Origin of the sequence: Wukongibacter baidiensis (assembly GCF_050888315.1) — a bacterium.
GTDB classification, from domain to species: domain Bacteria; phylum Bacillota; class Clostridia; order Peptostreptococcales; family Caminicellaceae; genus Wukongibacter; species Wukongibacter baidiensis.
Map to the genome: position 1 here is coordinate 2,364,524 of NZ_CP138202.1, position 115,343 is coordinate 2,479,866.

Consider the following 115,343-nt stretch of genomic DNA (forward strand, 5'->3'; position numbering starts at 1 on the left):
TTGCATCATGGGTGGAATTTAGTATAATTTCTATTTCCTTCTTCATCTGTTCACCTCGTTTTATGCTGTTAAAAAGAAAGGTAAAGGGGAAGTTCAATTACCCATAATTATAACTACAAATATTAGGGGCGTATCATAATGGAGAATTTCTGCGTTTTTTGAAATATTCACCGACTTGGCACGTACGTCAGTACTAGCCAAATCGTTGAAATTTCAAAGCCTTAAACTTCATTCATTCTGAAACGCCTCGGGGCTGCACTCATAAAAAACCTTTATGAGGCAGCCCCATATCATTTATATCTTCCTTAGGAATTTTATTATCGATCGCTTGTTTCTTTCGGTTCATCTATTTCTTCTTCATTCGTCTCTTCATTAGTATCATCATTAGGTATTTCGTTTGTTTCCTCGGGTATTGAATCTCCATCTCCGATTGCGTCTACTTCCTCGACTTCATCTTTATTGTATATTTGTATTTCAATTTCCTTTGGTTCTATCTCAATATTCTCATATCTACCACTCTTATTCAAATCTAGAAGCATTGTATGTGTACCCTCATCTAATCCTCCAAGATCTAATTTAAGCTCTAAGTCACTTCTTCTAACCTCATCTAGGACACTTCCTACATCACTGATTTTGACTTTAATGTCTTTATCTAATTTTCCAATATTCGTAGTTAGTGTATTCTTAAGATTAGTGACAGATATTTGATTAGCCTTAAATGTAAACTCCTTTGTTTCTATCTTTTCTACTTCAATACGTATTTTAGGCAAACCTTGTAAAGATGGAGTTTCGATATAACTAGGCAAGTTAAGGTTAATCTCTGTTTCTAGAGTAGAGTCTAGTCCATCTACATTTATGCTCTTAGTAGAAACTTCGGTTATACCATTTACTATACCCTCTTTAGCCTTTAAAGTTACATTTGCGGGCTCAATCTCTATTTTCGTTATCTTATACCCGTCTTTAACCTCTCCCTTTATATCATGCGTAATAGCTACGTTCTTAAGCTTTAGTACAGATAGGTGTACGTTTACGCTCTCAGCTTTTACTTCTACACCTACAATGTCATTGCCCTGACTATCTACTGCCCTAGGAGGAACATTTTTCCTAATATTCTCTTTAGCTCCTGCAACATCTACTTCTGCAACAACCTTTGCAACTGATTCCACCTTGGTCTGGGGACCTTCAATTAGAATCTCATCTGGAGTGATTCCATGTTCCCCTATTTCATAACCCTTCGCCGGGCTTCCCTTATATACAATTTCAACTGGTTTTTGACTCTGAACTATTTTATCAAGTCTTACAATGATCTGCTGGGGGGTCACATCTTTTATTTCAACATTTACAGGTTTACTTACATCTAATACTATAGAGTTTTCTCCTTGTTTAGCTCCACTTAGATCGGCACTAACTTTAATATCATCGAGAGAAATTTGGGGTAATTCGGTCTTCTTCCCTAAAACCCTAACATCTACAGTAAACTCATTTTGATCTATGAATACCAATCCAAGATTATCTAGCTCTTCTTTGTTTAAAAGCTCCACCTGAAGATTGTTTAATTTCTTTTCAACCTCTGGATTTACCTCTCCCATTACAAATATATAGAAGACTATAGCAACCAGTATTGCTATTATTTTTGGAGTTGTATTTCGAGTTATTCTACTTCTTTCAAATATCCCCTTGAAAAACTTAATCATCCTTATGCCTCCACTTCAGATTAATTAGTTTATTCTGTCTTTGAGGATTGAAGGCTTCCTTCATTATAGTTTTTAATGTCTCCACATCTAGAAATCTGGATAGCTTTCCTCCCATAGCAACCGATATCCCACCTGTTTCTTCTGAAACCATTATGGCTATGGCATCGGTAGTCTCCGTTATACCTATACCCGCTCTGTGTCTTGTTCCAAGGGTCTTGCTAAGTCCTGAATTTTCAGAAAGCGGTAAAAAACACCCTGCAGCCATGATTTTATCTCTTCTTATAACAACAGCTCCATCATGCAGTGGAGTGTTTGGAATAAATATGTTTATAAGTAAACTGCTTGATATTCTACCTTCAATCCGATTCCCGGTCTCTATTACATCATTAATTCCGGTTTCTCTTTCTAAGATTATTAATGCCCCAATTTTTTGTCTCGACAAAGATCCAACTGCATCTGTTATTTCCTGAACTCTGTCGGTCATTTCTTCATGAGCTAATTCAACAATATTTTTCGTCAAAAGTCTGCTTCTTCCTAAGTGTTCCAATGCCCTTCTAAGTTCGGGCTGAAATACTATTAATAAGGCTATAAGTCCGAGAGTCATCGTATTCTTCAAAATATAATTTACAGTATATAATTTTAGCCACTCACTAAGTTTTGTGGCTACTAATAATATAATTAGCCCTTTTATAAGCTGTTCTGCCCTTGTTTCTCTAATGAGCATATATAATTTATAAAATACAAAGGCTACGATGATTATGTCAACAATATCCCTTATTCCTATGTTTAAAATCATCTCCATTAGTTGGTCCAAGTCAAACACCTCTTAATTTTATATATAATTACTTTAAATATACCACTAAGTCCTGGGGAAAAATCATATATGTATCTATTTTTTCCACAAAATTCGCTTGAATAAAAATTGTTCATTTTTACCCTCATTTTTATTGTACAATTTTTCAAACATTACTTCAATATTACTATTGCATTATATTTTCATATATTTCCACTATTAAGTTCTATTTACCCATTATGATATATAACCATTGCCATTTTTAGGCCTTTATCTTACTAAAATCCATCTACATAGTAACTTCAAAACAAAGCTGTCCCCTTTGATTTTAAAGGACTACATGATTTTAGATACAATTATATATTCTTTCGGCTAAATCTTTTGTCGTTTCTTGCATGAGACATATTAATTTTATATTACATTTCTTACATTTCCATAACACGCAGGAGTTTTCAAAGCTTTTGCAGCATACGTAAATGCATTTATTAAAATTCAGACCTCAGACCTATAAAATATATTAACCTTATAAGTTTATTTGATAAATTATCTTTGTTTGTGGAAAAATAAAATCAAGTTATGAGGTTGTTCTGTAATACATATTAATACAATTATTGTTCAAAGGATGGTGTTTATGCAAGATAAAAGAGCAAATTGGATTGAAAATGACAAGAATCCCACACAGGATAATTTAATAGTCGATAGGATTAAGGATCAGTTAGAAGAAAAGATGCAAGCAAGCGCTATGGACATAAATGTTACTTGCAAGGATGGCTATGTTCATCTATCTGGTATAGTTGATGTTCTAGCTGAAAAAATCAAATCAGAGGATATTTCTAGAAGTATCGATGGTGTAAGAAAAATCGAAAACAAGATAACTATAGCCATGGATAGTAATATTACCGACAAGCATATGGAAAAGGAAGTTTTTAATAAACTCAGAAAAAATGAAGATTATGATGGAGTTAGCTCTAAGGTTCACGATGGTGTGGCAAATATGATTGGATCTACCCATACTTTGAAGGAAGCTAAGGATGCATGCAAGTTGGCTACTAAGACTAGGGGTATAAAAGATGTTGTTAATAACATTAAGGTTGAATCCTACGGCAAATACGATGATTCGACTATAAATAACAGAATTTCTGATGCTCTTACTACAACAGACTTGAGTTACATGGATATAGAACATATAGTTAGAGATGGTAGGGTAACTCTGACTGGTTATGTGAATAACAGAAGAGAAGTTGAATTAGCAAAGGAACTAGCTATGGGTGTTGAGGGCATTAAGAAGGTTATAAACAAACTAAGAATACGAAGAGATAATCAAAAGCAGATATAATTTAGGTATTAGCTGTTAAGCTCTTGGGACAAGTAAGTTAATCTTAACATAAAAAGAAAGTGACCCTAAAAAAACAGAATATGTTATCTCAGAAAAGTCTCTTATAGACTTATCCCGGGGTGTTTCAGAATGAGTGAAGTTCAAGGTTTTAAAATTCAGGCGGTTTGGCTAGTACTGACCGTACATGCCAAGTCGTCTGAATTTTAAATAACGCAGAAATTCGCCATTCTGAGGCACCCCCTATTTATAGAATAATCCGATACCTACCAGCATGGCCAAAAGACCCAGTACTCTGTAGCTCGATATACTTTTCTGGGCCATATCGAAAAATCCGAAGTGTTCTACTATCATAGATGTAAGCAATTGACTGAATATGACTATGGCAAAGGCCACTAACGGCCCGATCTTAATAATGGATAAGGTCAGGGTACTCATTATTCCCAGTCCTAAAATGGCTGATATTATTAGAAATCCTACCCCAAATTTCACATCTCTTAGTTTTAAAATATTGCCTATTAGATCTCTTTTTACAAGAACAACGGCACTTAGTATGACAATCTGTGTGATTACAGGAACCATTACCGTTGGAAATATTCCAACTTTATTACCTATCATACCATTTATACCGCCTTGTACTGCTATGAATATTCCACCTATTAATGCAGCTATTATTCCATAATACAACATGTTTTTTCCTCCATCTCTAAATCCTGATTTTTCATGACCAATTTGAGTTAAAACATTCTTTTTTGTCTAAATCGCGCTAAGAGTCATGACCTTTACGACATATTTCCTGGGAAATGGAAATAATTAAATATTTTTGCGGTAATTTTTAATTCGACAAAATTAGTATATCATATTCTCGTGGAATATGTTAAATAATGCCTCCTTATATAATGACTCTATTTGACATTAACCTCGTCATATTTTTTATCGCTTTAAGATATTTGTCACATTTAATATATTTATAAATCTAACCATATTTGCATATACTATCACATAGTTTACAGACACTATTTCAAGATAGACTGTTTTATTTTTTTCAATATTTTATATCAATTGCATGTATTATTATATAAATACTCTAAGGGAGGCAGTTATATGAACCATGAAGAGATTCTTCAGAGTGTAATTAAGTGTAACAATTCTAAAATAGTTCTGATTGTAATGGATGGCATTGGAGACATAAGGAATAGAGACTATCATTATAAGACCCCACTTGAATATGCAAAGACTCCGAATCTCGACAAGCTGGCTTCGGAATCAGTTGTCGGTAGAATGATTCCTGTGTCTTTAGGTATTACTCCGGGAAGTGGACCTGGTCACGTAGGACTTTTTGGCTATGATCCAATGGACATTACCATAGGTAGAGGGGTTTTGGAAGCAGTAGGTCTAGATCTTAGGTTACAAGACGGTGATGTAGCAGCTAGATGTAATTTTGCTACTATGGATGATAATGGGTTGATTATCGATAGAAGAGCCGGTAGGATTCCAACTGAAAAGACTATTGAACTTTGCAACATCTTAAAGTCTATAAAGGAAATCGATGGCGTTGAAATAATAATTGAGCCCGGTGAAGGTCATAGATTTGTAACTCTTTTCAGAAGCAAAGATAAGAAAATAGACTGTCTTATCAACGATACTGATCCTCAAGTTGAGGGTAAGTCTCCTCTAGAAGCTAATGGCGAAAATGATGCATCCAAATTTTTAGCTACAGTGGTAAATAAGTTTATTAAACAAGGATTCGAATTATTAAAGGATCATACATCGACAAATGCTTTCTTAACTAGAGGTTTTTCAAAGAAACCTACGCTTCCAAGTATGAGAGAAAAATATTGCCTTGAATCAGCAGCAATAGCTGCATATCCTATGTACAGAGGTATAGCTTCTTTATTGGGTATGAAGCTTCTTAAGGCTCCTAAGTCAATAGAAGGCCTATTCGAGACCTACATAGAAAACAGACAGAAGTATGACTTCTTCTTTATCCATGTAAAAGGAACTGATCAAGCCGGAGAAGATGGTGATTTTGAATCAAAGGTAAGCTGTATAGAAAAGGTAGATAAGGCTCTTCCTATACTTTTAAAGAACAGACCAGATGTGATCGCGGTAACGGGAGATCATTCTTCTCCATGCTCTATGCGTTCACATAGCTTTCATCCCGTTCCAGTGCTTGTTAACAGCGAATTTTCTGGGAGAGATGATGTTGTATGTTTTAATGAAAATGCCTGTAATGTTGGAGGTCTTGGCTTTTTTGAAAGTAAATATCTCATGACCTTGCTTCTTGCAAATGGCAAAAGGCTTAATAAGTTTGGAGCATAGAAAAATATCACAATAATCGAAGGCGCTTAATAGCGTCTTTTAAATTTTGCTTTTGTACTTATTATTAAATTCGTATTTTTGTAAAATCTAACTTTTAATCAAGATTCTTCTGTATCCTTTCTCTGTTTATATACCATAATTATCTTGTAATTATTTAATGGCTATTATCAAAAACTAACTGTGAAAGGAGGAAGAAAATTTGAAAAAGTATAGATTTTTACTAACACTATTCACTGTATTTTGTTTGTTGATGGTATTTAATATAAACAGTGTTAATGCTGCTCAGGCTCAGAATGATACAGATGTATATATAGTAAAAAAAGGGGATTCCTTGTGGAAGATAGCAGTTAGATATCAAGTAGGTATTAGTGAGATTATTGCTGCTAACCCTCAATTTAAAAATCCTGATTTGATATATCCTGGTGACAAGGTATATGTTCCTTTATTCAGTAACGTTAAAGCTATAGAGCAAGAGGTTATTAGATTATGTAATTTAGAAAGGCAGAAAGCAGGGTTACCGGCATATTCACATAACTGGCAATTATCCAGAGTTGCTAGATATAAGTCAGAAGATATGGCCAACAGAGGATATTTTAGCCATACTTCACCAACCTATGGCTCTCCTTTCCAAATGATGAAGAATTTCAAGATTAAATATAGTGCGGCTGGAGAAAACATTGCCATGGGTCAAAGAACAGCCCAAGCTGTTGTTCAAGGATGGATGAATTCATCAGGGCATAGGGCCAATATATTAAGTCGAAACTTTACACAAATTGGAGTTGGATATGCGAAAAACTCTAAGGGAACAATTTATTGGACACAAATGTTTATTAGACCATAATAGATAAAAAAGTGACTTCTGGTCGCCTTAGGCTGTTGATAAACCCGAATTTCTTCGTTGTTGCTTCAATCAAGAACCCTTACGTATGTCTTTATACGCTGCGGCCTCTTGCTTCTAGCACGCCTCGAACTTCAGCTTTCTCAAAAGCCTATCATCTTGTTGACTTTGTCAACAAGATGAAGCGACTTCAAGTCGCTTTTTTTGTTCAGATTATCTTCTGCAGAATTTTAAATTTTCTATGAGCCTTCCGAGGTTAATTCTCAGTTTATTTCAAGTACTTGCACTTCTTCTTCAATAACACATTCAGAAACATATAATGGAGCTTTTTGTTTTTTTGCTATTGTCGAAGCTAAGCTTGCATCATTAATGAGTTGATATACAGCTGAGTCTATATCTGAGTTTAACATATTAGTTAGTGTTGAAATTCCAGCTGATGCATTCACCTTAATTCCATTAGAAAAAATAAAGTTAGAAATGCTGTCTAGTAAGTTTTCTGTAAGTCTAATAGATTCATCTATGTAATAGGGTGTTAAAACCACGAATTCATCGCCTCCAAATCTACACACATATGTATCTGGAGGTATGTTATTTTTTAATACTGATGCTAATTCTTTAAGTATAATATCGCCTTGTATATGACCATATTTTTTGTCAATATATCCAAAATCATTAATATCAATAAATATTATTGTTGCATTTTGCTTCTTTTTTATAAGTTCCTTTGCATGATGGTAAATATAGTCGCTTTTATATAATTCTGTAAGGAGATCAACATGTTTACCTAATTCAGTATAAATTTGAATCTTTGTTACAATTCCAAGTAATTCATCATTATCCATTACTAGTAAAACATCTAGTTCACTTTTATCTATCATTTCTTTTGCTTGCCAAAGAGGAGTACACGAAGAAATAGATATAATTGTTTGGCTCATAGCGTCTGCTACAATTCTATTTGAATGCACTCCTATTAAATGTCTATATGTTAATATACCTACTAAACGTTCTTCTTCAACTACAGGAAAAAAATCAATACCTTTTTTTACTACAAGATCTTGAGCTACTTTTACTCCTTCAAGTAAGTCTATATGTCTGAAGTTCTTTAACATGATGTCTGATACGTTTCTCATCATAGCTCTACGGATTTGCTAACGTGTACAACAATATTAAGGTGTGCTTTTATTATTGTAGTTTCGTTAGCTACCTTCTCCCCTTCATCCAAAATAATATTTATTAATTTATCCTTAGGAAGCATATCTATTAAAAATTTTCTAACAACAATGGCTTCAATTACATGGTGGTCAACTTTTATAATTTCATATTGGTTTGGTGATAGTATATCAACCATTCGTCTAGCAGCTTCAGGTCCAATAGGAGCGTTTTTGCCAACAATTAGGGCATCTTGCATAGGTGGGATTTCAAATTCCGATAAGCTCATTTTTATCTCGGCTCTTTTTTTGTTTTCCACTATATCTCTCATATTCGATTCTCCTTTTGACAAATTTCTCTATAATTTTACCACATCGTGTATATGTAAACAATATTTTACTAGAACTTTAGTCCCATTTTTTATTTTTTTCTTCATATTAATAATTTTAGAGTTATATTTTCCTAATTAATATTCACGTTTTTGATAGCTCTAACACCATCTATGAGTATTATTTCCCTTAACTAAGAGAATCTATCCGCTCAACTAGTTTTAAATAAAAATAAAGGGCATTAAAGCCCTTACCTTTGATGTGATTTCTTTCGAAGAGACGATATAGATAGAAACTCGGGGGCATCGAACCACTTTGCTTTGGTCAAATCTCTCCTCAAAAAATGCACGCAATAAAAAAAACTTGGTTAACTAACCAAGCTTGTCTTTGGTGCCCAGAGGCGGAATCGAACCACCGACACGGGGATTTTCAGTCCCCTGCTCTACCGACTGAGCTATCTGGGCAAATTAAATTTTGGTGGACCTTCAGGGACTCGAACCCCGGGCCTGCCGGTTATGAGCCGGACGCTCTGACCAACTGAGCTAAAGGTCCAAATATGGCGTGCCCACAGGGATTCGAACCCCGGACACACGGCTTAGAAGGCCGTTGCTCTATCCAGCTGAGCTATGGGCACATATTTATTGGAGCGGTAGAAGGGATTTGAACCCTCGACCCTCGCCTTGGCAAGGCGATGCTCTACCACTGAGCCACTACCGCATGATTCATATTAAGCTTATTCATTATTATAGTGTCCATTATTGCTTTTTTTATAACACATAGAAAATTATAAACTTTTTTAATTATACTATTTTGCAAAAAAAAATACAACTCAAAAGATTGACTTAAATAATAATGAATTAATTTAATTGGTGCGGGTAGAGGGACTTGAACCCCCACGTACAAGACACTAGATCCTAAGTCTAGCGCGTCTGCCAATTCCGCCATACCCGCAGATTAAATGGCGATCCAGAAGGGACTCGAACCCTCGACCTCTAGCGTGACAGGCTAGCGTTCTAGCCAACTGAACTACTGGACCGTATTTTAATAGTTTATTTGCTCATCAGCAAATAATTTGGTGGGCGCAACAGGACTTGAACCTGTGACCCCCTGCTTGTAAGGCAGGTGCTCTCCCAGCTGAGCTATGCGCCCAAGTCAGCTTCTAATAACTAGAAGCTAAATAAATTGGTGACCCCTAGGGGACTCGAACCCCTGTTACCGCCGTGAAAGGGCGGTGTCTTAACCGCTTGACCAAGGGGCCATATTGTGGTTGCGGAGACAGGACTTGAACCTGCGACCTCCGGGTTATGAGCCCGACGAGCTACCAACTGCTCCACCCCGCGTCAATAATGACTGCATCTATGGCTCATGTATATAATTGGCTCCAGAGGTGAGATTCGAACTCACAGCCTACCGGTTAACAGCCGGTTGCTCCACCATTGAGCTACTCTGGAACTTAAAACTGGCAACGACTTACTCTCCCAGGCGGCTGCCCGCCAAGTACCATCAGCGCTGAAGAGCTTAACTTCTGTGTTCGATATGGGAACAGGTGTATCCTCTTCGCTATTATTACCAGATTTCTTTTGAGATAATAAAACATATTTATTCTCTCAAAACTGAACAATGGAAAGTATGGTCAAGTCCTCGACCTATTAGTACCTATCAGCTAAAGACATTACTGCCCTTACACCTTAGGCCTATCAACCAGATAGTCTTTCTGGGGTCTTAATCCATAAATGGATGGGAAATCTTATCTTAAGGTGGGCTTCGCGCTTAGATGCCTTCAGCGCTTATCCCTTCCGTACATAGCTACTCAGCGGTGCTCCTGGCGGAACAACTGATGCACCAGAGGTACGTCCATCCCGGTCCTCTCGTACTAAGGACAGCTCCTCTCAAATTTCCTGCGCCCACAGCGGATAGGGACCGAACTGTCTCACGACGTTCTGAACCCAGCTCGCGTGCCTCTTTAATGGGCGAACAGCCCAACCCTTGGGACCTACTACAGCCCCAGGATGAGACGAGCCGACATCGAGGTGCCAAACCTCCCCGTCGATGTGGACTCTTGGGGGAGATAAGCCTGTTATCCCCGGGGTAGCTTTTATCCGTTGAGCGATGGCCCTTCCACTCGGAACCACCGGATCACTAAGCCCGACTTTCGTCCTTGCTCGACCTGTATGTCTCGCAATCAAGCTCCCTTCTGCCTTTGCACTCTTCGCGCGATTTCCAACCGCGCTGAGGGAACCTTTGGGCGCCTCCGTTACTTTTTGGGAGGCGACCGCCCCAGTCAAACTGCCCACCTGACAGTGTCCCAAGACCGGATCACGGTCTCTGGTTAGAACTTCAGTATTACAAGAGTGGTATCCCAACAACGACTCCGCACAAACTGGCGTCCATGCTTCTAAGTCTCCCACCTATCCTGTACATGCAATACCAAAATCCAGTGCCAAGCTACAGTAAAGCTCCACGGGGTCTTTCCGTCCTGCTGCGGGTAACCGGCATCTTTACCGGTACTACAATTTCACCGAGCCTACTGTTGAGACAGTGCCCAAATCGTTACGCCTTTCGTGCGGGTCGGAACTTACCCGACAAGGAATTTCGCTACCTTAGGACCGTTATAGTTACGGCCGCCGTTTACTGGGGCTTCGGTTCACAGCTTCGCATACGCTAACCACTTCCCTTAACCTTCCAGCACCGGGCAGGCGTCAGCCCCTATACATCATCTTTCGATTTAGCAGAGACCTGTGTTTTTGCTAAACAGTCGCTTGGGCCTATTCTCTGCGGCCACCTCGGGCTATTCACCCTAACGTGGCACCCCTTCTCCCTAAGTTACGGGGTCATTTTGCCGAGTTCCTTAACAGTAGTTATCTCGCTCGCCTTAGGATTCTCTCCTCACCTACCTGTGTCGGTTTACGGTACGGGCACCTTTTATCTCGGTAGAAGCTTTTCTTGTCAGTGTGGAATCAGCAAGTTCGCTACTTATTTTTCGCTCCTCATCACCTTTCAGGATTGCAAAGACGGATTTGCCTATCTCTGCTCCCTACGGGCTTGAACCCACTCAACCAACCGTGGGCTTTGCCTATCCTCCTGCGTCCCTCCATTCCTCAAACGATAAAGTGGTGGTACAGGAATCTTCACCTGTTGTCCATCGCCTACGACTTTCGTCCTCGGCTTAGGTCCCGACTTACCCTGAGCGGACGAGCCTTCCTCAGGAAACCTTAGGTTTTCGGCGGGTAGGATTCTCACCTACCTCTCGCTACTTATGCCAACATTCTCTCTTGTATAAAGTCCACTGCTCCTTACGGTACAGCTTCAGCCGATATACAATGCTCCCCTACCCCTGCCATACGGCAAGCCATAGCTTCGGTAACAGATTTGAGCCCCGGTAATTTTCGGCGCAGAGCCACTCGACTAGTGAGCTATTACGCACTCTTTAAATGAGTGGCTGCTTCTAAGCCAACATCCTAGTTGTCTAAGCAGCTCCACATCCTTTCCCACTTAATCTGTATTTAGGGACCTTAGCTGATGGTCTGGGCTGTTTCCCTCTCGACTACGAATCTTATCACCCGCAGTCTGACTCCCAGATAAAAGAATACGGCATTCGGAGTTTGATAGGCTTCGGTAGGCGGTGAAGCCCCCTAGGCCATTCAGTGCTCTACCTCCGTTTCTCTAAATCTGAGGCTAGCCCTAAAGCTATTTCGGGGAGAACCAGCTATCTCCGAGTTCGATTGGAATTTCTCCGCTATCCACAGGTCATCCGATAGCTTTTCAACGCTAAACGGTTCGGACCTCCACGAAATTTTACTTTCGCTTCATCCTGCCCATGGATAGGTCACCCGGTTTCGGGTCTACGGCATGCAACTAAATTCGCCCAGTTAAGACTCGCTTTCGCTGCGGCTCCAGACCAAAGGTCCTTAACCTTGCTGCATACCGTAACTCGTTGGCCCGTTCTACAAAAAGTACATGGTCGTTCATATAAAGAACTTCCACTGCTTGTAGACATAGGGTTTCAGGTTCTATTTCACTCCCCTCCCGGGGTTCTTTTCACCTTTCCCTCACGGTACTATCCTCTATCGGTCACCAGGTAGTATTTAGCCTTGGGAGGTGGTCCTCCCAGCTTCCCACAAGGTTTCACGTGCCTCGTGGTACTCTGGAGTAGTGCCAAGGATCTTCTTCTTTCACCTACAGGACTTTCACCTTCTGCGGTGGGCCTTTCCAGACCTCTTCGGTTAGAATACCTTCCTCTTTATGGCTCTATCCACAACCCCTAAAGCCGTAGCTCTAGGTTTGGGCTCTTCCCCTTTCGCTCGCCGCTACTGAGGGAATCGATTTTTCTTTCTCTTCCTCAGGGTACTTAGATGTTTCAGTTCCCCTGGTTGCCTCCAACTGCCTATGTATTCAGCAGAAGGTATCTAAGGTTTACTTAGATGGGTTTCCCCATTCGGACATTCCCGGATCAAAGCTTGCTTGCAGCTACCCGAGACTTATCGCAGCTTACCACGTCCTTCATCGGCTCCTGGTGCCAAGGCATTCACCCTATGCCCTTAATAACTTGACCAGTGAAATTGCTTTTATAGCAATTCTGTTTCTCTCCATTGTTCAGTTTTCAAAGAACAAAATTATGTTTGAGTGCTTTAACTTAATAGCATTCAAACATTCATGGTGGAGACGAGGAGATTCGAACTCCTGACCCCCTGCTTGCAAGGCAGGTGCTCTCCCAACTGAGCTACGCCCCCATAATTTTGTTGTATATTCAAATTGAATGTCCTTAGACATTCAAAACTAAACAGTGTAAGGTTTTCTCCTTAGAAAGGAGGTGATCCAGCCGCACCTTCCGATACGGCTACCTTGTTACGACTTCACCCCAGTCATTGATTTCACCTTCGGCAGCTTCCTCTTAAAAAGTTAGATAGCTGACTTCGGGTGCCCCCAACTCCCATGGTGTGACGGGCGGTGTGTACAAGACCCGGGAACGCATTCACCGCGACATTCTGATCCGCGATTACTAGTAACTCCAACTTCATGTGGGCGAGTTGCAGCCCACAATCCGAACTGGGACTGGCTTTTTGGGATTCGCTCCAGATTACTCATTCGCTTCCCGTTGTACCAGCCATTGTAGCACGTGTGTAGCCCAGAACATAAGGGGCATGATGATTTGACGTCATCCCCACCTTCCTCCGGTTTGTCACCGGCAGTCTCTCTAGAGTGCCCAGCTTAACCTGCTGGCAACTAAAGACAAGGGTTGCGCTCGTTGCGGGACTTAACCCAACATCTCACGACACGAGCTGACGACAACCATGCACCACCTGTCTCCTCTGTCCCCGAAGGGAAAGGTACGATTAAGTACCGGTCACAGGGATGTCAAGTCCTGGTAAGGTTCTTCGCGTTGCTTCGAATTAAACCACATGCTCCGCTACTTGTGCGGGTCCCCGTCAATTCCTTTGAGTTTCAGTCTTGCGACCGTACTCCCCAGGCGGAGTGCTTAATGCGTTAACTCCGGCACCGAGGGTGTGAACCCCCGACACCTAGCACTCATCGTTTACGGCGTGGACTACCAGGGTATCTAATCCTGTTCGCTCCCCACGCTTTCGTGCCTCAGCGTCAGTTGCAGTCCAGAGAGTCGCCTTCGCCACTGGTGTTCCTCCTAATATCTACGCATTTCACCGCTACACTAGGAATTCCACTCTCCTCTCCTGCACTCAAGCCATACAGTTCCAAAGGCTTACTACGGTTGAGCCGTAGCCTTTCACCTCTGGCTTATTTGGCCGCCTACGCACCCTTTACGCCCAGTGATTCCGGATAACGCTTGCCCCCTACGTATTACCGCGGCTGCTGGCACGTAGTTAGCCGGGGCTTCCTCCTAAGGTACCGTCATTATTCTTCCCTTAGGACAGAGTTTTACGACCCGAAAGCCTTCTTCACTCACGCGGCGTTGCTGCATCAGGCTTTCGCCCATTGTGCAATATTCCCCACTGCTGCCTCCCGTAGGAGTCTGGACCGTGTCTCAGTTCCAGTGTGGCCGATCACCCTCTCAGGTCGGCTACTGATCGTCGCCTTGGTAGGCCTTTACCCCACCAACTAGCTAATCAGACGCGGGTCCATCTTGTACCACCTGAGTTTTGACTAATGCGCCATGCGACGCTATAGTTTTATGAGGTATTAATCACCGTTTCCAGTGGCTATCCCTCTGTACAAGGCAGGTTACCCACGCGTTACTCACCCGTCCGCCGCTTTCCAGTTAATCCTTCATCCGAAGAATCAGTCATAACCTTCTCGCTCGACTTGCATGTGTTAAGCACGCCGCCAGCGTTCATCCTGAGCCAGGATCAAACTCTTAAAAAAAATCTGGCGTTTATTATATCTTTAGCTTGAATTATATCAAACTAAGGTTTAATTCCTTACACTGTTTAGTTTTCAATGTCCAAAGTTTTTTTCTGTCGTTTTAGCGACAAGAAATATTCTATCATGTTTTTCGTTTGTTGTCAACACCTTTTTTCTTTTTATTTCATCATTAAAGGTTTTGACATTTGATGCATAAGAATCATACATCTTGGTCGGTCATTACCGACGCTTAAATATAATACCATGCAACACCGTCGTTGTCAACACTTTTTTTCTAAGCTTTAACAAGCTACGCCTCAACAGCGACAAGTAATACTTTAGCATTATTTCAGTATAAAGTCAAATGGTTATTTTTGCTAAAATATATAGCCAATTATACCTCTCCTGATTTTGATAAATTCATTAACATTATGAAAAAGTATGATTTTTTTTGTTGTTTATGAGAAAACTACATATTATAGACTTTGAACTTTTATATAGAAAGTGTTTATTAAAATCGAGGTGGTCTTGTGATAACTATTTTTATCAGAACTATAATTCTTTATATATTGGTAGTCTCAGCTATCAGAATAATGGGTAAGGCTGAACTTGCTGAACTTCAACCCTATGATCTAGTTGTCATAATAATGGTATCAGAATTAGCGTCTCTGTCCATGGAAACATCAGAAATGCCTTTTATCAACGGTATAATAGCTATATCTACTTTAGTTTTTTTACAGATCATAATATCCCATATCACTCTAAAAAGTGAGAAGGCTAGAGCAATAATCTGTGGAAGGCCTAGTATTTTAATAAAAAATGGTCGTATTATGGAAAGTAAACTTAAAGAGTTAAGGATTAACCTAAACGATCTAATTGAACAGTTAAGAATAAAGGATTTTGCCAGCATCGACGATGTAGAATTCGCGATTCTTGAAACCAATGGAGATCTAAGTGTTATTCCTAAAGCCTCTAAAAGGCCTCTAACCCCTTCGGATCTGAATATTAATGTCACTCAGGAAGACCTACCTATCAGCTTAATAATAGATGGTAAGATAAACCATGAAAATCTCAAAAAATCTCCTATAGATTTTAATTGGCTATATAAAGAACTGAAAAAAAGAGGAGTTGATGATATTAATAATGTATTCTATGGATCAATTGACCGAAGCAAGAACCTTAGTATTCACTTAAAAACCGCTAAAAAGGAGAAGAAGAAATGAAATCCCTTTTTATTTCTACATTTGTTGTAATATTACTTATAACTACTTGGATGTTTCTATATAACTTTATTTCTCAATCTACAGATGAGTTTAATTCTCTACTAAATGATATGGATAAAACGATATATAGTGATAACTGGGCTTCTACTCAATCTATTTATACTATTATAAATGATAAATGGATTAATAAGCAGAAAGTCCTATTGATATCTGTTAATCATGAGGAGATCGAAAAAGTAAATCTTAGCCTAGAAAAGCTAAAGAAATATATATATATAAAGGATAAAGCCTTGACACTTGGGGAAACAGCTGCATTAAAATTTCTTCTTAATCATATAAAAGAGAAGGAATCTCTGTCACTCAAAAATATTTTTTGAATTTGTCGAAATGTAGCATATAAGCGTTTTTGACCCGTAAAATTTTTTTTACTAATTATTTACATATATCATTTTTTATGATATAATTGTTTTGGGACATTATACCCATTTACATTTTTACAAAAAAAGCGTTGCAAGACTCGATGAAGAGGTTACCCTATTTAGGAAAGTCTCCTTTCCACAGAGAACCCTAAACCTATCTAAGAAATAACCTCTGTTACCATTCTTGTAACTTCTTCAATTATAATTAAATCTTTTTTATCTATAACTTTTCTTATATTTTTAAGACTTAAATTCTTAATTTAAGTAATTAATACTTATTCACTAAAGGTAACTATTTTAGTGGGTTATTTTCCTATACCCTTTATTACATACTATATTGTAATTTACCTACATAATAGTACCCTTTAATCTTAGTGTTTTTAAATATGTTATAGAAATAGCACACTCTAAACTGCGCTAATTTTCGACAAATAATGTACAGTTGTTTATTATTGTGTCAAATTTTTCACTTTAATCTTTGCTAATTATCTATAGATGTTCACGTGATGCTCAATGAACTCTATATTCTAGAGGAAACATCATAGTTTTACTTCCTATTTTCCTCTAATATATTTATCTGACGAATCCTATCAATGCTTTATAACTAAATTTATATTTCCATAGGCTTAGTATATGGTTAGCTCTTACGAGTATCCAACATTATAGAAAAACAAATAAACAAGGGGGTATCTAATTGAAAAAGAATCTTAGAAAAAAACTAAGCTTCGCTATTATCGGTGCGGGAAATGGTGGTCAAGCCGTCGCAGGATATTTGGCTTTGAATGGATATAAGGTTAATTTGTATAATCGCAGCCTTGAACGAATAATGGAAATCAAGCAAAGCGGATATATTGACCTTATGGGCGTATATAATGGTCGTGGTTTCTTGAACATAGTTACTAACAATATTGAAAGAGCAATCAAAAATGTTGATGTCATTATGGTTGTTCTACCTGCTAGTGCTCATAAATTTATCGCAAACAAAATTGCTCCTATAGTAACGGCTGATCAATATATAGTCCTTAATCCAGGAAGAACTGGTGGAGCCTTGGAGTTCAAAAACATTATAGCAAAGCATAATCCAATAAAGGACGTTTGCATCGTTGAAGCTCAAACTCTATTGTATGCTTGTCGAACTATATCCAATGGTCAAGTAAAGATCTTTGGAAAGAAAAACGAAGTCAGAGTATCTGCGCTGCCTGCCATAAGGACAAGTGAATTTCTTAGTGTTATCAATGATTCATTCCCTGAATTTACAGCGTCCAAAAGTGTATTGGAAACTAGCTTCAATAATATCGGGGCAATGCTTCATCCTATACCCACTCTATTAAATTGTGGAAGGATTGAAAATACCTTTGGAAACTTCCAATATTACATTGATGGCGTTACTCCGTCTATTGCAAAGGTTATAGAGCAAGCTGATAGTGAGCGATTGCTTATAGCCAAACGACTAAAGGTAAGTACTATTTCATTAAGGGATTGGCTTCAATATACCTATGGTGCCACTGGCGAAACCCTATGTGATGCTTTAAACAATACAAAGGGTTATCATGGAATCATGGCTCCAGCAAATATTAATACCAGATATATTTATGAAGATGTACCGCAAAGTTTAGTTCCTATTGCCGATATGGGTAGGCATTTAGGTATTAATACTCCTACGATAGGTTCTATTATTCAGCTTACGTCAATTGTTCATAATACTGATTATTATAAATACGGTAGAAAGATAACTGATATGGGTCTCGATAGATTATCTACAGTAGAAGAAATAAAAAACTACGTAATTAATGGTAAAATCCGTAATTCAAACGAAGGAGTTGTTGCATAATGAAAATGTTTCTAGGAGCTGCTATTGGAAACTGTGTTCATGTAGGAGGAGTTGTAAACTTTTTAAGACTAGCTGAGGATGAAGGTCATAAAACCGAGTTCCTAGGTGCAGCTGTAAGCATAAAGAGATTAGTAGATACAATACTTAAAATAAAACCAGATGTGGTTTCTGTAGGATTCAGGTTGACCCCTGAATCAGTAATTCCTTTGTTAGATGAGCTTCAGGAGGAAATTAAATCTAAGAATCTAAATAATATCACTTGGCTGTTTGGCGGGACAAAACCCGTAGCCAATATAGCAAAAAGATATTCATTCTTTTCTAAAATATTTGATGGCACTGAAGATCTAGATGATACTATTCAATATATAAAGGGAAATAATTTAAGAGAGATTACGGCTTCCTATCCACAAAATTTAATTGATAGGATTAATAGTAAGCATCCGTATCCAGTACTAAGACACCACTTTGGTTTGCCATCCTTAGAAGAAACCTTTGATGGTATAAAGAAAATAGCTGAATCTAAGGTCTTGGACATAATCTCGGTAGGCCCTGACCAAAATGCTCAAGAAAATTTCTTTACTCCGGAAAGGATGAACCATGACCTTGATGGTGCTGGCGGTGTACCACTTAGAACCATAGAAGATTTTAAGACCCTTTATGAGTGCTCAAGAAGAGGTAATTATCCTCTTTTAAGATGTTATAGTGGAACTGCAGAAGTGTTTAAATTTGCAGACCTTCTCAAAGGCACAATAAATAATGCTTGGTGTGCTGTTCCTCTATGCTGGTACAATGTTCTGGATGGAAGAGGAACTAGAGAGGTTTTCGATTCCATAAGCGAAGGGCAACGTCTTATGAAATGGCATGGTGATAGAAATATTCCTATAGAGGTCAACGAATCTCATCATTGGAGCCTAAGAGATGCCCACGATACTATTGGTGTGGCCATGGCGTTTTTAGCAGCTTACAATGCTAAAAAAATGGGTGTAAAACATTATATTTCTCAATATATGTTTAATGTTCCACCTTCTATGCATCATAAGATGGATCTTGCTAAAATGCTTGCAAAGATTGAATTGATAGAGTCATTGGAGGATGAAGGTTTTAAGGTCTTAAGACAGGTAAGAGCAGGACTTGCTAGTTTAAGTGCTGACTTGGATGTTGCTAAGGGACAATTGGCTGCTTCCACCTATCTCGCTATGAGTGTTAAACCTCATATAATTCATGTAGTAGGTTTCTCTGAGGCGGATCATGCTGCTAAACCCGAAGATGTAATTGAAAGCTGTAAAATAGTTAGAGGTGTTATCCGTTCTACCCTTCATGGTATGGCTGATATGACACAAGACAAGTCAGTAATAGATAGAAAAAATGAACTTATTAGTGAAGCTAGAGTTCTATTAAATACTCTTAAAAATTTATATCCTGAAAGCCATGATTCATGGTCTGACCCAGCTGTTTTGGCGGATGCAATTAAAAGAGGAATTATAGACGCACCTCATCTTAGAGGTAATCCAAGTGCTAAGGGTACATTGGAGACTAGAATTATAGATGGAAAGTGCTTAGCTTACTCTAAAAAATTAGGTAGAGCTATATCTGAAGATGAAAGGTTATCTGAGTTACTTGATGTAGATAGCAATAATATTGCAACAGCATAGCAATCTAAGAAAGGGCATCAGCCCTTTTTTAGTTGCAATTTCTAAGTTTTAAATTTTTATCAGATTCTATCTATAAGCAGGGGCTGTCTCATAAAAGCCATTTTATGAGTCCAGCCCTAGGGTGTTTCAGAATGAATGAAGTTCAAGGTTTTGAAATTTCAACGGTTTGGCTAGTACTGACGTACGTGCCAAGTCGGTGAAATTTCAAATAACGCAGAAATTCGTCATTCTGAGACACCCTATTTCTCTGTCTCTTTAAATTCCTTCCATATCTCCGCTAAAAGATTATCATCTTGCAAAATATCTATGGCTGTAAGCACTAAAGCTCCAATGGTCTGTTCCATTGAATTATATGCCCTTTCTGTTTTTGTTGCTTCTGCAAACTCTTTAGTATGACCAGCGATCTCTTCATCACATATTTCAAAATAAGGGTGAATAGTTGGAATTACATGGCTTACATTACCCATATCTAATGAACCATAGCTTTGTTTTGCTTCATGTATTTCATCAACATTCATATCCATTAATCTTCTACAGTAAACCTCTAGCAGCTTCTGATTAGTAACTAAGTTATCATAGGATTCTTCATAATTAGTTATCTCGAGCTCTGCTCCAGCAGCAAGGGCTGCTCCCTTGGCACAGTTCTTTACTTTGGCTACAAGCTCCTTCAAATAGGTTTTCGTTTCTGCTCTTACATAAAACTGTGCTATAGCTAAATCCGGTACTATGTTTGCTGCTTTTCCACCTTCTTTAATTATTCCATGTACCCTTGCACTAGATTTTATATGCTCTCTCAGTGCATTAATGTTTACAAAGGTGTTAATTGCTGCATCAAGGGCATTTATCCCCTTCTCAGGAGATGCTGCAGCATGGGCTGATTGTCCCTTAAAGGTAAATTGAATAGCTTCCATAGCTAGAGAAGACCCACTCTTATAATGTCCATCTGCCGGATGAACTGCCATAGCTACATCCATACCATCAAAGGCTCCCTTATCTGTCATCTCCACCTTTGCTCCGTTAGTTTCTTCAGCTGGTGTACCAATAACCATTACTTTTCCCTTAAGATCTTTTATCAGCTTACTTAATACAATACCTGCTCCGGTGCTGGTTGTACCTAGTATATTGTGACCACACCCATGGCCTATTCCAGGAAGTGCATCATATTCAGCTAGAAAGCATATATTGGCACCATCTTTTCCGCTATCAAACACTGCTTTAAAAGCTGTTTTAATCCCAAGATATTCTTCTTTTACCTCAAAGCCGTGTTTCTTCAAAAGCTCTACATGTGCCTTACAAGCTTTAACCTCTTCATTTCCCAATTCTGGATTATCAAATATGTATTCGCTAAGTTTAATCAATTCATCCTTTACATCAGCTGTATGTCTGTTTACTTCATTGATCATCTGTAATCCTCCTCTGCCTATGAACTAAGCTCATTTCTTCTAATTATTCTACCCAATCTGCTTCTTTCTATTTCATTATCTCTTACTGCTATTTTTCCGTCAATTATCACATAGGATATACCCTTTGGCTTTATCGTAGGATTTTCAAAGTCTGCCATGTCAATTATTCTCTCTGGATCAAAAATAACTATATCAGCATCATAGCCTTCCTTTATATCTCCTTTACTAGTAAATCCTAGACGTTTAGCTGGCACTACAGTCATTTTTTTTAAAGCCTCAATCAATGTGAGGGTTTTCATCTCTCTAACGTATTTACCTAATACTCTAGGAAAGGTTCCAGCTCCTCTAGGATGACCTTGCCCTCTACGATAAACTCCATCGCTTGCTACCATAACAAAGGGAGACTTTATGGCCTCAATTACTTCTTCTTCATTCATTACAAAGGCAACAACCAACATATCAGGATATTCCTTTCGAACCTTATAAAAAATTTTTTCATCACAACGAACACCCCTATAGGGTTCTTCTGTAAGTATAACACTATCAAAGGATTTGTTCCAAAGTTTAAAACATCCTTCATCAAAAACCGATGTGCCTATATAAGTACTAAAGGCATCGTAGGGATAACAATCGGCAGCCACATCAATACCGTTATCTATAGCATTCTCTATTACCTCTAGAGATTCCTTCATCATTCCATAGGCAGTACAACTTCCTAGGTGAGAAATCTGCATTGGCAGTTTAGTTTCCCTCGATATATTTATCATCTCCCTAATTGAGTCTATACCATACTTTGCATCTTTTCTATAGTGGGCAGATAACATTATATTTCTATCTTCTATATGCTTACAGAGCTTAATAACCTCTTCATACTCAATCCCCGGTGAATACTCTAATCCAAAGGAAATCCCTATGGCACCATTTTTTATTTCAGAAGAAATCTGTCTTTGCATTTTCGAGATTTCTCTCTCTGTTGCACCTCTATATCTATCATCGATACCAACCATATTCCGTAGATAGTTATGACCTATAAATGTAAGATAGTTTACTGGGGCACCATTCTTGTCAACAAACCCCATGAACCTAGCTATACTTTGTCTATTGTTTCCGCAATTTCCTCCGACACATGTAGTCACACCCATCAATAGCATCTTATTCGCTATATCATAATCATCTCCATCGGAGGTGTCACTAATTAATTCTTCATGCATATGTATATCAATAAATCCCGGCGAGACTACCTTTCCCTCTACATCTATCTCAATCTCTGCTGGACCACTACAATTACCGACACATGTTATTTTTCCATCCTTTATTCCTATATCACATATTTTTTCAGAATCTGATTCAAAATCGAAAATCTTGCCGTTAATGATTTTTAAGCTATACATCAATAATCACCCTTAAATATATAAGTATGGGGCCGTGCTCATAAGATTCCTTTATAAGACAGCCCCTTCAAACTGATAGCTTTTCTAGTAACCTAAAATGGTCCAAAATTCATAGCATTTACTATTACTACTAATACTGCTCCTACGCCTAACCAAATCAGCATCAAAGGCCATAGGAATTTAAACCATTTTTCGTAAGGTATTTTAGCTACAGATAATACTGCCATCAAGGTAGCTGATGTAGGTATTATCGAATTTGTAAAACCGTCACCAAATTGATATGCAACTACTGCAGTTTGTCTAGTAATACCTAGAATATCGGCTAGTGGCTTCATTATAGGCATCGTGGCTGCTGCTTGCCCTGAGCCCGATGGAATGAAGAAGTTTATTATAACCTGTGTAATATACATACCAATAACTGAAATACTCTTTGGCAGGGCTTGAATTGCACTTGCAAGGCCATATACGATTGTGTCTAAAATCATTCCATCCTTCATAACGACTAATATACCCCTTGCTACCCCAACAACTAGAGCTCCAAAAACTATAGACTTTGCACCGATAACAAATTCCTCGGCCATTCTACTAGGCCCGAGTTTCCCTAAAAATCCACCTATGATACCCATAGCTAGGAAGGCTGAACCTATTTCGTTAATATACCATCCCTTCTTAAATACACCCCAGATTATGAATGCAAATCCAATTATAACCGTTGCAAGAACTAAGTTATGATATGGCTTAAGTTCCGGTAGATTTGATAGATCTATAATCTTATCCTTTTCCTGAATTTCAAGCTCTCTAACAATACTAAGAGATGGATCCTTTTTAACTCTTTCTGCATATCTCATTGTGTATATGATAGTAATAATTAGGAATATTACTAAAAATGCTATTCTAATCCATATCCCTGAAAACAGTGGTAACTCTGAAATCTTCTGAGCTACTCCTACTGTAAAGGGGTTCATAAATCCTGATGTAAATCCGCAGGCTGCACCTAGTGTGATCATAGCAGTTCCTGTCATGGCATCATATCCAAGGGCTCTTGCGAGGGCTATACCTATAGGAACAAAAACTATTGTTTCCTCTGCCATTCCAAAGGTCCCTCCAGCTATGGAAAACACTATAATAAATATTGGGATAAGAATTTTTTCGCTCCCCTGTGACACCTTTGCTAGTTTTCCAATACCTGCCTCAATTGCTCCCGTTGCAGTTATCATCTGGAATGCTCCACCTACTATAAATATGAAGAAGATTATACTTGAAGCATCCTTCATCCCCTTTGGAATGGATTGAAATAGGTCAAAGAATTTAATTGGATTTTGTTCAACGGCATGGAATGACGTAGGAACTACTACAGTTTTATTCGTAACATCATCCTTAACTCTGTCATATTCACCAGCAGGAATGATATACGTTAGTATTGCCATTATCAAAATTACACTAAATAGAATTACGTAGGTATGTGGTACCTTAATTCTTTTCTTTTCACTACCTTTAGCATTACTTGTCATGTGAAAATCCCCCCTTATTTTTTTCTCTAAACCTCTTTAACATATCAGTGGAGTGTCTCATAAGATACTTTTATGAGATGGCCCCATATTCTGTCCCATTTTCTATCCCCCATTCTAAAAATTTGTTCATGATGCTTGTGGTGCGAACTTATATAAGAAGTGTATTCTTTTTTTATAGGAAAATTCCTTTTAAATATTTTTAAATATTTTGAATATTTAGTTTTTTTAACCAAACATAAAAAAGATCCCTCACTAACCAATGAGGAACCTATTTCGAACGGGTTGTTCTGTTATTTTTATATTTTTATTTCTGCTAATTTACTTTTTAACTTGCTTTCTTCCTTTACCGCTATATAGGCTACGGCATATTTTGTTGGATCACTTTTACTAGTGGCCTTGATTTTATATACCCCATCAACTTCTGGTGCTTTATATAGACCATATTCATCTATTTCTCCACTATTTTCTCCTTCAACGCTCCAATTTAGATCGTCACCTTCATTACCATATACAATACCTGAGAACTGATACTGCTGCCCCTTACCTATCTCTATTTCAGTAGGCGTTATTGCTACCTTAACTTGTTTTTCTTGATCAACTGCAGAGAGATTCTTATATGCCCACCATCTTAAACGAATCTTTTTACCCCTTTTAGCCGATTGAAGTCTAAGTCCTATTCTAAAAGTACCTTTCTTAGGATAAACTAAAACTCCTACTGAATAGGTTGTTGCATCTGATCCAAATTCACTTTTATAAAAAACCTCCGATGCACCATAGTAAATTCGCTCTTCTTCCGTTAACCCATCATCATATCCTTCTTCTATTCCAGCATGGACAAATACAGATCCGAGTCCTAACCCGTGGGAAATTTCTTCTGTTATATAGTTCTTACCAAATATGAAGTTCTCTGATACATTAAAATCAACTGTGCCAGTAACAATATTTTCAAATACTAATTGATTTTTAGGAAGCTCAAACTTAAAATCTAATTGGTTTGATTTATTATTATAATTCACATTCACATTCGGTTCTTTGTTACAGTCTACTATATTGGTTTCTACCTTCGTATTTATTTGCATGGCTGAATGACTAGCTGAAGAGATTGCTAAGTCTTTTAGCTGACTGTTACTATAAACATATTGATTAAATGGTACAGGAATAACTCTTTTGATTACATATGTTGCTCCTACATTAATTATTTCAATTTTAGCTAAGTATATATAGTCGAAGCTATCTCTTTGTACTCTTTCTTCAATAGAGTAATTAGCATATTCCCTTAATATCCTATCTTTTTTGTCTTCGTTTATAATTGCAAAACTAGACACAATATCGTGACCTATTCTTCTTTTTTCATTATCCACCTTTATTGAAAAGTTCTCTTTGTTTATATAGATATCTGCATTTTCGTCTACTTTGTTTTCGGCAGTCATTAAGAATTTAATCTGATAGTTCATTTGTTTATCGCCCAACGGCTCCTTAAATGCTACCTTTGTAAGTTTCTTATTAGATTCGCCTACCGAGAATGCAGCTTCTGAGGTCACCTTAAACTCAGTTCCTACTTTTACTTCACTTTTCTTCTTTTCAATATCTACATATACTTCAAACATTTCTCCTGGGTTAACAAAGTATGGGTGCTTCATTTTTACAACTACATCTTCATCCTCATATAGTATAATACTTTTATAGCTGATATCTATATTTTTTTCAAGAAAACTGTTTTCTACGTCTTCCTTTACTAAAACTTTGTATCCTTCCTGAATCCTATTATATTCGCTTACACTTTCATTGTTCCCAAGGCCCTTCTCTACTGCATGAACCCTCTCCTTGCCGCTTTCCATGTAATCTAAGCATAGATAAAGAGATTTCGAATAGCTCTCATTATCAAAGCCATCAATCAAGGATAGCTTTTGAGTTATTGGAGAGGAAACTACTATTTCTCTTCCTAGGTTATCTATTGCAATTCCAGGCTCTATGGAAATAGTTTGCTCATCCAGCATAACTACCTTTAGTCCAGTAACTATCCCACTTCCATACATAAGTCTATTTAACATATGTCTTTTTTCGTCATTGTATCTTTGTTCAAGTTCAAAGTCTCTAACGGTCAACAGCTTACCGTAAAAATATTTATTTTTTTGATATGGGTATATTTTAAAATTATTCACTATTTTCCCCCCTTGAGTTTTCATTTAAAAAAGTCATAAAGAATTTAAAACGGCATATTTATTTAATTTAATCATAATCACTCTTTGTATCTAACCTTATATATCCTTCTAATTCATCTTCCCTTGTATCGGTTATTACTGCATTATTGGTCAGCATGGATTTTCCATCTAATTTTAAGTTACTATATCCTGAAATACATGAATTAATTCCAAGATAGTTATGCTTGTCCAAGAAGATCCAAGGCTTTAATATTATAAAATTATATTTACAATAGGCTGGAGATTCATTTTCTAAGATTCTATCAATCCATTGTATTTCTTCTTGAGTCAAATCTTTTTTAGGCTGTATTAGTACAGTATAGCTGTAGGGGTCAATTCCGTATAATCTTACAATCAGTTTTTTTAGTTCATTATTCTCGTCCATGTCATGAACTTTAAAGTTCTCTATTATAATAGGATCAACCTCTAGGAATATTTTTAGCACTTCTTCTATAGCCTTTTTAGTTCCTCTTTTTTTATAGATATAATGGGATCTTTTTATTAATCTTCTTAATTTCTTTTCATCCCATGGCAGATAAGTATCCATACCTATCCACTCACAAAGCCATCTTAGAAATCTAGGTGGGCTATTGTCAATATCGAAATAATTCGATACATAATCTATTTTTTCTTCTATTTCCATATAAAAGGATTCAAGTATAGATAGATATCTTTCCAAGAAATCATCTTCATTTATATTTGCTTGATAGATTTCTGGCAAGTACCTCAAATAGGAAGTACGATTATAATAAACTCTTATTCTATCAATCTTAGGGGTATAAAAATCTCTGCCACTAAGTTCTATTCTTAAAATGATATATCTTCCCTGTGCTCTTTGAAACAGCGCTTCATTAGCATTTACGATTTCCTTACTCCATAACCCCTCAAAATATTTCTCTTTCTCTTCAAATGCAAAGTCACTGCTGCTGATAAAGCTTCTAACATCAAAGCTCTTTCCACCCAAGTATACCATGGGGTCATCAAAGGCATAGTAATCAATTTTTATTTGGGTATCCTTTGGAATCTCTGCCTCAATCAAAATCTTATGCCACTTCATCTCCGCTTCTTGGCTGTCAAATACCTTAGAGTAGTAAACTCCTGAATAGTTTTTGAGTCCCTTCAAAGTGCTTACCATCGTTTTTCTTGTATATATGTACAATATTTCATCTTTGCTTTTAATGAATATTTTACCTGACTCATCGAATTTCATTTGATTGCTCACTATTCTTAAATAGGGCATTACTTCTAGTTTGACATAATCTTTCGTCTTTTCCAAATAGGCCTGTCCTTCTTTTTCATAATTTATATATAGACAGCCCTTTCTATCTATAAAAATACTCAGTAATTTATCTACATTAAACACGTTTATCAATGATTCCGATAATTTGTTATCTTCTATTTCCTCAAGGGAGAGTACATGAACCTGGCCCTCCATTTTGTCTGCTAAAAACAGTCTGTTTTCTTTATGGGCAACTACTGAAAATCTCGTTTCAGTATAATAATTATTATTGCTACAGTATTTATTCAAATTTAAGTGCTTAATTTTATTTTCTATGATATTTATCCATGTTAAATTAATATCCTCATCAAGTACTAGAATATTGCCTTCATTGGTCATATAATAATCTAAGATTTTTTTATTATTGCGAATTTCCATTTCTCTTAATATCTGGCCCGTCCTATATGAATAGACTCTTACATAATAACCTTGGTTTCTAAACAATCCAATTATCTTATTTTCTGTTACTTCTAACTCAATAACATCTTTAAATTCATCTATCTGATATACCCTATCTAATGTATCAATTAAAGCATCATATTCCCATAAAACACCATTATCATCTATAAAATAAACTATACCTTGCTTTTCACAGGAATAGGCTAAGATTTCAGATATAGCTCCCTTTCTTTGTATATCTATGGTAGAATCAATGCTATACTTCTTGACTTCTCTAATTCTTATATCATTTTCTACAGATATATTCCTAGATATACCTTCCTTCCAGTCGGCTTTTTTATTTATTGAAAAGAAATCCGATTCTCTATACACCTTCTTCACCTCCCCCTTAATTTCACTCTCCTAGTCTACGTTTTAATCAATTAATTCTATCTCTACTTTACCACAATAATATATTCCATTTTCAGCTAAGAAGATATTTCCATTTCTATCTTTCTTAATACCTTGCCCTTTTCCATCTAACCACAATTCCTTAACATACTTTGTTGCATCGAATTCGCTAATGATACTTAGTATCTCATTTTTATAAATTGGAGTACCTATTTCATATTTATCATCAATTTGCTCTAATGAAATTGGGGATAAATATTTCTTAATTTTTTCTTTTAATCCTATAGTGTCAAATTTATTTCTATCTTGGGTTGAAATAATACACTTTACAGATATTTCAACATACTCTGGCTCTATAGCTTTCACACATGTGGTTATCAATCTATAGTCATCAAGATATTTCTCCACTATATCTAATAACCTTCTATCTGGCTTAGGATTATAGGTCTCCGTATAGGGAACTACAACTATATTCACAGCATTTTCTCCACAGGGTATAGCCTTTGACATGGCTATTCTAACTCCTGGAATTCTCTTCACTAAAATCTCATAATCCTTTTTTGTAACGGCTCTATGTATTTCATTGAAGTCTTTAAAAACGACTTCTTTTCCATCTTCTAAAGTCATCTTAGAAGATCCACCATTAGCTTGTGTAATATTTTCAAGGCTCAAGGCACTATAGTCCTCTATCTTATTAAGAAGCCTATTTACCTCCCCTTCTTTTACATTTCCCCGCTCCCTATTGGATTTTACAAGAGAAACTATTCTTATATTTTCAAAGCAGCTAAAGGGAATCATTCCTTTTTCTCCATCACCAAAATAAATTGTATCCTTTTCATAATTACATGAAAAATGTGTATCATAGGGGCCCGATGATACCAGATTTTCAATATACTTAAAATCCTTCCAAATCATTTTATTATCTCTAACTTGTCCAACCTGTAATACTAAGGAAGATGGGACTATATTATCCAGTCTTAATTTGAAGGATTGATTAGGTAATCCATTACTAGAACCAATTATACTTTCATGTTTAAAGGGTTCATGATAGGCTATCATTCTCAGTCTCTCATATTGCCCTTTAAAGTATATACATATCTTTTTATTATCATAATTCCTTTCTAAGATATACTCCTTCTCCTCTAGGTCTACCCAGTATCCGCCCTTCCAATATTGAAGAACGCAGCTTCCATGTAAAGCTAAGTAGTGATCTACTATAGCAAGTTTATGTCTAATCTCAAGTTCTATTATTTTAGCCATACTATGAACATTAGATGCTCTAACTGTATTTAGCCTCATGTATTCTATTCGAGGAGGTACATGGGCTTCAAATTCTTCGATCTCAAACATAATCCAATGGTAGTATCCTTGGTTATACTCAACGGTAGTGGCCTTCATATCTCTGTTCATCTTCAATGACAATATACCTGTCTTAGTAAAAAGTTCAGTAGTATTCGATAAGCATTCTATTTCTTCCCATTTGTTCGACGTTGTAAATGTATACCATTTACCCTTTATTCCATATTCATATATATTTTGACCATTTATCTTAACAGGATAATCAGTAAACATATTAAAAAGTATTTCAATATTTTCATCCCTTTGAAATCTATCCTTAAAGCCAATATATAGTCTATTTCCTTTGTTAAGCTTCTCTCCAAATCCATAGAAGTATATATGTTTATTTAGATTAGAGTATGTATTATCAATTTGTTGATTCTCCATTGAAGTTATGACACTCTCTATGGAGTTAGAAGTAATCGATATGGACTTTAAGGTTTCAAAGACCTGGTCTTCTGCTAAAAGCTTTATTCCCTTTGGCACTATTGTCTTATTTTGTGTGCTATCAAATGTAATATAAGTCTCTGCTATACCTTGATCTTCTAAGGTTTTTCCGTGCATTTTCAAGAATTTTAAATGATTTTTTTCTGTCACTGCGTTTAAATAGTATCTTTGCATCTCAGTAAGCCAAGAAAGCATTTCAAGAAAGGTAATTCCAGGGTCATGATAATTTTCGTCGGTCCATTCCCTAGAAAACCTGTGTATATTTTTTCTCGATTCTTTTAAAATTTCTTTAAAGTTCTTTTTATCTAAATTCTCTAAAGGTAACATATTATACACCTCTTAAATCAGTAACTAGATTGCATTAATTTCAATTTCATGATCTCCACTCAAAATAATAATATTTTCCTTTTTCATTGCAGTTTCCATTGATATGTCCTGCTTTTTTAGTTTATCTACTAGATATAGATGAATGTTAATACTATCTATGTTCAATACACCGTCTATATCCGATAAAAAACTATAAAATGTAGATTCCCTTGGTATCTCTCCTATTTTCCATCCAGTAAAGCCGTAGTTTCCACTTTTGTAGTTTAGAAATCTTTCTATATTCATTTTTATATCGTCTTTAATTATAATCTTGTCATAATCAGCCTTAGCTGTTACGGATATCTTTAGGTTCATTACCAGAATATCAGGATCCGATATATACACCTTGTTCTTCCATAATAAATTACAAGGAATTTTGCTAAACAGGTATTCTTCAATCTGCTTCTTAATGACATAGGGCATTCCATTTTCAACCTTGTCCTTTAATACCACGACAACATTTAAAGAACCTCTTTCCTCAGCCATAGTATTGTTAACATTCTTTATACACTTTACGGTATATATATCGCTAGAGACTTCCTTAACGATATCCTCAATATCCCTTGCTGTTACTCCTCGATCTCTATGCCTTATTGTTTTAACTCCTCTTTTTATTGCCTCGCCTAAAAGCTCCGCATTAGCTCCTCCGTACCCTCTGCTTGGATTTGATACACTATCAATAAATGCTATGGGCTCTTCTAGCTGGTTTACACTTCCTACTTTCATATTTCCTATTGCTCCTCCACCAACCCTATAGCTTACATGTATGCCGTTCTTCAAATCATAAGGAGGTAACTTTCCTCTTATATCATCACCAAATTCTAGCTTTCCTGTTAATTGATCTATTTTATATACTCTTTCCAATGGGCCTACATGATGAAAACCCTCAACCTTTTCCCATTTTATCCACAATTCCTTTAACAGACCTAATTCATCGTATGTTTCTTTAAACTCTATATCTTTACTCTTTAAAATGTCATCGATTTCTTTCTGTCCAAGGTTTTCTAATTCATTGACCCATAGATCCATATCTATAATAGGGCTGTTCGATAGATATGTTTCTTTAACTTCATCGCTTAAATCAATATATTCGCTTATAGATAATTGCTGAGTTGCCCATACACCATTTATATATATTCCTTTAATGTACCTTATTGCATGATCTTCAGGCTCAAATAGAATTCTAATCCAATAACCTTCTTGTCCAAATAATTTACACTTTTCAAATTTCCTTAGACCTGAAATATTTAATATACCATCTTGGGTTAATCCCATGGTTTCATCTTGTATCTTTAAATTTCCCCATTCGGTCCTAACTCTATTTTTTGTTGAATACTCAACTGTAATCTTTTTATTATATATAAATGAATTGTTCATTTTGTCCAATAAGAATAATAAATTAAGGCAGCCATTTTCAATAGGCTTATCAAACAATAAATATAAAGCATTTCCAGCATATCCTACATCTTTAAAGGGATAAAAGAGCATCCCATTTGCATTTAATCTATTATATAGATCTTCGCCTTCCATATTGTTATATGCTAAGAATTTATCTATCCTCGGCAGCTTCTTCTTATAATCAAAGCTCAGCTTTAGATTTTTTATTTTTGGAGTCATATACTTTCCATCGGTTTGAAAATAATTTTCTACTCTCTCCACAACAACCTTTATATGATAATTAACTTCGCCGCTAATTTCGGTGGGTTCTATATCGTCGGGACAGTCGAATCTAACGGTTACATTCTCGTTTTTATTTAAATGATAAAATATTCTCTCGTATTTTCTATCTATCTCCATCTTCTCCCAGGCTATTCCGTTCCAATAGTACCATCTCACTGTATGTATTGACACGATTGGATCTTCAAGACTGTTTATTTCAGAGGTTTTCATTATTGGTTTCCAATTAATGTTCTTATCCTTATTTGAAAGCTTATTAGGTATTAGTTCTAAATCAAAGGATATTTCAATCTCTGCATTTTTCTTAGATAAGATATCACTGGATGATATATAAAAGCTGTCATAATGATTAAAGAATTCTCCAAATGGATAGCATTCATCCTTTTCTAAGGGTTTATCATTCAAGTATAATTTTTTAGGAGTACTTTTTTTTGAAGAACCATATAGGTTTGCTTTGATATAAAGTTCTTCTATGAAAAAGTCTTTAAAGTATGATATTCTTTCTTCCCTAATGACACCCTTAATCCATCTAGAATCTTCCAGTTCATTTTTTAGTATGGAATCATAATTATTCTTCAATAATTTTATTTTGTTTTTGCTAAGATGTATCCTATCAAACTCTTTCCATCCATCTTCCGTGTAGTACATCCAACATACATAATCTTCATTTGCAAGCATCTCTAAACCAATAGATGGGTCTGACATTGCATAGTCAAATATTAATTCAAATTCCATAGGACACCTACAATTCAACGCCGACTCAGAAGAAATGTATATAGCATGTTCTTGTAGGCTCTTTACAGAATAGTCGAAGTACGGAGTCTCTACACTAAGGTCATCGACTTCAACAATTTTATCCTTTTCTCCAGAGGTATAGAAGGTCTTTAAAAGCTTTACAGGCATAATTTCAACTAATTCATCGGTCTCAAAACTAACAAGTTCTTCATTTTCCTCATCTCTACCAAACACCTTAGTTCCTTTTTTTAGGGAAACCGAGTTTTTAGCCCCCTCGCTCAAATTGAAAACTAAAGGTAGTCTTGCCGGCTTTGGCGGCTTCAGATTTATATTTAAATAGTTTAAAAAGCTCACGAAATTTTTATCTAAAGACCTATTAAATAAATCTATAGTTTCTTCAAGCTGTAGAGCCGCCACCATAAAAAGAGCAGTCCCTACATCAGGGTTATGGGGTGTAAACTTCCACTCCGGTGTAAAGTAAGGAACTATATCCTTCATTTCATCTATTAAGTCATTAAATTTTCTATCATCTATGATTGGAGCCTTCACTTTGTCACCTTCTTACTATCATTCGACTTTAGTTCCTTCGTTTATATAAAATGGATAAACTAGATTAAATAAGTTATTTGTTTTTCTTACTACGTAATTTATATCTATTAGTAATCTAGTCGGGTCTTTTACATCCTTCTTTATTTCTACACTTACATCCTTTACTCTAGGTTCCCAGTTAAAAATCGCATACTCTATTTCTCTTTTTAGCAGATTCATCGTTGTTGCATCGGTAGACTCAAAGATAAACCTTTTAAGATTCGAGCCAAATTCACTTCTCATTATTCGCTCGCCCTTTGAGGTATTCAGTATTATCTCAATGGACTCTTTAATATCGTCTTCGTATTCCGATGTCATAATTCTTCCCGTAGAAGGGTCAACCTTTATAGGAAATTTCCAGCCTCTCCCTAAGAATTCTTTTCCCATTTTTTCACCTCAATTGAATATATCAATTTATTTTAACCATAGAGCCTTTAATGTTTACCATCCCATCGGAGCTAATATTTAGATTAGCCTTTGCTTTTATATCTACGTTAGTGGACTCTATTGAAAGCTTCGTGCTACTTTTTATTTCTACAGAACTCGAATTTCCATCTATTACAATCGAACATGACTTAGACTTAAGCTCTAGCTTGGAGTCACCGGTAATTTCTACTTTTTTCCCATCTCCATCTATAGTTATCTTATTACTTCCACTTTTATCGTTTATCTCAATCTTTCCATTGCCCTTGTCTAAAATGTTGATAGCATTGCCATTTTTCGTTTTAATCTCAATCGCGCCATCATCATCATCTATAATAGATATCTCATGCCCCGATCTTGACTTTATCATTCTAATATTATTTTTTCCATCTTCGTTGGTCTCAGGCGGCTTCTCTTGGGCATTCCATAAAGAACCAATGACATAGGGCTCTCTTATATCACCTTCTCTAAAGGTCACTAAGACCTCATCCCCTACTTCTGGTAAAAAAAACATTCCCATTTCCTGTCCAGCCATAAGGGTAACGATTCTAGCCCATTCTAGTTCCTTTTCACCAAGTCTAGTTGGAAGCTTTACCTTAACTCTGCCTAGTTTTTCTGGGTCCTTATTGTTTGTAACTATACCAACGGTAACACCATATACTCTATGCTGATTTACTTGTTTGTCATGATGCATAAAATCAAACAGATTCATATTGCATTTCCTCCAACCTTAAAATAGGTATTAAAACCATTGTCATTAATACTGTGAATAGTGGATGTTATATAAAATAGCCTAGTTTTTGTTCCCCATAGTCCCTTTATAGAAATATATCGGCCAGCCATAATCTCAGGAATACCTATGCTTACCCCTTCACCAAACACAAAATTCATTGCCCTCTTTGCTAATATCGATTTAGCTCTATCCTCTGCTTCTTTTTTTGATATCACTGGCTCATAGATATAATGTATTGTATTAGTTTTATCAATACCTCTAAGAAGGGATACTCCGTCCTTATCTCCATTTCCTAGTTTATCTATACTATTAGCCTTCGCTTCAATTTCTTCCTTTTTGTCATTGTATCCTCTAACTATAACTTCACCTATTTGCTCGGCCAAATCCATAGTATAGCTAAACTCAATAAGGTTTCTATTCAATTCGAGGGTTAAAGCTGAAGATTGATCACTATTTAGTTCTCGAAAGTACAAAGTTGATCCAATAACAAAGACTTCATAGGAATTTATATCAGCTAAATAGTTCAAGAAATCATAATCGGTCTGATGATTTTGGATTACTGTTTCAAACTCTATATCAGTTGATGATACCTCTGTTTTTAATTTATACTTTTTTGCAATTTCACTTACAATATCACTATGTTTTTTCTTCGTCCAAATAAAGCTCTTTCTGCCCTTCATCATTAGAAAAGAACTATCCATTCCCGATACTACGACAGCAGGACCCTCACCCTTAATAGATTCATATTTTACCGATGTTATGTATCCATCGAATACGGTGAAGAACTTATCTATATATCCAATCTTTATTTCAACCTTCTTTCCAACAACAAAATAGTCATCGGTCCATTTAAACTGACTTTTGTCCATTTCATAGGCATTTATAACAGAGAAGGAAAATATATCTGCTTTGTTTATGGAGGTCTCCACAACAATTTCTCCTATACCCATATGCTCCTTTTGGACAACATCCTTTCCTTCTATCATTATCTTAAAGGCAGGAACTCCAAATCCATTATATTTATTTTCTAAGGAATGAAAATCATATTTGCTTGTATCTAGTTTTAAACTACACATACTATCACTCCAACGATGGTACTATAAGGCTTGTACCAGGCTTTATTTTTCTCGGATTGTCAATTCCATTGGCCTTAGCAATAGGTCTCCAATTTCCAGCATCGTCATATTCATTATGGGCTATTGTCCAGAGTTGGTCTCCGTCCTTCAAAATTCTTTCCTTTGTCCTATCTGCCGATTGAAAGGATGCTCCCTTTAGGTATTCTTCAACGGTTTCAACCTTTTTGAAGCTTACATCTAAATAGGCCCTAAGGGGTACCCCTTCACTCGAAAACATGGTATATCTTTCATTTAGACTCTCTAAATAACCCTTAAAATAGAGGGAGCCCCAGGTTACAGCACACATAGGCGGTGCATGGTCATCGGAATATATATTCATTAAGTTTTTTATTTCTTTAGTGTAATCTCTTACATCTTGGTACTCTGATCTTGCATCAGTCCTCATTGTATAGGTATCAAAAAATAATTTCATACTGAGGGTTTCTCTTCCGCCTCCCAGAAATTGTTCAGTTTTCCCATCTAATCCCTTAATGTCTTGCTCTTTTATATCATTAGAATTACTTATTGAATATTCCGATGGGTTAAATAGAACCGATATGGTTTTTATTTCTTTGCCTTTCTTATCCATGACTATAATTTTTGCTTTATTGAAGTTATTTTTAGCCATCCTAAATCATTCCTCTTCTTTGTCTTTCGCTTTTCAATTTCCTCTCTATGTTTTTATATACTCTATCTGTTATGCTTACTATATTAACTTCTTGTCTATTTTGTTTTTTAACTTTTTGTATTTCTTCTTCAACGACTTTTTTTAACTTTGTTTGGTCTTGGCTTATCTTTTGAATCAAGTCACTCTCGAAGTTATAATTTCTTTTGTATGCCATATCTACTGAACCAAACCTGTGCTTTTCGTATTGACTAAATATCTCTTCATTAATGTCACTTCCTTTGTAACCTAAGCCTTTTTCCACACTCGTGTTTCTCTTATATGAAAAATTACTAAATGAGGATATGCTTTCATTCCTCTTATTATGAACCTTAAGGATATTCAATTTGTTAACAATTTCTTTAGCAGAATGTTTTTCTATTTTAAGGATATTTTTATTAATATATTTAGTGTTTTTAGGAAAACTCCTTAAATCGAATAGTTCTAAATAGGCCTTAGTGCCATCACCCTTTATAATATGGTTTTCGAATTTCCTTAAATCTGTCTTTGTAAACCTTTTTCCTATACTTCTATGGATTTGATAGGAAATATATTTATTATTAAGTAAATTCGATCTATAATCTTGGGTACTTGTATTGATATATTTATCTAGATTTCTATTAATAAAGTCTATATTTTTATGGATTGTCTCATATATTTCAATATTATCCTTACTAGATATTAAAGTATCGTTATCTATGTAATGCTTTTGGACTTTTCTGTTTAATAGTTCTTTGACCTGAGTCTCTTCCATCAATGTATTGAGCTCTTTATTTACATAGGTATTTAGAATGCTCTCCCTATTGGTTACCCCTATATTTTTCTTGAAAATACTTTCTAAAACAAATTGATTTTTTACTTTATTCGATATCTTGCCTTGGTTCTTCGATAAAAAGTCTATTTTTAATAAGTTTTTCAATATCTCTTCTTTATGTAGTAAGCTCTTAGGAAAGCTCAAATTGTACATATCCAAATGCTCAGTTCTTCTAGGAGTTTTGGATTGATATATATTAGCAGTTTTACTAAAGGTTCTATAATCATAATCCTTGGAGTTCTTAGTATTATTAAATCTTAAGTTATTAACGCTTAACAGCTCATTCAAGGTATCCCCTAGATGATTATTATAATTTCTTCTTTGAATAAATCTATTATCATAGAAACTAATCAAATTATGCTCATTTTTAAGTGATGTAATTTTGTTTCTGGTTATATTTTTATACAAGTAATCTATCTGTTTATAGACATTTCTATTTGCTATTGGTACTAAGTTAGTGCTTTTAACGGCTTCTCTTCCTGTAAAAAACTTGTTCAAAAATAACAATTTTGTTTTTGCACTTTTACTTAAATTATTAATTTCTAGCTCAGAAAATTTATTTTCATTATAGGTTCTATAATCATTATCTTCATAGGATAGGTTCTCGATTTTTGTTAGGTTATTTATTAACTTCTTGGCCTTTAAATCCTTTATAGAATCTATGTAGATTATTTTACTGGTATTAGATGAGTTATTATCACTTTTGTTAACTACTTTATCAAAGTTCGATATTCTTTTGGTGATTTGGTTTAGGTTAACATCTATTTTACTTTCTAAGGATTTTAATTCCTGCAATACAAATGAATTTGAATAAGGATTTGATTCAAAGGTTTTATCCAATAGTAACTCGTTTAATATCTCTCTATATCTGGAGTCCTTATTTATATTGATTTTTGATACATAGCTATTCATTAAATAATTATGTTTATATCTATTTAAAAGTGTTTTGAATATCTCGGTATTCTTAACTTGATTTTCTATATTATTGTTCTTACTTACTTTCCTTAATACATTTCTTATATAGGGAAAATATAATTGATTATTGAAATCTCTATTTAAATATGATCGGTTATTAGTCTTAAATAATTGCTTTGTCGAACTTATAAATTCTAGATTATTAATATTATTTCTATTGTTATATGCAATCTTGAGCAATCCTTCTGTGTTACTCATCAATACTTTTTTAAAGGCCGAAAGGATTATACTGATATTATTAGAGCCTTCATTAAACTCTTTTGTTAAAGAATCTATTCTATAAGAAATATTCCTATTAAAGGCTTCCAATACTATGGTTTCTTTAATAGAATTAATAATGTCGTTATTTATCTTATAAAGATCATTACTATCAGATAACCTATTTCTTATTATTCGTTTTTTTAATATATTATTAAAATCTTGTGTTTTTACAGCCTCTGAAATAAAAGTATCGGCTAATTTGACATAATCATTATTTGAAAAATTAGTATTGTAGACATATTCTTCATTGATGTTTAATATTTCTTCTTTAATTTTTTCTACTAAAATATTCTTATCAATAAACTCATTATGTTTTAAGCTCTCCACATCTAAATTCAATATGTTATCTACATTGTTTATTTCTTCTTTAAAGCTTTTTATTAGCTTTCTATTTTTTCTTTCAATTTCTAGGCTACTAATATGGCTTTCAGATCTATAGTTAGTCTTAAATAGACTTTCTGTATTATTTATAAATAACTTTTTAAAGGTAGCAAATATTATATCGATATTTTCTGGTGTTTCTTTAAATTCACTTGTTATGGATTGCAGTTTATATGAAATATTTCTATTATATGATTCCATCCCTATAGTATCTTTAAGGGAATTTACAATAATGTTATTTATAAGATCTCTATTATTTAAATTATTCCTACTAAGGAATTTACTTTTTAATATTTGTGTTTTAAAGATACTATCAAATTCTGGTGTTTTTATAGCCTCTGAAATAAAGGTCTCTGTTAGTTTAATGTAATCATTATCGGAAACATGAATATTAGCAATATGTTCTTCATTACTCTTCAATATTTCTTCTTTGATTCTTTCTATTAGTAAGTTTTTTTCAATGAGCTTACTATAGTCTAATTTTTTTCTACCTAAATCTAGTATGTTATTTACACTATTTATTTCTTCTTTGAAGCTTTTTATTAGCTTTCTACTTTTGTTTTCAATTTTCAAGTTGTTAATATGGTTTTTATAGTTGTAGTTAGCTTTAAGCATACTTTCACTATTATTTATAAATACCTTCTTAAAAACAGAAATAATCATTTCGATATTTTCTGGTGCTTTGTTAAATTCATTTGTTAAGGATTCTATTTTATATGAAATGTTTCTATTAAATGATTCTAGCCCCATAGTCTCTTTAAGGGAATTTATAATAATATTATTTATAACTGCTTTATCCTTTAGATCATTCTTACTTGCCAATTCACTTTTTAATATCTGTTTTTTAAAGATATTATTAAAGTCTGGTGTTTTTATGGATTCTGAAATAAAGGTCTCTGTCAATTTAATGTAATCATCATCTGAAAAATGAATATTAGAAGCATACTTTTTATTACTATTCAATACTTCTTCTTTAATTTTCTCTATTAGTAAATTCTGTTCAAAAAACTTATTATAGTCTATTTTTTTTACATCTAGGTTTAATATGTTATTTATATTGCTTATTTCTTCCGTAAAGCTTTTAATATGTTTTATATTTTTACTTTCTTTTTTCAAATTACTAATATGATTTTTATAGCTATAGTTAGCCTTAAGCAGACTTTCCCTGTTATTTATAAATACCTTCTTAAAAATTGAAAGTATCAGATCTCTATTTTGTGGTGTTTCCTTAGATTCCTTTGTTACGTACTGTATTCTATCTAAAATCTCCCTATTAAATGATTCCCTTGTCATGGTCTCTTTGAGAGAATTTACAATAATGTTATTTACAACACCTTTATCCTTTATTTCATCGCTACTAACCAATTCCTTTCCTAATATCCGCTTTTTAAAGATGTTATTAAATTCCTGGGTTTTTATAGCCTCTAAAATAAAGTTTTCTGTCAATTTAATGTAATCATTATCTGAAAAGTGAATCTTAACATTATGTTCTTCATTACTTTTCGATATTTCTTCTTTAATTTTTTCTATTAACAAATTCTTTTCAAGGAACTGGCTATAATCTAAATTCTTTACCTCTAAATTTAATATGTTTTTTATGTGGTGTATTTCTTCAGTAAAGTTCTTGATTAGATTTTTATTCTGGTGAATGATATTAGCATTTTTACTAACTTGCTTATTGTTAAATTGCTTATAATGATTCTGTATATTTGATATCTCTAAATTATTATGGATTACAGTTTTCTTCCTAAGATCATTAGTATTTTGTACATTTCGAAGAACAGACTTAACAATATTATTTGTAGTCAAAATATTTGTCTGCTGGTCATTTAACAGTTCAAGGTGGCAATCAATTTGATTACTAAGGTTTTCAAAGTATTCTAGAGCTGGATTTTGCCTATGAGTAAAACTGAAATATCCTAGATAGTTGTTATATCTCATATAGTATTTGTTTAAAATCTTACCTAGAAATCTGTGATCTAGATGAGCTATTCTTTTGCTTTTTCCTATATTCTTAGCAATCGTCTTCATAGGCACCTCCTTTACAAAATAAGCTTATGTACTTTCCTTCATTCCTTCGTGGGTTATTTCGATTCTTTCAACTAGTATAGACGTTCCTAATGCATCAAGCTCTCCTGCTTCCCATTTTACAGGATATCCGTTGTAAAAGTTCCATCTTCTAACTATTTCTTTCCCTTGGTTCCAAAGAATTATAGAAAAGTTTTTCTTTATGATTATTCCTTCTTGTATTTGACTAAACCATTTTAAAAGCTCCTTTGAGCTTGTCACTCCCTTTTCCAAAACTATATTTGAGTGTTTTATTCTTACGGGAATTTTATGGGTAAAATGATTTACTCCGCCTTCTTCATATTCTTCTACTTCAACCTCCGATGCAACCCCTGAGGCCTTTAAAAAATTTCCTTCCTGTATCCCATCAATTTCTACACTAAAATAGAAATTACCAATAGGCATATCCTTTCTCTCAAACATTTCTATCACCTGTTTCATCAATCATTAAATACATCGAAAATGTTCTTCTTTTCCTTCTCGCCATTCATCTTTCTATTAATCCTCGATATCTCTTCACACCATTTTTTTCTATCGCGATGTTCTAAATTCATTACCTCTTCCTGTGACCAATGAAAATAATAGGAAATAAAGGCTACTTCCTCGTAGATCTTTTTGAGTGGATATCTTACAAGTCTACGCTCTCTCCCAAAAAATCCATACTCACCTCAAATCTCTTGTCACAATGAGGGCAAGTCATGTTTATATTTGGATTATCTAATTGATTGATTCTGCCGTAAAGCTCTTGAAGGTATCCTAAATCTATGGTAAAGAGGTTTTCTATTACTGAGGTATCAATAGAATTCAATGTCCCAAGGGAAGTAATAACTCTAGATAGAAGCACTATAGTCAAATAACTTGGGTTTTGCTGTACTCTTGCGTCTCTCATAGGTACTATTTCATCTGCTGCTGTAGCAAGTCTCATGATTCCCTTTTTGTGTAGATTTCCTTCCTTATCTACATATCCTCTAGGAAGTGTAAATTCATATTCCGTTTGAAAAACCATGCTATTTCCTCCTTAATTCATAAACCAGTTTCAACTATAGGCCATTAAATACCTATAGTTGAAACTAGAATTATCCATTTTATGCAGTTCTCTTTAACCCTTCATGGGCTAATTCCATTGCTTCTATTGCAACTTCAGAACCAGTTGCGTTGAAATCTGGAGCAGTGTATTTAACAGGCCAAGCCTCTACAATCTCCCAAGTTGCAAGAGGACTACCATCTTCCCCTAGGGCTGTTATTGTAACAACCTTTCTTTCAACTTTACCCTCTACACAATCCTTAATCCAGTTGTATAGATCCATAGAGTCAGTAACTCCATGCTTTAAAGTTATATTACTATACTTTGTTAATCCTGGTAACTTATAAGGAGTAGTAGGGTCATCTCCTTCTCTATATTCAATAGTATCAATTGATACTTCAAAACCTGTTACTTCATTGAAGCCCGCTTCAGCACCGCCTACAGAAACCTTATATCTAAAATTTCTGATAGGATCCTTTCTATCCGCCATAAATTACACCTCCTGAAAAATATTCTATTCTCCTCCGCTTTCAGCAGTAAATTGAGTAAATCTGAAGATTACGAATTCCGCAGGTTTTACTGGCGAAACTCCTATTACACATATTAATCTACCATTATCAATGTCATCTTGAGTCATTGTAGTTCTATCGATCTTTATGAAGAATGCCTCAGCTGGAGTAGAACCATATAATGCTCCATCTCTCCATACTCCTGTTAAGAAGTTGTCTAGGCTTCTCTTAACTCTTGCCCAAAGTTCTTCATCATTTGGCTCGAATACAACCCAGTCGGTATTTCTTCTTACGGATTCTTCTAAGAAGATGAATAGTCTTCTAACGTTTATGTATCTCCATAATGGATTTGAGCTAAGGGTTCTTGCTCCCCATACTCTTATTCCTTGACCTGCAAAGAATCTAATTAGGTTTACTCCTATAGGGTTTAAAATATCTTGCTCACCCTTATTGTACTGACAATCTAGGGATACACAAGCCCTAACTATTTCATTGGCAGGAGCTTTATGAACACCTCTAGTATTATCAGATCTTGCATAGATTCCTGCAATAGAACCTGAAGGAGGTATTGCAATATTTCTCTTATCAAGTGCATCAAATACATTCAACCATGGATGATAAAGAGCTCCATAGCTTGAGTCAAACATATTTCTATATTCTTTAATATCATTGACTCTTTTCGTATCCCTTGGGATATCAAGTATTGCAAATCTATTGCCCTTGTTTTCACAGTGTGCAATTAAGCTAAGTTGTACTGCTGGAATAGTAACTCCAGGCACAGCCATTATACTTACTTCATCGTTATCTATGAATGCATTTATACCAGTACGTTTTCCTGGACCTAAGTCCTTACCCATGAAATCAGCAGCTGAAATATTTGCTAATGAACCATCACTACCCCCGGATAATGAAATCCAGAACTTAGAGTTTTCAGCATTTCCTCCTGATAATAGTGTAAATGGTTCTTCAACAGATTGAAGTTCATCATAATTGCATGCGATTTTAACTAAGTTAGATTTATTAACCTTCTTTTCTATGTAGTTGTTTCCTGATATATTAAAGGATAATTTCTCATAGGCTTCAACTTCATCTCCATAGGCTATCTGCATGTCAAACTCTGATGTGCTAAGAAGTTTCTTAGGTAGGATGTCTGTATCTACAACATCACCATCAAGTGGAGAATCTAGAGTAATCATATTATTTTGAGACATAACAATCTTTCTAACTTGCTTGTTCTCTCCATCGTCGAATACTACAATATCTCCATCATTGAATCCTATACTGCTCTTAACTCTGTATTGTGCAGATGCTGCTGGATCTCCTAATACTTCAAGTATTGGAGTTTTTGCCTTGCTAGATGGAGTTACCAATATTCTTATTCTATCTCCCCATGATCCAGGGTTTTTAGCTTCAATTTTCATGAATTCTAATGTTTCGTTTGTAGCAACATTAGCATCTTCAGGAACTACCCTCATCACGTATGCTCTACTTCCACCATTGATAAAGAAGTGTTCAACTGCATATGATAGGAATCTATACTCTCCAAATTGGTTTTCTGATAGGTATCCTCCAAATTTTCTTTGGAAATCAGCAAAGCTAGTTACAAGCTCTGGAAGCCCTTCCGCTTCTCCTCTTTGAGCTAGTCCAAGGAATCCTGCTGTACTTGTACTAACGCCAGCTATAGGGACTCCACCACTTTCAAATTCTTCAATGTAAACTCCAGGCGATAAATATTCTGGCATAATTTCCGGTTTCTTTTCTCCAAAAGAAACCCTTGCCCCCTTTCTACAATGTGATATTTTTTAAGTTAAGCAATGTACCTTCTCTAACTTTGGTACTCACCTCCTTAAAAGATTTAAAATATGATAGATTTATTTTAATATCTATATCTTTTTTCAATAGACCTCTGAAATATATTAGACCATTTCCTTTTTCATCGGTTTTACTGATAAAGGCCTTTATTAGCTTGCCTCCCTTTGAATGGTCAAATAGTAGAGGTTTATTTAAAACAAATTTGGTGTCATCCTTTTTATTAACAACCTTAACAAACTCACCATTGTCTCCTGATCCAGCATTTAAGTAAAAGGTATCTCCAGGCTGGATTTCACTATAAAATTTCTTTATTGAAACCAGTTCTTCACTTTTCTTACAAGCTTCTGACAGCTCGCCCTCATAATAGTTCTTAGTATCTATAAAAGCCTCTACAAGCGCTCCAACTATAGGTTTATTACCTTCATCTATTAGCTTAAATCTAACTATAGTAGCTCCTTGAGCAGAAAAATACTCTGGCTTTTTTTTCAGCCTAATGTTTATTAGAGGATTAAGTGGGTCTAGGCTGCTAACATCTATTTCTATTTTTTCTTTAAAATAAATCTCGGACTCAATATTGATTTCACAATCATCTTCTTCTAGGTTTGTAAATATATAATATCCACCACTTTTTTTTATGGACCTATAAAGTTCTTTGTTAATAATTATATCTACTCCAGAACTGACTGGCTGTAGATCATAATCATCAATTAGTCTCAAAGCAAAGCTTACTTTTTTCCTAATTACGCTTCCCTCATTCATATACGACTCCTGTCTTTTCTAACAACGCTAATTTTAGAGTCAACAACCCTTTTAACTTCTTTAATCCTAGTTGAATCTATTAGAACAGGTCCAACCCTATAGGCAATGGATAGGCTGTATGGGATATCATTGAAGTTCCATATCCTCATCATTTCGTCATAGGATAGGTTCTTTATTTCAAGCCTTATTTCTTGATTTGAATCCTTAAGACTTCCTACAAGCTGTGAATCTCTCAATATGGCATTATCATACAAAACCTGGATTGCTCTTCCTAATATTTTGTGTTCATCTAATGCCTTGTATTTTAATTCTGCAGTAGAATAGGCCGTCAATAAATAGTATAGGTTAAAGGATATAGGTGGATATCTTAAATTCCCATCGGGAAGTTTAATCATCTCAGTTTGCCTAAATTCTCCGCTTTCTTCAATGTTGTAAAGATACAGAGTTAATTGAAAATCTCCCTTTTCTGCCGGGGAGCATAATCCAATATTCTCTTTTTTGTCGATTGGTTCTGGAATTAAGTTTTCCTGTAGGAGTCTCACAAGACTGAGTCCCACATCTGCAATAGCTGTATAACCTGAGATAATATCACCCCCTAATCAATTAAATATCTATATTCGCCTAAGTCATCCTTTAGTAAAAGCTTGTCCATCTTTTGTAGCTCGTACTTTGCTGCAAACAATATATGCCTCATGGTTATTTTTTCTTTCTCCTGGGCCGCTAGAAAAGCTGAGTATTCGATTATATTCTTAATATTACCCCCTGCGACCTCAAAGGTATCAGCTAAAAATTCAAAATCCATGTCATTTTCAATCGGAGCCTTGTCTGGAAGAGTAATTTCCCATATCTTTTTTCTAGATATGCTGTCTGGAAATGGAAAATTAACTATAAAGTTTATTCTTCTTAAGAAGGCCTTATCAATGTTCTTTAAGAAGTTTGTGGTCAGTATGGTTACCCCTTCGTATTCTTCGATTTTTTGCAGGAGATATGATGTCTCAATGTTAGCAAATCTATCATTTGAACTTCTTACCTCACTTCTTTTTCCAAAGAGAGCATCTCCTTCGTCGAAAAATAATATTGCATTGCTAAGACTTGCTTCTTCAAATATTACATGGAGATTTTTCTCCGTTTCACCTACATATTTGCTAACAACCTGGGATAGGTCTATTTTATATAGCTCAAGGTTTAGCTCATTGGCCATAACTTGAGCTGACATGGTTTTACCTGTCCCTGGAGGCCCTGCACAAATTATTGATAAACCTTTACCATAGGCTACCTTTTTACCAAATCCCCATTCTTCATATACTACATATCTATTTTTAACTTGATTGCATGCATCCTTTAAAAGCTTCTTTTGTTCCTCAGCTAATATCAACTGATCCCAGGTATAGGTCGTATTTACCTTTACAGCCTTCTCAGTTAACTTGTTATCCACCTGCTCATAACAAGAGTCATATATAGCTTTTTCAAAATCTGTACTGCTCAGAAGCTTTGTTTTAGTGGCTTTAATGGTATTTCGTATTTGAAGAGGCGTAAAATTAAACTTCGCCGCCAGCTCATCTTGATTTAGATCATCTATTTCAAAATGTCTAGAATAAAGCTTCCAAAGTTCTTTTCTTTCATTAAAGTTAGGTCTATCTATCTTAAATACAACCACTGAATTTTTATTAAAGTATTTATTAGGTCTATATTCTTCCTGTGAAAGAATAAAAACTGGCTCTAGAAAATATTCCAACATACAGTAAAAGTCCTTAAAGGCTGTTTCTTTGTTATCTAGCATTTCTAAGATATGAAAGTTTTCAAAGACAATCGAAGCTTCCCTTAGAATTGCTTCTCTTATCAGGGACTTTACTGCATTCTTTAAGGATATCTCCTTTGCTAAAATACTCCCAATATCTACTATTAATGAGTCCTTTTTTAATATATTGAAATAGCTTTTTACTATATGCTTCTTTCCAACTCCATTATTACCATGTATGTATATGAACAAGTTATGATTGTAGTTTCTTTCATCCTCTAAAAAATTTCTGATGCTACTTCCTACATTCTCTATGATAGCTTCATGTGATAGGGAATCTAGGATATGACTCCTATGGTCATATATATTAAGAAGGTCTTCTAAATTCGGGTCTACCCTATCGTTTTCTAGTAGATAGTCTATTATCTTATCATGGATTATAAGCTCACTAGACAGAAAGGTTTCATTGCTGTCAAAGACTTCATCTTCTAAGATAAACATCTTAAAAAAGCTATTTTTAGTGGTTCTATTTCTAAAATCTATTTTTTCTATATTAGATAAGTTAAGGAGTCTTAATGCCAGGTCTATAGAAGGTCTCTTTTTGCTTATATTATCCTGTATATACCCATATATTTTTTCGTATTTTGGGTCAATCTCTACTGAGATACCTATTAAAAGAAGATTGATTTCTATAGGGTTAAGATTAAATATGCTACAGATCTTATCAAAGCTTAGCAGGATATTATTTTCATTGGTTTCTGTAAGCTTCTTTTCAATAATCTCCTTAGCTTTCTTTATTTCATCATCAATTTGAGAGGTATCTGTTTTTTCACTATTATTTCTATCAAGAATTTTGACTACTTCGCTTTCTGTAATAGCCAGCCCTTTAAAGGGATTCAGACCCTTTGCTTCGATATCTTCGGCTAATATCAGTCTATGAATTTTTAAATCCAATAGCTTCAATAGGTCTATAATATACTCCTTTGAGCTTAAGTAATACATTTCTTTATTCATCCTATTACCTCTCTATTTACAATTCCTCATTCCATTTAGTATCAAAGCCCACCTTAACGCTTCCCATGGCCTTTAGATGCTCAGGTAGTTCTTCCTCTTGTTTTACATTCAAAACGTACCAACTACTAGTATTTATAAATAGATTGTCGGGCTTTTCCTCGGATTTCTCTAACAAGTATTTCTTTATTGCTTCTTCATTTAAATCTACGGCATCATCTAAAATACTTACTAGCTTTGGATCTAGCTTTAGTTCAATTTCAAGTACCTTCTCCTTATCAAAGTTATCCTTAAAATTTTTCCCTATAACTTCTCTATATAAATTGAACATTTCATTTTCATATACGTAATTATAAGTATCGTAATCTACCGAAATAGTAAGTCGTATTTCTTCATTTTTTACCTTTATCTTTAAAATTGTGGATTCTAGTCTTTTAGAAAATTCATCGGTCCAAGTCAAAATCATAATATTGATGCGCCTCCTCCTAAAGCTTTTAGCTTATCTTTAGCACCTTTGGCCTTTGCCATATCTCTTAGATTTTGCATATCATCACCTGTAGTCCAGCTTGCAAGTCTTCTAGAACGTTCTAGTTCAATTCCGACGATCTCAGCATCAAGCTCAAGTGATTTCTTTGAGTTCAAGGCCACAGTAAGCTTACCTAATGATCCCGGCTCCCACTCATACTCTATAGCTAGCTCCAATGCATTGGTAGCATCTGCTATGGCTATCTGCTGACCTAAGGCATCCTTACTATCGGCTATTTCCTTTATTTGTGATCCAAGATCAGTAGAAAATAGAGCAATCTCTCCACCAACTTTACCAGCATCATCGGATGTTGCTTTTATTTTTCTCAGCTTCTTTTCTTGATATGCTTGAACTACTTTTTTAATATTCTGCTCTAGGTTTTTCAAATGAAGTATCACATCATGTATTACCTTAACGGCCTTTTCACCACCACTGTTTCCAAAAATTCCTCCAGTGTTTTTAAGCGAGCCCGATAGCTTGAAGGCTACAGATTCAAACTTTGTTCCTCTAAAGTTGACTTCTGCTTCAATTCCACCTTCGATAAGGCCTCCACCAATTGCTCCTTCAAAGCTTAATTTTTCTACTACGTCCCCTTTGGATTTTTGTCCTCCAAACTTATATGCTTCTATTTTTCCAAGCCGTCCTTTACCCTTTCCATCTTCAAAACTTGTTTTAGAGTATTCTCTACCCACCATTCCTGTAAAGGTCATTTCTCCTCCGAGACCCTTAGACATATCTCCAAGCTCCACGCCTAGAGAAGCATCCACTCCTATGGTAGCAGAATTCGCTCCAGCACCGGCTCCTGCCCCTGCACCATCTCCAAATAGTTTGGTCTCCATGGTAGCACCATATGCCTCTGCTTCATTATGCTTTCCTTCTCCTGATTTTCCTCCCATTCCCCAGATTGCATTGGTAACCTGATGAGGGAAAATCTTTGATTCCCTAGCTTGTCTATACATCATATATGATAGAAGCATAGCTAAGTCTTCCGATGACTTCCCTTTTATCTCCATAAAACCACCTAGTTCTCCGTGAAGCTTTGCGATACCAGCAGTACCCCCAGCACCAACGGCAACTCTAAACTTAGCGGTTACATAATCATCATCGTCTTTTTCTGCTTCTCCAGAGAGCTTCAACGAAACGTATGCTCCAGAATCCGCAATAGGTATTCTTATAATCCCAGAGGCTGATACACTGTCTCCAGCATGTGGGACTAAGGCTACTATGGGTTTTGTAAATACTAATAAACCTTTATTTACATTTGGAGCTACTATTTCATTTGTCTCGATGCTATTCTTTATTTTACCGGTCATATCATTTAAAGCCGTAGTTCCTTCTTGTTTTGCTTTGTCTTCATCCTGTTCAAATATATATTCGTTGACTGCTTTATAATCATCCTTCTGTACACCATCAAAATTAGCCCTATTGTCTTCTATTTTTCCACCCAGCATATTAATTACAGTTTCTCTTCGTGACTCTATCTTCTTCTGGGCTTCCTCAATTATGGCTTTATTCATGGAATTAAAGACCTTTATACCAATAGATTTAGATTTATTTAGGGTTGTTTCCCTTGCCTTTGTTAATGCTATATTTGCAGACCAAGCTTCCGGCATACCTTTTTTACGTTTAGAATATGCCTTTGTAAAGGTTTCTTTATATAGATTTACAAGTTCCTTTCTTATCTTTCCATCAAATTCATTTTCATACTGCCCTGTCATAGAGTCACAAATGTCGTTGCTCTCCTTTTCAAGCCTATCTACTACGCTTTGCTTCATATCCTTATATAGGGTAGTTTTTAATAGAATACTTTTCCTATCGAGATCGTCACTTATGTTTTCCTTTGCTTGGTTTCTTTCCTCATCGGAAGCAAAATTGCTGCTTTGATCTATTTCGTTATTCTTCTCCGTTATGTAATTGTCTTTCTTATCATTTACATGTTCTCTAGCCCAATCCCTTGCCTTTTCCTTAAGAAAAATTCTAAGATCGTATCCCACAGCATCTGATTTATGCTTACCTATTAGGCCTCCCATATAGCCAAAATTTCTTTTTGCCATATCACCTACGTTTGACCTCAACTTGTCATTACATGCTGTTTTTGCCGTATTTATAGAGTCTACCAGCCTTTTAAGTATATCCTCTTCATTCAAATATTTACTTGTCTTAGCTGCACCTGCAATGGACATACCTGGCTGTAATGCTGCCATCATAGCTTGGTTCCCTAGATTTCCTTGCATACTACTATTATTAGTTTGTGTTTGCGCATTATTTTGCAGAGTGTTAGAACTCTGAGTTTGTCCTTGATTCTTTTTCTTATCTTCTTTTTGAGATGTAGGCATAGTCTACCTCCTATCAAAATAATCTATGGAACCATAGTTTGCATTTGAGTTGGTTGAACTATTTGAATTACGCCTCCCCACATGCACATTAGCTTTGAACTATTATTTAAGGCTGGATTACCTCCGATTAAAACAGTTGGACATCCCGGTGCCCATGGTGCGGCAATATTTGGTATACATGGCATTGGTGTTAAAACCCCTAAAGCTGCTGCAGTAGCCGAAGCCACCGTAGGATTTGATATTGAGTTGCACATTCCAAAGGGTAGTATATTTACCATTGGTTTATTGTCCATAATTGTAGCAGCTGGTGTTGTAGCCATAACCTTATTCGTAGGAAGTACCATCAATGAAGATGGTGCCACTCCAAAGCTGCATTGGAGCATAGCTCCATTCGTTACCAAGAATCCCATAGGTATAATCCCCTTTATTTTCTGTCTATAGCCTTTAGAAGTATTTCCTTCTGTTTTCTTATATTACCATTATGCTTAAATAACTCGTTTAAGCTGCACCCCGATGATATAAGAAAATTTTGTGCCTTCATAAAGGCTTCTATTGCATCTTCATTATTATCGTAGCTAGGCAGCATCCTTATCATATGTATGATAGATTCTACTTCACTACGTTTCTTTTTCTCATCCTGGCCGATTAGTTTATCTCCTAGTTTTATCTCTTCCTTCTTCTTATCCAATCTTGGATCATAGGATTTTAAAAAATTTGACATTTGTATTAAGCCCTTTAAATTATTGTTTATCGACGAATATCTGAGGTTTGGCTTTGAAGAGTTATTATGATCAACAGTAAGTCTACCGCTCTTTACTGCATCATAGCTTGCTAAAGTATTTTTATATGATAGCTTTTTAAAATCCTGTATTTCTTTTTTTGTCTCCATGGCTTCATTATCCGGTATATCATCATTTGTTGTGATTTCGCCTATGCTTATTTTATTTACTAGATTATCTTCTCTTAATTCTAAATCTCCAATTTCCCTTAGAAAAATTAGTGCCTGTTTATTACCAATTTTATTTTGAAGCTTATCTATATTATCTGGCGTAACAGTTCGTAGATTTAAATTTTGCTGCTTTAGATAATTTTTGTTTTTTCTTTTATTTTTCTTCCCATCGAGTTCATTTTTAAATTTTAACCGCTTTTTAGGTTTATATAGATACATACAATCAACCCTTTAGAGTTCTATACTCTGATTCCATTTCTCATCTGTTCCATTACGATAACATTCATCACTTTGATAAAAGTATACTCTTGAAGCATTATCTTCGATATTCTTTTCTAATATCTTTACAAATCCAGATCGAGCATCATAAAATTTGCCCATCGCATACTCTTCAATTGATTTTTCAAACAAACTCTTTGTCTCTTCTTTTAATTTCTTTTGCTCTTCTTTATCAGCATCATAGATGTCATAAAGCTGTACAATATCTCGACCATTAGCAATGCTTATTTTCCCTAATTTTCTATAACTAAAATTAACTTTTTTGATATCATTGATTACTTCCTCTGTGACAATAATATTAGACCATAATGCTGAAGCTTTATCTCTTATCACTCCTACTAAATTTGCATGGTCCGATACCAAACTACTTTGTAGTCGTCTCTCTTCACCTATTATCCCTACAAGTACCGGTCCTTTATGAATAGCTATTCGTATATCTGCTAAAGGCAGCTTGCTTTTCTTTGACAGGTTGTATTTATTAACTTCTTTAATTATTTCCTTTGCTGCTTTAATAGCATGTTTGCTGCTTTTAGGAAAAATAGCTATGACACCCTTGTCCAGATACTTTTCTATTACGCCTTTATTCTTCCTTATTATAGGTCCTACTATTTCCAGGTACTCGTTTATAAATTGAAAACTGTCTTCCGTACTTGTTTTCTTTGAAATTTGGTAGAAGTCCTCAATACCAGCGCTTAAAATACACATATTAAATCTTTTATGCTCTCCTAATTCAATCTCATCTACGGATTCCTTATTAAGGAGCTGCAAAATTTCTTGAGGTACAAACCTATAGTATGACTTGCTTAATACCTGAATATTTGAAATATGTTTTTTTATGTTTGAAGTCATAATATTAAAAGTATCTGATAGGTCTTCGATTTCATCCTTGCTGTGTACCTTGACCTGAATATCTAAATTTCCATCTGCCACTTCTTTTACATTCTTCGTAAGTTTTTGTAGTGGTTTTAATATAATGCTAGTTGTCAATATTATTGCAAATACAACTGCTAAGGTTATAGTTAGTATTCTAATGATACTTGTCGTAAACATTTTCATGTCTACCCCTCGTCTATATCCCTCATAGTTCATTCCAACTTGGCAAATCCCTACTAATTCTCTTTTACTATTATAAATTGGCTTCATAGTGAAAATGTATCTTTCACCTGTTCCTACGGCGTTTACTATTTCACCTTTAGATGCAGCTCTAAAATACTCATTGTCTCCCCTTGCAAACCTTGGATAAAATAGTTTAAACTTGTTTTCAGTGTCAAATATTTTGTAAACGTTTCCATTCTTTACTTTATCAATGACTATATACATACCTTTTATATCATCATGTTCTTCAACATCTGTCAGTTTAGTTAAGTTATAAATTTCATTATAAACATCTTTATTAATATCTTCGTAAACATCTAGTGAATCGATTAAATCTCCTAAATAGTAAGGAGAATTAGTTCTGTTTTCAATAAGCTCAAGTTTTTCATCGATTATGTGATTGAATTGATAATATTTCCCGCCTTTTATTTCGTCGGAAAATTCTTCAAATCCGATAAAGATCGTATTGAGCACAAATACCAACATCCCAATTAGAATTATTGGTATCAGAACAATCAGTTGTTTAAAAACAATATATATCTTTCTTTGTAATATATATGTATATATGAATCTTATTAAATAAAGTATTAGACCTATTATTGCTAAATATCCCAAAAGCACTAATATTTTTTTTCTGATTAATGCATCAGAAAACTTGATATCTTTGCTTACATTTTCAATAGTATTTTTTGATATTACTTCTTTTACATCGGCCGCTGTGGACGCGACAGAAGTAAAACCTACGCCATTATATTTTTCTATCTGGGCACCATCATCATTTAATAATTCGATGTTGACATTTTCTCCTTCATCAAAGAAAATACTTCCTATGACTTTCTTTTCTTTTAAATACTCCTTTATATATACAACTTTTTTATTCTTATCTATTAAACCAAATTTTGAATCCTTAGTTGCAAAGTATATCTTTCCCGGACTCGTTCCTATCAGGTCAATGAATTCAAACTCTTCTTCATTTCTTTCTAGTTGTAATTCTCTATTTAGTGATTTGTCATATGAGTATAGATGTAGTTTCTCATTTGCTTGATAGAAAAAGTAAACTTTATTGTTCTCATATTGAAGATTTTCTATCAACCCATTTACATAGGTACCCTCTGGGTATTCTAAATCACTATAATTTTTCCTGAAAATATCTGTTATATAATGTCCTGCATTAGAAAATATGCTTATTCCTTCCAATTCTACCTTCAGGTTATACGGATCATATTTCACCCACTGTACAAACACATTCCCTTTGTTATCAGGTATTGCATCTACAATTGATCCCTTACCTTCATCCCAATTTAATAATGTTACAATCTCATCCTTATCATCCACCTTAACAACATAGTTCTGTGAAGTGTCTATATAAAAGGTTTTACTCTGATCTTTTCCTTTTTTTATAGTCTTATTGAAAACATTTATCATGCTTATGTTAGTTTTATTTAATTTTGCATGGTAAAAGGTACCGTCTTCGCTATCTTTGGAAAGGGGGGTGATTTCTATATTTTTATTTTCAATCTCTTCTATAGGATATGACTTTAAAGATAAGGGTTCATTTAAGAAATAATTATACTCCCACAAAAAGTATATTGAAATTGATATCATTACTATTAATATAGCAAGAAAAACAAGGTATTTTTTCATACTACACTCTCCCTAAAACAAAATCTTTAAACGTGTTTTTCTATTAAATTTTTCACTTTATTCTAAATAATTCCTAATACAACTAATATTTTTTATATTATACTATAATTAGCGGTAATTCTAAAATTTTTGACAATTTCTTTCATTTGCATTTGCTTTGACTCTAATTATTCATGAAATTTTCAAAATTACTTGCACCATTTCAACCTTTTCATGAATAATACGAGTTTAAATTGTTGAATAAGCTAATATTTTGTTGTATTATTTTTGTATATGGAAAAAATGAACATTTTATAATTGTTGTACATTATATCATGTTGTCGAAAAAAATGGAAGTATCAAGAAAAAATAGCATTTATTTTGAATTGGAGACAGTTAACTATGATTAATAAGCTATTTGTTCAATTACAAATAATTTTTAATATGATTTTTAGGCCCGTTAGTCGAAAAGTATATGTAGTTATTCGAAGAATTACTAGAGCCCCTTATGTCCTAAGCAGAAATTTGGCTCTTAAGGTTGTTGCCTTAACAAGAAAAAGAGAGACCTCTCTTAAAGACTATATTAGAATTGGTAACAATTATTATTTATCTAAAAAGCTTCTTTTGATATTTTCTTTGTTGCTAATTGCTGCAGTAATCTTTGGGTATAAATTCTATAATTCCTATTTTGTCAAGTATCAAGTCTTTTACGAAACTGAAGACATTGATTATAGCGGTAATGTAAAAATATATGACAATAAAAAGGATAAGAATCTAATATATGCTGGAAGCATTGAAAGTTCACTGTATACTGGTGAAGGTCAGTTATATTACCCTAATGGTACTTTGAAGTATAAAGGCACCTTTAAAAATAGCGAATTCGACGGTTCTGGTACCTTTTACCATGAAGATGGAGCCCCTTTATACAAAGGTGATTTTTCTAATGGTGAATATAATGGTACAGGAAAAGAATTTTATACAGATGAAATTTTGAAGTATCAGGGTGATTTTTCTAATGGCATATATAGCGGAGAAGGTATTCTATACGATGAATATAGCAAGGTAGTTTATCAGGGAGGCTTTTCAAATGGCGAGTTCGATGGTTTAGGTAAAAAGTTCTTTTCTGATGGAAGTGTTGAATCCCTTGGCAATTTCTCAAATGGTCTATTAAATGGTTCAGCTAAGGTATTCTATTCAAATGGAAACGTAAAGTACGATGGGAATTTTGTAAACGGTATATACAATGGAGATGGAAAACTGTACTCAATAGATGCTATACTTCTTTATAGCGGCCTCTTTAAGGATGGGCTATACCATGGAGAAGGTGAGTTCTTTAACGAGGATGGTAGTCTACTATTCTCTGGCACCTTTAGTAATAATAACTTAAATGGTCCTGGCACAGAGTATTATAAAAATGGCACTGTAAAATATGAAGGTGAATTTAAGGACGATAGATACAACGGAAGTGGTATTTTGTATTCTGAGGATTCTGAAGGCTTAAAAATATATGAAGGTCAGTTTAAAAACAATCTGTTTTCCGGCGATGGGATTTTATATTATGAAAATGAAAGCAATACAATAAAGTACGATGGAAATTTCTTAGAAAATGAATTTAGCGGTATAGGAACCTTATATGATACAAATGAAACAATTGTATACAAAGGATATTTCAAAAATGATTCTCCCTATCCTCAGGGCTTCGTTGGTAAGAATGAAGATAAAGTAAAAGAAATCCTCGGTGATCCTGATAACTCGGTTAGCGAAGAAGAAGTAGATAGCTATGATCTTATATTCAGTAATTATAACCTATCACTTAGTATTCTTAATGGTAAGGTTAGATCTGTGAAGGTAACATCAGATCTTAGTGATTATCAATGACATAAATCTATAGTGTCAGATCTAATTATCAGTAAGACTTACACCAATAGCCCTTGATAAGACTATTTATAAATTATCAGGGGTATTTTTTTCTAGGTTTCGAATACATATACAAATCCCGGATAAATAATAGAAATAGGTGGTTAAATGAAAAAAAACGTCGGAATAATCATATCAATTGTAATTTCTCTTATTATCTCATTGGGTACAAGCTTTGCCTTTCAGAGTATAGATATTCAAAATGATCTCATGACCCCATCCTTAAATGAAGGTAAAAAATGGAGAATAGGGTATTGTGAAAGTGAACCCTATGTAAACTTCGCTGGTACATTATACGGCATAATTATAGGGCTTGAGGACTTGGGTTGGATTGAAGGAGTCAAAGATATTCCCTATGAAAGTGGACAAAGTAATAGCTTAGTAATGTGGAAGTGGCTGAGCTCCCAAGACTTAAGCCCCTACATCGAATTTGTTGATGATGGATACTATTCTTTAGGGCTTAGTGAAGATGGTACGGATCAACAGATCAATAATAGGCTTAAAACGAGAAATGATATAGACCTTATGATAGTCATGGGTACAAATGCTGGAAAAGCTATAGCAGACGGCGAGCATAGTGTTCCTACAATGGTATTTTCATCAAGTAATGCCGTTAAATCTGGAATAATAAAATCTGAAAATGATTCTGGTAAGAACCATCTTTGGGCTCATATGGATACAGAGAGATACATAAGGCAGATTAAGGTTTTTCATGATATTTTCGATTTTAAAAAGTTAGGTATGGTTTACGAAGACTCTTTAGCAGGTAGAACATTTGCAGCCGTTGACGATGTACAAGAAATAGCTAGTGAAAAAGACTTTGAAGTTATCAGTTATTTCGTAGATGAACCAAAATCCCAAGAGGATTTAGAAGATTATTATGGAAAAGTTATAGATGCGAACAAAAAGTTATCGAGTAAAGTAGATTCAGTATATTTTACTGCTGCTGCCTTTAGAGAGGTAGAGAAAGTACCACAGCTTCTAGAGCCATTTTACGACAATAACATACCCGTATTTTCTCAATCAGGATCTATAGAAGTGGAAAATGGTGCATTAGTGAGCTTGTATAGGAGTGATTACAACGGTATAGGTATATTTGGTGCCACTAATATCTCAAAGGTCTTAAATGGAACACTGCCTAGGGAATTGCCTCAAATTTACGGAGATACTCCTAATATTGTGATCAATATGGAGGTCGCAGATATGATTGAATATAAAGTCCCCTTTGAAATACTCTTAAGTGCAGATAAGATATTCAACTCAATCGGCGTTAACAATCTGGAGGAATAAGATCATGCTTAGAAAGACTAATATAATATTTATACTATCTGCTATTATACTGCTCATAGTCGTATTGGGTTTTACAGGCGAGCTTAATATCCTTGCCTTCGAAAAAAATTATACTGAATTACTTATATCTAATTATGCAGTTTTGGGTAATCAGACCGTTGATAAAATTCAGTATTCTCTAAAGTATGGAAAACCGTTAGACAACTTCTATGGAATGACAGAATTGTTAAAGCGTAATGAAGATCAATCTTTAGACATCGAAAATATTCGCATAATCTTGTCTAACGGAGAAATTATTTATGATTATAGTGGTCAGATTTCAGATAAAACTCTTGATAGCACTCTCTTTGAAGAAATTGATTTCAATACATCAACACAGCAATATATCTCCTCATTACACAACGAAAAATATCATATCTTTTTACCTATAAGAGACAGTGAAAATGTTTTTATTGCCAGTATGGATATTGTATTTGACAAAAAAATAGTCGAGTCTAAATATAGTGAGTACTCAAGTAGACTAATCAATTATCTTATTTATCTTGTTATTTTAGCTGCAGCTATATTAGTTGTATTTAATAGAAAAATATTCGTTATAGAGAATGGTAAAATAAATAAAAAAGTTCTTTTGACATCTCTGATAATTCTTTTAGGTTGTATTCAAATATTCTATGGACTTATCAACTATGTTATATTTAAAGACGCTTACTCTCAGCTAGCAAATGAAAATGCTAACTTTATAACTACCATAGTGAAAAAAGATTTAGAAAGTGTTATTTCTAAGGGAGTAAGCTACGATAAGTTGCATAATCTAGAAGACTATCTTGAAAAGATCCTTGAGAATACTGTCGATATTGATGGTATCTACCTTAGTTCAGATAATAAAAGGTTGTATAGTTATTCAAAGGAATATTCAGAGCATAATTCCTTAAGTCACTGGACTTATTCTTTACCTCTTAAAAGCGACTATAAGGGCAATAGCGTAAGCCTTAGTACTGTTATTCACAAAACCAATATTAACAGTAAAATGAAAAATATAATACTTGATATGATAACAATGATTATTACTTCGTTCTTTTTTACAGTTGAACTCAGTCTTTTCCTACTAATGATTTTAAACAAGAAAATAGATTTGGATAACAATCACGACTGCAGGGTAAACACTAGAGCTATCCGTCCTTTAGCATTTATAGTTTTTACCGCTATTTTCATGTCAACATCTTTCATACCCGTTGTTATGAAAGATCTATATACGCCGATTATAGGGTTATCTAAGGACATGGTTTTAGGGTTACCTATTTCATTCAACTTTCTTTGTTGTGGTATAGCAACAGTTTTAGCTGGATATACGATTGAAAACAAAGGTTGGAAACCTGTATTTTTATTTGGAATAATACTATTGGCTTTTGGTACATTTCTATCGGGTATTTCTAAAGGTGCTGTTCTATTTATTTTGGCTAGAGGAATTGTAGGTGTAGGATATGGATTCTCATTTATGGCTATGCGAGGATTTGTAATCAGTGAACCTTCAAATAAAAGCGAAGGCTTTGCTTCTCTAAATTCTGGTATAAATTCCGGTATAAACTGCGGAGTAGTAATTGGAGCTATGTTAGTTGATCGAATAGGTTACAGTAACGTTTTCTTTGTAACGGTTGGAATCGTTGTTTTAGGCGGAATAGTTTCGATAACATATAATAATCGATTAATAAGAAGTGTTGCTAAAAACAAAACGGTTAGTTTAGTTGGATTTTTAACTAATAAAGGAATTGTATCTTTATTCCTTTTTATAGTTATCCCAACGGCTATATGTAATATATTTTTAAATTATTATACTCCTTTGTATATGCAAAGTGCAGGACTCTCTATTTCAAATGTTAGTAGAGCCTTCTTACTAAATTGTCTATGTGTTATTTATTTAGGCCCAATACTCAGCAACTACTTCACCAAGCACTTTGATCATAAAAAGACTATTGCTCTTTCTAGTATAATTTTTGCTGGGGCTTTATTTACATTTGTTGTATTTGGAAACCTCTATGGTATTTATATAACTGCCGTTCTACTGGGTATCGCCGATAGCTTTGGCCCAATTTCCCATACAAATTACCTATTAGATTTAAATGTTACTAAAAGAATAGGTGAAGGTAAAGCACTAGGATACTTTAGCAATGTTAAGAAGATCGGACAAATGTTGGGGCCTATGATTTTTGCTCTTGTTGCACCCTTTGGTACAAGTGGAGTAGGAATTGTTGGAGTAATAATGGTGGCAGGTCTGCTAATATTTTTAGCAATAACAAAGATAGGTTCTAACAAAAAGGGGAAGACGTATGGATAAAATACTTAAAAGTATACAGGTACAAAATAATAAGGACAGCAATTACTATACATGTAACATCACCCAGCTAAATTTAGGTCATCTTAATAATATAGTTGAGTTTGAAAGGTTTGTTATAGGTAATTTAATAGATAAAAACTTCTGTCTTCCGTCCTCCAAGGAGGATTGGATGCGAATGCTAGGTAATGAAGGTATTGTGTTAGGTAGCTTTGTGAACAAAGAGCTTATCGGAGTCAGATCAATCCTATTTCCATATCAAGAGGATGATAACCTCGGAAGATATATCAGCTTGTCTGAAGCTGATCTCAATAGACTATTCCATTTAGAGTTAACTAGTATTCATCCAGATTATGTAGGAAACGATCTTCAAAAGAAAATGACTAAACTGGCACTTAGCATGATGAATATATCTGAAACCTGGAAACATGTAATGCTCACTATTTACCCCTACAATTTTTCTAGCCTCAAAAATATATTTGATTTTTCTATAATCGTTGTAAAGCTAAAAAAGATCTATAATGGTACATGGAGGTATATATTGTATCAGAACCTTCATACTCCTATTCTTATAGATAAGGAAAATAGCATTAAAGTTTTGAGTAATGACATTGAGAAACAAATAGAATTGCTAGATAAGGGATACTATGGTTTTTCTTTATCCAGAGATAAGGGCAAGCAGTATATATTGTACGGAAAGGAAAAATAATGAGCTGAACTCATAAGATGTTTTTATGAGACAGCCCATTATTTTTAATACTATATTCTTTTATTTTAGTAACTCATCCAATCTGTTTTTATCAAATCCCTGAATTACTTCATCATCTACATTAATAATCGGTACTCCCATAAAACCTTTAGACATTAATTCTTTTCTAGCACTTGCATCTCTAGATACATTTCTTTCTTCAAATGCTACTCCAAGTTCTTCTAAGTAATCCTTTGCTAAATGGCAATACCCACATGTATCACTAGTAAATATAGTAACTTTTTTACTCATCTATATTCCCTCCAATTACAAATAATTAATATTGAAATCTATTATGCTTACAAAAATCTTATTTTTTTACGCTGCCCCTTCTCTAACTATATCCTTTGCATCGTTTTTTTCTTTTTTCTCTTTATCTTTTTTGTCCTTTGCATTCTTAATAAGCCCAGTTGCGTATCCCATAGGGCACACTTGACACCAAGTTCTAGGTTTGAATATTACTCCCATTACAATACCTAAGGCTAATGAAGCAGTCATTAGTCTGAAAACTGCAAAGGCTATTCTTGTAAGGCTAGGACCTGCATGGATTAAGGAAATTGTAAACATTGTCATCATTAATATTAGTAATCCATTTTTAATGGTTTTTCCTTTAAATTTCTTTGGCAAATTGTTTTGTAGACTTACGTTTTTTAAAAAATTGCCAAGTAAAGAACCCCTTGGGCAATAATGTGAACAATGAATCTTTCCTCTCCCCCTGATCGCATGATACATTGGTACTGTCATACATATAAAACCTAAAACCCCAAATCTAATATCTATTATAGAAAGTAGTATGAATAGTATCATAAAAATCCATGACCACTTCATATGTGACTTTGCTTTTGCCATCTCTATTCCCTCCTAATTCATTTCAACATTTTGGCTAGGTCTAGTTCTGCATTCTTTGTTTTAGTCAGCTTTATTTAACAGCTTGAACCCCCATAGCTTGCACGAACCTTAAATCCTTTACTTAACCAACCTGTTGAGTAATCAACTTCAAATCCACCATATTTCTTTATTATTTCATCTTCAACAACGTAGTTTATTCCTTCATCTTTAACAGCATAATCATTGTCTTTTTGCTCATCCAGAGCAATACTAAAGTTAGGTCCACCTCATCCAAAGCCTGCCACATATATCCTTACAACAGGTTCCATTATGTCTTTATCTTCTAAGGTTTTCTTAATCATATCTTTAGCTTCCTTAGTCACTTTTATATTCATAAATTAATCCCTCCTATATTTATATATTATCCAAATTTATAACTTTCAATCACCCGTATACCCCCGGTAGGTATTTTTATTATAATATATTATTTTTCCCATGTCAACACATCTGCATGTACTTCTTTTAAATTTTGGCTCTGTTTAAGAATAATGTTGAAAATGGATATTTTCTGAGTAATTAGGTATAATAAGACTGTACAAAAGATAACGGAGGTCTTGGTATGCCTAGTGTAGAATCAGTAATAAAAGACCTAAAGACTTTAGGAGCAACAGGTCAAGAAGAAGTATTAAATTATCTTGAAGAAGTAATTGTATTAGGCTCATTCGTTACTGAAGTTACAGATGAGGTTAAGGAAAATAGATTTTCAAGGGGAAAAGTATGTCCTCACTGTGACCATGATGAAGTATCAAGAAATGGCAAGTTTAATGGTAAACAAAGATATATCTGCAAGTCTTGTAGAAAAACTTTTAATGATTTTACGCACTCACCAAGATACAATAGTAAAAAAGACACAAGGAAATGGATATTATATTCAAAATGTATGATAAATGGCTACTCTATTAGGAAATGTGCAGAAATAGTTGGTATTAGTGTGCCTACATCATTCTTTTGGAGGCATAAAATCATAGATGCAATTAGAGCTTTTATGGGTATGGGAAGCGTAGGTGGAGTTGTAGAAGTTGATGAAACATTTTTCAGAGAGTCCTTTAAAGGAAATCATAAAAAAAGCAAAATTTTTACCATGCCAAGAAAATCACGCAAGAGAGGGGCAAAGGGTAGCAAAAGTAGTAAAGGTCAGAAGAGAAAAAGAGGCATATCAAATGAACAAGTTTGTGTATTATGTGCTATGGATAGAGTTGGGAATATAATGACGGAACTCATATGTAAAGGCAGGATGAAGCATACAGATATAGAAAGGTTCTTTAAGGATAGGATTGATGGAGATTCTATTTTCTGTACTGACTCACATAAGAGTTATATTAAGTTTGCACAAAATTCAGGCGTTGAACTAAAACAGATTAAGCGTGGAAGACATAAAGAAGGTGTATATCATATACAACACATCAACTCATATCATAGTAAACTCAAGAAGTGGATGGACAGATTTAATGGTGTCGCTACTAAGTATCTTTCAAATTATATGTATTGGTTTAAATGGCTTCAATTCTTTGATACAGAGAAAGATACTATCAAGAGTAAACATCTTATTGTACAGTCACACACTTCTCATTGTGATACAAAACTAAAAGATTTTAAAATCAGGAAAACAATATTTGCATAATAAACTGGGACAATAACATAAAGACACACTTATATGAAAATATGCAATAAGCGAAAGAGGTGTTAACGTTGAATAATTTACCTAATTCAGTAAATATACAATTTGATAAAGTGGCAGAAGAGTATGACTTTGTAAGTGAATTGTTTAATAATAATGATTTTTTCATTTCTAATATGTCATCTCAAAGGGGTATGGCATTAGATATTGGATGTGGTTCAGGAATACTAACGACTGAACTGTCTAAATACTATAATAAAGTCATAGGAATTGATATTTCAGACAATATGCTGAAATTAGCACAATTTAAAAGGCAAAAATCTAATATCAATTATATACATATGGATGCACATTCAATGGACTTTAATACAAAATTTGATTTTATTGTAAGTAGAACCACTTTTCATCATATTATAGATGTTCCAAGCGTATTAAATAGAGCAAAACAACTGTTAGCACCAAGTGGAAAAATGGTAATACTTGATAATGTTTCAGAAGTTGAAACACCTGCAAGATATGTATATGTTATAGGTGCATTATTAGACTTTATCCCAAATTGCTTTAAATACAATACAGATACAGCAATAAGAGTTTTCAAACACAGTACATCAAAATATTGGTTAGAACATTTAGCATCGGATAAGTATTTATCGGAACAAAAATATAAAGAAATTTATGGACAGTATTTACCTAATTGTGTTTTTATAAAAAAGGGATATTTTATGGGTATCATATGGGAAAATAAATAAGTAAGAGATATATGATTAAGAAGCTATTACCCATTATTCTTAAAATACTACATAATGGAACCTTAATATTAAGGTTCCATTATAAAACTTAAATATCAACATTATTCTTAAACAGAGCCTAAATTTTTTGTAGCTTTTTTCCATAAAAGTTTGCAAAATAAAAGGGGTGTCTCAGAATGACGAATTTCTGTGTTATTTGAAATTCATTCTGAAACACCCTGGTGCTGTACTCACAAGATTCCTTTATGAAACAGCTACTCATACTGTTAATAATAGAATAGTTTTATTTAAATATTATAATTTTTTAGAGAATACAGCTAGTAAAGCAATAATACCTATACCAGTTAACATAAGCGGCCCATTACCACCTTGAAATTCAGTGGCAATAGCATTGATTGCAACTATTGCTATTGTTATAGGAATTACAAACTTAACTAAAGCGTACCACATCTCAAATATACCAAATTTAATAGCTCCATTATTCGTAATTTCTTCAAATAATTCGTCCTTCTTAAGTCTCCAACCTGCGAAGATACACAATAACATACCTCCGATAGCCAAGAATATCTTATCAGTCAATAGGTCAAATACATCAAATGCGCCCTTTCCAAATAGCTTTGGCCCAATACCTCCAAGAGAAACAGATGCAAAGATACATAATATACCCATAACTATTGAAGCTGATACAACGGCTTTAACCCTTGAGAATTTCTTCTCATCCATTAGGTATGAAACAACAACTTCAAGTAATGATACTGAAGAAGTTAATGCAGCAACAGTAAGTGCTATGAAGAATAATAGTGCAAATACAACGCCCATCATTCCACCCATTTTTGCAAATAATGTAGGAACAACAACGAATACCAACCCAGGTCCTACAGTCGGCTCCATACCAAATGAAAACATTGCTGGAAACATTGCAATACCTGCTAATATAGCAACAGCCGTATCCATAGTTGTTACTAGTGCAGCATTTTCAATAAGGTTCTCTTCTTTTGATAAATAAGACCCGTATGTGATCATACAACCCATACCAAGTGATAATGAGAAAAATGCCTGACCTAAAGCAGCAAGTACAACAGGACCATTTACCTTACTAAAATCTGGCTTAAATAAGAATTTCATACCTTCCATAGCATTAGGTAATGTTAATCCCCTTACAGCAATAAGTATAAGAATACCAAATAATAATGGCATTAATATCTTACCAGCTTTTTCAATACCAGAAGAAATACCTTTAGCAACAATAACAACATTTAATGCTAGGTATACAGCTACCCATCCAAGAGGCACTATAGGATTAGTAATAAATCCACCAAAAACATCTCCAATAGTATCAGCGTTATTTAATAAACCACCCATTACCTTAAATACATAAGCAAGAGCCCATCCTCCAACTACAGGATAGAATCCCATGATTAAAAATCCACTAAGTACACCTAATACACCTGCAAATGTCCAACGTCTGTCAACAGATTTATAAGCACCAACAGCCGCCAGTTGTTTTCTTCTACCTACTGCAAATTCTGTAAGCATAACACTAAAACCAATAAGTATAACAAAAGTTAAATAAATAAGTACAAATGCGCCACCTCCGTTATTACCGGCAGTGTAAGGAAATTTCCAGATGTTACCTAGACCAACAGCAGAACCAGCTGCAGCCATGATAAACCCTAGCTTAGATCCCCAATTTTCTCTTTTTTGCATAGGTTCCATAGTTCTCCTCCTTTTAATTTATATTTATTAGTCGATTTCTAAATACTATAATCTAGTAAATTCAATAATTTTAGAAATCGAAAAATACATTTTCACTCGTAATACTCTACATTATCCACATAGAATATTATCCTTATATAAGAATATTCTATGATACATTTTAAAATCCCTCTTTTTTTTAAGAATTATCATTATTTTTGAAATAGTCTGTCTAATATCAATTTTGCGTATCATTTAAAAATTCCAATATTTAATTTGAAATTTTAGCATAAATAGAGTGGGGATTCAATACTTTTTTGTAGTTATAATACATAAAAATTAATTATTATGTATTACTTTTCAATTACCTAACCGCTGTAAATTTGACTACGACTAAGTTAGCTCTATTTTTTTCATATTTATACATTTGTATGTGTAAATATAATGATTTAAAGTAAAATTAAAGTAACCTCCATCAAAAAATAAACCCGGATTATTCAAGAAAAATTGAAAATTACTTGCATCCTTTCAAACTTTTCATGAATAATCCGGGATAAAAAATAGAAAGTGATAAAATTATCACTTTCTAATGGCACAACTTAAACTAATTTATGCTTTGATATTAATTTTTCAGCTATCTTTATTCCGTCAACTGCTGCTGAGACTATCCCTCCTGCATAACCTGCGCCCTCACCTGCTGGATAAAGTCCATTAACATTTGCACTTTCAAGACTCTTACTCTCTCTTAATATCCTTATAGGTGATGAGCTTCTAGTCTCCACTCCAGTAATAATCGCGCTGTCCATTCCAAAACCCTTTAGTTTTCTATCCATGTTTACAATTGCTTCCTTCATTGCTTCAATAACATAGCTTGGCAAGCACTCTCCCATGTTAGTTAATTTAATTCCTGGTTCATAGGATGGTTTAACTTCACCGAGGCTCTTAGATTCTCTATCATCTAAGAAGTCTCCAACCAATTGTGCAGGAGCTATATATCCTCCTCCACCAAGATTGTATGCCTTTTCTTCCCATTTTCTTTGGAAGTGCATACCTGCTAAGGGGTGATCACCTTCAAAGTCCTCAGGTACAACCGATACTAACAATGCGCTATTAGCATTGGCTTTATCCCTTGCATGTTCACTCATTCCATTGGTTACTACTCTACCTTCTTCTGAAGCAGCTGCAACAACGGTTCCTCCCGGACACATACAGAATGTGTAAACTGACCTTCCATTTGCAGCATGATATGTAAGCCTATAGTCAGCGGCACCTAGTCTTTCATGATTTGCAAATTGCTTGTATTGGGCTTCATTTATAATTGGCTGTGGATGCTCTATCCTAACGCCTATTGCAAAGGGTTTTTGCACTATTTCTACACCTTTCTGGTGTAACATTTCAAAGGTATCCCTAGCACTATGCCCTATTGCCAATACAACTGCTTCACTATTAATTACTTCTTCATTGTTAATCTCTACTGCACATATTTTTTGCTCCTTAATTATTAAGCTAGTTACCTTTGAATTGAAGCGCACCTCTCCGCCTAGCTTTATAATTTCTTCCCTTAGATTTTTTACTACTGACTTCAAGATATCCGTTCCTACATGGGGTTTAAAGGAATACATTATATCTTCTGGAGCACCTGATTTTACTAATTCCCTCAGAACCTTTCTACATCTGGGGTCCTTTACTCTCGTTGTAAGTTTCCCATCGGAAAATGTTCCTGCTCCACCTTCTCCAAATTGCACATTTGACTCGGTATTTAATTTCCCCGACTTCCAAAACTTTTCTACGGTTTCACTTCTGTCTTCTACAGCCTCTCCTCGCTCTAAAATCAGAGGCTTATATCCCCTTTGGGCGAGAATCAATCCACAAAATAATCCTGCGGGTCCCATTCCAATAACTACAGGTCTACTTCCTAACTCTACATTTCCAGACTCAGGATACTTGTATTCCATATCAGGAGTTATAGTTACATTCTTATTCCTGACTTTTTTTAGAACGCGCTTTTCATTATCTACAGATACATCTACTGTATAAACAAACTCTATTTGGCCCTTTTTTCTAGCATCAATAGATTCTTTAAATATACTCATTTTTTTGATATTATTTGGTTTTATATTAAGTACTTTACTTGCTTTCTTTATTAACTTTTCAGTATTATCATCTATTCCTAATCGTAATTGAGAAATTCTTATCATATTATCGGCGCCATTCCTTCCACTTTATTTATATCGAAATTCAAGCACAACTACTGTTTTGTACTTTACAACTATATATCTATTATTCCAATATCTCTATAATTTTAACAGAGGCAAGAAGAAAACACCATAGAATTATGTAATTTACTCTATCTAAAAAAAGTCGAGCAAATCTGCCCGACTTTTTGTTCTAATTTTATATTTAGACTATTATATTAACGAACGGATAAACACTATAGCTATCGCAACTGGTCCAATGTACTTAACTAGGATCGACCAGAATGGAGCTAGTGAGAAGCTTACCTTTCCATCGTTTGTAGCTTCCTTGATGGCTTTGTCTGTACCCCAAACCCATCCAACAACGATACAAAGTAGAAGTCCACCTAAAGGTAATAGGATATTAGAAGCTACGAAATCTAATGAGTCAAAGAAGTTTCTATCTCCAATAAATTTAAGATGACTTAATGGTCCATTAGATAATGAGGCAATTATTCCAATAACAAACATCGCAAATCCTAGTCCAAATACAGCTACCTTACGATTAACTTTCCATTCATCAACAACGTATGCAACACATACTTCTAATAATGAAATTGATGATGATAATGCTGCAAATAACACTAAGAAGAAGAATAATATTGAAAATACTGTTCCAAGTGGCATTTGAGCAAATACTGCCGGTAAAGTTATGAATAAAAGTCCTGGTCCAGCTGATGGTTCAAATCCAAATGCAAATACTGCTGGCATAACTATAAGTCCTGCAAGAAGTGCTACACCTGTATCAATCAAAGGAATTATTGTTGAACTTTCAGGAATATTAGTATCCTTACTTAAGTAACTACCATAGGTAATCATACATCCCATACCTAAGCTTAGAGAGAAGAATACCTGTCCTAATGCATCAAGTATTATACCAGGGTTCTTGATAATTACATTAAAGTCAGGAACTAAAAGATATTTGATACCTTCCATTGCTCCTGGTAATGTCATAGCACGAAATGCAACTATAATTATCATTATAAATAAACCTGGCATTAAGATTTTACTTGACTTCTCGATACCTCCGCCGATACCACCAAGAACTATAACCATAGTCATAAGCATAAATATACCGTGATAAATTATTGGTTCAACTGTTCCACCAACCAAACTACCAAACATTCCACCTAAAGCTTCAGCATCAGCTACATTTATAACACCGGTAAATGATTTAATTATATAATTTATTACCCACCCACCAACTACACTGTAGAATGAAAGAATAATAAATCCTGCTAATACTCCTAGAGCACCAACCCATGACCATTTTTTACTTATCTTTCTGTATGCACCAATTGCGTTTAATTGAGTATGTCTACCTAATGATATTTCAGCTAACATCAACGTAAAACCAACAAGGAATAAAATTATAAAATATACAAGTACAAATGCTCCACCACCATTTTTCCCTGCCATATATGGGAATTTCCAAAGGTTCCCAAGACCTACGGCTGAACCTGAAGCAGCCAATATAAAGCCTATCTTGGAGCCCCATTGCTCTCTTTCATTATTTTGATTTAAGTTTGCCATTGTTTTCCTCCTCTGTTCTTAGTTTTAAACCCTTTAATCTTAATTCATCACCTCCTTAAATAGAGTTAAACAAAACATTTGTGCTAATTTTAAATACATAGATATTATTTTTCTTTTTAAAATATTTATACATTGTTATTTTGTTAACAGATTTTAAAGTATATTTTGAATTGTTTGACAATTCCTTTTTTCGGATAGTTAAATTATATTACAATAAGTTAATAATTTCAACAAAAATTATAAAGTTTAAATTTTTTTAATATTTAAACTTTTTTAATATTTTGTATTTTCTAATTATTTTGACGCAAAACCTTTATCTAATTAATTATATTTTTTATGTAATTTCATAAAATATCGCTGTTTATAAACTCCTACACTTGGACAAAATAAAAGCAAATATTTAAAGGAGTTGTTTTATATGGATATAAATAGAGTAAGACAAATCTTAAGCTCAGAAGATAAAATCACCGTTACCTATAACGGAAGGTCAATTTGGATAAATAGTGTTAATCCAATTAACGGACAGGCCTTTGTAAAGACCCTTGATGGGACTAATGAACATTATAAAGTTTCAATAAATGATTTGACAGAACAGTAGCTCAAAGCCATAAAAATACCCCCACCTGACCATATTTTTAGGTCAAACGGGGGTTTAATCTTTGGATTAGCTTTCAAACCATATTCTTATTTCTCTTTCAGCGGCCTCAGGATCCGATGAGCCGTGTACAGTATTGTATCTTATACTACTTGCATATGTTTTTCTAATTGTTCCTTCTTCAGCCTTTACAGGGTCTGTAGCTCCATTTATTTTTCTCACCCTTGAAATAGCTTCATCACCTTTTATAATTAGTGCCACTGCGTTCTTATCCTTTAAAGAAGCTATCAATTCTTCAAAAAAAGATTTTTCTCTATGCTCCTCATAATGTTCTTCCAAAATTCTTCTTGTTGGAGATATCATTTTAAGATTTTCAATATATAGTCCACTTTCTTCATATATGCCGATTATTTTTCCTATAATATTTCGTTCTACTGCGTCGGGCTTTATTAGTACTAGTGTCCTTTCCATGTAACCCCTCCTCTATAAAACTGAAATTTATAAAGATTATATCTGATTATCTTATTAATATATCTATAATAGTATCATTATCAGCTCCCTTTGGAATCATAAATATGCCATAACGAAGCTTTCTATCTACCTTTCTACCATATATTAATTTTCTAAATTGTTCCTTATCTTCTATTATTTTTTCCTCAAATAGATTATTTATTACTTTTTCGCTGGATTCGCCTTCTTTAATTACAAATTTTGTATATTCTTCAGCCTTAAAATCCTCTGAAGCTGTCTTTTCTACTATCTTATCTTTTTCAAGCTCATTTTTTGCTACATTTTCTGTAGAATCTTCTACCTTTGTATCATCATTTTGGAGATTTATATTTTGCTTTTCTATATTTTTTTCTACTTGCTCATTAAACTTATCATTCATTTCAAATATTTCATCTAATTCATACATGCCAAGTCCACGGGCTTTTTGTTTTATTTCTTCTTCAGTATATTCCACATACTTCACATTTGGACTTGCAAAAATTATAATTCCCCCTAAGGCTAAACCAATCCCGATACCAAGCAATAAATAGTAAATATGTACCTTGTTATTTTTTTTCATAGACTACTCCTTTTTACTGTAATTTGATTATTATCCTGGATTATTAACGAACAATCGGAGATAATGTATGATTATGTAGATTTTTATCCCTTACTTAATAATTGTACCAACTTATAAAAGAAAAATAAACTACTTATAATTGTAATTATTTATTAAATAATAAGTTTTGCCTACAAAATCTGGTTATATAGATTTTAGTTTAGCTCTATCTCAGACTCAATGATTGATTCATTATTTTCTCCAATTATCTCTACAGTGATCTTCTTCACCACAGTCTTAAAGACTTCGGTAAAGTTCTCAGTATCCTTTAGAGCCCTTGCAAACCCTTCATCACTATCGATCTTTCCAACTGTTAAGTGGGGCTTAAATTTTACGCTTTTTAGAAAATCTGGTTTAAATTCTTCTAATATATCTGTATAAAGTCTATTGTGAAGCTCTGATAATTCGTCTTTCCCCTTTATTACATTTAGAAACAAATAATTATCGCTTTCACCAGTTATTCCTTGAAGCTTTATTTCAAAGTGGTCTATACCTTTAATGTTTTTCTCAATATGTTCTCTTATCTTATCTGCTTTGATATCGCTTTCAAATGGAAAAACTAAGGTTATATGTGGCGCAACCTTATCCACTACTGGGTCATATTTTTCCCTTAGCTCTTTTATCTTCTCAGTGTTTTCAAATTCTGTAAATATTAATATACATCTATTTAACATTTTTCTCACATCCATTGTTTTATTATACTTATACCTATTTTTCGCTAAAATAATTATCTAAATTTTATATTAGAAAAATTCTTTTGTACAATATAAATTATTCTCTGCAAAAAAATAAATCACATTTTATTGCAAAAATAAAAACCCCTTATCTAACGCCGACTATTTGTAGAAGTTTTAAAACCATCTGCATGTTTTCAAACTTTCTATAAACAATCTAGCTTAAGAGGCAAGTTAATTATTATAGCTTACTAAAAAGAAAATCTAGTTCTGACCTAACACTCTCAATTAGTCCATTTATATCGGTGCTTTTTCTTCCCTTTAGATACATAAGTAATTTCCCATGTACGGAATAACTAATCAAATCACCTAGGATTTCGGCATCTTTCGGATTGGTCTCTTTCTTATAAGCATACTTTTCTATTTCATCATATAGCAGGACTCCAACAGAAGGCCTACGAAGTTCTTCTAGAACTTCCTTAGATGGCTTTCCTAAGTCCTCTACAAATATTAACTGAAACTGATTTGGATTTTTTGTAAAATATTCTACATAAGAGATTATCATTAACTCTATTCTTGCTCTATCATTAATAGTATTCTCACAATCAATCGAGTTCTCCAGTTTTTTTGTTATGTACTTATAGCAGTCATCTAGATAATCCAATATACAATAGTGAAGCAAAGTATTTAGATCTTTGAAATAATTATATATTGTAGCATATGAGTATCCAGCTAAGGCTCCTACCCTCCTTACGGATAGGCTTTGGATTCCATCTCTTTCGATAATTTCCTTAGCTGCTTCTATAAAGTAATTCATCATTCGTTTCTTCTGCATTTCCTTCTTATTCAACTGTACCATCCAATCTATTTATAGTATTGATAAATCCTTCAATGTTGTCTGTTTTTATATCTGAATAACTTTTAGTAGCCTTCGCAACAACCTTTAAAATGATCTTATCTAAAAGCCCCATCTTCTCTAGATTAACCTCATGACCAAAATGTTCTTTCACTAAAGCTTTATTAATAATCCACTCTGGATAGTTGGCCTTTATATATTCTAAAGCTTTTTCTCCTTCCTCTTTGCAGCACACAAATAGTCCTATTTTTTTATTCCCTAACTCTTCTTTATTATTTTCCATAAACTTAACTACTTTCTTCTGTATTCTTCCAGCATAAACAGAACCTCCTATTATAACAAGGTCGTACTCATTTAGGCTAATTGAATAATTGTCTTTTAGATTTACAATATCTGCTTCATTTTTTAAACCCTTTTTTACAAGTTCTCCACAACTTTTGGTTGTTCCATATTTTGAACTAAAAACGATTAACGTCTTCATAATCTACCTCCTAGCTATATTTCTTTCTCATAAACGCTTGCTAATAATGTTATGCTTAAGACAGATGATACTATAAATATTGTTGGAAATATTATTGCTTCACCTTTACTAATTTCTATTCCAGCTTTGATCTGTGCCAGTGCCATGGCTGAAACAGCCGCTGACAAGGTAACACTTTTTATAAGAAAAACAGAAGCAAGCAAATATCCCCACGGCCTGTTTCTTAACAATAAGACTGCTGAAAGTATTGCAATGGGAACAATTATGCCTACGTCTAAGGCCTGAATAACTAAGGTTGAATATGACTCTAATCCTACAGGTACAGCATTACTAATAAGGGATGGAATAATACGGCCCATCCACATAAGTAAGATAGTATTTCCTATAAAGATTGAAAATCCTGCAATAACTTTCTTTGGTAGTTTTTTTGGGAATCTATAGGATAATCCTTCTATGTCTATTGTCTGAAGAGTGAAAATAAAGGAAAACAGGCTGAGAGAAAACAGTATTACATAGACAATAAAAAGCTTGTTATAAGCAGCTAAAAATGCATATGATATATAGGTATATAGAAAATATCCAAGAGTTCCTGCAAGCAAGAGTTTCCCCTTTAATTTGTTATTTTTAAATAGCACTAATGCTATTATCATTAAAGGTAGACCAATAACCAATGTCACTATATCCTGTGCAATTGCCTGAGAGGCCATTGAAACAGAATCATACCTATATAAGCCACTGCCTTGAATTGGAACAGTCTCGCCTCTTAAGGTAGTAAATTCAAATTTATCTCCCTCTGTCTTTGAAAAAATCCCTATGGTAGAAGACAGTACTGCTAGAAAAATAATAATAATTGTAAAAATAATTATTGTCCTCTTTAATCCAATAATCTTTATCACTCCCTGGGAACTGATCATTCTTATAATAATATTACTTAAAAATACAAATTCCTATTCTTTCCTCTATTTATTTAACACCGTTAATTGTATTAACACTGTTAATTTTATCATTTTGTTGCGTTACTTTCAATAATTCACATTAGCTTTCCACAAAAAAGCTGCCTCATAAAGGCTTCTCATAAGTTCAGCACAGAATGTTTCATCTTAGTATCCCATCTCCAATTTATTAAGTATCTCCTTTACAATCTTTGTATTTTTTCTTAGCCCCTCTAAAAATTCATCCTTATCCATATTTCTGTATAAGTTTCTAAAGATAATTTTTGTCTTCCCAATATCTTCTTTGGCAATACATATAAGAAATATAAATTCAACCATTTCCTTTTTCCATTTGATAGGTTGTTTGAGGACTGTAAGGGCAATACAGGATTTTTTTACCTCGTTAGGCTCACCGTGAGGAATAGCAATTCCATTGCCAACCTCTGTTGCCATCATTTTTTCCCTTGTTATGACACTTCTCTTAAATCCCTTTTTAATATATTGCTTCTTTTCTAAGACCTTACACATATCACTTATAACTTGCTCATAATTTATAAACTTTTTACTTCTATAAAAAACCTCTTTTTTGACATATACCTCATTAATTCCCCTCGTTACAAGCCTCTTATTCCTTTGAACTATATATTCATCTACCTTTGCAATATCCTTCTTTCTAAATAGAGGGCATATGACTAAAACCTGTCTATCAATTTGGAGAGGTATTGTAGATATAATCAGCTCAGCCCTATCAAGCATATCGTTGGTTATTGATGTCGAAGAAACAATACCAATGATATCAATTTCTTTGAAACTTCTTTCAAGCCTTACAGATAATAGCTGTGATGTTCCTATTCCGCTATGGCACACCACTAAGGTTTTGATTTGCTTTCTATTTCTCTCTACGGCCGCTCCTAAATGAACTGCAATATAACCAATCTCTGATTCTGGAATTTTAACATCCAAATACTTCTCAAAGACTCTACTACACATCCAAGCGACACCAAATATATCTGGATAATTGGCCTTTATTTCATCTAAAATTGGATTTTTCAGTGTCATCCCATACTTCAACCGATTGATTGTAGGTCTTAAGTGTAGAACTAAACCATTTAAAAGTGCCTGGTCCTTTTCCAGCTCCATATTTAAGCCATTGCTGGCTATCTCTATAACCCTTTGGGCAATTTCTACTGCCAACTCCAACTCGTCAACATTTTCAAAAGCAATATTTAACCCCCATAGGTCTTTTTGATGCACCTTACTACCTAAAATATGAAGGGTAATGTAACCAATCTCAGATTCTGGAATCACAATATCAAAATCCTTTTCCATCTGATCACTCATATCCTTGGCACATTTAAATTCTTCAGTATCTTTAATATTTCTTAGAATTTCTTTAGATAAAATAATGTCCTTATTCTCTTTAATACGTTTCATAGATATTGCAATATGGATAATTAAGCTTATATATGCTTCCTGAGAGAATCTAAATTCTAGCTTATTCTCAACTTGATTCAAAATATCTTCTAGCTTTTTATAGTCAATATTAAAGAGTGATTTTAGCTGTGCTAAGGACTGGTAATCAATTCTTCCTTTATATTCTGGATATAGAAGTTCCTGAAGTTCCTCAACCTCCTTAACCTCCGAAATCAAATAAGAAATAGCCTTTCTATAATCCTCTTCGTCTCCTATTATCTCCATACCGTGGTTTCGTTTTTTTATCAGCTTTAAATTAAAGGGCTGTATCCATTCATCGATTAGTTTTAAATCCTTGTGAATTGTTGCAGTACAGACGTATAGCTCATCGGCGAGTTCACCCGAGGTCAAGCTTCCCGAATGCATAAACAGCCTTTTTAATATATAATTTTGTCTTGCTTCCTTAGAATAGGGCTGGATATAATTAAGATCCCTATTTATTGTTTGGAGCAGTTGTCTTTTATTTTCTTTAGGTCCATCAATGCTGGTTCCTACTCCAGTTTTTTTATTTAGTCTTAATCCTTCCCTTTCTATAAAATCCTGAAGCTTTTTCAAATCATTCCGTACAGTCTTATTAGACACTTGAAGCTCTAAAGCAATTTTATTTATGGTAATTGGCTTTTCACTTTCCAATAAAATCTTAGCAATTTTCATTATCCGATCCATAGTTCTTCACCTCCATGGATAAAAGAGAAAAACTAGATTCTACTTATTTCTCATAACTGAATTACCAGCATCTAATCAATTACTATTCTCCAATACTATTTGGATATATATAATCATTTGCCTTTATTTATATGTTCAACAATTTTATCTAAAAGAGGTCCTGTTTTTTTAATAACGTCGCCGATGGATACACTGACAACTGGTATCCCCTTAAATCGCTCTCTTCCCTTTATAGCCATATCTTTAGTCAATATTACAACGTCTGTTCCTTCTAAATCCTTTTTAGTAATTTCGTTTTCTATACCGATTGAACCTTGAGTTTCTACCTTTATATCAAAACCCTTTGCCTTAGCTTCCTTTTCTAAGGCCTCGGCAGCCATGTAGGTATGGGCAATGCCCGTTGGACATGCAGTTACAGCTAATATTTTCATTCTCATCTCCCCTTTATTCCTATTGTGGTAATATTTTATTTTCTAAATATTAAATATATTCCTTTTTTCTTTCCATTATCTCTTATAAACAATGTATAGTAAGAATCTATAAGTATCTCAATATTGTGGTAAAAATTCGTTTAAGGCTAGCTCCTGTGATAGAGCTAGCCTTAGACTGTTGACAAAGCAGAATTTCTTCGTTGTTTCCTCAACCAAGAACCCTTGCGTATGTCTGTATACGCTGCGGTCTCTTAGTTTCAGCACGCCTCGAACTTCAGATTTCTCAACAGCCTATCATCTTGTTGACTTTGTCAACAATCTGAGGCTAGCTCCTTTGATGGAGCTAGCCTTTATTAAAAATTAGAATTCTATACTTATCTCATCGGAGTCTTCTTCTATCTTTTCTTCATGTACTTCCTTTTTCAATGCATTAACCATAAGTACTGTTACTGCAATACCTACTAATACAGCAACTATAAACATTCCTTTATTATCCACTACTGGTAGAACTATTGGGCCTCCATGGGGTGCATGGTCTCCTACCTTTCCTATGGCGGCTACAGCTGCGCCAATAGCAGATCCTACCATTATAGAAGGTATAACCCTTATTGGGTCTGCGGCTGCAAAGGGAATCGCTCCTTCAGTAATACCTATAAGTCCCATGGCGATGGCACCCTTACCTGCTTCTTTCTCAGCTTCAGTATATTTGCTTGGTTTTAACAGTGCTGCAACTCCCATTGCTAATGGAGGTATACAGATTGCTACTGCTACTGGTCCCATTACTGTATATACACCTTCACCAATCATTGCTGCACCAAACATAAATGCAACTTTGTTTACAGGTCCACCCATATCAAATGCAATCATTGCGCCCATTATTATGGCAAGAAATACTGCATTTCCTGTACTCATGCTTCTTAATCCCTCTGTCATTGAATCCATTAAGCTACTTATTGGTGTTCCAATTATATACATTACGATAGCTACAATTGCGGTGGTAACTAAAGGTATTACGAAAATCGGCATTACTGGCTTTAATTGCTTCGGAACATTCCATGATTTTACCCATCTAGCTGTATAACCAGCTATAAAACCTGCAATGATACCTCCTAAAAATCCAGCTCCTATTTCATTTGCTAGGGCCCCTCCAACGAGTCCAGGAGCTATACCTGGTCTATCGGCAATACCAAAGGCAATAAATCCAGCTAGTACAGGTACCATAAGTCCAAAGGCTTTTACACCAACATCTAACATCTTCTGTAAAAATGGATTAGTTACATTTGCTCCTGTTCCTGCCTCTACTCCGCTAAGTGCAATAGATAGGGCAATCAAAACTCCACCTATTACGACAATTGGGATCATATAGGACACCCCTGTCATAAGATAGGTCCTCAGTTTCTTTACCTCACCCTTCATTTAATAATCCCCCTTCAACTTATTATATTCCCAGGAACATTACCCCTTCACAAGTTATAGTCAAAATAAGTCCTAAATACATACCTAAGCAAAAGTTTTACAGTCATAATTACTTTGCAAAGAGAATGTTCTTTCCTGAGGAAATTTTATATCTAATCTCTATTTTTACTTCTAAGTTTTAAGACCTTTAACCAACAGCGCTTTCTATTACATTTATTAAAAGTTCCTCATCATCAGTTTCTTTAAGCTGTTTTATAAATCCCTTATCCATTAGTTTTCTTGATAGAGATGCTAGTATCTTTAGATGCTGGTTTGATGACTCCTGTGGTACGGCGATTAGAAATACAATATTTACTGGTTCTCCATCGAGTGACTGCCACTCAATACCTTGTTTTATCCTTCCTAGGGCTAAACTCGGAACCTTTACTGCATTACTTTTCCCATGGGGTATACCTATACCAAATCCAATACCTGTAGAAGATAAACGCTCTCTCTCCATAACTGCCTTTATATACGCTTCCTTATCATTAAGTCTCCCACATCTGTCCATTAATTCCGCCATGGCTTCAATCACTTCTTCTATACTAATACAATTTAGATTCAAATCTATGAGATTTATGTCAATAATTTTGTCCATAACAGCTCACTCCATTCCAGTCTTTTTCTATTCTCCCCCTTTGTTATCTTAATCATATCACGTTTAAATCTAGTGCATATTGCCGCCTATTGCCAGATTGATGTGGTAATAGTAAGGTTTTTAGTTCTAAGTCTTAAATTCGAAACCTTTACTTTTTAAAAAGTAAAAACTCCTTTCCAGCTTTTTTGCTGGAAAGGAGTTGATTTTATCTCAAGTATTTTGTGTGGGAGATGCGAAGTGCTGAACTCGTAGAAAAATTTACCTTTTCAGTTTTACACTTCGCACATAGGACAACAAAATAGTCTTGATGACAAACATTATATTATTATTCCCAATTAACTTTTATAACTATAGACTGTAAAATTTTATAAACGAAGGTGGACTCTAAGTCTTCCTTTTGGTGATTTTTATGAATCTGTTTTAACCTTTATTTTTCAATTTAAAACAGGTTCATAGCATGAGCCAAAAGGATTCTCAGTGGCCACCTGAGTAGGTTAAACCTCTCTATTATGCACCTATATTAATTCATCTAATGATTCTTTTAGATCTGTGATTATATCCGCTGAGCTTTCCAGCCCAACTGATAATCTTACTAATCCATCCGTTATTCCAGCTTCAAGTCTTTCCTCTCTTTCGTATGGTGAGTGAGTCATTGAAGCAGGATGTTGAATTAGTGTTTCAGCATCTCCAAGACTTACTGCTAATTTACACATTTTTAAAGAATTCATTAATTTCTTTCCTTCTTCTAGTCCACCCTTTAGCTCAAATGCTATTATTGCACCTGGTAAACTCATTTGCTCTCTAGCTAACTCATATTGTTCAAAGCTTTTTAACCCTGGATAGTATACCTTTTCAATGGCAGGATGGCCTTCTAGGAATTCTGCTACATCCATAGCATTCTTACAGTGCTTTTCCATCCTTACCTCTAGAGTTTTCATACCTCTTAATATCAAGTATGCATCGAATGGTCCTAAGGAAGCTCCTGTCATATCCTTAACACCAAATAATCTTACCTGATCAACAAACTCCTTAGAGCCTACTACAAAACCTGCAATAACATCTCCATGACCATTTAAATATTTAGTAGCTGAATGGATAATTATATCTGCTCCCATCTCTAGTGGTCTTTGAATATATGGAGTAGCAAAGGTATTGTCTACCATTACTAGGCAGTCTTCCTTTTCATGGGCTATCTCTGCTATAGCACTTATATCTGTGATTTTTAACGTTGGATTAGCTGGGGTTTCAAGGTATATTAGCTTTGTATTTTCTCTCATTGCTTCCCTAACGTTTTCTGGATTACTTACATCTACAAAGGTAACTTCAACTCCAAATCTTGTAATTCCATGACTTAGGTATGCATGGGTACAACCATAGATAGCATCCGCTGAAATAACATGGTCTCCAGCCTTTAGAGCAGTCCAAAAAGCAGATGTTATTGCTCCCATCCCTGAGCTCATAGACATAGCTGCTTCTCCACCTTCTAATATAGCTATCTTTTCCTCTAGTTGCATATTAGTTGGGTTTCCAAGTCTTGTATATATAAATCCTTCCTCTTCTAGAGCGAAACGCTTTCCACCCTGCTCTGCTGACTCGAATACAAATGTAGACGTCTGATAAATCGGTGTAGCTAATGCACCAGTCGTTGGGTCTGTCTTATTTCCACCATGTATAGCCTTAGTTGCAAAACCTTTATTTTGTAAAGCTTCCCTTTTCATATGAAACTCCTCCTTTTATTTATCCAATATATTATGCTCATATATTAAGCAATTTACATGCCAAGCTTACTACATTGGAAATGCTTGCTAACAAATTCTAACTTTTAATGTTTGGTTACATAATGAACCACTTATCACGAAAACGTAAAGAAAAGTTTCCATTCGGAAACTTTTCTTTACACTAATTTAAATTATATTTATTAATCTTATTTATCATAGTGGTGTGGGAAACTCCTAATTTTTTCGCAGCCTTCCTGATACTTTTACTATCTTGTAAAACCTCCTGTATCACCTTTATCTCAACTCTTTCAACAATGTCTTTTAGCCTATCACCGCTATTAAATATCCGGTTATTAGATTTAAAGTCTATAGCCTTTCTAGAATCCACTACTATATCATCTCTATTTAAAATACTTCCACTACAAAGAAGCATAGATCTTTCAATAACATTTTTAAGCTCCCTAACGTTACCTTTCCATTCATAATTCATGAGATGCTTTAAAAATTCAGAATCTGCATGCTTTATATTCTTTCCTAGCTTTACATTTAATTCATTTATAAAGTAGTTCACTAAATGAGGAATATCTTCGATTCTCTCCTTTAATGTGGGAATATATATGGGCATAACATTTAGCCTATAATATAAGTCCCTTCTAAATTCATTATTTTCTATCATTTTTTCTAGGTCTCTATTGGTGGCTCCTATTATCCTTACATCTACCTGTTCTTCTTCTGTACCTCCAATTTTTCTTATGGTTCCATCCTGGAGAACCCTTAGGAGCTTTGCCTGCATAGTCATAGATAGTTCTCCTACTTCATCAAGAAATAGTGTTCCTCCATTTGCTACCTTAAAAAGTCCTTCTTTCCCAGTTAGAGCTCCTGTGAAGCTTCCCCTTTCAAACCCAAACAATTCACTTTCTATTAGATTATCCGGTAGTGCCGCACAATTTAATATAACAAATTTCTTGTTATTTCTATCGCTTAGCTTATAGATTGCCTTAGCAAATAGTTCTTTTCCAGTTCCACTTTCCCCCCTTAGAAGAATAGTAGAACTGCTTTTTGCAACGGCTAAAATCATTTTCTTCACCTTGTCAATCTTAGGACTGTTCCCTATGATTTCCCTAAAGGCTCCCTCATCACTTTGTAATACGGCATTGGCAATCTTCATTGCATCATCAAAGTCTTTTATTGAAATAACGAATCCATGAATTTTATTATCGTCATCGCTTATGGCCTTAAGGGAAACTAAATACAGGTTCTCTCCCTTATCATTTTTTATTTTCAGTTTGACATTTTCAAACTCTTGGCCTTCTTCAATAAGCTCTATTATATTGGGTTTATCATAAAATAACGTCCTTATGTCTTGTCCCAATATTTTATCCTTCTTCATATTGAAATATTGTTCACAATAGTAATTGAATATTTCAATCTCAAAACTCTTATTAACAGCTATTATCCCTTTATCAACGGAATCTATAGTTGCGAAGAGCTTTTTTTCATTTATTTCATAGCTGAGAAGCTTGGTTTCCTCTATTGAAATAATCCCATCAACTCTGTAAAGTTCTTCTAAAAGAATCCCCTTAAGCTTACTGTCTATCATTTTAAACTTAACACAGAATTTATTAGGAAATACCTCTAAGGAATCAATACTTAGATCATTCTTATAGAAAACCTCTAAAACCTTATATGTCATACCCACTCTATCCTGAGTAGTTATCTCAAGTCTATTAAATTTTTTCATATACTTCACCCAACTTAAGCTTTTTTCTTATTCTATACCACTATCTAATCTACATGCAAGAATTTCCTTCTAGATATTAGTTTTTTTGAAAAGAATAGTAAGTTTGTAGATCTTGGTACTATATTATGGAAAAATATGTCTTGACATTTTAAGATTACATCTGTAAACTTAGTTTTGTGATTACATATGTAAACGTAATGTTTCATGAAAAGAAAATATTAAGGAGGTACTTTTATGCCTAGTCCTAAGATTTCAGAATCCGAATGGGAAATAATGAAGATTATATGGGGTGACAATCCCATAACTTCAGAAAAAATAATAGATTTTTTACGTGGGAAGGTTCCATGGACTGAGCAAACCATAAAGACATTTATAAACCGTCTAGTAAAAAAAGAAGCTATTGGATTCAAAAAGTCAGGACGTCGATATCAATATTACCCACTGATTTCTAAAGAAGAATGTATAAAGGAAGAAAGTAAGTCCTTCTTCAATAGAGTATTTAATGGTGCTTTAGGAATGATGCTATCTAATTTTATAGAAGAAGCCCATCTATCGGATGAAGAAATAGATAATCTTAAAAGAATACTTGAAGAAAAGAAGAGTGGAAAGGACAAGTAGTAATCGTAAATAGCCAATATTTTATAATCATACCAGGTAAAAGAAAGGGGGATTAGATATGGATATAATTTGGGGGCTTTTTTCATTGGTCTTAAATTCTTCACTGGAAGCAAGTATAGTAGCACTATTGATTCTGTTAATAAAGAATCTTTTCCGCAATGCCATTAATGCTAGACTTCACTATCTTTTATGGTTTTTAGTGTTGATACGTCTGCTTATACCCTTTCTTCCCGAAAGTAATTTAAGTCTATTTAATATTTTTCAGCCTGCAGCACTAAGTAGTGAATTGGACTTTGAAAAAAGTACTCCATATCAGCCAAACTACTTTATAGATATAAGTAGAGAGCTATCTGAGGGAGAATTATATGAAAATCCACTAGCTGATATATATGACAAAAATAATGGAGAAAGCTTATTGAAGCAGGGTAAAAACACATATTTCATGGTGTTGTCTCTAACTTGGTTTATAGGCTTCCTTTGTATGATTTTACTAGTATTCCAATCTCTAGTTAGAATCAAATTAAAAACTAAGCATTTTAATAGAGTAGCCGACAAAGATATTCTAAGGTCATTGAATGAATGTAGAAAAAAGCTAGGGATACATAAGGAGGTTCCTATCTATACCGGATACTATTTTAAGAGTCCCTGTACCTATGGTATGCTTAGGCCATGTATCTATTATCCCCAGAATATGATCACAAACACTAATTCCCGTAAGCTTTACCATATACTTCTCCACGAACTAGGCCACTACAAAAGAAATGATCACCTTGGCAACCTGTTGGGAATTCTAGCATTATCTATACATTGGTTCAATCCTATTGTATGGATATGTATAAAAAGGATGCGTATGGATAGAGAGTTTGCATGTGATTCATACGTCTTAGAGGTTATCGGAGAGGAAGGGGCTATATCCTATGGAAGGACTATAATAGAATCCTTAGAAAACTTCTCCTTCACTAAACCCCAGACTAATCTATTGTTTTTTTATGAACAAAATAATCAATTCGAAAGGAGAATAAAGATGATTAGAAACTTCAAAAAAGGCTCCTACAAAATATCGTTAGTTACCATAATCCTCTTTACTATTATAGGATCCGTTATCCTTACTAATGCCGTTACCCACGAGTATGATAAAAACGATGTTATCCAAAATCCTTCTACGGAAACCGCCAATACTCCAGCTGAATCTATATACAAAGATAAGACCATCGTTATTGATCCTGGTCATGGAGGTCTAGATCCTGGAGCACTTAATCCTAACCTTGAACTGGAAGAAAAAGAAGTCGTTTTAGATGTATCATTAAAACTGAAAGAACTTCTTGAAGATAAAGGCTTTAAAGTACATATAACTCGTGAAGATGATAAGTATATTAAATTACAAGAAAGAGCTACTTTTGCAAATGAGCTTAAGGCCGATGCCTTTGTAAGTATCCATGTAAATGCCAGTTCTAAAAGTGATAGTGATGGAGTTCAAGCCTTTTATTCTCGGGGTGATGATAGGGACAATAAAACACTTGCAGCAACAGTAAAGAACTCTCTAGTTAAAAAACTAGAAGCATCTGATCAAGGAATAATTGAAAGACCTAAGCTAATTGTTCTTAGGGATACAAAAATGCCTGCTATTATATTATCTATAGGCTTTTTAACAAATCCAAAGGAGGCAAAACTTCTAAAAGATGATAACTATAGAGAACGCTGCGCCGAAGGTGCATATAATGGGATAATTGAATACTTTAATAGGGTGTTGGTGAAATAAATCTTGATAGGTCAACATTGCTTTCTCAGTTACGAGGCCTCAGGGTGGAATAACTACAGTTAAATGAAACATCCCCTTACTACACTTTCGCTAACTACCATCAAGTTGATATAAGTAAAGTATGACTTCATTCTAACTTTTATCTATTAGATTATAAAAAAATGTGGGTGTCTCAGAATGGCGAATTTCTACGTTATTTGAAATTCACTTATTCTGAAGCATCCCGGGGCAGAACTCATAAGAAGTCTTTATGAGTCAGCCCATTCATACTAATTTACTAATTAGTACTTATAGAATTGCTCTCTTATTGACATCATATCTTTAATGATTCTATCTACTTTAAGAACCATTTCCCTCATGCTACCTGCTCCAAAAAGAGGATAAAATTGTTGTATCCGATAACAGCGAACAATGATCTCCAAATAATCCTCCTCAATTTCTTTTACATTTTTCTCTGTAAGAGATTTAATGACTTTTGAATCAAGTCTATACGTACTTTGTCTTCTTTCTCTTTAGGTAAATTTGGATCTCCAACAGGATGAGGAATAGCTATTGCTCCTACAATTCTTACAGCTCCTACTGTTTCGGATATAGGCGTTACAGTACATATATGGGCTGCTGGTATTCCTGCCTTTTCTATTTCTTTTACAATCGTTGCACCGCAACGAGTACAAGTACCTCAGGTGCTTGTTAAGATTACTCCTTCAACTCCCTCGTTTAATAATTCTTGCCCTATTTCTTCCCCCATCCTTGTAGCATCAGCTACAGATGTCGAATTTCCTGTTGTTGAAACAAAATACTCGTATAGGCTTCCTATTTCACCTCCCTTTTCTAACCCTCTTAGTAAATCTACTGGTACAATTCTATTTGGATTATGATTTGCGTATACAGGATCGAAACCTGCATGAACTGATTCATATACACCTTCCTCAAGAGCATCAATTCCTGATATGTCGTATTTTTTATAGAACTTTGCTGTAGCCGCAGGTAAACGATGTGGATTTCCCATAGGCACAACACCACCGGTTGTCACAACTGCAATTTTTGCTTGCTTTAAATCTTTAATAGGATCAGCAGGCTCGATGGATTGGTAGGTTGGTATTGGTACTTCTGATATATATGGTTTATCATTTAATTTTGTAACCAGCATATCTAAAGCCCTCTCAGCTCCTGTTTTTTCCTTAAATACATTTACTCTTATTCCCTTAGGTATATATCCTTCCTCTTCTGGTAATCCAATCTTTTCGTCATTTATTAGTTTGGTCGCCAACCTTGCTATAGCAGGAATCGCTTTCCTTATGGCAGCAGCTGATTTTCCTGTTTCGACAATATAGGTTTTATCCTTATACATATCTACTGCTGGATTTTCAATATACAGTCCAGTAATAGCTGGTATCTTTAATTTTTCTTCTACCGCAGAACACAAATCACCACATGCTATTCCAAATCTTCCTGCATTGAATGCTGGTCCCGCAATAAATAAGTCAGGTTTTATTTTCTCTACTTCCTTCAATATGATTTCTTTTGCTTTCTCCATATTCTCAGCATAATAGTTATCCCCGCAAATAATAGTAGCTACAATTTCTGCTTCTTCTATTTTGCCTATTAAAAGGTTTGCCGGTCCTATAGCCCCTTCTTTTACTTCTGGAGTTATACCAGCCTTTTCTTCCCCTCCAATCTGCCCAAAAAATTGATTAGTATAAAATAAAATTTTCTTCAACGCTCTTCCCCCCTTATCTATATTGTTACTGCACTTAGCTTGTTATAACCTTGTAGATTATGACTTCCCATGATTCCATGTATCTCTATAACTAAGCCTCCATCTTCTTGTATGGATCCTGCAAATCCACCCGTCACATTTTCAATAGCCTTTAGCTCACCTAATACCTTTTCCATAGGCGGTAACTTAATAGTTGCATTGCTATTTCCTGTAGAAATTATTGCATCTGCTTTAATAGTTCCATCTGGCAAGGATTCTGATTTACCATCAACTCCTGCATCTTCATTACTAATTAATACCGTCTTTATCCCTTTATTCTCTAATTTTTCACAGATCATCATTAAGTCCGTTGTGGGATTTCCAAAGCCCTCTTGTGATTGAATAACACCATCGGCTCCAAGCATCTCTACCATTCTCGTCGTTAATACAACATTTCTTAGCTTATCATCTAAGGTAGTCATTAGCGGATTCAGCACTACACCTATGAAATTAATTTCTTTACCATCTCTTTTAAAGCATTCTTTTATAATCGCATTGTTTTGATGATGAAAGGTTGTTGTCTTTGATCCTGGTGAGACACAATTCCCACTGACAATGGCCCCGTCTATAACTTCTAATGGTGAAACGATAGTTGGCAACATTTTCTTAGAGTCTTTTCCATAAAAGTAAGTATCATGTAAAAGTCCTTGGCTCATACATTGATAAACATATACTACCTTTGGAAGTTCAGGGTTCTTTCGAACTTTTTCATATACGTTATCCCAAGTAAATTCTTCTACTTCATCATGTCCGCAATCTAATACTTGTTTTGCAATAAAGTGAGCAGCCTTGATTCCTGCTATTCTCACTGTTTCTTCATGTTCATGGGGTTCTACCCCATCTTCTTTAATAATATGAATAACAATATTGTTCAAATGCGCAAATGGCGTATACTCTGTTAATGGGCCACTCATATCTATAATTCCTTCTTGGAATCCTACGATAGGCCCTGTAGTTACAACGGCACATCCCTTTAGTGCATAGGTAATCCCATATCCTACCTCTTCTATTTTCCCATCTACTCCTGGAAATGCTTCTCCTGCAAGTTTTGCTCTTGGTTCAATTACATCCTTTACTGGTATAATCCTTATAGATTCGCCAGGTCTTGCAAGGTCAATTTTAACTTCTTTGATCCTGTTGTCTTTCTTCAGAAGCGTTATAACCTCTTTTTTATTTATATACAGGACACCATCCGAAACCCTTGTTTCGGAGCCAAATTGAATATCACAGATGTTAATTTTTCTTAGTTCTAACTCCATACTGATTCCTCCTAGTTAATTTTTCATTTTTGTATAGTGCAAAAGTGATGCCAACAAAATATTATAATTTATTGTTTTGTTTAAAGCCAGTTATTTTGTAGAATTACAGCTTCTATTAAATATTCGTGCTCCATACTTTGCCTGATATTCAGCAAACTCATTGCCTAATTTTCGGCAAAAAAAAGGAGTGTCTCAGAATGGCGAATTTCTGCGTTATTTGAAATGTTCACCGACTTGGCACGTACGTTAGTACTAGCCAAACCGTTGAAATTTCAAAACCTTGAACTTCACTCATTCTGAAACACCCCGGGGCTTAGCTCATGAGAAACCTTTATGAGACAGCCCCACTTGCTATCAATCTATTTTAATATTGTATTTTGAAACTCTATACTGTAGAGTTTGCCTTGGGATATTCAGTAATTTTGCAGCTTTAGAAACATTTCCTTCAGCCTTCTTAATAGCTTTTTTGATCATTTTCTTCTCTACCATCTCCATTACATCATTTAGAGGCTGTATCTCTTCAGTTTCTTCGTAAAAATTAGTATTCTCATTGTTATCACTTAAGTATATGGGAAGGTGCTTTATTTCAATTTTTTCTTCCTTTCCAATATTCATAGCCCCTTCAATAATATGCTGTAATTCCCTTACATTTCCCGGCCAATCGTATTTATAAAAAAGATCCATTGCTTCTTTGCTAACCCCTTGTATTGACTTTTTTAATAGAACATTATATCTTTTAATAAAATAATTTACTAGTAAATCAACATCTTCTTTTCTATCTCTTAGTGGGGTAAGTCTAATGCTCATAACACTTAATCGATAAAAAATATCTTTTCTAATATATTGATTTTTGATAGCTTCTTTAGGATCTATATTCATTGCTGCAATTACTCGGACATCTACCTTTCTTTCTTCATTGCTGCCTATGCGTCTTACCACTCCGTTTTGCAAAACTCTAAGTAATTTTGCCTGTAGATTCATAGGCATGGAATTAATCTCGTCCAGGAACAAAGTTCCTCCATCGGCCTCTTCAAACAGGCCCTTTTTATTAACTGCTCCTGTAAATGCCCCCTTTACAGAACCAAATAATATTGATTCAAATAAATTTTCCGGTAATGCGGCACAGTTTTGAGCAATAAATGGCTTATTTCTTCTATTACTATAATTATGTATAGCCTGTACAAATAATTCTTTTCCTGTTCCCGTCTCACCATAAACTAAAATAGATGAGGGGCTATCTGCCATCATCTTAGCCTTTTCAATACTTTCTATCATTTCATCGTTTTTTGTTATGATGTCTTCAAATGAAAATTGAAGAGTTTTATTATTTTCTTTATTCAAATTTCCTACAGAATGGAGTTTAATTTTTTGAAATTGATCATATTCTTCAGATAAATCCTGTATACTTGTTATGTCCTTCGTAATTTCTATAGCGCCTAATACCTTTCCTCTTTTGATAATTGGCAGGGTCAGATTTCGAGATTGGATTAATCTACCTGTATAATCATAAAATGCTTGTCTTTTTTTATATACGGTAACACCTTTTTTTAAACATTCAACAATTGTGCTTTTCTCTGTTAAAATACTTGGATAAACTTCTAAAAAATTTTTATTTATAATATTATTGTTATATTCTTTTTCCTTAGAATCCTCTTCAAATCGGGGATTATAGCGAACTGAGTATACAATTTTACCTGCATTGTCAACAATCATGATTCCATCAACATAATCTATATCAATATCCCTCATATTTTCACCAAACATACAATGCCTCCCCCTTTTATCTTTTATAATGAGTTTTTTAAATTATAAATGATTTTATAAAGTTAGACAAATTTTTGTCTATTTCATTGTATCACTTCCTCAAGGCTCTGTATATCCTACATAAAAATACACTTGAAATAGATTTTAATCTATTCCAAGTGTATTTTTATTAAACAATTGATATGCACATTTATTTTTTATACCTTTTACATAACTCTCCTCTAATATCTTCAAGATCTACATTCCTATCTGCAAGTAAAACTAATAAATGATAAATAAGGTCAGAAACTTCATATACAATTTCTTCTTTATCATCATTTTTGGAAGCAATTATAACCTCACTGGTTTCTTCTCCAACCTTTTTAAGTATCTTATCTATACCCTTTTCAAATAGATATTTTGTATATGATCCCTCTACAGGCTCTTCTTTTCTATTTAGAATTCTTTCATAAAGCAAATCAAATACCTTTGATTCTTCTGTCTCCTTTGTCTCCTCTTCCAATATGGCACTGTAAAAACAACTATTTTCCCCTGTATGACATGTTGGTCCCATTGGCTTTACTGCAATCAATAATGTATCTTGGTCACAATCGTATTTGATTCCCTTTACCACGTGGAAGTTCCCCGATGTCTCTCCCTTGTTCCATAGTTGTTGTCTGCTTCTACTAAAAAACCAAGTTCTTTTTGTCTCAAGGGTAAGCTTCAATGATTCTGAGTTCATATATCCAAGCATTAGAACTTCTTTACTATCATAATCCTGTATTATTGCAGGAATCAATCCCTTTTCATCGTATTTTAGGCTATCTATATCTATCATTTAAAAATCTCTCCTGACTTCAATTCCGTTATTATAGAGATATTCCTTAAGCTTCACTATTTCAATTTCCTTGTAATGAAATACCGATGCTGCCAATGCTGCATCAGCCTTACCTGCCTTTAAAACCTCTAGGAAGTGTTCTCTATTTCCTGCCCCTCCGGAAGCAACAACAGGTATATTTACTGCTTCTGAAATTTTCTTTGTTATTTTTGTACTATAACCATTCTTAACTCCATCGGAATCTATAGAATTAAGTACTATTTCCCCAGCACCAAGTTCCTGGCCCTTTAAAGCCCACTCTAATGCATTTAATCCTGTATTTATTCTCCCACCATTAATGTATACATCCCAATCGTCACCATTTCTTTTTACGTCCATTGAAAGTACCACACATTGACTTCCAAACTTAAGGGCTGCCTCTGTTATAAGCTCTGGTCTTTTAACGGCGGCTGAGTTTATTGACACCTTATCAGCTCCTGCCCTAAGTACCTTGGTAAAATCATCTATAGTTCTTATTCCACCGCCTATGGCAAAGGGAATGTTTATATTTTCTGCTGTTCTTTCAACTACATCGATGAAAATATCTCTATTTTCATTGGAAGCAGTTATATCATAAAAAACTAGTTCGTCCGCTCCATTGTCGGAATAAAACTTAGCGAGCTCTACAGGATCTGCAACATCCTTTATATCCTTAAATTTTTTCCCCTTTACAACCCTTCCCTTATCAACATCAAGACATGGAATTATTCTTTTAGCAAGCATATTGCACCTCCTATAGTTCCCCTAGAGTAACTTTTCCCTCATAGAGGGCCTTACCTACAATCGCCCCATAAAGGTTCATTCTTTCTACTTCTTCTACATCTTCCTTTTTTCCTATTCCACCAGATGCAATGATATCTATATCAACATTTTCCTTCAATCTTTTAAGTTCATAAAAATTTGGACCTATCATGGTACCATCCTTAGAAATGTCGGTATAAACGATGGTCTTTACACCTTTTTGTTGAAGCTCCTTTGCAAAATCTATTGCTTCTATTTCACTACTATTTGTCCAGCCATCTACACAGACGTATCCATCCTTGGCATCTATCGATACTACTACCTTTTCACCAAGATTCTCCACAAGTTCTTCAACAAAACCTTTTTTCTTTATTGCAGAGGTACCAACAATTATTCTTTCTACTCCTAAAGCTAATATTTCCTTAGCTCTTTCTAAAGTTCTAATCCCTCCACCAACCTGTATTGGAATATCTACGGACTCAACTATTTCTCTAATTAAATCTTTATTTACGAGTTCTCCTGTCAGTGCTCCATCTAAATCTACTATATGTAGGTACTTTGCACCTTCTTTTCTCCATTTTTCAGCTACAAGGGTTGGGTCATTATTATATACAGTTTCTTTATCGTATTTACCTTGATACAGCCTTACACATTTCCCACCTCTAATATCTATCGCCGGAAAGATTATCACCCTATCATCTCCTTTATATTCTCTAGCAGCTTCATTCCTGTTTTACCGCTCTTTTCAGGGTGAAATTGCATTCCCACTATATTATTCTTCCTTACAACGGCAGGTACCCTCACTCCGTAATCCGTCCAGAAAACTACATCCTCTTCATTACCTGGTTTTAAATAATATGAATGAACGAAATATACATATTCACCTTCTGTTATATCCTTTGCTATTTCATCTTCTCTAGCTTTAATAAGACCGTTCCATCCCATATGTGGAACCTTTAAATCGCTTTCAAATAAATCTCCTTCAAATCTAACTATGTCACCCTCTAAAAGACCAAGACCCTCCCACTGACCATCTTCATAGCCATTTTCAAATAAAAGCTGCATACCTAGACAGATTCCAAATATAAGCTTTCCACTCCTCACATTTTCCTTTATGCAGTCTACTAGATCATATTTTTTAAGGTTATCCATGGCATCCTTAAAGGCACCAACCCCGGGGAGGATTATTGTAGAACTCTTATTTATCACTTCCTTGTCGGCAGTTACTACAACGTCTAGGTCTAGGCTTTTAAAGGCCTTATATACATTTTTTATGTTTCCAACTTCATAATCTATAATTGCTATCATATTAATCACCTCTTTATAATTCCTATAAAACACCCTTCGTAGACATAACGCCCTTAATATTCTCATCTATGGTTACAGCTTCCTTTAAAGATCTCCCAAAGCCTTTAAATACGGACTCTATAATATGGTGGTTATTTTCTCCATATTGTAAGTTTATATGGAGAGTTACACCGGCATTGTTAACTAATGCTATGAAAAATTCCTTTAGTGTTTCCGTCTCAAAATCTCCAACATACTCTCTAGTTAGGGGCACATTAAATTGTAAGTAACTTCTTCCGCTTATATCTAAGGAAACCATCGAAAGAGCTTCATCCATAGGGGTAAATACTGTGGAATATCTCTTTATTCCAGCCTTATCCCCTAGCGCTTCCTTGATGGCCTTTCCAAGTACAATGCCTAGGTCCTCTACAGTATGATGGGTATCTATTTGTAAATCTCCCTTGCATTTTGCCATGAGGCTTAGTTGACCATGCTTCGTCATTAGATTAAGCATATGATCTAAAAAACCTATACCTGTATCAACCTCGGATTTTCCATTACCATCAAGTTCAAGCTTTAAAGCTATATCTGTCTCCGTTGTTTTTCTGGTGATTTCAGTAATCCTTGCCATATCTACACTTCCTTTAAAATCTTAAGTACTTTTGTATTTTCATCCTCTGTTCCAATAGCTAATCTAATACAGTTCCCTAATACACCTTCTGTTCCAAAGCCCTTTACTAAGATTTTTTCTTCTTTGAACCTCGGAATTAAGTCACTATATTTTCCTGTTCTTATTAATATAAAGTTACTTTTACTTGGTATAGCTTCAATTCCTTTTATGTCACTTAGTTCCCCAAAGACTCTTTCACGTTCGACCTTTATTGCCTCTATATACTTATCTACAGCAGATCTATTATCTAATGCTGTTTTTCCGATAAGTTGAGATATAGAGTTTAAATTATAGGGAGGTTTTACCTTGCTTAGAATTTCTATTGTATCTTTACAAGCTAACCCATATCCTACTCTTAACCCCGCAAGCCCAAAGGCCTTTGATAGGGTTCTAAGTACTATTAGTCTCTCATATTCGTCGATTTTGTCTATCAATGTTTCCCCGTCAAACTCATAGTAGGCCTCGTCAACAACCACTATAGATGAAGTACTGTCTAAAACCTTTATAATATCTTTTCTAGCAATTCCCCTTCCCGTAGGATTGTTTGGAGTACATAGGAATATGATCTTGGCCTTATTTTTATTAGCCTCAGAGATTATATTATCTATTTCAATGCTAAAGCTCTCATTTCCAGCTACCTCTATTAGATTCCCTCCAGCTATTTGAGTGATAATTTTGTACATAGCAAAGGATGGACTGTGGGTAACCACGTTATCATCCTTATCTACAAAGGCATCTATAATCATCTTTAGAAGCTCATCGGATCCATTTCCGCATAATATATTATCCTCACCCATTCCGGTATATTCTGCTAGGCCCTTTATAAGGTCTGTAGATTCATTATCTGGATATCTATTAGGTGTTTGCCCTCCTAATTTTTCTAAAATCTTTTCTCCAATATCATCAAGAATGTTATATGGGCTCTCATTTGCATCGATCTTAATTGTATATTCTTCTTCTATAACCCTATAGGGCTTCAAGTTTATTACACTCTCTTTAACCAATTCCTTCATGACTAAAACCTCACTTTTATAGAATTTCCATGGGCCGATAAACCTTCAGCCTCAGTAAATGAAATCACTTCATCCTTTATATTTCTAAGAGCTTCTTTATTATAGTAAAGTAAGCTTGATTTCTTCATAAAATCATAGGTCCCAAGGGGCGATGAAAACTTCGCAGTTCCAGATGTAGGAAGGGTATGGTTTGGGCCAGCAAAATAGTCTCCTACTGGTTCTGGTGTATATTCCCCTAGGAAAATTGCACCAGCATTCTTAATCTTAGGAAGGAGTTCGAAGGGATTATCAAACATAACTTCTAAATGCTCTGGAGCTATTTCATTACTAATTTTAATTGCTTCATCTACATCCTTTGCTATAAATATATATCCATAGGTTTCAAGGGATTTTTCAATGATTTCCCTTCTATCTGAGGCTGTCGTTTGTATCTTTACCTCTTCCTTAACTCTCTCAGCAAATTCTCTTGATGTAGTAACCAGTATGGAAGACGCCATCTCATCATGCTCAGCCTGTGATAATAAGTCTGCGGCTATAAACCTTGGATTTTTATCCTCATCGGCAAGAATACATATCTCACTTGGTCCAGCTATCATATCAATATCAACCAAACCAAATACTGCTCTCTTTGCCCTAGCAACATAGATATTCCCTGGCCCTACTATTTTATCTACTGATTTTATCGTCTCAGTTCCATAGGCTAGTGCAGCCACCGATTGAGCTCCACCTACCTTGTATATTTCGCTCACTCCTGAAATTTTTGCTGCTGCTAATATATATGGGTTAACCTTTCCATCTTTGCTAGGAGGTGTAACCATTACTATGGATTCTACGCCTGCTACCTTTGCAGGAATGGCATTCATTAACGCTGTAGAGGGATATGCAGCCTTTCCTCCTGGAACGTATATCCCTACCCTTGCCAATGGCCTTACTATTTGACCAAGTATAATACCTTCCTTGTCATTGGTCATCCAAGACTGCTGTAGCTGCTTTTTATGATAAGATTCTATATTTTCCTTAGCTGCTTCCAATATCTTTAAAAAGTCATCTCCAACTAACTGAAGGGCCTCTTCTATCTCTTCTTCAGTGACCTTGATATCTTTAAGCTGAGCCTTATCAAATTTAGCTGTATACTCGATCAAGGCCTTGTCACCATTCATTTTTACGTCATTCAATATCTCATAAACTACCTTATCAACATCGGTAAAATCATCTTCTCCCCTATCAAGGAGAGAGTCAATTACCTCTTTATAATTGTCTTCTTTTATATCAATAATCTTCAATTCTCTAACTCCCCTTTATGCTTTTCAGCCTACACAATGGCTTCCAATCCATTTATTAGCTTCTCTATTTCTTCATTTTTAGTCTTTAGGCTTACTTTGTTTACTACAAGCCTTGCACTTATATCATGCATTTCTTCAAGTATTACTAATCCGTTTTCCTTTAAAGTTTTACCGGTCTCTACTATATCAACAATAACATCTGAAAGCCCTAGTATTGGGGCCAGCTCCACTGACCCGTTTAGCTTTATTACTTCGGTCAGCACGCCTTTTTTATTAAAGTAATTTTTGGCTATATTAGGGTATTTAGATGCTATAACCATTTTTTTACTTGTGCTAAATATATGATCCTTGAATCCTGCCACGCACATTTTGCACTTTCCCATATTTAGGTTCAATATTTCATATACATCTGCTCTATCTTCCATAAGTACATCCTTACCTACAACCCCTATGTCAACTGCACCTTTTTCTACATATACGGCTACATCTGCAGATTTCACAAATACTAATTCTATCTTTCCTTCCTCATCTAAGAAAGTAAGCTTTCTACTTTTTTTAGAATAATCCTTAAATTTTACACCAATCTTTTCAAGTAAGACTATTGAATCCTCTGCAAGTCTCCCCTTTGCTAAGGCTATTTTAACGGTATCCACTGGAACTCCTCCTAATGTATAGATGCTATGACTTCATTGCAGTCTAAAATTTTATAAAATTGATTAACACTATATCTTCTTACTTGATTTTTGTAAACATCAATAACTTTTAAAGACTCTTCTTCTACTTCAATAATCTCCCTTGTATTTCTAAAGGTTGAATTTTTTATATGAAATCCTATATCATTATTGTAAGAATCTGATTCAACGATAAAGCCTCTATCCCTTAGGTTTTGAGAAAGCTTTATGGCATTGTTTCGCAGCTCCTTCTTATATAGAATTAAGTAATCCGTAAGACAGTCAACTTCTCTTTTAATATCATACATCTCCATCACCTCAATCAATTTATTTATATTCAGTCCCAGCCCGCAAGCCGGTTTATTTACACCAAATTGCTTTGTCAGGCTATCATATCTTCCACCGCTTAAAACTACCTCTCCAAAGTTATTGACATAGCCTTTGAAAATTATATCTGTATAATAGCCCTGTTCCTTAGTGAAACCTAAATCAAATATTATATATTTATCAAAGTTATAACTCTTCAGTATATTGTATACCTCTTCAAGGTTATTAAGGGCCTTCTCCATCTTTTCATTTGTAACTAGCTCCCTTGCTCTATCCAGTACCTTCTCAGGCTTTCCAAAGAGCTTTGGAATACTATAGAATTTCTCCTTTAGGCTATCGGGTAAATCTGTACTTTCTAAAAACTCCTTTAGATCTCCATAATTTTTGTTTTCAATCAGACTATGGAGCTGTAGCTTTTGGATTTCATCGAACGTTACCTCGTCGATAAGTCCATTTAAAAATTCAACCTGACCTAGGTCTATATGAAAATCCTTAAAGCCACATTCTAGTAGGCATTTAATTCCTATAGCTATAATCTCTGCATCACAATCGGGCTTAGAATTGCCAAAATACTCTATTCCACCTTGAATAAACTCTCTTTTATCTCCTTTGCCGGACTTATTGGCTCTGAAAATATTTGTCACGTATGTGAACTTTAAAGTTTCATCATTGTTTTTATAATTTGTTGCGGTCATCCTTGCCACAGGTATCGTTGCATCGGGCCTTAGGACTAATATCTTTCCATTACTATCTATAAGCTTAAACATATTTTCCTTTGGTAGAACTCCCTCTATGCCGTTGTATAAATCGTAATACTCAAAGCTAGGAGTTACTATCTGCCTATATCCAAAGCTCCTAAAAATCCTCTTTACCGTACCGATTATTTCTTCTTTAAATTCGTATTCTTCACTGTGTAAATCTTCTACTCCCTCAGGAAATATATCTTTGTAGAGTACCATGGGAAACACCAACCTTCACTTTCTCGCTTTAGCGCGCTAAAGCATTAAAATATTATGCTACTATTCTAATACCTCTTTGCCTTTAAGTCAATATAAAAAATAAATATTTTTATTTTCATAATTTTTAGACAATATATTTTTGAACAACAGATGCCTAATAAAATTTTCTATTAAAGTATTGCAAATATGATGCCATATAAATTATCAATTAGATTTTTCTTTTTAATCCAAGGAAAAAATATATGCTATTTCTTCAATATTTAGTATTGGATTTCTCTATTTCCAAGTACTTCTGAACTTATAGCTATCTATATAAGGTTCTAAATTTTTCTGATTAATACATCCAAATACCATGTTTAATTTCTGTGTTTTCAAATAGTAAGGCGCAAAAAAAATCTGCTCCTGCAGATTTTTTTTGCGCCTTATTGTTTTTAATTAGTTTTTTTTGCACTGAATATTGCATTTTTTCAATCTATGTTGTAGGCTTTGTCGCTTAATGCCTAAGATTTTTGCTACTTTAGTTATATTGAAGTCATTTTCCTCAAGCAGATTCTCTAATATTTTCTTTTCATACTCATTAAGAATTTTTTTTAAACTTTTCTGGCGCAGATTTTTTTTGCGCCCTCCCCTATCTCCATCATTCTCATTCGTCATAATTAATTTCTGTGGCAAATGCTCTCTTTTAATAATTCCATCATCAACTATGTTACAACAATACTCTAGTATATGAGAGAATTCTCTTATATTCCCCGGCCAGTCGTATTCTCTAAATATAATCAATACCTCTTTACTAACCTTGGTGATGTTTTTAAAATACATTTTTGATAATTTGTTGATAAAGTATTCCGCTAATATAGGTATATCTTCTTTCCTTTCTCTAAGTGGTGGTAGCTCCATTGAAACTGTACTAAGTCTGTAGTAAAGATCATTTCTTAGTCTACTATTTTCTATGGCCTTAGATGGGTCTTCGTTCAAAGCAGAGATAATCCTTACATCACATTCAATATCCTTTAACCCACCTACCCTTCGAAACTTTCTTTCCTGAAGCACTCTTAAAAGTTTTGATTGTGTATTTAGGTCCATAGAATTGATTTCATCTAAAAACAAAGTACCTCCTTGTGCTTGTTCAAATAATCCTTCTCTATCGACACTACCGGTAAATGCTCCTTTGACAGTCCCAAATAGGATTCCTTCTATAAGGTTTGATGGGATTGCAGCACAATTAACTGCAATAAATTCTTTATCCTTTCTTTTACTGGCTGAATGGATACTTTGTGCAAACATTTCTTTACCAGTCCCTGTCTCTCCAGATATTAAAACCGAAGATTCATTCAGAGCCACTTTATTAGCAAGTCTTACTACTTTCTTAAAGGCTTCAGCTTCTCCAATAAGATCATCAAAGTTATAGTATTTAGCTTTAGAATATGCTTTTTTATCATTTAAAAGCTCATTTTGCTTTTCTTCTTTAAGAAAGCTATTAATACGATTAATCTTTTCCATAATTTCTTCAAGAATAGACATATCATATACCGTCCCTATTGCACCTGCAAATTCATTCCCCACATATAGTGGATACCCTGAATTTATAGAATAGAGCTTATCCCCTTTATTATTTTTAAAGATATCACATCTATTGACTACAGGAGTTTTGGTTTTTATAGTATTTATAACTGTGCTGTACTCTTCATCGACCTCGTATATTTCCAGAAGATGTTTTCCGATAATATTTTCTCTTTGAAGCGACTCAAGCTCCTCACATTTTTTATTATAATGAATAAGATGTCCATTTTTATCAAATATCTGTATCCCTTCAGATAGGTTATCCATAGCCGCTTCATAAATCTTACTTTTATATAGGTCATTTGATAAGCAGAGAATGGCTCCGTTACCTAACCTATTTTTAATTGTTACATATTCATATAGTTTCCCTTCAAACTCCAATCTTCCACTAGTTTTATTAAGGTCGATATTTATGATCTTTTCTATAGGCAATCCAATTTTCATCTTCCAATATATTTTTATTGTTTCTGAATAGTACTCGTCTCTAAATTCTACATCATTTAATACATTATCTTCATCTAAAAAACAAAAAATATCATATAAGGACATGCTATCCCTCCTTTTATTTTAGCGTTTTAGTCGATCACAAAATTCTACAGTCCATGAAGGCGATTTATAAATAGAAATTTTATTTTTTAATAGAGATAAACAACATAATTTTCTGATATAATAATATTCGTTGAAAAGATTTTCTAATTGATTTTATGATTTAGAATGAATATATTATATCAAAAAGTGAATATTCTTACTTTATTTTTTGAATGTTTTATTGAATATTTCGCTTTTTTCAATAAGTTCTACGTAAAAAGTTAAATTATTCGATGTATTTTTATAACAATTAATATTTATGATGGGAGTGACACAAATGTACTATGATTATCATGTTCACAGTCATTTTTCTGCAGATTGTGAAGCACAGATGAAGGATATAGTTGAAAATGCTATTGAGTTTGGACTAAAGGAAGTTTGTTTTACTGATCATATAGACTATGATTATTGTGATCCTTCTATTAACTTTGATATCGATCTAGATGAATATACGGATCATATTAGACTCATGAGGGAGAAGTATGGAGATAAGATAAAAATACTTAAGGGTGTAGAAGTAGGCTTTCAGCCACATATAGTTGAAAAGTGTGATAATCTTGTAAAGACAGGAGATTTTGATTTTGCAATTGCTTCTATGCATACCTGCAATAAACAAGATCTGTACAACAGGGATTATTTTAAAGGAAAAACGCCTAGAGAAGCCTATGTAAAATACTTTGAAGAAATGCTGTATTGTGTTAAAAACTTTAAAAACTTTAGTGTTTTAGGCCACTTAAATATCTTAGCTAGATATAATGATGATGTTGCTAAGGAAAATCTTGTAGACTACTTTGACATTCTAGAGGTAATTTTCAAGGAACTAATCACAAGAAACAAAGGAATAGAGATCAATACTTCAAGCTTAAGATATTCAAATACTCTATTACTTTCTCCTGATGTATTGAAATTCTATCATGAACTCGGTGGAAAAATCATAACCTTGGGATCAGATACCCATGTTCCAAATACCCTTGCCCATGAATTCGATTATATATATAGTATACTTAAGGAAATTGGGTTTGAATACATAACTACATTTGAAAAACTAGAGCCTAAGTTTGTTAAAATTTAACTAGGATGTCTCAGAATGGCGAATTTCTGCGTTATTTGAAATGTTCACCGACTTGGCACGTACATTAGTACTAGCCAAACCGTTGAAATTTCATAACCTTGAACTTCACTCATTCTGAAACACCCTGGGGCTATACTCATAAGATTCCTTTATGAGACAGCCCCCTAAGTGCGATGTATAAATAAGACGAAAGGTTCGTTTTCAAAAAAGATAGGGGCATAATCTGTGGAGATTATGCCCTTTATTAAATAAGGGAGAAAAAATATTAAAAATAATATATATTAAAAAGATTTATGTTCTGTTCTTCGGATTATTTCATCCTGTAGGCTCTTATCAAGGTTATCGAAGTAATCGCTATATCCTGCAACGCGAACAATGAGATTTCTATATTTTTCTGGATTTTTCTGGGCTTCCTTTAGTGTTTCTACGTTTACTATATTAAATTGAATGTGATGTCCGTCGAGCTTAAAGTATGCTCTTATTAAGTCCTTAATGTTCTTGAGTCCACCCTCACCCTTTACAACACTTGGTGTAAATTTTTGATTAAGCAGTGTTCCACCGGTTCTGAGATGATCCATTTTGGATGCCGACTTAATTACAGCTGTAGGTCCGTTTTTATCTGCTCCTTGTACAGGTGAAATTCCCTCTGAAAGCGGAATTCCTGCTCTTCTACCATCGGGGGTAGCTCCGCATACTGATCCGAAATAAACATGGCATGTGGTAGGAAGCATCTCTATTCTATACTTTCCTCCATTTACTGTCGGTCTATCATTTATCTCATCGTGGGCGATATTGAAAACTTTAAACATTATATCATCTGCATAGTCATCGTCATTTCCGTATTTAGGCGTTTTATTCAAGAACAATAGACGTTCCTTTTCATAACCTTCAAAGTTAGCCTTTAAGACCTCCATTAATTTTTCAAAACTTAGATACTTCTTGTCAAAAACGTGATACTGGATTGCAGATAGAGCATCTGTAATAGTTCCGATCCCAACGGCTTGGATATATCTAGAATTATATCTGGCTCCACCGTCATTGTAGTCCTTAGCCTTTTTAATACAATCATCAATAATTACTGACATAAATGTTGCTGGCATATATTTGGCATATATTCTTTCAATAACATTGTTACCCCTAACCTTAATCTCAACGAAGTGATGTAGTTGCTTGCTAAATGCATCTAATAATTCATCTAATGATTTGAATTTCCTTGGATCACCGGTCTCTATACCAATTTTCTTTCCAGTTCTAGGATCAACTCCATTGTGGAGTGTAATTTCTAATACCTTTACAAGGTTAAAATAACCAGTTAAAATGAAGGCTTCCTTTCCAAAGCAGCCTACTTCTACACAACCACTTGTACCTCCACATCTTGCATCCTCAAGGGTCTTTCCTTGACGAAGCAATTCTTCAACAACTGCATCTGTATTAAATACCGATGGGAATCCCATACCTTCTCTAATAACCTCTGCTGCCTTAATTATGAAGTGATCTGGATTCTTTCTACTTACCTGTACATTTGTACTAGGCTGTAGAATTCTCATATCCTCAATAATCTCTAAAAGCAGGTAGGATACATCGTTTACACCATCGGTTCCATCGGGTTCTATGCCTCCAATATTAATATTGCAGAAATCTGTATAGGTTCCACTCTCTTCTAAGGTTATCCCTACCTTTGGTGGAGCAGGTTGATTATTAAATTTTACCCAGAAGCATTCAAGAAGTTCTTTTGCTTCGTCCCTGGTCAAGGTCCCAGCTTCTAGTTCTTTCTTATAGAATGGGTAGAGGTGTTGATCAAGCTTGCCTGGACAGAAGGCATCCCATGTGTTTAGCTCAGTTATTACGCTTAAATGTACAAACCAATAGGTTTGAAGGGCCTCCCTAAAGCTTCTAGGCTTATTGGCTGGAACATATCTACAAACCTCAGCTATCTCCTCTAGCTCCTTCTTTCTAGCTTCATCTGTTTCTTTCATTGCCATTTCCTCAGCTTTTTCAGCATGACGCTCAGCAAATCTTATAATGGCATCACATGAAATAGCCATGGCCTTTAACTGTTCCTGTTTGTCGTAGGCCTCAGGATCACCAATAAAATCTAGCTTTTCAATTTCATCTTCGATTTCCTTTTTAAACTCTAGAAAACCTTTTTTATATATTTTCCCATCCTCAACGGTATGCCCTGGTGATCTTTGCTCCATGAATTCAGTGTATATTCCTGCTTCATAGCCATCCACCCATTCCTCAGTCATTTGATCAAATATTAGATCACGAATTGATTTACCCTTCCAATAGGGGATTATTACTTCTTCTTGTACCTTTCTAGCTTCATCATCTACCTTAAAGGATATCTTCTTGCGGTCATTCATGATCTGAAAATCCTCTAGGGTATGACAACAAAGTTCTGGATATGTTGGGGTTGCTTGAGGAGCCGTTCCCCTTTCTCCTACAATTAATTCCCCATCATTTATACAAATCGTCTTATTTTCACATAGTTCCATAAATGTTAATGCTCTCAATACGGGAATAGAAACCTTTCTAGAATATTTCTTATATGCCTCAGTGACCAACTCAGCTCTTTCAATAGAGATTCTTGGTATGGCATTTACACTTTCCTCCCTAAGACTTTGTACCCTTTCATTCATTCCTCTTCTCATCGTCTATTACCCTCCAATCTTGACAATAATTCCATTGTCCTTAAATTTCTGATCTATTATTTTCATTTCTTCATCCATTGGCTCCCGAATATCTGGTACCTTATACTCCATATTCAGTCTCCTATACTTATCCATAGCAATTCTATGATAGGGCAGTATAAATACCTCTTCTATATTTAAAGATGAAATATAATCAGATGTCATTTTAATATTTAGATCATCATCATTTATACCGGGTATAATCGGAATACGTATCCAAATCTTATTTCCATTTTGAGCTAGCTTTCTTAGATTCTTTAATATAGATTCATTCGATACTCCTACGTATTTCTTGTGTTTTTCATCGTCCATATGCTTAATATCAAATAGGAATAAATCTACTTTATCCATAATTCTTTCAAAATTCTCCCACGGTCCATATCCCGAAGTATCTACAGCAGTGTGTATTCCCTTTTGCTTCGATGCTGTTAAAATCCTATCTAAGAAATCGATCTGTAGCATCGGTTCTCCTCCTGAAAAGGTAACACCGCCCCCTGATTCCTCGTAAAAAACCATGTCCTTTTCTATTTCTTTCATAGCTTCATCCAAAGTTATTCTCTTTCCTATTAACTCTATGGCCTCACTTGGACATACCTCTGCGCATTTACCACATAATATGCACTTGCTCCTGTCCAAGTTAAAACCCTTTTCATCAAATTTCACAGCACCTACAGGACAAACCTTCTCACAATCTCCACAGGCTATACACTTGTTTTGCCAAAATACAATTTCCTGCTTAACTCTTTGACTTTCAGGATTATGACACCACCAGCAGGTTAGAGGACAACCCTTTAAAAAGACCGTTGTTCTGATTCCTGGTCCATCGTGTATTGAATATTTTTGGATATTAAAAATAGTACCTTGGGTCATTAGTATCGCTCCCATCATTTTTCGCCCTCGATTTAACATATAATTACGCAATTTGTATGCCAATTTATATATTTTCCCATATAGATGTTGGTTTTTTGACCTATAAAGCTCTGTAAATATATAATAAGCCTATAAAATTTCTTCTAAAACCTGAAAAAAACTAACTTTTCATAATATTTCAATTAGTCCTTTTATTTTAGGCTATATTAAAAAGAAATTCAATAGGCTTATATATATCTAGAGATTTATATTTATACGTTTATACTATCTCTTTTTTGAGACGCTGCAAATCATTTTGTAGGACAATGTCTCATTTTAGGGACAAATTTCGAACACATGTGACATAAATCGCTTAAATATATAGAAGTGTGATTGAAGAAATTAAGCTTCTCAATCACACTTCTATAAGGTTAAAATTATTACTTAGGTCAAGAAATTTTTATTTTATAACAATCGGCTCCTTAGGTGCCTTATTAAGTATTTCTATACCATTATCAGAAACTACTACAATATCCTCTATTCTAATACCAAACTTACCTGATAAGTAGATTCCCGGCTCTATACTAAAGGCCATACCCTTTTGAAGCTCTCTTTGATTTCCACCCTTTATGTATGGTGCTTCATGGACACTATACCCTATTCCATGACCAACTCTGTTTAGGAAGTGCTGACCATGACCTTCATCCTTAATTATATTTCTAGCTATCTCATCGACACTCTCAGCTGTAACACCTTCCTTGGCATACTTTTCAGCTGCGTCATTGGCTCTATACACTATATCGTATATCCTCTTTTCCTCTTCCGATATGTCTCCTACGAATACTGTTCTTGATATATCAGAGCACATTCCTTTGTACTTACACCCGAAATCAAGGATTATTATATCCTTTTCCTCTATAACTCTTGAATACTTGTTATAGTGAGGCTTTGAACTATTAGGTCCTGAAGCTACGATTGGACTAAATGATAATCCCTCTGCTCCCATCTCCGCAAATAGTTCTTCGATTTTGTCCCTTATATCCCTTTCTAAGATTCCTGGCTTTATGAATTTGGTAAGCTCATCAAAAACATTGTCTGCCATTCTAGCTGCTTCTCTAAGGTTCGCTACTTCCTCTTCAGTTTTTATTATTCTTAGCTCCTCTAGAGCAGCTTTTCCATTTCTAAATTCAACATTTAAGGTATCCTTAATGTCCAACATATTTACTGCCCTTGCTGTACCATTAACACCTATAATTGTATCAATCAAATTATATTCCTCAAAGGCCTTAGTAAGAACTCCTAGGAACCCTTCACCATCTCCCCAATCAAAGACCTTACCATTGTCACCTATAGTTTCCTGCATCTCTTCTCTATTTAACTGAGGAACTATATAAAATAACTTTCCGTTACTAGTTACAAAAAGTCCCTGGAATCTTTCATCCATATGGGGTGAGAATCCCATTAAAAACTCTAGATCCTCTGAAGGAGCTATGAACATACAATCTAGCTTCTCATCCTTCATAATTCCTATTAGCTTGTCAATATACTGCTTATTTAACATTCTAATCCCTCCAAAATTACATTGTATTTAAATATTTATATAATCATTAAATCCTTTGGAAACTTTGTAAGTATTTCAAATTCTTCATCAGTTACTAAAATCATATCCTCTATCCTTACTCCTCCCCAGTCAGGAATGTATACTCCTGGTTCAACTGTTATAATACAGTTTTTCTCTAGGGTATATTCTGAGGAAGGACCCATAGATGGTTCTTCATGGACAAAAAGTCCAACACCATGACCTAGATTTGGATAGTAGTAATCAAGGTAACCTGCCTTTTCAATAACTTCATTATACCTCTCACATGGTACCTTGCTTGAGATATTCGCCTTTATAGAATTAGTTGCATAGCTTAAAGCTTCCTTTACAGTTTCATATACTTCTTTCTGCTTTTCGCTGGCCTCTCCTACTACAAAAGTTCTTGTCATATCGCATATATACCCATCGTACATGGCACCAAAATCAATAGTTATAAAATCTCCATGCTCTATCCTTTTATCCGATGGCTTCCCATGTAAAAGAGAGGTTCTTTTACCGGATATCAGAATAGTTTCAAATCCTACCCCATCGGCACCTTGCTTCTTTATGTGGTATTCCAATTCTGCTGCAAGTTCCTTTTCTGTTACTCCTGGCTTTATGGAACCTAATAATCTATTAAGGGCATTTTCCGATATCTCACAGGACTTTTTTATTTTCAGTATTTCGTCATCATCTTTTCTATATCTTATTGATTCTACTATACCCTTTGTGGGAATAAGCTTGATATCAGTTATATCTTGATTTAAACCTTGATACAGTTCATAGCTGACATGATTTTTTTCAAAGCCAAGGCTCTTAAGTCCTAGCTCCTCCGCTATATCTCTTATTGCCTCTGATAATCTACGGGATGGCTGTCTCCAATTAACAATTTTGAACTCTGGGCATTCCTGCTCCACCTGCTCAACATACCTTCCATCGGTTATAAAGTAGTTACCCTTTGGTGTAATAATAATAAATGAGTCTGACCCAGTAAAGCCTGTCAGATATCTAATGTTTTCGTCGGTAATCATCAATAGTCCATCAAGGTTATCTTCTTTTAACTTCCTTAGTAATCTTTCAATTCTAGACATGGAAAACCCTCCTATAATTTATAAATTTATTATGAATCCATAACTTTTATTTATTGCAATATCTATGCCAATTTTATCTTTATTAAATGAACTAATAAATATTCAATGGAACAAAAAGTAGAAGCCCTTGGACATTTTTTATTCCAAGGACTTCTATTAGAATTCTATTTGTTATCTTTTTCTTCCAAGGGTATATACACCTTTATAGTCTTGATGTCCGAAAACTGGCTTATTAAGTTCTTTTACATAATTTCTTCTTGGATGAAGTACTTGCTTGTGGTCGTAAGGCATGATAGCACAATCTTCATAAACCAATATCTCTTCAGCTCTCCTATAGGCTTTAGCTCTAACATCAGTGTCAAGACTACTTGCGCCCTCTTCAATCAGCTTATCAAATTCTTCATTTTTCCAGCCTGTTCTCTTATAGTTATAGTATCCTGTATCTGAGTGCCAGAAGTCTATGAAGTTACTTGGATCGTTAAAATCTCCGGTCCAGCCTGTGTCAAATATCTGGAATTCGAGCTTTTTCTGCTTATCATAGGCAACATTATATTTTAGAAGCTCTAAGGTCATATTTACACCTAGTTTTTCCTTGAAGATGTACTGGTACCATTCAGCCAACTGTTTAGTTTTTTCATCGGTACCTCTAAACATCATGCTAACCTTCATCTTTGCTGGATCTGGATCTTCACCTAATTCCTTTAATCCCTCAATTAATAATGCCTTAGGATCTTCTATTTCGTCAAATAATTTCTTAACAAATTTTGTATCTCCAACCTTCTCTCTATAGCTTGCATCTCCTATCACAAGCATGTCAGGGATATACTCCCAACCTGGATATCCTACTCCACCTCTAACATCGCTTATAAATGCGTCTCTATCGAGGGCAGCTGAAAAGGCCTTTCTAACCTTTACATTTTTAAAGTACTTATCAAAGCAGTTAAACATATGGTATCCTACATCGGGATATTTTCTTGATACAAAGTTAATCTCATCGATGGTCTTCAATTTTTCTATCCATTCCATTTCCATACGTACCGTTTCTAGAACATCTACCTCACCAGTTAAGAGGGCTTGGTTTTGTGAACTATCCTCTTCAATATCATGTCTGATTATCTTATCTAGGTATACTTTATCCTTATCCCAGTAATTTGGATTCTTTTCGTAGACCATTTTATTTCTATGTACCCACTCGGTTAGTACATATGGTCCGTTATATACCATTGTTTCTAGCTCTGTACCATATTTATCGCCCCATTTCTCAACAATATCCTTTCTCTGTGGATATAGAGTTGGGAAATATGTTAGCTGCATAAAGTATGGAAGGGCTGATGTCAATTCTAGCTTTAAAGTATGATCATCAACGGCCTTTGCTCCAACGGTTTCTAATGCTGCGTCAATCTCTGCATCGGTATTTTCATCGACCTTCATGGCATTTACCTCTCCCGCGTTCTTAAATACAGGTGTAAAGAGCCATGCATATAGTGATCCAGTTCTAGGATCTATAACTCTCTTTATAGCATATGCAAAATCCTCGGCCTTTACAGGCACACCGTCACTCCACATTGCATCCTTTCTTAAGTGGAAGGTGTAAACTGTTCCGTCCTCACTTACCTCCCATGTCTCTGCAACCCCAGCTTCAATCTTATCTCCATCGGGACTTCCTTGAATCCTTGTAAGACCTTCGAAAACCGGTCCCTGTGCTATCCAGGATGTAACTATACTTGATGTAGCCGAATCCATAGTCTTAGGCTCAGCACCAACTATATTTAGATATTGCTTTTCATCCATCTCTATACCATTAACAACCTTGACTCCCTTTTTAGTCTTACTTTCTTTAGCGGAGCCAGATTGCTCCTCAGTATTTTGCTCTTCCTTAGGCTGCTCAGTAGCTGTCTGCTTATTTCCTCCACAACCAGCTAATAATGCTGTAGCCATTAAAACTACTACTAAAAAGATTGACAATAACTTTTTACCCTTCATTTTAATCCCCCTTTAAAATTATTTTTAAAACTCCTGTTATACACATCAAAACTCCTTAAAATCGTTGGATATTTTGTTATGTATAAATTAAGTTTCACTAGGAGCTCTATATAAATGACATGCAACGAAGTGATTCTTCTCTATCTCCGTTAGTTTAGGTGTTATTTCATGACATTCTGGCTTTACATATCCACATCTAGCAGCAAATCTACATCCGGGCTTCGGATTAATAGGACTTGGTACCTCACCCCTTAATTTGATTCTATCCATACTTTTTGCAGTATTAGGATCGGGAATAGGAATAGCCGATAATAGTGCCTGTGTATATGGGTGTAGTGGTTTACCGTATAATTCGTTACTTGATGTTAACTCAACCATATGGCCCAGATACATTACTCCTACCTTATCTGAAATATGTTTTACCATAGATAAATCATGGGCTATAAATAAATAAGTCAGTCCGAAATCCCTTTGTAGTTTTATAAGTAGATTAACTACTTGTGCCTGTATAGAAACATCAAGGGCCGAAATTGGTTCATCACATACTATGAACTCTGGCTCCATTGCAAGGGCTCTAGCAATTCCAATCCGCTGTCTCTGTCCACCTGAGAATTCATGGGGAAATCTTGATGCATGCTCTTTATTTAATCCAACCAAGGTTAACAATTCATATATCCTGTCAGTTCTTTCTTTACCAGAATATAATCCGTGTATGTCTATCCCCGAGGCTATAATATCTCCAACTGTCATCCTTGGATTCAGGGATGCATATGGATCTTGAAAAATTATCTGTGCTTTCCTTGTAAAATCCTTTTTAGCATCCCCCTTAAGGCTGTGGACATTTATACCGTTATATAGAACCTCTCCACCAGTAGCACTATAGAGTCCCATTATTGTTCTACCACATGTGGTCTTCCCACATCCTGATTCTCCAACTAATCCTATGGTTTCACCTCTTTCGATGTTAAAACTTACACCATCAACGGCTTTTAGAACAGCCTTTCTTCCAACCTTAAAGTACTTCTTCAGATTATTGACCTGTATTAATGGGTTACTTTGCTGCATTCATTTCACCTCCTACCTCAAGGACCTCAGGAAGTTCAACCTTAGGAGCCATTGAATGTTGAAGCCAGCATGATACTTCTTGAGTTTCACTTATCTTAGTTGTTTCAGCCATCGCTTCTTTGCATATAGGCATGCAATATTCACATCTTGGAGCAAATGGGCATCCTATTGGTGGGTTGATTAGATCCGGAGGAGTACCATGTAGTGAATAAAGCTCAGCCTTATTTTTTATTCCCAGCCTTGGAACCGATTGAAGCAGAGCCCAAGTATAAGGATGCTTTGGATTGTAGAATATTTCTTCTGTTGTTCCCCTCTCAACAATCATTCCCGCATACATCACCTGTATTCTGTCGGCAACATCGGCAACCACACCAAGGTCATGAGTTACTAATATAACCGCCGTGCCTAGTCTTTCTTGTAGCTCTTTAATCAAATCCATTATTTGAGCCTGAATAGTAACATCAAGAGCTGTAGTAGGTTCATCAGCTATAAGTATTTTAGGATTACATGCAAGGGCTATTGCTATCATTGCCCTTTGTCTCATACCACCTGAAAATTCATGGGGATATTGATTAGCACGCTTGTTTGCATTTGGTATGTTTACCATTTCAAGCATTTTAACTGCTTCTTCAAAGGCCTTATTTTTGTTCATCCCTCTATGTATAATCAAGCTTTCCGCTATTTGTTTTCCGATCTTCATTGTAGGATTTAGTGAAGTCATAGGGTCTTGAAATATCATCGATATTTCCGACCCCCTAATCTTTTTTAGCTTTTTTCTATTCATCTTGAGGATATCATCCTCATGTATTACAATTTCTGTGCCATTCTCTTCCTCTGTATAAAAAATAATCTCCGAATCCTTTTTTATATCAGTAGGAGGTGTTGGCAATAACTTCATAATTGATTTCGATGTAACCGTCTTTCCGCAGCCCGATTCACCAACAAAGGCTAATGTTTCACCCTTACTTAAGTTAAAATCTAATCCTCTAACTGCCTTTACTTCTCCCGCATAGGTATGAAAAGATACTCTCAAATTTCGAACGTCTAATATTTTTTTCATAATAAATCCTCCTAAATTATTGTCTCAGTCTTGGGTCTAATGCATCATTTAATCCATCGCCCATCAGATTAAATGTAAGCATCGTAAGACTTATTAAAAGACAAGGGAAGAATAATTGGTAAGGATAAAACAACATATTTTGTTGTGCCCCAGCGGCTAAAGCACCCCAGCTCGTATCAGGCGGCTGAACTCCTAGACCTATATAGCTTAAAAATGCTTCATTAAAGATAAACCATGGTACAGAAAAGGTAATTCTAACGATCAAAAGTCCTAATGTATTTGGAATTAAATGTTTAATTATGATTCGCCACGAACTTGCTCCAAGGCCTTGTTCAGCCAATACAAATTCCATTTCCTTCAATTGAAGGACTTGCCCTCTAATCATTCTTGCAGTATTTCCCCAAGCAGTGATTGTCATTGCTATTATCAAGGGAATCATTCCTCGGCCTAATATTAGAGAAATCAGTATTATTAATATTAATTGTGGTATACTTCCTATAATCTCAACTATTCTCATCATTATGTCATCAACATAACCGCCAAAATATCCTGAAATTCCCCCATAGATGGTTCCTATCACAATAATAACCAAGGTGCAAATTATACCTATGATAATGGAAACTCTTCCTCCAATACATACTCTAGTAAAAAGATCTCTCCCCAATTTATCAGTTCCGAACCAATGCTCAACACTGGGTAAGGAATTCTTCACCGTTGGATTAACCTGTGAAAAGTCATACTTTGAAATCATTGGTCCGAATACCGTCAGTAGTGCAATTATAATGAGTAATAATGCTGCGCTAACTGCAATCTTATTTGCTTTAAACCTTCTCCATGCATCTTGCCAATATGTAATGCTTGGCCTATCAATCTTTTCTGAATCTAAGTCCTCACAACCTACCATTACAAACTTATCCATAGTAAGCTCTAAATCAACTGACTTTAGATCATTTTTTACTATCTCAGTCATAACCATCCCCCTATCTCTTACCCTTTGTTATTCTAATTCTTGGATCGATTATTCCGTATAATATGTCTATTATGATAAGTGAAATTATGTATAGAACAGCAACAAAAATAGTAAGTCCTAGAATCATAGAATAGTCACTATCGTTTACAGCAACAATGTAGTATCCTCCTAGTCCAGGTATAGAAAAGATCTTCTCTATTACAAAGGCTCCAATGAAGATAAAAGCCAAATGGGGTCCGATCATAGTAATTATGGGAATGATTGAATTTCTGATAACGTGCTTAAAGACTAAGGCTGGTCCATCGACACCCTTTGCCCTTGCAGTCATGATGTAATCTTCACCAACGACACTTAAGGTACTGTTTCTCATATATTTACAATAATATGCTACGCCTCCAATACCTAAGGCAAGGGCTGGCATTACTATGTGTTTAGCACTTCCCCAACCAAATATGGGTAATGCTCCTAGTTTTACACCCAAAATATATTGTAAAAGTGATGCAAAAACGAATTGTGGTATACATATCCCGAGTATGATTAATATCATTGTAGACTTGTCAATCCATCTGCCACGATAGAATGCCGCAAGGATTCCTAATATGATTCCGATGACAACCTCAAAGAAGACTGCGATTCCTCCAAAGGTCATTGTAACTGGTGCATGGTCCTTTATTACTTGATTTACACTTCTTCCAATATAGATTAATGAATCCCCTAAGTTCCCCTCAAGGATTAGCTTTTTCATGTATATTCCATATTGAACGATAAGAGGCTTATCCAATCCATATTTTGCTCTAAAGGCTGCTTTAGCTTCGTCGGGTAAGAATTTACCTCCCGATGTCAGTGGATCTCCTGGAACAGCATGGATTAGAAAAAACGTAATTGTTATTATAATAAAAATAGTAAAAATTCCATATGCTACTCTTTTGAGAATAAACTTGCCCATTATTTCTCCCCCCCTAAAAAGTTTTGTTATTATTTGATATCAATATTTGTCCCTATTAAAATAATATTAGCCATGGGCAATATATATTCACCTTTACCTCCCTCCCAGCCCTTTAATATATCCAATTAGAATGTACTGTAAAAAATCAATGCATAATTTTTTGTGAAGTTTGCTTCTGTTTTGTAATTTTTAGAATATTGGATACATTATGATAAAAAGAGCAACATTCATGCCAAATAGAATTTTGCGATATTTTTCGTATTATTCTTCACTTTTACTAATTATTTTCTAGCTGGTTTTGTATATATAAAAAAAACGTCCCGTTTTCGGGACGTGGTCTGACCAAGAATTGTTGTTTTGTCTTATTTTTATGACATTTATATAACTTTACATTTAAATTTTATATCAAATTTTTTGATCTTGTTGTGAAGGGTTTGTCTTGGTACCTTTAAAAGCCTCGCAGCCTCCGCACAATTTCCATTTGATCTTTCTAATGCTTTGATAACTAGGCTCTTCTCATACCTTGTCATAGCTAGCTTTAATGGGGGAAGTTCATTATAATCCTCTTCATATCCTACTATTGATTCCTCTACCTTAAATTTTGTTATCTTAGAAGGTAAGTTATTAATTTCTATCCTATTTCCATCAACAAAGTTCATTATGCTCTCAATAGTATATTTTAACTCCCTTACATTTCCAGGCCATTCATATTCTTTCATAAGTTCAATACATTCATCTGTTATATCTACTATATTTTTATTCAATTTCTTATTATATGACTTTATAAAGCTTTCTACTAAATAAGGTACATCTTCTTTTCGCTCTCTAAGTGGTGGTATCTTTAACGAAATAACATTTAATCTATAAAACAAGTCTCTTCTCATCTTCTTTTGCTCAATAACCTTCATAGGATCTTCGTTTGTTGAGGCAATAACTCTTACATCTACTTTTATTGTTTTTCTTCCTCCTACTCTTCTGATGATTCCATCCTGAAGTACTCTAAGCAGTTTAGCTTGAAGCTCTATATCCATAGAATTAATCTCATCTAAAAAAAGTGTTCCTCCATCTGCCAATTCAAATAGACCAGGTGAATCCTTTGCACCAGTAAAGCTTCCTAGGGCTGTACCAAATAGTATTCCCTCCAATAAGCTATTAGGTATCGCTGCACAGTTTTGAGCAATAAATGGCTTATTTCTTCTATGAATACTGGCATTATGTATACTCTGAACTATTAATTCCTTTCCAGTTCCTGTTTCGCCATACACCAATACCGGCGATGAACTATCAGCAATTTTTTTTGCCATTCTCTTAAGTTCTCTTATAGAATCGCTTGTTCCAACTATATCGGAAAAGGTATATTGTGTACCATTTCCTATGTATTCATTCTTCTTATTTCTTTTCTTAAATAGCTCCTTCTGCAATGAAACAACCTTTTCCGATAACTCCTTAGCAGTATCAAAGGGTCTATATATCTCAAGTGCTCCAACTAGTTTTTCATCCTTAAACAGAGGGATAGTTGATGTTACCGTAGTGACTTTTTTCCCTTGATAATTTGAATAGGTCTGGACGTAGTCTATCATAGGCTGTCTAGTTCGAAGTACATGATAAAATGTGCTTGTTTCACTTGTAAGATCGGTAAAAATATCAAGTATGTTTTTTCCGATTGCTTTTTCTGTTGAAATCCCCGCAATACTTGTGGCAGGCTCATTATAGAAGGTTACATCTGCATCGGTATTAACCACCAAGATGCCTTCATCTAAATGGGTAAGTATCGACTCTAATAAAAACTTATGATCCAAGCTCCCTCATCCCCTTATATTAATAAGAATTTTGGAACAGAAATATCGTAATTTTTTTAATTTTATAAATTTCTAAATATTAGTTCTACATTTTCTACAAAACTCCTCTATTGAAAAAAGACAGTTTTTTTAACTGTCTTAAATAACTATAATATATGCAACTTTAATGCCAACATTCATACTACCATCTTCTGTAATGAATATCTATGCTTCCATCTTGAAGTCTCTTTGAAATTATTTTCTTCACTATTCCTTTGAAGATTTCCCTAGTACCAGGAATAACTAAGGTAAATCCTACAACATCTGTTATAATTCCTGGAGTAAGCAATAAAGCTCCACCGACTAAAACACATAGTCCATTTAATAGCTGATCCCCAGGCATTCTCCCCTCATTCATTTCCATTCTGATTTTAGTAATTATCAGCCTTCCTTGGCTTTTAGCGAGGTAAGCTCCAACGACTCCTGTTACAAGTACTAGTCCAATAGTTGACCATATACTCGTTATCTTTGATAACTCAAGCAGTAGTAATAACTCTACTACGGGTGTTACTGTAAAAAGTAAAATCAATCTAAACAACATATTCATTTCTCCTTACTAAGGGATTATCCCGGATTATTTATGGAAAATTTAAAAAGGTTCAAGTAATTTTGATTTCTAAGGCTTTCATCAAGTTCG

General features: G+C 34.6%; 90 protein-coding genes, 11 tRNA genes and 3 rRNA genes (1 of these 104 cut by a window edge). 17 read left to right on the top strand and 87 right to left on the bottom strand.

The features are described 5' to 3' along the window. The 3 genes from R9X47_RS10700 to cdaA form a co-directional block, all read right to left on the bottom strand. On the bottom strand, positions 1–46 hold the beginning of the coding sequence (locus R9X47_RS10700; RefSeq protein ID WP_432666818.1) for a sigma 54-interacting transcriptional regulator. It extends 1,676 nt beyond the left edge of the window; 46 of the gene's 1,722 nt are visible here — the first part of the coding sequence; it begins with the start codon at positions 44–46; the stop codon falls past the left edge of the window. 271 nt (positions 47–317) lie between these two features. Then, positions 318–1,694: a CdaR family protein gene (locus tag R9X47_RS10705; protein WP_432666819.1), complete on the bottom strand. Its 1,377-nt coding sequence runs from the start codon at positions 1,692–1,694 to the stop codon at positions 318–320. Next, a complete protein-coding gene (gene cdaA, locus R9X47_RS10710; protein ID WP_432666820.1) occupies positions 1,687–2,508 on the bottom strand; it encodes a diadenylate cyclase CdaA in 822 nt (273 codons plus the stop codon). Before cdaA ends, R9X47_RS10705 begins: the two co-directional genes overlap by 8 nt. Positions 2,509–3,118: 610 nt before the next feature. Here cdaA and R9X47_RS10715 point away from each other — a divergent pair. Continuing rightward, on the top strand, positions 3,119–3,823 hold the full coding sequence (locus R9X47_RS10715; RefSeq protein WP_432666821.1) for a BON domain-containing protein: 705 nt from the start codon (positions 3,119–3,121) through the stop codon (positions 3,821–3,823). A gap of 240 nt (positions 3,824–4,063) precedes the next feature. Here the strand turns inward: R9X47_RS10715 and R9X47_RS10720 are convergent, their stop codons facing one another. Further along, the gene (locus R9X47_RS10720) at positions 4,064–4,510 is read right to left on the bottom strand and encodes a DMT family transporter (protein ID WP_432666822.1); all 447 of its coding nucleotides are present in this window, start codon (positions 4,508–4,510) and stop codon (positions 4,064–4,066) included. A gap of 414 nt (positions 4,511–4,924) precedes the next feature. Between R9X47_RS10720 and R9X47_RS10725 the strand changes: the two genes are divergently transcribed. Then, complete coding sequence (locus R9X47_RS10725; RefSeq protein WP_432666823.1) at positions 4,925–6,142, top strand: 2,3-bisphosphoglycerate-independent phosphoglycerate mutase; 1,218 nt, start codon at positions 4,925–4,927, stop codon at positions 6,140–6,142. Positions 6,143–6,392: 250 nt separating this feature from the next. Continuing rightward, positions 6,393–6,983 carry a SafA/ExsA family spore coat assembly protein gene (safA, locus tag R9X47_RS10730; RefSeq protein WP_432667620.1) on the top strand — a complete coding sequence of 197 codons (591 nt, stop codon included), beginning with the start codon at positions 6,393–6,395 and terminating at the stop codon, positions 6,981–6,983. A gap of 260 nt (positions 6,984–7,243) precedes the next feature. Here the strand turns inward: safA and R9X47_RS10735 are convergent, their stop codons facing one another. From R9X47_RS10735 to R9X47_RS10810, 16 genes are all read right to left on the bottom strand, one after another. Further along, entirely contained in the window at positions 7,244–8,113 is an 870-nt protein-coding gene (locus R9X47_RS10735) for a GGDEF domain-containing protein (RefSeq protein ID WP_432666824.1), read from the bottom strand. After that, positions 8,110–8,460 carry a hypothetical protein gene (locus R9X47_RS10740; protein ID WP_432666825.1) on the bottom strand — a complete coding sequence of 117 codons (351 nt, stop codon included), beginning with the start codon at positions 8,458–8,460 and terminating at the stop codon, positions 8,110–8,112. The genes R9X47_RS10735 and R9X47_RS10740 overlap by 4 nt, the downstream gene beginning before the upstream one ends. A 386-nt stretch (positions 8,461–8,846) precedes the next feature. Next, positions 8,847–8,922, bottom strand: a tRNA-Phe gene (locus R9X47_RS10745). Between the two features lie 11 nt (positions 8,923–8,933). Further along, positions 8,934–9,010, bottom strand: a tRNA-Ile gene (locus tag R9X47_RS10750). 5 nt (positions 9,011–9,015) lie between these two features. Then, positions 9,016–9,092: transfer RNA gene (locus R9X47_RS10755), tRNA-Arg, on the bottom strand. A gap of 8 nt (positions 9,093–9,100) precedes the next feature. Next, positions 9,101–9,175 (bottom strand) — tRNA-Gly (locus tag R9X47_RS10760). A gap of 150 nt (positions 9,176–9,325) precedes the next feature. Continuing rightward, positions 9,326–9,409 (bottom strand) — tRNA-Leu (locus R9X47_RS10765). Positions 9,410–9,417: 8 nt separating this feature from the next. Next, positions 9,418–9,494, bottom strand: a tRNA-Asp gene (locus tag R9X47_RS10770). Positions 9,495–9,531: 37 nt separating this feature from the next. Further along, positions 9,532–9,607, bottom strand: a tRNA-Val gene (locus R9X47_RS10775). 34 nt (positions 9,608–9,641) lie between these two features. Next, positions 9,642–9,716, bottom strand: a tRNA-Glu gene (locus tag R9X47_RS10780). Positions 9,717–9,722: 6 nt separating this feature from the next. After that, positions 9,723–9,798, bottom strand: a tRNA-Met gene (locus R9X47_RS10785). A gap of 36 nt (positions 9,799–9,834) precedes the next feature. Further along, positions 9,835–9,909, bottom strand: a tRNA-Asn gene (locus R9X47_RS10790). Between the two features lie 6 nt (positions 9,910–9,915). Further along, positions 9,916–10,032, bottom strand: a 5S ribosomal RNA gene (gene rrf, locus R9X47_RS10795). 55 nt (positions 10,033–10,087) lie between these two features. Next, positions 10,088–13,010 (bottom strand): 23S ribosomal RNA (locus R9X47_RS10800). A gap of 102 nt (positions 13,011–13,112) precedes the next feature. Beyond that, positions 13,113–13,188: transfer RNA gene (locus R9X47_RS10805), tRNA-Ala, on the bottom strand. Positions 13,189–13,261: 73 nt separating this feature from the next. Next, a 16S ribosomal RNA gene (locus R9X47_RS10810) occupies positions 13,262–14,794 on the bottom strand. Together the 16S, 23S and 5S rRNA genes with 11 tRNA genes alongside form the textbook arrangement of a ribosomal RNA operon. 509 nt (positions 14,795–15,303) lie before the next feature. On the opposite strand from R9X47_RS10810, the gene R9X47_RS10815 reads away from it, so the two are divergent. The 4 genes from R9X47_RS10815 (at position 15,304) to R9X47_RS10830 (ending at position 19,898) form a co-directional block, all read left to right on the top strand. Then, complete coding sequence (locus R9X47_RS10815) at positions 15,304–15,996, top strand: YetF domain-containing protein (RefSeq protein WP_432666826.1); 693 nt, start codon at positions 15,304–15,306, stop codon at positions 15,994–15,996. Further along, positions 15,993–16,373: a DUF4363 family protein gene (locus tag R9X47_RS10820; protein WP_432666827.1), complete on the top strand. Its 381-nt coding sequence runs from the start codon at positions 15,993–15,995 to the stop codon at positions 16,371–16,373. The genes R9X47_RS10815 and R9X47_RS10820 overlap by 4 nt, the downstream gene beginning before the upstream one ends. Positions 16,374–17,109: 736 nt before the next feature. Continuing rightward, complete coding sequence (locus R9X47_RS10825; protein ID WP_432666828.1) at positions 17,110–18,246, top strand: NAD/NADP octopine/nopaline dehydrogenase family protein; 1,137 nt, start codon at positions 17,110–17,112, stop codon at positions 18,244–18,246. After that, positions 18,246–19,898, top strand: coding sequence for a methionine synthase (locus tag R9X47_RS10830; protein WP_432666829.1), 1,653 nt, complete (start codon positions 18,246–18,248; stop codon positions 19,896–19,898). The genes R9X47_RS10825 and R9X47_RS10830 overlap by 1 nt, the downstream gene beginning before the upstream one ends. 239 nt (positions 19,899–20,137) lie before the next feature. Here R9X47_RS10830 and R9X47_RS10835 read toward each other — a convergent pair whose 3' ends face one another. The 25 genes from R9X47_RS10835 to R9X47_RS10955 all read right to left on the bottom strand — a co-directional run bounded on the left by R9X47_RS10835 (position 20,138) and on the right by R9X47_RS10955 (position 54,738). Next, a complete protein-coding gene (locus R9X47_RS10835) occupies positions 20,138–21,301 on the bottom strand; it encodes a M20 family metallopeptidase (RefSeq protein WP_432666830.1) in 1,164 nt (387 codons plus the stop codon). Between the two features lie 17 nt (positions 21,302–21,318). Then, entirely contained in the window at positions 21,319–22,692 is a 1,374-nt protein-coding gene (locus R9X47_RS10840) for an N-acyl-D-amino-acid deacylase family protein (protein WP_432666831.1), read from the bottom strand. A 92-nt stretch (positions 22,693–22,784) separates the two neighbouring features. Continuing rightward, a complete protein-coding gene (locus R9X47_RS10845) occupies positions 22,785–24,203 on the bottom strand; it encodes a YfcC family protein (protein ID WP_432666832.1) in 1,419 nt (472 codons plus the stop codon). Positions 24,204–24,499: 296 nt separating this feature from the next. Further along, the gene (locus tag R9X47_RS10850; protein ID WP_432666833.1) at positions 24,500–26,365 is read right to left on the bottom strand and encodes a hypothetical protein; all 1,866 of its coding nucleotides are present in this window, start codon (positions 26,363–26,365) and stop codon (positions 24,500–24,502) included. A 67-nt stretch (positions 26,366–26,432) separates the two neighbouring features. After that, positions 26,433–28,454 carry a phage tail protein gene (locus R9X47_RS10855; protein WP_432666834.1) on the bottom strand — a complete coding sequence of 674 codons (2,022 nt, stop codon included), beginning with the start codon at positions 28,452–28,454 and terminating at the stop codon, positions 26,433–26,435. Positions 28,455–28,496: 42 nt separating this feature from the next. Next, a complete protein-coding gene (locus R9X47_RS10860) occupies positions 28,497–30,584 on the bottom strand; it encodes a baseplate J/gp47 family protein (RefSeq protein WP_432666835.1) in 2,088 nt (695 codons plus the stop codon). Between the two features lie 24 nt (positions 30,585–30,608). Continuing rightward, positions 30,609–33,584, bottom strand: a complete 2,976-nt coding sequence (locus R9X47_RS10865; RefSeq protein WP_432666836.1) for a baseplate J/gp47 family protein — start codon at positions 33,582–33,584, stop codon at positions 30,609–30,611. Positions 33,585–33,602: 18 nt separating this feature from the next. Further along, positions 33,603–34,010, bottom strand: coding sequence for a GPW/gp25 family protein (locus R9X47_RS10870; protein WP_432666837.1), 408 nt, complete (start codon positions 34,008–34,010; stop codon positions 33,603–33,605). A 22-nt stretch (positions 34,011–34,032) separates the two neighbouring features. Further along, positions 34,033–34,758, bottom strand: coding sequence for a phage baseplate assembly protein V (locus R9X47_RS10875; protein WP_432666838.1), 726 nt, complete (start codon positions 34,756–34,758; stop codon positions 34,033–34,035). Continuing rightward, positions 34,755–35,855, bottom strand: coding sequence for a phage late control D family protein (locus R9X47_RS10880; RefSeq protein ID WP_432666839.1), 1,101 nt, complete (start codon positions 35,853–35,855; stop codon positions 34,755–34,757). The genes R9X47_RS10875 and R9X47_RS10880 overlap by 4 nt, the downstream gene beginning before the upstream one ends. 4 nt (positions 35,856–35,859) lie before the next feature. Continuing rightward, a complete protein-coding gene (locus tag R9X47_RS10885) occupies positions 35,860–36,522 on the bottom strand; it encodes a CIS tube protein (protein WP_432666840.1) in 663 nt (220 codons plus the stop codon). A 1-nt stretch (position 36,523) separates the two neighbouring features. Next, positions 36,524–41,020 carry a hypothetical protein gene (locus R9X47_RS10890; protein ID WP_432666841.1) on the bottom strand — a complete coding sequence of 1,499 codons (4,497 nt, stop codon included), beginning with the start codon at positions 41,018–41,020 and terminating at the stop codon, positions 36,524–36,526. A gap of 24 nt (positions 41,021–41,044) precedes the next feature. Further along, positions 41,045–41,479: a phage tail protein gene (locus R9X47_RS10895; RefSeq protein WP_432666843.1), complete on the bottom strand. Its 435-nt coding sequence runs from the start codon at positions 41,477–41,479 to the stop codon at positions 41,045–41,047. Between the two features lie 17 nt (positions 41,480–41,496). Further along, positions 41,497–41,667: a DUF6760 family protein gene (locus R9X47_RS10900; RefSeq protein WP_432667621.1), complete on the bottom strand. Its 171-nt coding sequence runs from the start codon at positions 41,665–41,667 to the stop codon at positions 41,497–41,499. 17 nt (positions 41,668–41,684) lie between these two features. After that, a complete protein-coding gene (locus R9X47_RS10905) occupies positions 41,685–42,062 on the bottom strand; it encodes a phage tail assembly protein (protein WP_432666844.1) in 378 nt (125 codons plus the stop codon). Positions 42,063–42,141: 79 nt separating this feature from the next. After that, positions 42,142–42,570 (bottom strand): phage tail protein, encoded by a 429-nt coding sequence (locus R9X47_RS10910; RefSeq protein WP_432666845.1) that lies wholly within the window; start codon positions 42,568–42,570, stop codon positions 42,142–42,144. Positions 42,571–42,594: 24 nt separating this feature from the next. Next, positions 42,595–44,331, bottom strand: a complete 1,737-nt coding sequence (locus R9X47_RS10915) for a phage tail sheath family protein (protein WP_432666847.1) — start codon at positions 44,329–44,331, stop codon at positions 42,595–42,597. Positions 44,332–44,374: 43 nt separating this feature from the next. Next, positions 44,375–45,160, bottom strand: a complete 786-nt coding sequence (locus tag R9X47_RS10920) for a hypothetical protein (RefSeq protein ID WP_432666848.1) — start codon at positions 45,158–45,160, stop codon at positions 44,375–44,377. Continuing rightward, complete coding sequence (locus R9X47_RS10925) at positions 45,157–45,702, bottom strand: DUF4255 domain-containing protein (protein WP_432666849.1); 546 nt, start codon at positions 45,700–45,702, stop codon at positions 45,157–45,159. The genes R9X47_RS10920 and R9X47_RS10925 overlap by 4 nt, the downstream gene beginning before the upstream one ends. Before the next feature lie 53 nt (positions 45,703–45,755). After that, positions 45,756–47,912, bottom strand: coding sequence for an ATP-binding protein (locus R9X47_RS10930; RefSeq protein WP_432666850.1), 2,157 nt, complete (start codon positions 47,910–47,912; stop codon positions 45,756–45,758). A 16-nt stretch (positions 47,913–47,928) separates the two neighbouring features. Then, on the bottom strand, positions 47,929–48,375 hold the full coding sequence (locus R9X47_RS10935) for a hypothetical protein (RefSeq protein WP_432666851.1): 447 nt from the start codon (positions 48,373–48,375) through the stop codon (positions 47,929–47,931). Next, the gene (locus R9X47_RS10940) at positions 48,372–50,771 is read right to left on the bottom strand and encodes a hypothetical protein (RefSeq protein ID WP_432666852.1); all 2,400 of its coding nucleotides are present in this window, start codon (positions 50,769–50,771) and stop codon (positions 48,372–48,374) included. The genes R9X47_RS10935 and R9X47_RS10940 overlap by 4 nt, the downstream gene beginning before the upstream one ends. A gap of 23 nt (positions 50,772–50,794) precedes the next feature. Further along, positions 50,795–51,181, bottom strand: coding sequence for a DUF4280 domain-containing protein (locus tag R9X47_RS10945; protein ID WP_432666853.1), 387 nt, complete (start codon positions 51,179–51,181; stop codon positions 50,795–50,797). A gap of 14 nt (positions 51,182–51,195) precedes the next feature. Further along, positions 51,196–51,939, bottom strand: coding sequence for a hypothetical protein (locus R9X47_RS10950; protein WP_432666854.1), 744 nt, complete (start codon positions 51,937–51,939; stop codon positions 51,196–51,198). 12 nt (positions 51,940–51,951) lie between these two features. Further along, on the bottom strand, positions 51,952–54,738 hold the full coding sequence (locus tag R9X47_RS10955; RefSeq protein ID WP_432666855.1) for a HAMP domain-containing protein: 2,787 nt from the start codon (positions 54,736–54,738) through the stop codon (positions 51,952–51,954). A 381-nt stretch (positions 54,739–55,119) separates the two neighbouring features. Here R9X47_RS10955 and R9X47_RS10960 point away from each other — a divergent pair, with 381 nt between their 5' ends. The 4 genes from R9X47_RS10960 to R9X47_RS10975 all read left to right on the top strand — a co-directional run bounded on the left by R9X47_RS10960 (position 55,120) and on the right by R9X47_RS10975 (position 60,962). Beyond that, entirely contained in the window at positions 55,120–56,595 is a 1,476-nt protein-coding gene (locus tag R9X47_RS10960) for a hypothetical protein (protein WP_432666856.1), read from the top strand. A 147-nt stretch (positions 56,596–56,742) separates the two neighbouring features. Next, positions 56,743–57,924 (top strand): ABC transporter substrate binding protein, encoded by a 1,182-nt coding sequence (locus R9X47_RS10965; RefSeq protein WP_432666857.1) that lies wholly within the window; start codon positions 56,743–56,745, stop codon positions 57,922–57,924. A 4-nt stretch (positions 57,925–57,928) separates the two neighbouring features. After that, complete coding sequence (locus R9X47_RS10970) at positions 57,929–60,256, top strand: MFS transporter (protein ID WP_432666858.1); 2,328 nt, start codon at positions 57,929–57,931, stop codon at positions 60,254–60,256. Next, positions 60,249–60,962, top strand: coding sequence for a hypothetical protein (locus R9X47_RS10975; protein ID WP_432666859.1), 714 nt, complete (start codon positions 60,249–60,251; stop codon positions 60,960–60,962). The genes R9X47_RS10970 and R9X47_RS10975 overlap by 8 nt, the downstream gene beginning before the upstream one ends. 60 nt (positions 60,963–61,022) lie before the next feature. On the opposite strand, the gene R9X47_RS10980 is transcribed toward R9X47_RS10975, so the two are convergent. Further along, positions 61,023–61,253, bottom strand: coding sequence for a glutaredoxin family protein (locus R9X47_RS10980; protein ID WP_432666860.1), 231 nt, complete (start codon positions 61,251–61,253; stop codon positions 61,023–61,025). Positions 61,254–61,319: 66 nt separating this feature from the next. Further along, positions 61,320–61,850, bottom strand: coding sequence for a 4Fe-4S binding protein (locus R9X47_RS10985; protein ID WP_432666861.1), 531 nt, complete (start codon positions 61,848–61,850; stop codon positions 61,320–61,322). Between the two features lie 598 nt (positions 61,851–62,448). Here R9X47_RS10985 and R9X47_RS10990 point away from each other — a divergent pair. Further along, positions 62,449–63,510 carry an IS1595 family transposase gene (locus R9X47_RS10990; RefSeq protein WP_432666862.1) on the top strand — a complete coding sequence of 354 codons (1,062 nt, stop codon included), beginning with the start codon at positions 62,449–62,451 and terminating at the stop codon, positions 63,508–63,510. A gap of 68 nt (positions 63,511–63,578) precedes the next feature. Then, entirely contained in the window at positions 63,579–64,256 is a 678-nt protein-coding gene (locus tag R9X47_RS10995; RefSeq protein ID WP_432666863.1) for a class I SAM-dependent methyltransferase, read from the top strand. A 294-nt stretch (positions 64,257–64,550) separates the two neighbouring features. On the opposite strand, the gene R9X47_RS11000 is transcribed toward R9X47_RS10995, so the two are convergent. From R9X47_RS11000 to R9X47_RS11010, 3 genes are all read right to left on the bottom strand, one after another. Beyond that, positions 64,551–65,972 (bottom strand): sodium-dependent transporter, encoded by a 1,422-nt coding sequence (locus tag R9X47_RS11000; protein WP_432666864.1) that lies wholly within the window; start codon positions 65,970–65,972, stop codon positions 64,551–64,553. Between the two features lie 578 nt (positions 65,973–66,550). After that, positions 66,551–68,149, bottom strand: coding sequence for an NAD(P)/FAD-dependent oxidoreductase (locus tag R9X47_RS11005; RefSeq protein ID WP_432666865.1), 1,599 nt, complete (start codon positions 68,147–68,149; stop codon positions 66,551–66,553). A 210-nt stretch (positions 68,150–68,359) separates the two neighbouring features. After that, positions 68,360–69,718 (bottom strand): sodium-dependent transporter, encoded by a 1,359-nt coding sequence (locus tag R9X47_RS11010; protein WP_432666866.1) that lies wholly within the window; start codon positions 69,716–69,718, stop codon positions 68,360–68,362. A gap of 418 nt (positions 69,719–70,136) precedes the next feature. On the opposite strand from R9X47_RS11010, the gene R9X47_RS11015 reads away from it, so the two are divergent. Further along, positions 70,137–70,316, top strand: a complete 180-nt coding sequence (locus R9X47_RS11015; protein ID WP_432666867.1) for an H-type small acid-soluble spore protein — start codon at positions 70,137–70,139, stop codon at positions 70,314–70,316. 66 nt (positions 70,317–70,382) lie between these two features. Here R9X47_RS11015 and ndk read toward each other — a convergent pair whose 3' ends face one another. From ndk to R9X47_RS11075, 12 genes are all read right to left on the bottom strand, one after another. Then, complete coding sequence (gene ndk / locus R9X47_RS11020; RefSeq protein ID WP_432666868.1) at positions 70,383–70,784, bottom strand: nucleoside-diphosphate kinase; 402 nt, start codon at positions 70,782–70,784, stop codon at positions 70,383–70,385. Positions 70,785–70,830: 46 nt separating this feature from the next. After that, complete coding sequence (locus tag R9X47_RS11025) at positions 70,831–71,382, bottom strand: hypothetical protein (protein ID WP_432666869.1); 552 nt, start codon at positions 71,380–71,382, stop codon at positions 70,831–70,833. Between the two features lie 194 nt (positions 71,383–71,576). Beyond that, positions 71,577–72,095 (bottom strand): 2'-5' RNA ligase family protein, encoded by a 519-nt coding sequence (locus R9X47_RS11030; RefSeq protein WP_432666870.1) that lies wholly within the window; start codon positions 72,093–72,095, stop codon positions 71,577–71,579. A gap of 241 nt (positions 72,096–72,336) precedes the next feature. After that, positions 72,337–72,945 (bottom strand): TetR/AcrR family transcriptional regulator, encoded by a 609-nt coding sequence (locus R9X47_RS11035; protein ID WP_432666871.1) that lies wholly within the window; start codon positions 72,943–72,945, stop codon positions 72,337–72,339. Next, positions 72,938–73,432, bottom strand: a complete 495-nt coding sequence (locus R9X47_RS11040) for a flavodoxin domain-containing protein (RefSeq protein WP_432666873.1) — start codon at positions 73,430–73,432, stop codon at positions 72,938–72,940. The genes R9X47_RS11035 and R9X47_RS11040 overlap by 8 nt, the downstream gene beginning before the upstream one ends. A 14-nt stretch (positions 73,433–73,446) precedes the next feature. Further along, a complete protein-coding gene (locus R9X47_RS11045; protein ID WP_432666874.1) occupies positions 73,447–74,328 on the bottom strand; it encodes a hypothetical protein in 882 nt (293 codons plus the stop codon). Positions 74,329–74,532: 204 nt separating this feature from the next. Next, entirely contained in the window at positions 74,533–76,503 is a 1,971-nt protein-coding gene (locus tag R9X47_RS11050; RefSeq protein WP_432666875.1) for a BglG family transcription antiterminator, read from the bottom strand. 113 nt (positions 76,504–76,616) lie between these two features. Then, positions 76,617–76,934, bottom strand: coding sequence for a PTS fructose-like transporter subunit IIB (locus tag R9X47_RS11055; protein ID WP_432666876.1), 318 nt, complete (start codon positions 76,932–76,934; stop codon positions 76,617–76,619). 360 nt (positions 76,935–77,294) lie between these two features. Next, on the bottom strand, positions 77,295–78,350 hold the full coding sequence (locus tag R9X47_RS11060) for a PTS fructose transporter subunit IIC (RefSeq protein WP_432666877.1): 1,056 nt from the start codon (positions 78,348–78,350) through the stop codon (positions 77,295–77,297). A gap of 187 nt (positions 78,351–78,537) precedes the next feature. After that, positions 78,538–78,987 (bottom strand): PTS sugar transporter subunit IIA, encoded by a 450-nt coding sequence (locus R9X47_RS11065; RefSeq protein ID WP_432666878.1) that lies wholly within the window; start codon positions 78,985–78,987, stop codon positions 78,538–78,540. Between the two features lie 515 nt (positions 78,988–79,502). Next, positions 79,503–80,705 carry a methionine gamma-lyase gene (gene megL, locus R9X47_RS11070; RefSeq protein ID WP_432666879.1) on the bottom strand — a complete coding sequence of 401 codons (1,203 nt, stop codon included), beginning with the start codon at positions 80,703–80,705 and terminating at the stop codon, positions 79,503–79,505. 181 nt (positions 80,706–80,886) lie between these two features. Further along, the gene (locus R9X47_RS11075; RefSeq protein ID WP_432666880.1) at positions 80,887–82,446 is read right to left on the bottom strand and encodes a sigma 54-interacting transcriptional regulator; all 1,560 of its coding nucleotides are present in this window, start codon (positions 82,444–82,446) and stop codon (positions 80,887–80,889) included. Between the two features lie 234 nt (positions 82,447–82,680). Here R9X47_RS11075 and R9X47_RS11080 point away from each other — a divergent pair, with 234 nt between their 5' ends. Both R9X47_RS11080 and R9X47_RS11085 read left to right on the top strand, forming a co-directional pair. Further along, complete coding sequence (locus R9X47_RS11080; RefSeq protein WP_432666881.1) at positions 82,681–83,064, top strand: BlaI/MecI/CopY family transcriptional regulator; 384 nt, start codon at positions 82,681–82,683, stop codon at positions 83,062–83,064. Positions 83,065–83,122: 58 nt separating this feature from the next. After that, on the top strand, positions 83,123–84,823 hold the full coding sequence (locus tag R9X47_RS11085) for a M56 family metallopeptidase (protein ID WP_432666882.1): 1,701 nt from the start codon (positions 83,123–83,125) through the stop codon (positions 84,821–84,823). A 281-nt stretch (positions 84,824–85,104) separates the two neighbouring features. Here the strand turns inward: R9X47_RS11085 and R9X47_RS11090 are convergent, their stop codons facing one another. The 14 genes from R9X47_RS11090 to R9X47_RS11155 all read right to left on the bottom strand — a co-directional run bounded on the left by R9X47_RS11090 (position 85,105) and on the right by R9X47_RS11155 (position 99,521). Then, complete coding sequence (locus tag R9X47_RS11090; protein ID WP_432666883.1) at positions 85,105–85,245, bottom strand: hypothetical protein; 141 nt, start codon at positions 85,243–85,245, stop codon at positions 85,105–85,107. A gap of 20 nt (positions 85,246–85,265) precedes the next feature. Continuing rightward, complete coding sequence (locus tag R9X47_RS11095) at positions 85,266–86,543, bottom strand: glycine/betaine/sarcosine/D-proline family reductase selenoprotein B (protein ID WP_432666884.1); 1,278 nt, start codon at positions 86,541–86,543, stop codon at positions 85,266–85,268. Between the two features lie 17 nt (positions 86,544–86,560). Further along, positions 86,561–87,841, bottom strand: a complete 1,281-nt coding sequence (locus R9X47_RS11100; protein WP_432666885.1) for a glycine/sarcosine/betaine reductase component B subunit — start codon at positions 87,839–87,841, stop codon at positions 86,561–86,563. Positions 87,842–88,195: 354 nt separating this feature from the next. Further along, positions 88,196–89,605, bottom strand: coding sequence for a sigma-54 interaction domain-containing protein (locus tag R9X47_RS11105; protein ID WP_432666886.1), 1,410 nt, complete (start codon positions 89,603–89,605; stop codon positions 88,196–88,198). 190 nt (positions 89,606–89,795) lie between these two features. Then, positions 89,796–90,422: a bifunctional phosphoribosyl-AMP cyclohydrolase/phosphoribosyl-ATP diphosphatase HisIE gene (gene hisIE, locus R9X47_RS11110; protein WP_432666887.1), complete on the bottom strand. Its 627-nt coding sequence runs from the start codon at positions 90,420–90,422 to the stop codon at positions 89,796–89,798. Next, positions 90,423–91,184 carry an imidazole glycerol phosphate synthase subunit HisF gene (gene hisF / locus R9X47_RS11115; protein ID WP_432666888.1) on the bottom strand — a complete coding sequence of 254 codons (762 nt, stop codon included), beginning with the start codon at positions 91,182–91,184 and terminating at the stop codon, positions 90,423–90,425. Between the two features lie 10 nt (positions 91,185–91,194). Continuing rightward, the gene (gene hisA, locus R9X47_RS11120) at positions 91,195–91,893 is read right to left on the bottom strand and encodes a 1-(5-phosphoribosyl)-5-[(5-phosphoribosylamino)methylideneamino]imidazole-4-carboxamide isomerase (protein WP_432666889.1); all 699 of its coding nucleotides are present in this window, start codon (positions 91,891–91,893) and stop codon (positions 91,195–91,197) included. Beyond that, positions 91,890–92,510 carry an imidazole glycerol phosphate synthase subunit HisH gene (hisH, locus tag R9X47_RS11125; protein ID WP_432666890.1) on the bottom strand — a complete coding sequence of 207 codons (621 nt, stop codon included), beginning with the start codon at positions 92,508–92,510 and terminating at the stop codon, positions 91,890–91,892. Before hisH ends, hisA begins: the two co-directional genes overlap by 4 nt. A 22-nt stretch (positions 92,511–92,532) precedes the next feature. Then, a complete protein-coding gene (hisB, locus tag R9X47_RS11130; protein ID WP_432666891.1) occupies positions 92,533–93,120 on the bottom strand; it encodes an imidazoleglycerol-phosphate dehydratase HisB in 588 nt (195 codons plus the stop codon). A gap of 2 nt (positions 93,121–93,122) precedes the next feature. Then, a complete protein-coding gene (hisC, locus tag R9X47_RS11135) occupies positions 93,123–94,172 on the bottom strand; it encodes a histidinol-phosphate transaminase (protein ID WP_432666892.1) in 1,050 nt (349 codons plus the stop codon). A gap of 2 nt (positions 94,173–94,174) precedes the next feature. Beyond that, positions 94,175–95,455: a histidinol dehydrogenase gene (gene hisD / locus R9X47_RS11140; protein ID WP_432666893.1), complete on the bottom strand. Its 1,281-nt coding sequence runs from the start codon at positions 95,453–95,455 to the stop codon at positions 94,175–94,177. Between the two features lie 29 nt (positions 95,456–95,484). Continuing rightward, positions 95,485–96,108, bottom strand: a complete 624-nt coding sequence (gene hisG, locus R9X47_RS11145) for an ATP phosphoribosyltransferase (RefSeq protein ID WP_432666894.1) — start codon at positions 96,106–96,108, stop codon at positions 95,485–95,487. An 11-nt stretch (positions 96,109–96,119) separates the two neighbouring features. Further along, on the bottom strand, positions 96,120–97,412 hold the full coding sequence (gene hisZ / locus R9X47_RS11150; RefSeq protein WP_432666895.1) for an ATP phosphoribosyltransferase regulatory subunit: 1,293 nt from the start codon (positions 97,410–97,412) through the stop codon (positions 96,120–96,122). Positions 97,413–97,847: 435 nt separating this feature from the next. Continuing rightward, positions 97,848–99,521: a sigma-54 interaction domain-containing protein gene (locus R9X47_RS11155; protein ID WP_432666896.1), complete on the bottom strand. Its 1,674-nt coding sequence runs from the start codon at positions 99,519–99,521 to the stop codon at positions 97,848–97,850. 316 nt (positions 99,522–99,837) lie between these two features. Here R9X47_RS11155 and R9X47_RS11160 point away from each other — a divergent pair, with 316 nt between their 5' ends. Further along, positions 99,838–100,632, top strand: a complete 795-nt coding sequence (locus tag R9X47_RS11160; protein ID WP_432666897.1) for a histidinol-phosphatase HisJ family protein — start codon at positions 99,838–99,840, stop codon at positions 100,630–100,632. Between the two features lie 281 nt (positions 100,633–100,913). Here R9X47_RS11160 and hypD read toward each other — a convergent pair whose 3' ends face one another. The 11 genes from hypD to R9X47_RS11215 all read right to left on the bottom strand — a co-directional run bounded on the left by hypD (position 100,914) and on the right by R9X47_RS11215 (position 115,247). Further along, positions 100,914–103,286, bottom strand: coding sequence for a trans-4-hydroxy-L-proline dehydratase (hypD, locus tag R9X47_RS11165; RefSeq protein ID WP_432666898.1), 2,373 nt, complete (start codon positions 103,284–103,286; stop codon positions 100,914–100,916). A 6-nt stretch (positions 103,287–103,292) separates the two neighbouring features. Then, positions 103,293–104,195 (bottom strand): trans-4-hydroxy-L-proline dehydratase activase, encoded by a 903-nt coding sequence (locus R9X47_RS11170; RefSeq protein WP_432667622.1) that lies wholly within the window; start codon positions 104,193–104,195, stop codon positions 103,293–103,295. A 439-nt stretch (positions 104,196–104,634) separates the two neighbouring features. Next, positions 104,635–105,735, bottom strand: a complete 1,101-nt coding sequence (locus tag R9X47_RS11175) for a M24 family metallopeptidase (protein ID WP_432666899.1) — start codon at positions 105,733–105,735, stop codon at positions 104,635–104,637. Positions 105,736–105,770: 35 nt separating this feature from the next. After that, a complete protein-coding gene (locus R9X47_RS11180; RefSeq protein ID WP_432666900.1) occupies positions 105,771–106,844 on the bottom strand; it encodes a M24 family metallopeptidase in 1,074 nt (357 codons plus the stop codon). A 171-nt stretch (positions 106,845–107,015) separates the two neighbouring features. Further along, positions 107,016–108,827, bottom strand: coding sequence for a peptide ABC transporter substrate-binding protein (locus R9X47_RS11185; RefSeq protein ID WP_432666901.1), 1,812 nt, complete (start codon positions 108,825–108,827; stop codon positions 107,016–107,018). Positions 108,828–108,914: 87 nt separating this feature from the next. Then, positions 108,915–109,892 (bottom strand): ABC transporter ATP-binding protein, encoded by a 978-nt coding sequence (locus tag R9X47_RS11190; protein ID WP_432666902.1) that lies wholly within the window; start codon positions 109,890–109,892, stop codon positions 108,915–108,917. Further along, positions 109,879–110,952, bottom strand: a complete 1,074-nt coding sequence (locus tag R9X47_RS11195) for an ABC transporter ATP-binding protein (protein WP_432666903.1) — start codon at positions 110,950–110,952, stop codon at positions 109,879–109,881. Before R9X47_RS11195 ends, R9X47_RS11190 begins: the two co-directional genes overlap by 14 nt. A 16-nt stretch (positions 110,953–110,968) precedes the next feature. Continuing rightward, the gene (locus R9X47_RS11200; RefSeq protein WP_432666904.1) at positions 110,969–111,922 is read right to left on the bottom strand and encodes an ABC transporter permease; all 954 of its coding nucleotides are present in this window, start codon (positions 111,920–111,922) and stop codon (positions 110,969–110,971) included. A 10-nt stretch (positions 111,923–111,932) separates the two neighbouring features. Further along, complete coding sequence (locus tag R9X47_RS11205) at positions 111,933–112,868, bottom strand: ABC transporter permease (RefSeq protein ID WP_432666905.1); 936 nt, start codon at positions 112,866–112,868, stop codon at positions 111,933–111,935. A gap of 377 nt (positions 112,869–113,245) precedes the next feature. Next, complete coding sequence (locus R9X47_RS11210) at positions 113,246–114,667, bottom strand: sigma-54 interaction domain-containing protein (RefSeq protein ID WP_432666906.1); 1,422 nt, start codon at positions 114,665–114,667, stop codon at positions 113,246–113,248. A 181-nt stretch (positions 114,668–114,848) separates the two neighbouring features. After that, positions 114,849–115,247: an FxsA family protein gene (locus tag R9X47_RS11215; protein WP_432666907.1), complete on the bottom strand. Its 399-nt coding sequence runs from the start codon at positions 115,245–115,247 to the stop codon at positions 114,849–114,851. Between the last annotated feature and the right edge of the window lie 96 nt (positions 115,248–115,343).

Bases quoted from the DNA above. Each gene is read 5' to 3' on its own strand.
- R9X47_RS10705 (WP_432666819.1), bottom strand. From the start codon at position 1,694: ATGATTAAGTTTTTCAAGGGGATATTTGAAAGAAGTAGAATAACTCGA.
- R9X47_RS10715 (WP_432666821.1), top strand. From the start codon at position 3,119: ATGCAAGATAAAAGAGCAAATTGGATTGAAAATGACAAGAATCCCACA.
- R9X47_RS10720 (WP_432666822.1), bottom strand. From the start codon at position 4,510: ATGTTGTATTATGGAATAATAGCTGCATTAATAGGTGGAATATTCATA.
- R9X47_RS10725 (WP_432666823.1), top strand. From the start codon at position 4,925: ATGAACCATGAAGAGATTCTTCAGAGTGTAATTAAGTGTAACAATTCT.
- safA (WP_432667620.1), top strand. From the start codon at position 6,393: ATGGTATTTAATATAAACAGTGTTAATGCTGCTCAGGCTCAGAATGAT.
- R9X47_RS10735 (WP_432666824.1), bottom strand. From the start codon at position 8,113: ATGATGAGAAACGTATCAGACATCATGTTAAAGAACTTCAGACATATA.
- R9X47_RS10740 (WP_432666825.1), bottom strand. From the start codon at position 8,460: ATGAGAGATATAGTGGAAAACAAAAAAAGAGCCGAGATAAAAATGAGC.
- R9X47_RS10820 (WP_432666827.1), top strand. From the start codon at position 15,993: ATGAAATCCCTTTTTATTTCTACATTTGTTGTAATATTACTTATAACT.
- R9X47_RS10830 (WP_432666829.1), top strand. From the start codon at position 18,246: ATGAAAATGTTTCTAGGAGCTGCTATTGGAAACTGTGTTCATGTAGGA.
- R9X47_RS10835 (WP_432666830.1), bottom strand. From the start codon at position 21,301: ATGATCAATGAAGTAAACAGACATACAGCTGATGTAAAGGATGAATTG.
- R9X47_RS10840 (WP_432666831.1), bottom strand. From the start codon at position 22,692: ATGTATAGCTTAAAAATCATTAACGGCAAGATTTTCGATTTTGAATCA.
- R9X47_RS10845 (WP_432666832.1), bottom strand. From the start codon at position 24,203: ATGACAAGTAATGCTAAAGGTAGTGAAAAGAAAAGAATTAAGGTACCA.
- R9X47_RS10860 (WP_432666835.1), bottom strand. From the start codon at position 30,584: ATGTTACCTTTAGAGAATTTAGATAAAAAGAACTTTAAAGAAATTTTA.
- R9X47_RS10870 (WP_432666837.1), bottom strand. From the start codon at position 34,010: ATGGGAAAAGAATTCTTAGGGAGAGGCTGGAAATTTCCTATAAAGGTT.
- R9X47_RS10875 (WP_432666838.1), bottom strand. From the start codon at position 34,758: ATGAATCTGTTTGATTTTATGCATCATGACAAACAAGTAAATCAGCAT.
- R9X47_RS10880 (WP_432666839.1), bottom strand. From the start codon at position 35,855: ATGTGTAGTTTAAAACTAGATACAAGCAAATATGATTTTCATTCCTTA.
- R9X47_RS10885 (WP_432666840.1), bottom strand. From the start codon at position 36,522: ATGGCTAAAAATAACTTCAATAAAGCAAAAATTATAGTCATGGATAAG.
- R9X47_RS10890 (WP_432666841.1), bottom strand. From the start codon at position 41,020: ATGAAGACGATTGCTAAGAATATAGGAAAAAGCAAAAGAATAGCTCAT.
- R9X47_RS10895 (WP_432666843.1), bottom strand. From the start codon at position 41,479: ATGTTTGAGAGAAAGGATATGCCTATTGGTAATTTCTATTTTAGTGTA.
- R9X47_RS10905 (WP_432666844.1), bottom strand. From the start codon at position 42,062: ATGGTTTTTCAAACGGAATATGAATTTACACTTCCTAGAGGATATGTA.
- R9X47_RS10910 (WP_432666845.1), bottom strand. From the start codon at position 42,570: ATGGCGGATAGAAAGGATCCTATCAGAAATTTTAGATATAAGGTTTCT.
- R9X47_RS10915 (WP_432666847.1), bottom strand. From the start codon at position 44,331: ATGCCAGAATATTTATCGCCTGGAGTTTACATTGAAGAATTTGAAAGT.
- R9X47_RS10920 (WP_432666848.1), bottom strand. From the start codon at position 45,160: ATGAATGAGGGAAGCGTAATTAGGAAAAAAGTAAGCTTTGCTTTGAGA.
- R9X47_RS10930 (WP_432666850.1), bottom strand. From the start codon at position 47,912: ATGAATAAAGAAATGTATTACTTAAGCTCAAAGGAGTATATTATAGAC.
- R9X47_RS10935 (WP_432666851.1), bottom strand. From the start codon at position 48,375: ATGATTTTGACTTGGACCGATGAATTTTCTAAAAGACTAGAATCCACA.
- R9X47_RS10940 (WP_432666852.1), bottom strand. From the start codon at position 50,771: ATGCCTACATCTCAAAAAGAAGATAAGAAAAAGAATCAAGGACAAACT.
- R9X47_RS10945 (WP_432666853.1), bottom strand. From the start codon at position 51,181: ATGGGATTCTTGGTAACGAATGGAGCTATGCTCCAATGCAGCTTTGGA.
- R9X47_RS10950 (WP_432666854.1), bottom strand. From the start codon at position 51,939: ATGTATCTATATAAACCTAAAAAGCGGTTAAAATTTAAAAATGAACTC.
- R9X47_RS10955 (WP_432666855.1), bottom strand. From the start codon at position 54,738: ATGAAAAAATACCTTGTTTTTCTTGCTATATTAATAGTAATGATATCA.
- R9X47_RS10960 (WP_432666856.1), top strand. From the start codon at position 55,120: ATGATTAATAAGCTATTTGTTCAATTACAAATAATTTTTAATATGATT.
- R9X47_RS10965 (WP_432666857.1), top strand. From the start codon at position 56,743: ATGAAAAAAAACGTCGGAATAATCATATCAATTGTAATTTCTCTTATT.
- R9X47_RS10970 (WP_432666858.1), top strand. From the start codon at position 57,929: ATGCTTAGAAAGACTAATATAATATTTATACTATCTGCTATTATACTG.
- R9X47_RS10975 (WP_432666859.1), top strand. From the start codon at position 60,249: ATGGATAAAATACTTAAAAGTATACAGGTACAAAATAATAAGGACAGC.
- R9X47_RS10980 (WP_432666860.1), bottom strand. From the start codon at position 61,253: ATGAGTAAAAAAGTTACTATATTTACTAGTGATACATGTGGGTATTGC.
- R9X47_RS10985 (WP_432666861.1), bottom strand. From the start codon at position 61,850: ATGGCAAAAGCAAAGTCACATATGAAGTGGTCATGGATTTTTATGATA.
- R9X47_RS10990 (WP_432666862.1), top strand. From the start codon at position 62,449: ATGCCTAGTGTAGAATCAGTAATAAAAGACCTAAAGACTTTAGGAGCA.
- R9X47_RS11000 (WP_432666864.1), bottom strand. From the start codon at position 65,972: ATGGAACCTATGCAAAAAAGAGAAAATTGGGGATCTAAGCTAGGGTTT.
- R9X47_RS11005 (WP_432666865.1), bottom strand. From the start codon at position 68,149: ATGATAAGAATTTCTCAATTACGATTAGGAATAGATGATAATACTGAA.
- R9X47_RS11010 (WP_432666866.1), bottom strand. From the start codon at position 69,718: ATGGCAAACTTAAATCAAAATAATGAAAGAGAGCAATGGGGCTCCAAG.
- R9X47_RS11015 (WP_432666867.1), top strand. From the start codon at position 70,137: ATGGATATAAATAGAGTAAGACAAATCTTAAGCTCAGAAGATAAAATC.
- ndk (WP_432666868.1), bottom strand. From the start codon at position 70,784: ATGGAAAGGACACTAGTACTAATAAAGCCCGACGCAGTAGAACGAAAT.
- R9X47_RS11025 (WP_432666869.1), bottom strand. From the start codon at position 71,382: ATGAAAAAAAATAACAAGGTACATATTTACTATTTATTGCTTGGTATC.
- R9X47_RS11030 (WP_432666870.1), bottom strand. From the start codon at position 72,095: ATGTTAAATAGATGTATATTAATATTTACAGAATTTGAAAACACTGAG.
- R9X47_RS11040 (WP_432666873.1), bottom strand. From the start codon at position 73,432: ATGAAGACGTTAATCGTTTTTAGTTCAAAATATGGAACAACCAAAAGT.
- R9X47_RS11050 (WP_432666875.1), bottom strand. From the start codon at position 76,503: ATGGATCGGATAATGAAAATTGCTAAGATTTTATTGGAAAGTGAAAAG.
- R9X47_RS11055 (WP_432666876.1), bottom strand. From the start codon at position 76,934: ATGAAAATATTAGCTGTAACTGCATGTCCAACGGGCATTGCCCATACC.
- R9X47_RS11060 (WP_432666877.1), bottom strand. From the start codon at position 78,350: ATGAAGGGTGAGGTAAAGAAACTGAGGACCTATCTTATGACAGGGGTG.
- R9X47_RS11065 (WP_432666878.1), bottom strand. From the start codon at position 78,987: ATGGACAAAATTATTGACATAAATCTCATAGATTTGAATCTAAATTGT.
- megL (WP_432666879.1), bottom strand. From the start codon at position 80,705: ATGAAAAGGGAAGCTTTACAAAATAAAGGTTTTGCAACTAAGGCTATA.
- R9X47_RS11075 (WP_432666880.1), bottom strand. From the start codon at position 82,446: ATGAAAAAATTTAATAGACTTGAGATAACTACTCAGGATAGAGTGGGT.
- R9X47_RS11080 (WP_432666881.1), top strand. From the start codon at position 82,681: ATGCCTAGTCCTAAGATTTCAGAATCCGAATGGGAAATAATGAAGATT.
- R9X47_RS11085 (WP_432666882.1), top strand. From the start codon at position 83,123: ATGGATATAATTTGGGGGCTTTTTTCATTGGTCTTAAATTCTTCACTG.
- R9X47_RS11100 (WP_432666885.1), bottom strand. From the start codon at position 87,841: ATGGAGTTAGAACTAAGAAAAATTAACATCTGTGATATTCAATTTGGC.
- R9X47_RS11105 (WP_432666886.1), bottom strand. From the start codon at position 89,605: ATGTTTGGTGAAAATATGAGGGATATTGATATAGATTATGTTGATGGA.
- hisIE (WP_432666887.1), bottom strand. From the start codon at position 90,422: ATGATAGATATAGATAGCCTAAAATACGATGAAAAGGGATTGATTCCT.
- hisF (WP_432666888.1), bottom strand. From the start codon at position 91,184: ATGCTTGCTAAAAGAATAATTCCATGTCTTGATGTTGATAAGGGAAGG.
- hisH (WP_432666890.1), bottom strand. From the start codon at position 92,510: ATGATAGCAATTATAGATTATGAAGTTGGAAACATAAAAAATGTATAT.
- hisB (WP_432666891.1), bottom strand. From the start codon at position 93,120: ATGGCAAGGATTACTGAAATCACCAGAAAAACAACGGAGACAGATATA.
- hisC (WP_432666892.1), bottom strand. From the start codon at position 94,172: ATGAAGGAATTGGTTAAAGAGAGTGTAATAAACTTGAAGCCCTATAGG.
- hisZ (WP_432666895.1), bottom strand. From the start codon at position 97,412: ATGGTACTCTACAAAGATATATTTCCTGAGGGAGTAGAAGATTTACAC.
- R9X47_RS11155 (WP_432666896.1), bottom strand. From the start codon at position 99,521: ATGTCCTTATATGATATTTTTTGTTTTTTAGATGAAGATAATGTATTA.
- R9X47_RS11160 (WP_432666897.1), top strand. From the start codon at position 99,838: ATGTACTATGATTATCATGTTCACAGTCATTTTTCTGCAGATTGTGAA.
- hypD (WP_432666898.1), bottom strand. From the start codon at position 103,286: ATGAGAAGAGGAATGAATGAAAGGGTACAAAGTCTTAGGGAGGAAAGT.
- R9X47_RS11170 (WP_432667622.1), bottom strand. From the start codon at position 104,195: ATGACCCAAGGTACTATTTTTAATATCCAAAAATATTCAATACACGAT.
- R9X47_RS11175 (WP_432666899.1), bottom strand. From the start codon at position 105,735: ATGTTAAATAAGCAGTATATTGACAAGCTAATAGGAATTATGAAGGAT.
- R9X47_RS11180 (WP_432666900.1), bottom strand. From the start codon at position 106,844: ATGTCTAGAATTGAAAGATTACTAAGGAAGTTAAAAGAAGATAACCTT.
- R9X47_RS11185 (WP_432666901.1), bottom strand. From the start codon at position 108,827: ATGAAGGGTAAAAAGTTATTGTCAATCTTTTTAGTAGTAGTTTTAATG.
- R9X47_RS11190 (WP_432666902.1), bottom strand. From the start codon at position 109,892: ATGCAGCAAAGTAACCCATTAATACAGGTCAATAATCTGAAGAAGTAC.
- R9X47_RS11195 (WP_432666903.1), bottom strand. From the start codon at position 110,952: ATGAAAAAAATATTAGACGTTCGAAATTTGAGAGTATCTTTTCATACC.
- R9X47_RS11200 (WP_432666904.1), bottom strand. From the start codon at position 111,922: ATGACTGAGATAGTAAAAAATGATCTAAAGTCAGTTGATTTAGAGCTT.
- R9X47_RS11205 (WP_432666905.1), bottom strand. From the start codon at position 112,868: ATGGGCAAGTTTATTCTCAAAAGAGTAGCATATGGAATTTTTACTATT.
- R9X47_RS11215 (WP_432666907.1), bottom strand. From the start codon at position 115,247: ATGTTGTTTAGATTGATTTTACTTTTTACAGTAACACCCGTAGTAGAG.